Source organism: Lysinibacillus sp. FJAT-14222, from assembly GCF_001278875.1.
Taxonomy (GTDB): Bacteria; Bacillota; Bacilli; order Bacillales_A; family Planococcaceae; genus Lysinibacillus; species Lysinibacillus agricola.
Window position 1 is genome coordinate 1 of the sequence record NZ_LIYL01000021.1, and the last position, 115,343, is coordinate 115,343.

Below are 115,343 nucleotides of genomic sequence, written 5' to 3' on the forward strand. Positions count from 1 at the left end.
GTCCGGTGCAATACCGAACTCGTTTTACACAAGCTGCCTAATGAAATAACCGTGTCTAACTTTTAGGGGTCACTTCAAGATGGTCGTTTTTTGTTTTTTTTTACCAAATTATTATGAAATTAGCCAAATAAAAAATAACAAGAGGTCCGTAACAAATCCATATAAAAAGTTAGATTAAATTATTTTTCTACTGTAATATTTTTCACTTCAGGAAGCCAATGTGTTAATAGAAAAAATTATTTATTAATAGTGATTAGATAAAAAATATAAATATAGAAAAATATAGAAATTCATCAAAAAACCTTTAATAGTCAAGAACACCGAATGAATGGAAATTTAATGAGGAAAAGAAATAAGAAACAATTTAATTATTTACTATATTGTAATAACAAAAAAATGATACTTTAAGCCAATAAAGTGGAAATTGAACAAACATTCATTTAGGGAAAATGAAAATATATTAGATAAAATTGGAATAGTTGTATGGTTTATTTTGTATATAAGATTATAGGGAATGTAAAAATTCGCTTGATTAAATGTGTTATTTCTAGATAAAATGATAGTACGTTTAATTTTCAGAATATTATATCAGCTGGTGCATTGCGTTAATTTTCTTTGGAGGAAAAAAATAATATTCTATTTACAAATGTTAGAGATTTATAAATTGATGCTTTTTTGTTTTGAAATGATTTTAAAATAAGTTTACCGATATTGAAAATTTTTTCGGAATATTAAATTAATGAATCATATGATTAAAAGTAAAGATATTACTTAACTTGGACGTTTGATTCATTCCATAAGTTGTTTCAGTAAAAAAATAAAAGGTGTGATGTTAAATGAGCTTAATGTTAGAAGTGAAAAACCTAAAAACTGGTTTTGATATAGATGGAGAAATATATCATGCAGTGGATGATGTTTCATTTTCGGTTAAATCAGGCCAGATCGTTGGAGTAGTTGGTGAATCAGGATGTGGAAAAAGTGTAATGTCTCTTTCTATTATGCAACTACTTCCTAAAGGAATTGGTAAAATCACTGGTGGAGAAATAAAATTTCATGGGAAGAACATAGAAAATCATTCGAACGACGAGATGAATAAAATTAGGGGAAAAGATATTAGTATGATTTTCCAAGAACCTATGACATCCTTAAACCCTGTTTTTACTATAGGCTCGCAAATTGAAGAAATTATGCTTAATCATAATAAGATTTCTAAGGCTGAGGCTAAAAGTAAAGCGATTGAATTATTAAAACAGGTTGGGATTCCCAGAGCTGAAAAAATTATAGATGAATATCCTCATCAATTGTCAGGCGGTATGAGACAAAGAGTAATGATTGCTATCGCCATCGCTTGTCAACCTAGGCTTTTAATAGCGGATGAACCAACTACTGCACTTGATGTAACAGTACAAGCACAAATACTAGATTTACTGAAAAATATTCAAGAGAAAAATAACATGTCGATTGTACTGATAACGCACGATTTAGGCGTAGTTGCGGAAATGTGTGATGAAGTAATTATTATGTATGCAGGGAAGGTCGTAGAACGGACAAATGTTGATAACTTGTTTTACAATCCCAAACACCCATATACAAAGCTCTTGATGGCATCGATTCCAAGAATAGATACAGAAGTTAATGAGTTAACCACTATTAAAGGTATAGTACCTTCTTTAAAAAATATGCCTCAAGTAGGCTGCCGTTTTGTTGATAGATGCCCGTCGGCTATGCCTGAATGTAGCAATGTTACGCCGCAACTTGCCTTCGTAGATGACAATCATGAAGTCTCTTGTTTACTTTTTGAAGGCTGTAATTCTAGAAAGGGTGTGAGCTGACAATATGAAGCAAACAGCAATTAAACAAAATAAAGGAAATTTATTGGAGTTAATTGATTTAAAAACCTATTACCCGATTAAAGGTGGATTTTTCAAACATACAGTTGGCTATGTTAAAGCAGTTGATAATATTTCTTTTTCAATAAAAAATGGTGAAACATTAGGATTAGTTGGCGAATCTGGCTGTGGAAAGTCAACAACAGGTCGGACTATTTTAAGATTGTTAGACTCAACGGAAGGAAAAATCATTTTTAACGGCCAGGATATTACAAAATTACAAGGGAAATCATTAAGGGAAATAAGGAAAGATATCCAAATGGTGTTTCAAGATCCTTATGCATCGTTAAATCCTATGCAAATGGTAGGTAGTATCATAGCTGAACCGATCATGAATTTCCATAAAAAATCACTGAAATCTTTAAAAAATGAAGTGATGGAGCTTTTACAAAAAGTAGGTTTACCAGAAGATGCTTATTACAAGTATGGACATGAATTTTCAGGTGGTCAGCGTCAACGGATTGGTATTGCGAGAGCACTTGCACTTAGGCCAAAACTAATTATAGCAGATGAACCAGTTTCAGCCTTAGACGTATCTGTACAATCTCAGGTTCTTAATCTGCTAAAAGAGTTACAGGATGAGTTTGACTTAACATTTTTATTTATTGCTCATGATTTAAGTGTTGTAAAACATATGAGTGATCGAATCGGTGTTATGTATTTAGGAAATATTGTGGAGATTGCAGATAAGGAACATATTTATGAGGAACCACTGCATCCTTATACACAGGCATTAATCTCTGCAATTCCAGTACCTGATCCGAGGAAAAAGAGTAGCCGTATTGTATTAGAGGGGGATATTCCTAGTCCGGCTAATCCTCCTAAAGGATGCCCTTTCCATCCACGGTGTCCGAAAGCAATGGCAGAGTGTTCATTATCAAAACCAACCTTAAAGGAGGTGAAGCAGGGGCATAGAGTTGCATGCCATTTATATTAAAAGATAAAAAAAGAACGGTATGTTAATTATTTACAAAATAAAATTCACGGGGGGATAAAGAATGAAAAAATCAGCATTATGGGCTTTCATGCTTATGCTAGTTATGGCTTTGTTTTTAACAGCATGTAATAACGACAACTCGACAACTGACAAAGAAAAGGAAAAAGGCAAGGATGATTCCACAAAGACTAGTGAAACAGCGAAAAGTGGAGTTGTAACTTTCGGTACTGACCAAGCGCCTGAGGGTGTTTATGATCCAGCCTATTCAGGTAGTATTGTAGACAGTTATATTCAAGATTTTACAATGGAAGGTATCTATTCTGTAAATGATGAATTGGAATATATTCCCAATTTTGCAAAGTGGGAAATTAGTGAGGATAAATTAACTTATACGTTTACATTTGAGAAGGGTGTAAAATGGCATAATGGTGAAGAGTTAACAGTTGATGACTGGGTATTTGCATTAGAAACAGTAGCAGATCCAGATTACGATGGCCCTCGTTTCAATTATGTTGAAGGTGTTAAAGGGGCAAAGGCAAAAAAATTGGGGAAAGCTGAAACAATCGAAGGTATTGAGGTTGTTGATCCATACACAGTGAAAATTACTTTTGAGGAAGTAGAAGTTAATAACCTAGAAAAACTTTGGTCTTATCCAATGCCAAAGAAACATTATGAAGGTATTGCGGTTAAAGACTTAGGTGAATCTAAACAGGTTCGTGAAACTCCTGTTGGTTTAGGAGCATTTAAAGTGAAAAAAGTTGTAGAGGGCGAATATTCTGAATTAGAGCGTTTTGATGATTACTGGAAGGGCAAACCGCAGCTTGACGGTATAATTGTAAAAACAATTGACCCATCATTAACAGCTGGTGCGTTCCAAAACGGAGAAATTGACATCATGGATATTAAACCACAAGCTGTAAAAGAATTGTCAGCATTAGATAACGTACGCATTGAAGAAACGAATGGTGTAAGTTACTCATATATTGGTCTTCGTTTTGGTCATCGTGATAAAGCTACTCTTACAAATGTAGCTGATTTTGATAAGTTTAAATCAAAAGAATTGCGTCAAGCACTATTATACGCAATTAACCGTCCAGCAATGATCGATGCTTTCTTAGAAGGAAAAGCTGAAGTTGCAAATACTGTGATTCCTCGTACTTTTTGGACTGCAGCGGAGGAGTCAGAATTAAATCAATATGAATACAATCCAGAAAAGGCTAAAGAGCTTCTTAAGGCTGCAGGTTATGTAGATAAAGATGGCGATGGCTTTGTAGAAGATCCGAGTGGTCAGCCATTTAAAATTTCATTTGGCCACTATGCCGGTCCTGCTGCATTTGAGGGACGCTCTCAAGCAATTATTCAAGCTTGGAATGATGTCGGAGTGAAAACAGAACAAGCAACTGGTACTTTAATTGAGTTTAACTTATATAATGATATGAAAGATAATGATGATGCTGCATTAGAAGCATTCTTCGGCGCTTGGGTTACTGGCGCTGACCCTGATCCATCTGGTTTATGGGGGAATGATGCAGAATGGAACTATGGTCGCTACGTAGATGCTACGAACCAAAAATTGATAAAACAAGCCTTAAGTGAAGAAGCATTTGACAAAGATAAACGTAAGAAAACTTATGTGGAATGGCAAAAATACTTTAATGAAGAATTACCAGCCCTTCCATTGTGGGAAAATATAGATTTATATGCCATTAATAATCGACTACAGGGTGTTCATGTCAACGCTGTTGGTTTCCAAACAGATGTTCATAAATGGTCCATTAAGGAATAAAATGTGAGCTTTCAAATCCTGCTAACTAGGTCCTCTTTATTTAACTGGACCTAGTTAGTAAATTTCTAGATAAGGAGACGTCACATGCTTCAATACACACTTCGAAGATTACTTGGCATGATCCCATTGCTACTCCTTATTTCGTTAGTGGTGTTCTTTTTAGCAAAAATGATGCCAGGAGATCCGTTTGCTGGTGAAATTGATCCGTCTAATACGAATCCACAATACATCGAAGAAATGAGAGAAAAATTAGGCTATAATGATCCAATTATCATGCAATATGGTAGATGGATTGCTAATTTTGCACAAGGGGATTTCGGAAAATCTACTGTTTATAAAAAACCAGCTGCAGAGATTATTGCTCAGCGAATACCTAATACAATATTTTTAGCATTAACATCATTAGTTTTCACGTACATTTTTGCATTTATTATGGGGATGTATGCTGGAAGAAAACCTTATACTCTCGGGGATAATTTAATTGCGACTTATAATTATTTAGCTTTAGCAATTCCATCGTTTGTAGCGGGAATTGTTGCTATTTACTTTTTCTCCTTTAAACTAGGATGGTTCCCTTTCAATGGCTCCGTAGGTGTAGGCATAGAAGCGGGAAGTTTAGAATATTACTTGAGTAGGTTCCATCATGTTTTATTACCGGCACTTATATTAGGATTAATGGGGACGGCATCCTATACTCAATTTTTACGAAATGACATTATTGAAAATAGTAGGAAGGATTTCGTAAGAACTGCGAGAGCAAAAGGAACAAAGGAATCAAAAATCTATAACAAACATATTTTAAGGAATTCAATTATTCCAATTATTACGTTTCTTGGTTTTGATATCGCAACATTAATCAGCGGTGCGGTCATAACAGAAACTATCTTTACTTATCCAGGAATAGGCGCACTCTTCTTAGAATCCGTTGGAAGAAGAGATTATGCAGTCATGATGTCGATAACTATGTTACTTTCGTTTTTAACACTTTTTGGGAATTTAGTGGCGGATATATTATATGGTGTAGTAGATCCGCGTATTAGACTGGATTAAGGAGGGGAAATTATGACATTGGTAACTGATCGAAAAGTATTAACTCCAAAAACACCAAAGAAAAGCCCCTCGCCGTGGGTGATAGCGAGACGAAAGTTCGTTAAAAATAAATTAGCTATGATTAGTCTTATTTTTTTACTACTAGTTATCATCCTATCGTTTTTAGCTCCGTATATTACAACAAAAGATATTGTACGTGTCGACTTTATGAAAATAAGTCTTCCTCCATCAAGTGAGCATTGGTTAGGAACAGATACGAATGGACGTGATGTTTTTACTAGAATGCTCTACGCAGGAAGATCATCTTTAACGGTTGGGTTAGGCTGTATGCTTTTTATTGTAATAATCGGAACAGCAATTGGCGCGATTTCAGGGTATTTTGGGGGGAAAATAGAACAAATGTTAATGCGATTTACTGATTTCGTATTAATGTTTCCATTTTTAGTATTCGTTATTGTTATAAATACTATCCTTTCAGGAAAAATATCTGGTTTATGGACATTAGTAATTGTCATTTCACTTTTAAGCTGGGGAACCGTTGCAAGGATAGTGCGAAGTAGGGTGCTAGCTGAAAAGGAAAATGAGTATATATTAGCAGCACAATCAATTGGCTGTAAACCTTCAAAAATAATCATTAAGCATTTATTGCCCAACGTTGCCTCGACGATTATTGTACAAGCAACATTATTAATGGCTGTAACAATCGTTGCAGAATCCAGTTTAAGCTTTTTAGGATTTGGTGTACCGGCTGATACACCTAGCTGGGGTAATATGCTATTTGAGGCTAGAAACTCAGATGTACTAAAGGATAAGCTTTGGATGTGGGTACCACCTGCAACAGCCATAACGTTAGTTATTTTGTCAATCAACTTTATCGGAGAAGGCTTAAAGGATGCTTTAAATCCAAAATCAAGAAGGTAATAAGTTTGGTTTAGATTGAATAAATTTAAAGCATCAAACATAAAAAAATAAGGACACCCTTAAGTAGGTGTCCTTATTTTTTGTTAAGGTCTGTCTTTACAAGGCTTTATACAATTTGAACTAGCAGCAGAAACATCCACAACGCTAGGACCCACTAAAAATGCAGTAAGGCAAATAGCACTGATAATAAGTTTAATACTCTTTTTCATTACTCATTCACCTCCTTAATATATTACATATATTATAGTATATTAAGGGGATTATGGAAGATATTTCATACCAAAAATTCCTACAATATTTGACAAATTCAAGTGTGTGGAAAAATAATGCATCATATGTAAGTTGCGGCTTTGAAGTAATGAAAAAAACTCCCATCACAGCGTTTATACTGAGACGGAAGTTATTGTTTTATCGATCAGCAACCCAAGTTTTCACAAGATCTGCAGTACCATAAACGTAATGCTGATCGCCAACTTCATGGTATGTTGCGCTATCGTCAACCTCTGTATGCTTGTACGGAATACGTTGACGGCGTTTTTCTGACATTGGGTCAGGAAGTGGAATTGCCGATAATAATGATTTTGTATACGGATGAACAGGGTGATTGTAAATATCATCTGCTTTACCGATTTCCATAATTTTACCACGGTACATAACAGCGATACGGTCACTGATATACTTAACCATTGATAAGTCATGGGCAATGAAAAGATATGTTAAGCCACGTTCTTTTTGCAGTTCTTTTAATAAGTTAACAACTTGCGCTTGAATCGATACGTCAAGTGCAGAAATAGGTTCATCGGCGATGATAAACTTAGGATCTAAGCTTAGCGCACGTGCAATTCCAATACGTTGACGTTGACCGCCAGAGAATTCGTGTGCATAGCGGTTTGCGTGCTCTTTGTTTAAACCAACAGCCTCTAGCAGTTGATTAATTTTTTCACGACGCACTTTTTTATCCTTGTGAAGCCCGTGAATTTCAAAGGCTTCACCAATGATTTCCCCAGCTGTCATACGAGGGTTTAATGAAGCATAGGGATCTTGGAAAATCATTTGCATTTCACGATTAAATTTCTTTAAATCATTTTTAGATTTTTTCCCTTGGACGCTCTCACCATCGAAAATAATTTCACCATCTGTAATGTCATACAAGCGAATAATGGAACGACCTGTTGTTGATTTACCACAGCCCGATTCACCTACAAGACCAAGTGTTTCACCTTCATATACATCGAAGCTAATGCCGTCAACAGCTTTAATAGGGTTACTTGGTGAACCGAAATGCTGTTTTAAATTTTTGATTTCAAGAATTTTTTTTGCACCCGAATTAGTCATTTTCTTGTGCCTCCTTTGCTAAATACCCTTCAATACGTTTAGCAACCGCATCTGGAAGCGGAATTTTTGGCGCGTCAGGATGCAACAACCAAGTTTTTGCAAAATGTGTTTCACTTACTTGGAACATCGGAGGCTCTTGCTCATAGTCAATAGCCATTGCGAATTCATTACGAGCAGCAAACGCATCACCTTTTGGTGGATTAGTCAGATCTGGTGGTGAACCAGGAATCGTACGTAATAGCTCATCAGTATCGTTATCTAGGTCTGGCATTGAACCAAGTAGACCCCATGTATATGGGTGCTTAGGATTATAGAAAATATCATTAACAGTACCATATTCGACGATTTGTCCTGCATACATAACTGCAACTCGATCGGCAACGTTTGCAACGACACCTAAATCGTGAGTAATGAAAATGATAGATGTTTTCGAATTTTTTTGGATTTCTTTCATTAGTTCTAAAATTTGCGCTTGAATGGTAACGTCTAATGCAGTTGTTGGTTCATCGGCAATTAGAAGCTTTGGATCAGCTGCAAGTGCGATGGCAATAACAACACGTTGACGCATACCGCCTGAAAACTCATGCGGGTATTGGTTATAACGTTTTTCAGGGAAGGGGATACCTACCTGTGTTAAAAGTTCGATTGCACGTTTTTTAGCATCAGCTTTTGAAACTTTTTTATGTTGTAAAATAACTTCTGTTATTTGACGTCCGACCTTCATCGTCGGGTTTAAGCTTGTCATCGGATCTTGGAAAATCATTGCAATTTCATTTCCGCGTATTTTTGACATTTCTTTATCGCTTAAAGGCACTAAATCACGGCCATTAAATAAAATTTGTCCTGACTCATAAATACCAGGTGGCTGTGGAATTAGTTTCATTAATGCGTTACTCGTAACACTCTTACCAGAACCTGATTCACCAACGATTGCTAGTGTTTCACCTTCTTTTAAGTCAAAGTTTACACCACGAACAGCACGAACAAGCCCTGCATACGTTTTAAAGTTTATTTTTAAATCTTTTACTTCTAGAATTGTTTTACTCATTTTCGGCCACCTCCTTATTTACGTAGTTTTGGATCTAATGCATCACGTAAGCCGTCACCAACTGCGTTAAACGCAAAAATTGTTAGTGAGATAAATACTGCTGGGAAAATTAATCTCCACGGCGCATTGGCAATCGCTTTATTCCCATCAGATGCCATTGTACCCCAAGAAGCTGTTGGAGCAGGAACCCCAAGACCAAGGTAACTTAGGAATGACTCTGTGAAAATAGCAGATGGAATTGTTAATGTCATTGTTACTAAAATGGCACCTAGTGCATTAGGAATTAAGTGTTTTAATATTAAATGTCCAGTGCTAGCACCTAAAGTTCGAGCGGCAAGTACATATTCTTGGTTTTTAATCGATAAGACCTCACCACGTACAATACGAGCCATGTTAATCCAACCAGTAATTGAAAGTGCGATAATCATGGGAATTAAACCAGGCTGCATAACAACTAATAACACGATTACTACTAATAGGTAAGGTACAGCAGTTAAAACATCGGCAATACGCATCATAATATTATCAACACGTCCGCCTGCTAAACCTGAAATACTTCCCCAAAGAACACCGATAATTAAGTCAATAATCGCTGCGGCGATTCCAATAAATAGGGAGATACGTGCACCTTCCCAAATACGAACAAAAATATCTCGACCTAAATCATCAGTACCGAACCAAAACTCTTTTGAAGGTGGAGAGTTAAAAACACCAAGTTGATCACTTGCTTTGTATTGAGAGAAAATGGGCACAAAAGTAGCCATTAATATAACGATAATCAAGACTATTACTCCAAGGATGGCCATTTTATTATGAGAGAAACGGATAAATACTTCCTTCCAAAAGGAGACTGATTTATCAGCTAATTTCTCAGTAGCTTCATGATTTCCGCCAACAATTTTAAACTTATCTTTTTCAATATGTTGCTGTGTCATTATTTTTTCGCTCCTTTCAGTTTAATACGCGGATCAATCACACTATATAAAATATCAACGATTAACACCGCAAATAAAAGGATGATGGAATAGAACACAGTCGTACCCATGATTACTGTATAGTCACGGTTTGTAATACTTTGTACAAAGTGTTTTCCAAGTCCAGGAATAGCGAAAATTTGCTCAACAATGAAACTACCTGTTACAACAGCCGCTGTTAATGGACCAAGGTAAGTGACAACTGGAAGTAGAGCGTTACGTAAAGTGTGACGGAAAACGATTGTCCATTTTCCAATCCCTTTTGCACGAGCCATTTTTACATAGTCACTATTGTTTTGTTCAAGCATACTTGAACGTGTTAATTTTGCGATAAAGCCCATGTGTGTTAAAGCGATTGCAAGGGCTGGTAGTATACTATAAGAAAAGCCTTTCCATCCACTAATTGGGAACCAATCTAGCTTATAGGCTAAGAAATACTGCATTAAACCCGCTAAGATAAATGAAGGTACTGAAATAAATAGCACCGCAAAGGACGTTGCCAAATAATCCGGGAACTTATTATGATATAGCGCGGAAACTACGCCTATTAAAATACCGAATCCAATTGCTAGTAGCATAGCTTCAATCCCTAATGTTAACGAAACAGGGAAACTTTCAGAAATCATATCATTTGTAGAACGCGCTTTATATTTCATTGACTCACCGAAATTGAAAGTGGCCGTATCGATTAAATAATCTTTATATTGTATATACCAAGGGTTATTTAATCCATACGTTTCGTTTAACTTCTCCTCAATTTGAGGGGGGAAATTACGTTCACTCGCAAAAGGACTACCTGGAGCGAGACGCATTAAGAAAAACGTAACCGTTACGATGACGAAAAGCGCGAGAAGTATATACATCAGCCTTTTCAAAATATATTTAATCACATAAAACTCCTCCTTCTATTTGTCAATTTTCAGACAAATATATGCCTTCGTATTTTAAAAAGAGCTGACTCGTGCCGAAGTGGCTACGAGGCAGCTCTTCGCTGTAGAGCTTACATAAGCGATATAAAATAGATTATTTTTTAGCTTCCACTACAACGTTTTTAAGTTGGATATTACCAAGAATATCTGCTTGCATGTTTTTCACGTTGTCTTGTACTACAGAAAGGTTCGTGTAGTAGTAGATTGGTGCAACTGGTAATTCAGAAACAGCAATTTTTTCTGCTTGTTTTAAAAGTTCAAGACGTTTAGCTGGATCTGTTTCCTTATTAGATTGAACTAATAATTTTTTGTACTCAGCATTTTCCCAACCAGTGTCATTGTTACCGTTTGCAGCAGTATCATACATTTCTAAGAATGTGTAAGCATCGTTGTAGTCACCAACCCAGCCCATACGTCCAGCTTGGTAGTCTAATTGGTTAAGTTTTTCTAAATAAACTTGCCATTCAGAATTATCTAGACCTACAGTAATACCAAGGTTTTTAGTCCAGCCTTCTTGAATGTATTGAGCGATAGCAGCGTGTGCTTCACTTGTGTTGAAAGAAACGTTAATTTTAATGTCTTTTGGATCTTTAATACCAAGTTCCTTCATACCTGCTTCAAGTGCTGCTTTAGCACCTTCCATATCGTTGTCTTTGTAGTAACCGCGGTCTTCTTCAAAGCCGTGAACTGCGATAGGAACCATGCCTAATGCAGGTTTTTGTTCACCTTTAGTAATGTTGTCGATTAATCCTTGACGGTTGATTGCTAATGTTAATGCTTTACGGATGTTAGCGTTTCCAGTGAATTTATCTTTATTATTTAATTTGTACCAATAAACAGACGCTTGGTCAGCGATACGTAAAGAACCATCAGCTTTAAACTCATCAATTGAGTCAAGAGCTACAGTTTGGAATGGAGCACCAAGGTAGTCAATTTCTTTACCTTTAAACATTGTAGAAGCTGTTGCTTCAGATTCTACCATACCAATGTTAACAGTTTCTAAAGATACTTTATCAACATCCCAGTATTCTGGGTTTTTCTTTAATACGATTGAATCATTGTGTTTCCACTCAGATAAAGTGAATGGACCGTTTGTTACAAAGTTTTCACCAGCATCTGCGTACCAGTCTTCTTTGCCTTCAACTACTTTTTGATTTAACGGAGCATATGTTTTAAATGCAGTTAATTCTAAGAAATAAGGAGTTGGATTATTTAAAGTTACTACTAAAGTTTTCTCGTCTTCCGCTTTAACGCCCACTTCATCAGCAGAACCTTTACCTAAATTGTACTCTTCAGCACCTTTAATAGGGTAAAGGATTGAAGCATACTCAGAAAGGTTATCTGGGTTTAATGCCCATTTCCAAGCATATACGAAGTCACCAGCAACTACTGGATCTCCGTTTGACCATTTTGCATCATCACGTAGTTTGAAAGTATACGTTAATTGGTCATCGCTAATTTCCCATTTTTCAGCCGCAGCTTCAATTGGTTTTGCATCAGCATCTAGTGTTGTTAAACCTTCAAAAGTGTTTGTAAGAATAACACCAGAAGTTGTATCTGTTGCTAATGCTGGATGAAGTGATGGTGGCTCTGAAGTTACTACAACATTTAATTCGCTTTTCGAAGAAGCCGTTCCAGATGAACCAGAATCTTTGCCATCATCTTTTGATTTTTCAGACGAATCTCCGCCGAAGCCGCATGCAGCAAGTACTAGTGAAAATACTGCAAGGACTGTTAGTAATAAAAACTTTTTGTTCTTATTCATGTGAATCCCCCTTATACAATTTTTAAGCCTTTTATGAAGCTCCTATTTAATATACCAAAAAATCATTGTGTACAAAATAAAAAAGATTCAAATTTATATAGTATTATCTGAAATCTAAGAGAATAATAATTTTTTTCGATTCATCACATTAAAGAATGAAAGCGTTTTAATAATAAAAAAATGATATTTATCTGTTTTGAATATCAAAAATAAAACAAAAATTAAAAAATGATTTATTATATAGAAAATTCATATTCTTTTGATAATATCATCGTTATTTGAAAAATGATTCAAAAGTAATAGGTTTGATGCTTTGTGAGACTTGTATAGTTTTGTAGAAAATTCTTGTAAAACTAAGTGATTTAGATTCCTGTTTAGGTATTTTTTTGTAATTTCTAATCACGAAGCATGAATATTTTTATCTATTAATGATATATAAGAAACTTATTTTGTATTTATCTAAGATTATCCAATAGAAGAGCAAAAAAGAAGAAGTAGAGTAAATATATGCAAAAATGTACCTTTATTAAGAAATAATTGCATTGTGTTTTCGTAGAATATATTTTTTTGAAATAATGTACACATTGCTTGAATATACAATAATGTATGAAAAGCCAATGTATTATATCAATCATATGTATGCAGATTATAACATATTACAAGTGGGAAAACATACCTCGCCTAACAACTTTTGTGCTGTTGTTTTATGGAGAAGTTCAATTGTCTTACTTAGAAAGAAAGATTCTGCATATAGTTACTAAAACAATTGCATTATGGCTAAAGTGGATAGGACTTGAGAATGATAGGGAGTGCATTTACCTTTTAAAAATTTTAACATCCATTAATAAAGCAGAGCATTTCAATGAAAGAAATACTCTGCTTGAATGTTTAAAGCTTAAATTGATTAATTTGGGTTTGTAAGTCCATTGATTTTTCACTTAAATCTGTAGCAACTTGATTTACTTGTTGCATTGTCGCAGCTTGTTCCTTACTCGCTTCGGCAACGATTTGTGTATTGGCTGCACTAGAAGAAGCACCATGGGCAATTTCTGCGACAGAGGCAGCTACCTGTTCAGCGCTTGCAGAGATTTCTTCCGAAGTAGCCGAAATATCTTCTATCTGGTCTGTCATCGTATTGATCGCTTTTACGATTGCTTCGAAAGAGTTGCCAGCATCCCCGATAATTTTTACACCATCTGTGACAGATTGTAGCCCATCTTCGACAGCTTTTTCTACATTTAGTGTATCTTCTTGAATTTCTTGTGTTAAGACAACGATTTGATTGGCTGATTGCTTTGATTCTTCTGCTAGCTTGCGTACTTCGTCGGCTACGACTGCAAAGCCTTTGCCGTGTTCACCTGCACGTGCAGCCTCGATTGCAGCGTTTAGGGCTAATAAATTCGTTTGATCTGTGATTGCTGTAATTACTGTAGTGATATGGCCTATTTCTTCTGATTGCTTACTCAATTTTTGAACGAGATCGTTAATCATTTGCGTAGAGTCATAAATGACGTTCATTTGTTGTTGGGCTTCATCGACTGTACTATTACCGTCATTCGCCAATTCACTTGTTGTCACTGCGCTTTGATGAAGTTGTTGAGTTGCCTCTGCTATACGTTGTACACCTACTGCTGTTTCATCCATTGCATATGCACTCTCATTGGCAGCAATTGTAGCAGTAGATGCTGCATTCGCTGTCTCATTAATACGTACAGTCACCTCTTCAGCAGAAGCAGAAATCTCTTCGGTAGAGGCGGATAGCTCTTCAGCAGAAGCTGATAAATGTTCAGCATTGCCTTGAATATGTGTTAATAAACTTCGTAAGCTATCTTTCATTGCGTTAAAGGCTGTAGAAAGCTGACCAATTTCATCTTTAGATTGGTGAGAGATATCTTGATGATATAATTCACCATTGGCAATATTATTGGCAGCAATTACTACAGATTTTAAAGGACGCGAAATAGTTCGTTGTACATAAAACATCAGGGATATCCCAAGAATAACGCCAATGACGATAGCTATGATTGAAATTATTTGCGAATTTGATACAGCTTGTCTAGACTCTTTTGTAACAATATCAAGTTGATTTTTTTGATAACTTATAATATTTTCTGATACTGATAATAACTCCTTGTTTGCTTGTTGCACCTCGCCATTAACTTTTTGTAGTGTCTCTTCTAATTTCCCAGCTTTTTGGAGCACAAGTGCTTCATCTGCCGCTTTGTTAAAAGCATCATTATATGTATTTAAATCCTGCGAGTAAGCATCCATTTCAGATGAATCAGATTTTTCCTTCATCTCTGCTACGTGGTCATCTAACATTTTTGAATATTTTGCAAAGTTCTCTTTATTAGCAGCTGTGTCCTCGATGATTATGGCACGAATGAAAAGCCCTTGCATCGCTAATTCAATTTGAAGATTATCAGCTAACTCTACTAAGGCAACACGATCCTCTAGCGCGTTTTCTACCTTATTTTCAATATTTGAAAACTGAATAAACAAAATCGACAATGAAATAATTAGGGTGAGGATGATGGAGAGAAAACCAAAGCTTAATTTTTTGCCTACAGACATAATGATACATCCTTTCTGAAATGCTTTACATTTTTACTTAAATTTAGCCATTCATAAAGGAGGAAGTCAATATCGCTCGGAATAAACAGTTCGGAATATTCACGAGTTTTTTTAGCGTTATTATAATAAGGAACAATAGCTATAAAAATCAATCAAGTTAAAGATAAATTTAATGGTTGCATAGTACAGATTACGTGGTCATCGTCATAAAAAAAAGAATACGATACATTTCATATCGTATTCCACAGCTTTTCGACTAAAAATAAACATTAAATAATGTGTATCTTTAAATAAAGGTTGATTTTCACTCCGAGTTGGCGCTTTCTGCGCAAGCTCATCTTGCAGGAGTCGCCACTCTCCGTGAAAAATCAACAACTCCTCATCATTAGTATGAGTAGACAAACTGAATCAAAGTAGTATTATGTTTAAAATACTAAAAGATTCAGCCTATGGGATATGTTTGAATATTTTTCATCAAGGTAACCCTCATCGTTAAACAACTTTATGCAATTCAAGAGTTTGTCTACAGTCTGAGAGGCTGGGACATAAGTATATTTTTATAGCACAATTAAAAAATTTTCACATCAGAAAAGCGCAAGAAATCAACGTTTCTAAAATTGATTTCTCACGCTTTTTAAAGTTTTGACCAGTTATGTCTCAGCCTCAATCTTTAAGACTGTTTTTTTAACTGTAAAATGACAGTTTCATCTGGATCGATGTATAAAGTCTTTTGTTCAAAGTAAATAACAAAACCAGGTTTAGCGCCATTTGGCTTTTTTACCTGACGTATTTCTGTGTAATCTACTGGGACAGAGGAAGAGTCTCTTGCTTTTGAAAAATAGGCGGCAAGTGTAGCGGCTTCTCGTAATGTAGTATCATCTGGTTCACTCGTATGGATGACAACATGTGAGCCTGGAATATCCTTCGTATGCAGCCAAATATCAGTGCGCTTAGCTATTTTAAATGTAAGCATGTCATTTTGCTTGTTATTCTTCCCAACAGAGATAGCTACACCTGTAGAAGAGACATAACGTTCAGGCTCAGGCTTCACTTGTTTCTTCTTTTTTCTCGCATGACGTAATTTCAAATAACCTTGTTCTGCTAATTCTTCGCGAATTTCTTCGATATCTCCCGGAGCAGCTTGTTGTACCTGCTGAGCGAGCATTTCAAAATATGTTATTTCTTCCTTCGTTTTTTCTAGCTGTTCTTGAACCATTATAAGGGCATTTTTTGCCTTTGTGTATTTTGTGTAATAGCTTTGAGCGTTTTCGATAGGTGTTTTACGATCACTTACTGGAATGGTGATTTTTTCTTCAGTCTCACTATAGTAGTTAGTGACAGTTACTTCTCTTACACCTTTTTCAAACGCGTAAATATTCGCCATCAGTAGTTCCCCATATAATTGGAACTGATCAAGCTTAGATGCACGTTCGTAATCTTTATTCAATTTTTTAGTTTTTAATGTAAGCTTATCAATTTCATTTTGTAGCCATCGCTCTAAATCCCCTGCCTGCTGTTTAACACGATCACGCTCAGCTCGTGCAAAGAATACGCGGTCAAGTAGCTCGTGTACATTTGGATAAATCGTTACATCTCCTTGTAAATGTGTTAAAGCGATTGGTGAGAAGTAAGTTTTATTATTTGCGAATACATACATCGGCTCTGCTCCACCATTATTAAAAGAAGCTATAAAGTTCTTAAAGCTACCTACACGATCAGTTGTGTCTGTTAATCGGAATAATAATTCCTCTGCATGGACAGGTGAGAAGCCAGTAAATTGCGAAACAACTTCCTTAGCCGTTTTTAGTTCAGAGAAAAACATCGTAAGCTGTTCGTCGGTCACTGCTAGAGGGTGCCATTTATTTTGGGCGGGTGGTGCAATATAGGGCTGACCAGGTAACACTGTCCGAAAACTATTCACGGAAGGTGGCAAATGCTTTAAGCTGTCGACTATTTTTCCCTGCTCCTTATCTATTAACAGCAGGTTACTGTGACGGCCCATAATTTCAGCATGTAATTCCCTTACAATAGGGTCGCCAATTTCATTTTTACTTTGGATTTCTACTATTATAATACGATCAAAATCGTGTTGTTTAATAGAAGAAATAAAACCACCCTCTATATGCTTCCGTAACAGCATACAAAACATAGGAGGTTCTGCTGGATTATCAATAGATTGCTCAGTAAGATGAACGCGTGCGTATGAAGGGTGAATTGAAAAAAGCAATTTATGATTGCTTCCGTTCGCACGGATATGTAAAACTACCTCCTGAGCGTTTGGTTGATGTATTTTAGTAATCCGACCTGTTACTAATTGTTGTAGGTCGGCTGTCATTGAATAAGTAAATAAGCCATCAAATGCCATATGAATTCCTCTTTCCAACGATATAAGCATCCTTGGTACTTTCGTATTTATTATATTTTAATGGTGCATTCTCATAACACTCTACTCGAGCACAAATGCACTTTTCTTATGACTCATCACCATAACGTGGGTTGATTTCCGTTCCGGGGGCCATGATAAAAACTGAAATTGTTCCGATAACACGAGATAATATTCCGATAAAAGCTAATATTGTTCCGATAAATCTTCAAAGTACGCATTTGAAAATAATGAGCCGCTAATTCCATCCACTCTAATCAACTTCTAGACATAGCGTACATTTTAACAAATGTCATCTCTTTCTTTTGGTGATGAGCATTTTCTTATGTTTATCATAGCATTTTTTAGGTGAATATTAAAATATAGCTTTAATTGTGGTAGAATTAGCTTTTTCTTGATCTAATTTTTTATGGTGAGACGTCATAAATGGCAGAGCTTATGTTATAATAATTCCAGTATGCAAAGAAAGGTGTGACGAACCTTGGTGCGTAGTATGACTGGTTTTGGCAGAGGTGTCACAACAACAAGAGACTTTCAATTAACCGTAGAAATGCGCTCGGTCAACCATCGATTTTTAGAAATTCATGCAAAATTTCCGAAAGAATGGCTTGAAGCAGAAATTTTTGCAAAGAAATTAATTTCACAAGCTTTGTCACGTGGCAAAATTGATGTGATGGTATATGTTAAGGATTTAGAGAACGTCGAGCAATCTATTGAAATTAATTGGTCATTAATTGAAGCGTATCGTAAGGCAAAAGAGCAATTAGCAAGTAAAGTACCACTTGAAGAAAAATGGACGATGCAAGAGCTACTGTCTCTTGAACAAGCACTTGTACAGGAAAAGCCACAGCTTACACCTGAGGATTTACTTTGTGCTGTTGAAAAGGCTATTACGCAAGCACTTGAGCAGCTGATTCAAATGCGCGAGCGTGAAGGGCAAGAATTGCAAGACGTTGTTGTACAATATAAAGAACAGTTAATGGAACAAGTGAAACAGATTCGTTCATTCTCCTCTCTAGCTGTTGAAAAATATCGTACACGATTATTGGAACGAATTACTGAAGTGGCGAATGGATCGCTGTTAGAAGATCGCCTACTTGCAGAAGTAGCGATATTTGCAGAACGTGTAGACATTACCGAAGAATTGGACCGATTAGATAGTCATTTTAATCAACTGGAAGAAACGTTACAAGAAACGATTTCAGTTGGCCGTAAATTAGACTTTTTAATGCAGGAAATACACCGCGAGATCAATACGATTGGTTCAAAAAATCAATCAACAGAGGCGGCCATTGCGGTAGTTCAGGCGAAAACAATTTTAGAAAAGATGCGTGAGCAAGTTCAAAATATCGAATAGCTTGCATGTATCTGTTATAAATTAAGGGAGATATAGAGAATAAATGATAAAAGAACGCGGATTATTAATTGTTCTGTCTGGCCCATCTGGTGTAGGTAAAGGGACAGTGCGAAAAGAATTATTTTCTCAGCCGAATACGAATTATGAGTATTCCATCTCGATGACAACACGAAATCCTCGCGAAGGTGAAGTAGATGGTGTAGACTATTTTTTCAAGACACGTGAAGAATTTGAAGCATTAATTGAACAGGGTGGCTTATTGGAGCATGCTGAATTTGTAGGTAATTATTACGGAACACCGTTAGCCTATGTAAATGAAACACTTGATGCAGGACGTGATGTGTTTTTAGAAATCGAAGTGCAGGGTGCAGCTCAAATCCGTAAAAAGGCACCAGATGCATTATTTATTTTCTTAGCCCCACCAAGTTTAACGGAATTAAAGGACCGTTTAGTTGGTCGAGGGACAGAAACAGCAGAGGTTATTGCAAAGCGTATTGCAACTGCAAGTGAAGAGCTTGAAATGATGAGCTTATACGATTATGTAGTTGAAAATGATGAAGTGACAAATGCCTGTGATCGTATAAATGCGATTATTAAAGCTGAGCATTGTCGTAGAGAACGTGTTGAAAAAAGATATTTGTCAATGTTGAGAGGAGAATAAACCTATGTTATACCCATCAGTAGATACATTAAAAAAAGAAATCGATTCAAAATATTCATTAGTAAGTCTAGCATCTAAACGTGCTCGTCAAATGCAAGAGGAACAAGGCACAGAACGCTTACACAAGTATGTTTCCTATAAATCCGTAGGGAAAGCACTTGAAGAAGTAGCAGCAGGTGTACTTACAAAGGTATCACAGGATGAGTCAACTGTATACGAAGACGAAATCTAACATTGATGTAAAAAAGCTTTTGCTAAATTAATGTTAAAGTCTTACAGTGGATTTTTGATTATACAAATGCCGAGAGCTCCCGAGGAATGTTCCTTTGGGAGCTTATCATTTGAAAGGACGATTGTACATGAATAAAAACATTTTACTTTGTGTTTCAGGTGGTATAGCGGTTTATAAGGCTGTCGCTCTAGTTAGCAAGCTATCTCAGGCAGGGGCAAATGTAAAAGTCATCATGACAGCATCAGCAAGACAATTTGTGAATCCGTTGAGCTTTCAAGTTATGTCCAAAAATGATGTTTTTTTCGACACATTTGATGAAAAGGATTCAAGTGTTATTGCTCATATTGATTTGGCGGATTGGGCAGATTTAATTTTAGTTGCACCAGCTACTGCAAATGTTATTGGTAAACTGGCGAATGGAATTGCAGATGATATGGTAACGACGACCTTGCTTGCAACAACTGCACCTGTTTGGCTTGCACCAGCTATGAACGTGCATATGTATGATCATCCAGCGGTAAAACGAAATTTGGCACAGCTAGCATCTGATGGCTATCAATTTATAGAGCCTTCAGAAGGATTTTTGGCATGTGGCTATGTTGGTAAGGGACGTTTAGAGGAGCCAGAAAAAATAACTGCGATTGTGCAAGGATTTTTTTCAGAGAAGGTCAAGCCGCTAGCTGGTAAAACGGTAGTGGTCACAGCTGGAGCATTTTATGTGCCATTGGACGAGCACCATGTTATTAGTACAAAGGCGAACGGTAGAATTGGTCAGGCGATAGCAGAAGAGGCGAAAATACTTGGGGCAAATGTAATTTTAATAGATGAGAAAGAAGCAAGCGTGCATAAGCTTTTTGAACAACTTGAGGGTTATCAAAAACAATATCCATCTACATTTTTTATCCATGCAGCAAATACGCCTACAATTGAAGGCGCACCGATACTGTCCATAGAAGGAATGACCGCAGTAACCTTTGGACAGAAGGTTATTGGTGAACCTATGTTAACAATCGTATCTGACACGTGGATCGATTTTAGTGACACGGCAGAAATAAATGGCCAATTTTGGGATGCGACAGATGCCACACAGTTTGCTAAAGCATTTTGGACATATATATTACAGGGTGATGCGCAATGAGTTTATTGATTGCAGAGGTTATAGTGGATGTTTCAACATACCATGTAGATCGTCCATTTGACTATGAAGTGCCAACACAATGGGCAAACATTATAGAAATGGGCTGTCGTGTCAAAGTACCGTTTGGACCAAGAAATGTTCTAGGCTTTGTGATCGGATTAAAAAATGAAACAGATGTACCATCTAATAAATTAAAATCTATTGCACAAATTTTAGATATAGAGCCTGTGTTAACAGAAGAAATGCTGTTAATGGCAAAGTGGCTGAAAAACGAAACGATTTGCTATGAAATTGATGCCTTACAGGTCATGCTCCCATCAGCGCTTCGAGCGAAGTATGAAAAAATCATAACGATGCAAGAGGAGAAAGAAGCTTTACCTGAAGATGCCAAGGTTATTTTCGGTAAGCGACAACAGGCTAATTTCAAGGAATTCGAGCGTGCTGGATTACTTCCTTTATTAAAGCAACTGATAACAGATAAAATTGTAAGAATTGAAAATGTTGTGAAGCAGCAAGGAAATGTGAAAGAAATACGTATGGTCAAAATTTCAGATGATCAGCAAGATATCGACAAGGCAATGGAAGGTGCAGCGAGAGCAGCCAAACAGCGCCTGCTGATTGAATGGATGAGTAGACACCTTGGTGAAGTCCTTTTGCCACAGAAAATCTATGAGGAAACAGGTATGTCACCCGCAGTATTACAGTCAGTTATTGAAAAAGGTGCCGCTCATTTTATACAAGAAGAGGTGTATCGTGATCCCTTTACGAAGGAGGTTTCCCGTACTCAATCTTTACAATTGACGGATGAACAGCACGTTGCACTAAAGGCCATTACTGGATCAATGGAAGAACAGACTGGGAAAACTTTTTTACTACACGGCGTCACGGGGAGTGGTAAAACTGAGATATATTTGCAGGCAATACAAAAGGTGTTAGATGAAGGTAAGGAAGCCATTATGCTTGTGCCTGAAATATCATTAACACCACAAATGACAGAGCGTTTTCGTAGTCGTTTTGGCGAGATGGTTGCTGTGATGCATAGTGGATTGTCTGTTGGTGAAAAGTATGATGAATGGCGTAAAATTCAGCAAGGAAAAGTGAGCGTTGTTGTTGGAGCTCGTTCAGCAATTTTCGCACCTTTTACAAATATAGGTCTTATTATTTTAGATGAAGAGCATGAATCAACGTATAAGCAAGAAGATTCACCACGTTATCATGCTAGAGATGTAGCAATTTGGCGAAGTGAATTTTATAACTGTCCTGTCATATTAGGTAGTGCAACGCCTGCACTTGAATCATTTGCGAGAGCAAAGAAGGGCGTATATAGTTTGCTATCCTTAAAGCAACGTGCTTTGCACCAACCGTTACCAACTGTTTTTATTGCTGATATGCGAGAAGAACTTCAAAAAGGGAATCGTTCTATGTTTTCGGAGCAACTTATTGATGCTATACGTATAAGGCTTGAGAAAAAAGAACAGATGGTGATGTTTTTAAATCGTCGTGGCTATTCCTCTTTTGTGCTTTGTCGTGATTGTGGGACGGTTGTACAATGTCCAAACTGTGACATTTCGTTAACGTATCATCGAACAACAGAGAAATTAAAATGTCATTATTGCGGTTATGAGGAGCGTGTTCCTCAAATATGTCCACAATGCCAAAGTGAGCATATTCGCTATTTTGGTACCGGAACACAAAAGGTCGAGGAAGAAATATATAAGTTATTTCCTGAGGCAAGGGTCTTTCGGATGGATGTTGATACAACAAAGCACAAAGGTGCACATGAAGAAATTTTGCAGGCATTTGGGGAAGGACAGGCAGATATTTTGCTAGGGACGCAAATGATTGCGAAAGGTCTTGATTTTCCTAATATTACGCTTGTTGGTGTACTGAGTGCTGATACATCTCTGCATCTGCCCGATTATCGTGCAGCGGAGCGAACATTTCAATTATTAACGCAGGTTAGTGGTAGGGCTGGGCGTCATGAAAAGCTTGGTGAGGTTATTATTCAATCGTATACACCAGAGCATTATGCAATTGAATTGGCCAAAATACAAGATTATGAGCCATTTTACGAACGTGAAATGTTTTTACGCCGCCGCTCTAGCTATCCACCGTATTATTATGTAGCACTTGTTCAAATATCCCATGAGGATGTCATGATGGCAGCTGAGTATGCTGGACGTGCAGCGGATTGGCTAATGGAAAACCTATCAAACAAAGTAGCAATTATTGGACCAACAACGGCAAGCATTAGTCGCCTCCAAAATAGATATCGTTATCAATGTTTGATAAAATATAAAATTGAACCAAATCTGATTCCGGTATTACAACGCCTTCTTGCGATGTATCGTGCGGAATGGATTAAACAAGGTATATTAATGACGGTAGATTTAGATCCGTCGACTATATAAAATGCTCTATCACTCAAAGTTTGGGATGACATTTTGCTAAAACTTATGTCTTGCATATAAGTTGATTGGAGTGTAGGCTGGGCGACTCCTCGGGGATCAGCAATAAAGGAACGAAGGCTAAAACCATCACGTCCTGTGATAACGCCTTCGTGACCAACATCGTGTTGGCCCGAGACCCTACAGCGAAGCGAAGCGGCTCATCGGACGCCCCCAGGAAGCTCTGCTCTGTGCGAAAGCGAAGCGTCAGCAACAAAGCGCCCAGCCGAAACGGAAATCAACCACACGTTATGATGATGAACCCGCAGAAAGATTCTACAAAAGACTATCCCAGGCAATTATGCCGAGGCATTACAATTTAACAAGGTATAGGCCTTAAATATAGAAATGAGGAACATAAAATGGCAATTAAAAAAGTTGTAGAACATCCAGCAAAGGTATTATCAACACCGTGCGCGGAAGTAACAGAAATTAATGAAGAAACTATTACATTACTAGATGATTTATATGACACAATGGTTGAATATGATGGCGTTGGAATTGCAGCACCACAAATAAATGTAGGCTTACGTGTTGCAATTGTCGAGCTTGGCGAGGAACGAGATATTTTAGAAATGATTAATCCAACTGTTATCGAAACGGATGGAGCTGAAGTAGATATTGAGGGTTGCTTAAGCTTCCCAGGATTATACGGGGAGGTTGAACGCCCTGAATATGTGAAAATTGAAGCATGTGACCGTGAAGGACGTGTATATGAGCTAGAAGCGGGAGGCTTTGATGCACGAGCAATTTTACATGAAATCGATCATTTAGATGGCGTGCTATTCGATTCAAAAATCAAACGCATTGTAACCGAAGAAGAACTTGAAGCAATGTACGCCGAAGAGGAGGAATAAAATGACATCAATAATTTTTATGGGCACACCTGATTTCTCCGCGCCAATTTTGCGTATGCTACATCATGAAGGCTATGATATTAAAGCTGTAGTTACACAACCAGATCGTCCAGTTGGGCGTAAGCGTGTGTTAACACCACCACCTGTTAAAGCAGCAGCGATGGAGTTAGGTTTACCTGTTATTCAGCCGGAAAAGCTACGTGGTTCTGAGGAATTACAGCAAATTATTGATTTACAGCCTGACTTAGTCGTAACGGCAGCTTTTGGACAAATTTTGCCGAAAGAATTGCTAGATGCACCACCGCTTGGTTGTATTAACGTCCATGCGTCACTTTTACCGAAGTATCGTGGTGGGGCACCTATTCACCAAGCAGTTATTGATGGTGAAAAAGAGACTGGTGTAACAATTATGTATATGGAGCAAAAGCTAGATGCTGGTGATATCATATCTCAAAAGGCTATCCCAATTGAAGAGGAAGATCATACAGGTGGACTATTTGATAAGCTGAGTGCTGTGGGCAGCGATTTATTAAAAGAAACACTTCCTTCTATTATAAATGGAACAAATAATCGTACAGTGCAGGATGAAGCACAAGTAACCTTCGCAAGCAATATTTCACGTGAACAGGAACGTATCGATTGGACAAAGGATGCTACAACTTTATACAATCAAGTGCGTGGTCTTCATCCATGGCCAGTTGCCTATACAACATTTGAAGATGGGAACTTTAAAATTTGGTGGGCACAGGTTGGTAACACGAAGAATGATGCTATTCCTGGTACGGTTGTTGCGATTTCAAAGGATCATTTTGAAGTTGCAGCTGGAAATGGAACAACACTTGCCCTGTATGATGTACAACCCGCTGGTAAAAAACGCATGACAGCAGAGGAATATTTACGTGGTACAGGTTCTAAATTACAGATCGGGGACCAGTTTAAATGAGTAAAAAAAGCGTAGTAATTTGGGATGGAAATGTGCGCGATGCTGCACTTTCTATTCTGTTAGCAGTAGATAAAAATCAAGCCTATAGTAATTTACTTTTAAATGAAACGATAAAGCGACATAAAATTGAAGCGAAGGATCGTGCGCTTTTAACAGAAATTACGTACGGCACTCTACAATATAAAATGACACTTGACTACTATTTAGAACCATTTATTCGTGGTTCAGTGGATCATTGGGTGCGCTGGCTTTTACGTTTATCTTTATATCAAATGCATTATTTAACGCGTATACCACCTCATGCAGCGGTGAATGAAGCTGTAGAAATTGCCAAGCGTCGAGGTCACCAAGGGATTGCTTCAATGGTCAACGGTATTTTACGATCTATTTTACGTCAGGGTGTAGCTTCTACGGATGACATTAAAGATCCGATTGAGCGCCTTACCATTGAAACGAGTCATCCAGAATGGTTAGTGCAACGCTTTGTCGATAACTATGGTATTAAAGTAGCAACTGAAATGTTACATGAAAATAATGTGCCTCCAGTGCAGACTGTACGTGTAAATATGACGAAAGGAAGCGTCGAGCAAGCGATTGCCAGCATAGAAGCGGAAGGTTTATCAGCGAAAAGAAGTGATCTAATGCCTGAATGCTTACATGTAACAAATGGTCAGCCAGCTCGAACAAAGGCATTCCAAGAAGGGCTTATTACTATTCAGGATGAAAGCTCCATGATTCCAGCAAATGTTTTGAATCCATCTCCTGGCATGCGCGTCTTAGATATGTGTGCAGCTCCAGGTGGAAAAACAACACATATAGCTGAAATTATGAAAAATGAAGGATCGATTTTAGCGACTGACCTTCACCCTCATAAATTAGATTTAATCGACCATAATACGGATCGTCTAGGTATTGATATCGTAGAGACTGCTCCGATTGACGGACGTAAAGCACCTGATTTTCTACAACCAGGATCATTCGACGCTATTTTAGTCGATGCACCTTGTAGTGGTTTAGGTGTTATGCGCCGCAAGCCAGATATTAAATATACAAAACGAGAGGAAGATTTAGAAAACCTCCAAAAAATACAATTGGCGCTATTAGATGCTGCAACAAAAGTATTGAAAATAGATGGCAAGCTTGTGTACAGTACATGTACAGTCGATAAAAAAGAAAATGAAGGCACTGTAGAGGCCTTTTTATCAACGCATCCAGAAATGGAAGCTATACAACTAGAATCTTTACCAACAAAATTAGCGGAAAAGCAAGCAAATGGCATGCTTCAAGTCTTTCCACAAGACTTTGGCAGTGACGGTTTCTTCGTTGCCGCCTTTCGTAAAAAAGGAGAATCCAACTAATGGTGGATCAAGAGAAATTTAATGAGCGTATAAGCGACTTAGTTGAAGAAGCAGAAGACAAGCCTGTTCGAGCTAAAAAAGAAAAACCAAATTTAAAGGAATCGGTATACTCATTACAGCCGAAACAACTAGAAGAATGGTTAAAGGAAAATGGTGAAAAACCGTTCCGTGCAGCACAAATTTTTGATTGGCTTTATAATAAACGAGTGAAAACATTTGAAGAAATGTCAAACCTTTCAAAAGGATTACGTGAAAAGCTAGAAGCAAGTTTTTCATTAACGACATTGTCAACAATTATTAAGCAGGAATCTAAAGATGGTACGATCAAGTTTTTATTCCAATTACAAGACGGCTATTCTATTGAAACTGTATTAATGCGTCATGAATATGGGAATTCTGTTTGTGTGACAACACAAGTAGGTTGCCGAATTGGCTGTACGTTTTGTGCATCAACTTTAGGTGGATTAAAACGTCATTTACTAGCAGGGGAAATCGTGGAGCAAGTTGTCAAAGTACAGCAGACTTTAGATGAAGTGGGCGAGCGTGTGTCACATATCGTCATTATGGGTATTGGAGAACCTTTCGATAATTATGATGCAATGATGAGCTTCTTAAAAGTCATCAACCATGAAAAAGGATTAAATATTGGTGCTCGTCACATCACTGTATCAACATCAGGGATTGTTCCAAAAATTTATCAATTTGCTGATGAGCAGCTACAAATCAACTTTGCAGTATCCTTACACGCACCAAACCAAGAGGCTCGTCAAAAACTAATGCCGATTGCACGTGCTTACAAATTGGATGAATTAATGGAAGCCGTCCGTTACTATACCGAAAAAACTGGTCGACGTGTTAGTTTTGAGTATGGTTTAATGTCTGGTGAAAATGATTCAGTTGAAATTGCAGAAGAATTATCCGCATTAATAAAAGGAATTAAATGCCACGTGAACTTAATTCCTGTAAACTACGTACCAGAACGTGATTATGTTCGCACATCTCGTAGTCAAATTTTTGCCTTTGAAAAAACTTTAAAGAAGAATGGTATTAACGTAACGATCCGCCGAGAGCAAGGTTCTGATATTGCAGCTGCGTGTGGTCAATTACGTGCGCAAGAGAGATCTGAAGAGACGAGGTGACCAGTGTTGAAATACACAGTCGAAAGTGATATTGGGTTAAAACGAGCAATTAATGAAGACCGTGCGGCGTTTTTTAAACGTCCAGACGGGCTTGCACTAGCACTTGTAGCGGACGGCATGGGTGGTCATAATGCTGGCGATGTAGCGAGTGATATGGCGATGAAACAGATAGAATCCGTTTTTTTACAGGCAGAGGCACATCAATTTGCATCAACAACATCAAAAAAAGAGTGGTTATTACAAGCAGTCAAGCAATTAAATAAAAATATATATGACTATTCTTTATCACATGAAGACTGTAAAGGAATGGGCACGACGTTTATTGCAGTGTTAATTGAAAAAAATCATTGCTTTATCTCACATGTTGGTGATAGTCGTGTGTATTATTTCTTTGAAGATGGTGCACAACAAATAACAAGAGATCACTCCTATGTAAATGTTCTGGTTGAAAATGGTGAAATAAGTGAAGAGGAAGCGTTGACACATCCGAAGAAAAATTTCATCTTGAAAGCTGTTGGTACAGAAGAAACGATTGAACCAGATTTTTATGAAGTTGATTTAGCATCAGAATCGTATTTACTCATTTGCTCTGACGGTTTAAGTAATAAACTAACCGTGTATGAAATGGCATCAATTATTACGTATCCAGATTCAATAGAAGAAAAAGGACGAAAACTTGTGGAATTAGCAAATGCAAGCGGGGGGGAAGACAATATCTCCCTCGTGCTACTCACAAGGCAAGATGAGGAGGTGTAAGTATGCTTGTAGGTAAACGAATTAGTGACCGCTATAAAATTATAGGGCTCATTGGTGGCGGGGGTATGTCCAATGTTTATTTAGCACATGACATGATTTTAAACCGGGATGTAGCGATTAAAATATTACGCTATGATTTTACCAATGAGGATGAATTACATCGACGTTTCCAACGTGAGGCACTTTCTGCTACAAGCCTTACACATCCAAATATTGTTAGCGTTTATGATGTAGGGGATGATGGTGATCTACATTATATTGTAATGGAGTATGTTCAAGGAAAAACGTTAAAGCAGTACATACAGGAATTTGCACCAATTTCTCCTGCTAGAAGTGTGCATATTATGAAGCAGTTAACATCAGCCATTGCCAATGCTCATGAAAATCATATTATCCATCGTGACATTAAGCCTCAAAATATTTTAATGGATGCTGAGGGTAATGTGAAAATAACTGACTTTGGCATCGCGATGACGCTTAGTGCAACGTCATTTACACAAACAAACTCCGTGCTTGGAACTGTGCATTATTTGTCACCAGAGCAGGCTCGTGGCGGCACAGCAACAAATAAATCTGATATTTATGCACTTGGGATTGTTTTATATGAATTATTAACAGGAGAATTGCCGTTTTCTGGCGAGTCAGCTGTTTCGATAGCCCTTAAGCATTTACAAGCTGAGACACCGTCAGTTCGTGCATTCGATGCTACTATTCCACAAAGCGTGGAAAATGTTGTGCTAAAAGCTACAGCAAAAGATGCTTCCCATCGTTATTCAACTGTAGAAGAAATGCAAGAAGATTTAGAGACAGTTTTATCGCCAAATCGTATGAATGAACCAAAATTTGTCATACCGGTAGATAATGATGTGACAAAGGCTATTCCGATTATAAAAGAACCAACTCTACGTAAAGACGAAGATTTAACGAAGACAAGAGCAATCGAACCAATTACGCAATCAAAGCCGAAACCCGAAGCTAAGAAGCCCGTTGAAAAGGCAGTACCTGTAAAGAAAAAGAAAAAGTGGCCATTATATGTTGCTGGGTTAGTAATAGCAGCCATCGCCATTTCCCTATTCTTGTTATTTGCAACTAGCCCGAAAAAGATATCTGTACCTGATGTGGCTAATCTAACAATTGTGGAAGCTACTAAGAAATTAGAGGCTGAAGGCTTTACTGTTGGTGAAGAACCTCAGGAGCGTTATGATGAGGACATAGAAAAGGATAAGGTCATTGAAACAAACCCTGCTGAGGGGACGGAGCGTGTAAAAGGTACGGAAGTAGACTTAGTCGTTAGTCTTGGAGTAGAAAAGACGAAAGTGGATGATTATAGAGGGCAGCAAATCAGCCAAGTTCAATCAATGTTAAAGGGTAAATTTTTAGAGCCAGAAATTAGCGACGTATATTCTACAGAGCCAGAAGGAACAATTATTGAACAAGAGCCGCTACCACCAGAAGAAGTAATCGCTAAAGATACATCAATGAAATTTAAAGTAAGCGCCGGTGTAAAAATGGTTACCGTAGATAATGTTGTGAATTACACGAAAGCTGAAATGGATGAGTACGTAAGTAGACAAGGCTTAAAATGGCGTATTTCTCGTGAAGACTATAATAATACAGTAGCGGCTGGAAGTGTTATTTCACAATTGACAAAAGCTGGAACTTCAGTTGAAGCAGGCTCTACAATAGCTGTTGTCATCAGTAAAGGACCTGCCGAAAAACCTGTGAAAACTTATGTGACAACAGTGGTGATTCCATATGAACCAACAGAGGAAGGTATCGAACAACAAATTCGAATTGAAGTTCAAGATAAAATCCATTCAATGGCAAAACCGTATGCTGAATTTCCTATTACAAGTGATAAGGAATACAAAATACAATTTGTCGTTGAAGAAGGTCAACAAGTAGCCTATAAAATTCTACGTGATTCGCAAATTATTGCTGAAGAAAGTTTCAATTATGATGATATTAAATAAGGGGGAATTAGATGGCGCAAGGCCAAATACGTAAAGCATTAAGTGGTTATTACTATGTATATGATGGAGAACAACTTATACAATGTCGAGGACGTGGGGTATTTCGCAATCGCGGGGAATCCCCACTCGTTGGCGACATTGTAGAATATACACTGGAAACAGAAGGATCTGACGGCACTATTCAAAAAATTATGGAACGTCAAAATGAATTAGTACGTCCTCCGATAGCCAATATTGATCAAGGTATTCTAGTGTTTTCCGTAAAAGAACCAAATTTTAATACAATTTTACTGGATCGTTTCTTAGTTGTTTTAGAGTCATTTCATGTTCATCCGATTATTTGTTTAACAAAGATGGATTTGCTAGAAGATCATGAGCGTGAGGAATTGCAAAGCTATATAGGAGATTATGAAAGCATGGGTTATACCGTGCTACAAACTTATAAGGGTGAGGAAGAATTAGTGGATCGTCTACAGCCTATTTTAAAGGAAAAAACTTCTGTATTAGCAGGGCAATCTGGGGTTGGGAAATCCACATTACTAAATACATTAATTCCAGATTTAAATTTAAAAACAGGCATTATTTCACAAAGCTTAGGGCGTGGAAAACATACGACTCGCCATGTCGAATTAATCGAGGTGTGTGACGGCTTAATAGCAGATACTCCAGGATTTAGTTCATTTGATTTTGATGAAATAGAAAAAGAAGAATTAGGCGCATGCTTCCCTGAGATGGCCCGTATTGCAGATAATTGTAAATTTAGAGGCTGTCTACACTTAAAGGAACCTAAATGTGCAGTAAAGGTAGCAGTTGAGGCGGGAGAAATTCGTGACTACCGTTATAAACACTACGAACAATTTATGCAAGAAATTATGGATCGAAAGCCGAGGTATTAATGATGATACAAATAGCACCATCAATTTTAGCAGCCGATTTTGCTAAATTAGGAGAAGAAGTAAAGGCAGTAGAAAAAGCGGGGGCACAGCTTATTCATATCGATGTTATGGATGGTCATTTTGTGCCGAATATTTCATTTGGCTCTATCGTATTAGACGCCATTCGTCCTTTAACAGATTTACCGCTAGACGTTCATTTAATGATTGAAAATCCTGATCAGTATATTGAACAATTCGCCAAAGCAGGAGCAGACTATATTACGGTGCATGTAGAGGCTTGCCGCCATTTACACCGTACAATTCAATTAATTCGCTCATACGGGGTCAAACCTGGTGTTGTATTAAATCCACATACACCAATAGAATCTATTCAACACGTTTTAGAGGATATTGATATGGTGTTGTTCATGACTGTGAATCCAGGCTTTGGTGGACAAAAATTCATTCATTCTGTAGTACCAAAAATTGAAGCATTAGCAGCTATTATTAAAGAACGTAATCTTGATATTGCTATAGAAATCGACGGTGGAATTAATGCTGAGACTATTATTCCATGTGCAAAAGCAGGGGCAACAATTTTTGTAGCTGGTTCAGCAATTTATAGTAAAGAAGATCGTTCTGCGGCACTTCAGGAAATTTTAGCTGCTGGTGAGGCAGCGATTCAAGGATGACAGTAGTCGTTGTTTGTGCAGGTGGACCAAAAGAGGAACTCTGCTCATTTCATCCGTTTAAAGAGCAAAGTGATGTATTATTTATCGGAGCTGATCGAGGAGCGCTATATTTAATCGAGCAAGGAATCACACCACATGCCATAGTAGGAGATTTTGACTCACTATCAAAAGAGGAATACGAACTGGTGATGGCACATACAAATGATAGACAACGATTCCAAGAAGAAAAAGATGAAACAGATACGGACTTAGCGTTATTGAAAGCCCTGACCTATACACCGCTAGAAATTGTACTTACAGGTGTGACAGGTGGACGCTTAGATCATTATGAGGCAGCAGTCCGTTCAATTTATCGTTTACAAAAAGAGCATCCACAGATAGTATTGAAGATTATTAATCATGCAAATATGTTGCAATTTTTAATGCCAGGCACACACAACATTGAAGCAAACGAGCAATATCGTTATTTATCTTTTTTTGCACATGAAGAGCCGATTAAAGATGTTACACTAAGGCAAGTAAAGTATGAAACAACAAATGAAGAAATCTCTCTCGGTACATCCCGCTTTACAAGTAATGAAATAATAGGTAATTCAGGGTCTATATCTTTCACGCAAGGCATATGTTTAATGATAAGAAGCATAGATTAGCGTAAGGGGGAGAGAGTCCTGAAAGTATATACGTTCCAGCTACCAAAATTTGTGAGTAGTATTACGCGTACGTGTATCAACATTTTTAAAAAAGAAAAGAAAGTAAAAAAATCCGACAAACTCTAGTCGGATTTTTCTAATTGTTGAAAAACTATTATGTCAATGAAATGAAGGTGTCGTATTAAATAAAGTATGGCTCTTCGGCAAAACGAGGGGGTGATTTCCGTTGCGACAGCAACACGATGTTGATTGTTCCGATAAAAGCTAAAATTGTTCCGATAAAATGAGATTTTGTTCCGATAAATCTTCAAAATATTCGTATGAAAATGAATTCATCTGAAAGCGAAGCGGCAGCAACAACAGATGCACTATCGTATCACTGTTAGAGGTTATTCTGTTCAAATAAAGTGAGTAGCCATAACGCTCATTTTTGACATACAAAAAATTGATAAAAGTAGAAGATTCTAAATACTACAGATAATAGGCGATTTGCCGTGCCGGATTGCTATTGATAAAGAAAGCCACTAGCAATTACGTGTCCTTGTAATTGCTAGCGGCTTAATCATTTTATTGTATTTATGGTCGCCCACTAGAACGATGATTAAATACAAATGATACTTTTATCTAAATATTCACTAAGGCGGTTGGTAGTCTGCCCAGTTAATAAGAAAGAAAAAAATCGATTTGCGCCAAATGCCAAATCGATTTTTTGGAAGCGACGATTAAACGCGCTCGATTTTACCTGATTTTAATGCACGAGCAGAAACCCATACACGTTTTGGTTTACCGTCTACTAAGATACGAACTTTTTGAAGGTTAGCACCCCAAGTACGTTTGTTAGCGTTCATAGCGTGGGAACGGTTGTTACCAGTACGAGCTTTACGTCCAGTGATTACACATTGTTTTGGCATGTTGTATTCCCTCCTTACTGTTGATGCTGAAAGATTATTATTTCAGTCCGGTATTTCACATACCATAATAATTTAACATACGATGACGCTCAGTGCAATAGTTTTCACATAACCTTTCAAGAAAAAAACCTTTACAGACAAAAAATACTTGTTAAAAAAGTGGTATTAATTGGCTCATACCAAAAGTTTTGGATGACATTTTTAAAACGTCTGCCATTTATATAAGTTGATTGGAGTGGAGACTGGACGCAAAAAAACATCCTGCCGCTGCCGCTTCGCTTTCGCGCAAAAAAAACTGTTGCCCCGATGCCCCCAGGAACCCAGTCGGAACGGAAATCAACCACACGTTATGGTGATGAGTTTATTAATTCCTAGATAAAACAATTATCGGTATAAGATGATTGAAGTTTTTTAATCTCCGCGTTAACTTTCAGCATGATGGAGAAGATTCTGTAGGGAATGAAGCAAACCCTATTGATTAAAGCTTCACTTTATTTTCCACGGTAGCCAAGCTTCATAGAAACACGTTTACCAGTTTCCACTAAACGCTCCGTAAGGGTATTAATATGTTCCGTTGAGACGTTAAAGCTAACAAAACCTATACTTACGGCACCGACTACTTCATTAAAACCATTTAAAATGGAAACTGCCATTGAGGATGTTCCTGCTGTTCTTTCCCCATGACTAATGGCAAATCCCTGTAGTCTTATTTGATCAAGCTGTGCCTCTAATTCAGCGATTTCTTCATCCGGAATGAGCTGTTCAATAATTTCCTTTGCTTGAGAAACGGGCATTGCGGCTAAAATTGCTTTATTTGCAGCACCAATATGCATCGGTATACGAATTCCTAACTGATCGTAAATACGAATTGGATTAGCTGCACTGTCTATTCTTTCAATAATGATCGTATCTAAACCCGCAGGCTTACTTAAATAGACGCTTTCCTCGACCTCTCTTGCTAAACGCTCTAATTCAGGCCTAATTTTACTAATGTAGTCCATCGTATCATACACTTGTAAGCCAAGTTCCATCCATATTGTACCAAGTTGATATTGTTTAGTTTGTTCGTCTTGTTCAATCATTCCTTCTTTAATCATCGCTTTTAAAATTCTATGTAATGTACTAAGTGGCAAATTGCATTTTGCCGAAAGCTCTGAAATGGACAAGCTGCTTTCGCCTGCTTCAGAAGCTAAAACTTTAGCAATTGTCATAGCTCGTTCTAATAATTGCATTTATGTCCCACCTCTCCTTCATTTATTTTATTTTTAATCCTTGTTTACGTCTAGTTACATAATCGTGGATATGTATTTCATTTCGTTTCCTATCTGAAAAAGAATGAATATAGAAATTTTTCTAAATATATTGACAGTATACCGCAAAACACATATATTTTACATATAAACTTTCCTTTTAACGGAAACGTTTTCCACTACACGGAAAAGGGGTGAAAGGAATGCATTATTGTTCATCAATGTATGCACCTTTGAAACACGTAATCGTAAAACGTCCAAAAGATGCTTTCCGAAGCCAAGAGCATCTTAGTGATGAATGGGAAACATTTAACTACTTATCGGAACCAAACTATAATGAGGCTCTTAGAGAATATGCTGAATTTATTAGTATTCTCGAAAAGTACGTTGAAAAAATTGATTTTTTACCAGAATCAGATGAAGTAGGGTTGGATTCGCTATATGCACATGACCCTGTCAAATTCACGTCAAAAGGGGCTATTATCTTAAAATCTGGCAAAAAATTAAGACAATCAGAAGCAGCTGTTTATAAAGCGTTTTTACAAGAAAAGGGCATTCCGATAATCGGAGAATTGACGGGAGATGCTGTTGCGGATGGTGGCGATATTGTTTGGCTTGCTGACCGTACACTCGTTGTAGGTCGAGGCTATCGAACGAATGATGAAGCTATTCGTCAGCTACAGGACATGACGGAGAATATTGTCGATGAATTCATTGTTGTACAGCTACCACATGATTTGGGTGAAGCAGAATGTTTACACTTAATGTCCTTTATTAGTATGGTGGACAAGGATTTAGCGGTTGTACATTCACGATTAATGCCAGTTTTTTTCCGTCAGCTTCTAATCGAACGAGGAATTCAGCTAATTGAAGTACCGAAAGATGAATATGATGCGCTAGGCTGTAACGTCTTAGCACTTGCACCTAGAGTATGTATTATGCCAAACGGAAATCCAATAACAAAGCAACAATTACTAGATGCAGGCGCAAAAGTTTATGAATATAAAGGAAATGAAATTACGGTAAAAGGAACAGGTGGACCTACATGTCTAACTTGTCCAGTAATAAGAGGATAAAAGGAGACGAAGCAAATGTTTAAAAATGTAATAGTAAAAAATCCAGGAAATAGTTATGTAAACGGTTTAACGACTAGTGATTTAGGAAAACCAATTGTAGAAAAATTATATGAGCAACACGAAAAATATGTAGAAGCTTTAAAGCAATGTGGCGTAGAGGTTACAAAGCTTCCAGCGAATGAAGATTTCCCAGATTCAACATTCGTAGAGGATGCAGCTGTTTTAACACCTGAGTTTGCCATTATTTCAAACCCTGGGGCAGAAGCTCGTAATCGTGAGATTGAGGAAATCGAACCGGCTGTTAAAAAGTTCTATGAAAAATTGTATTATATCGAAGGCCCAGGAACACTTGATGGCGGAGATGTATTGCAGGCAGAAAAGAAATTTTATGTCGGCATCTCTGACCGTACGAATGAAGAAGGAGCTCGTCAATTCAAAGAAATCGTTGAAAAAGAAGGCTATGAGGCAACGATTATTCCGTTAAAAGAATTTTTCCATTTAAAAACAGGCATCGCATATGTTGGTGAAAATCGTATGGTGCTAGCAGGGGAGTTTATCGATCATCCTGCGTTCGAATCCTATGAAAAAATTATTATTCCAAAAGAGGATGAGTACTCGGCAAACTGTATCCAAGTAAATGATTATGTCATTATTCCAGCGGGCTATCCAGAAACAAATCGTAAATTAAATGATTTAGGCTATCAAACAATTGAGCTTGAAATGTCTGAATTTAGAAAACATGATGGTGGGTTAAGCTGCTTGTCATTACGTTTTTAGTTCAATGTAAAAATACCCAATCAATTTAAATGGGAAAAATTGATTGGGTACTTTAGTAGAGTAAAAATCAGAATATTGAATATATTTATAACAACTAGAGAGTGGTGATGGATGTTGAGTAAAGGGGAACAACGGCAAGATTATCAATTAAACCGTTCAATGAAGAGTCGTCATTTATTAATGCTATCGCTTGGTGGAGTTATTGGAACAGGCCTATTTTTAAATGTTGGCTACACAATTAATCAAGCAGGTGCTGGAGGCGCATTAATTGGTTATTTATTTGGTGGCTTAATATTGTACATGGTAATGAATTGTCTTGGAGAATTAGCGGTTTATATGCCTGTAACTGGTTCTTTCCAAACCTATGCAACGCGTTTTATCAGTCCTTCTGCAGGATTTTCTTTAGGATGGATGTATTTTGTCGGGTCAGCCGCCACAGCTGGGGTAGAATTTACAGCAGCGGGAATTTTGATGCAACATTGGTTCCCAAATGTCCCTATTTGGATTTGGTGTGCCGTATTTATGGCTCTTCTGTTTATATTAAATGCGTTAACAACGAAAGGTTTTGCAGAAGCGGAGTTCTGGTTTGCAAGCATCAAAGTAATTGCAGTGATTGCATTTATCGTCATAGGAGCTGCGGCAATTTTTGGTTTGATGCCATTAGCTGATCGCCCTACGCCACATCTAACAAATTTAGCACCGTCTGGTTTATTCCCAGCAGGTATAACGATTATATTTGTGACAATGATGAATGTTATCTTTTCTTATCAAGGATCTGAACTTGTCGGTATTGCAGCAGGGGAAACTGAAAATCCAGAAAAAAATATTCCACGGGCAATACGGACAATTCTTTTTAGAATAATTGTTTTCTATATTGCTTCTATTATTGTTTTATCTGCCATATTTCCGTCATCGGAGCTTGGACTACTGGAAAGTCCATTTGTCACATTGATGGATTTAGCTGGCGTTCCATATGCTGCTGGTATCATGAATTTTGTAATTCTAACTGCGATATTATCGGTAGGTAACTCGTGTCTATATGCTTCAACGCGTTTATTATGGTCGATGTCAAAAGAGGGAATGGCTCCTAAATTATTTGGCCGTCTCACGAAAAATAAAGTGCCATTAAATGCACTTATTTTCACGATGCTTTTCTCACTGCTTTCTTTATTAACGAGTGTGATGGAAGCAGATGCAGTATTTGTTTTACTCATGTCTGTTGCGGGAATTTCTGTAACAATTTCATGGATGGGAATTTGTGCATCTCAATTGATGTTCCGATATCGCTATGTGAAAGCTGGAGGGGATGTGGCTGATTTAAAATTTAAAACGCCATTTTATCCATTGATTCCAGTGTTCTGTATTAGTTTTTGTATGCTAATTCTTGTCTTTTTAGCATTCGACCCAACACAAAGAATTGGTTTACTATATGGTATTGGATTCTTTATTGCTTGCATGATCTTCTATAAATTGAAATTGAGTAAAACAAATACAGTTTCTTCTGAGATTGAAATAAAAAATGAGGAATCACTTGATATACACTGATATGTATTCTGTTGAAGATCGGATAAAGGAGAATTTTTATGAATAATTATCTTTGGAATACACCTGAAAAACTTCGTGCATTATTATGTGAAATTGTCAGTTTGGAAAGTAGGACATTAACAAAAGGTGAACATGAATTTGCCTATAAATTAAAAAATAAATTGCAAACGCTTTCTTATTTTCTGGAAAACCCGGAATTTATTGAATTACATGATGCGGGCCTTGAACGCAATGCTGTGACTGCCTTGTATAAGCACCCATCTGCAACAGAAACGGTTGTGTTAATTAGTCATTTTGATACGGTCCATACGGAAGAATATGGCGAGCTGGAACCATTAGCCTTCTACCCTGAAGAGCTGACAAAAAAGCTAATGGAACCTAAATACAAAAAGGATTTACCTGAAGCGGCAAGGATTGATTTAGAATCAGGCAACTATTTATTTGGTCGAGGGACGATGGATATGAAAATGGGGCTCGCTTTGCATATGCAGTTGATTGAAAAGGCAAGTATCGAAGAATGGCCCATCAATCTTATTTTAACGGCTGTGCCAGACGAAGAAGTGAACTCTGCTGGGATGCGTGCAGCAGTTGTAGAGCTTGTCAGACTCCGTGAACAGCATGGGCTCTCTTATAAACTATTTTTAAATAGTGAGCCTTCTTTTTCACAAGGCCCAGCTGATACCAATGAATATATTTATTCAGGAACTATCGGTAAAATTATGCCAGCTACCTTATTTTACGGAAAAGAGACACATGTGGGTGAGCCATTAAAAGGAATGACCGCAAATTTTATTGCTTCATACATGACGCAGCATATGGAGTGGAATCCGATTTTCAGTGAAACAGATCTTGGTGAAAGTACGCCATTACCTGTATCCTTACAATTAAAAGATTTGAAAATGGAGTATTCTACACAAACACCATATCGTGCAGCAGCTCTTTACAATGTGTTTTTATTAAAGCGTACAGCATCGCAAGTAATGGATATTTTTGAACAAGTTGCAATGGAAGCAATGTCAGCTTGTAATGAGCAATATAAGCGAATTTGTGAGCGAGAAAAGGTACAAGGTGTAGGTGAAGTAAAGGTACTTCGTTATGAGGCGCTTTTAGAGTATGCGATTAATAAATTAGGGGCCGAGGAAGTGGATTTAATAAAAAGTCATGTTCTTGAAAAAAGCGCATGGGATGATCGAGAGAAATCAATTCGTATCGTGGATCAGCTAATGCTTCGTTGCCAGGAACTTTCACCAGCGACAGTGTTGTTATATGCACCACCTTACTATCCGGCAATCAATTCATCCAATCATCCTCTTGTCATCCAATCGATTGAATTAATGAAGAAAACAGCCAAAACATTTAATATTGAAGTGGAGCAAATTCACTATTTTAATGGTATTTGTGATTTGAGCTATGTCAATTATTCGGACGACTCAAACGAATGGACAGCATTCGAGCGCAATACACCGGTATGGGGAGACACGTATAGTATTCCGTTTGAAGCAATGTCTGCATTACAGGGCCCTGTTTTAAACGTTGGACCTTTTGGCAAGGATGCCCATCAAAAGACGGAAAGATTACATGTGGATAGCGCATTTAAGGAAATGCCGGTGATGATTGATACGCTTATAAAAAGCCTATTTTAAATTAAATTTATAAAGAAAAATGTAAAAGCTGATACTAAAAAAAGTATCAGCTTTTATGCTGTTGAAAAACTATTGTTTCAATGAGATTATGGTGTCATTAATTAAAGTATGGTCTTAGGCAAAACGAAGGGTTGATTTCCGTTCCGACTGGACGACTCCTTGGGGATTAGCGATAGAGGATCGAAGGCTAAAACCATCATCCTGTCATTTCAAAAGTTAGTGTTATGATATAAGTATCAACTTTTTTATTTTTTCAGAGATTATTTTATGCAACGAAATGCATTTTATAGAAGTTTAGAAGTTTTGTTTTTGACTAGTGAAGTAAATGGTGTTTTTTGAGTTTTAGTAAAAAGGTGGAGCTAATTTCGTTCGTTTATCAACAATTTTTGCAAAGACTACTTGTATTTTTCGTTATCTAGACGATAAAAATAGGACAAATTATCTTCATTCAGCAATTTTGTAACGACAGCGGCATTGTTTATCTGGCGAAAGCTACAATTACGCCAAGGCGAAATGAATTTGCAAGACTGTTTTATTAGGAGCGGACGTTATGGAAAATCAAGAAAAGCTAGTTCTCTCTATACAGAAAGAAATGATTCAATTTAATTTGAAACGTATGCGAACAGTAGCGTGGACATTAATGTATGTATCAGTCATCATTATAATAATTCATTATGGTGAGGTCTTTTTTTCGAAAACAGAACGAGCGATGGTGCCAGCTTATATAGCTATACACACTATATTGTTTTATATAGATTTAGCGGTGTTATTATTTGTAAAAGAAAAGAGAATTCAGGTTACATCTCTTAATTTCCGAAAATACGAATCTATTTTACTCAGTTATATTTATACTATATTGGTATTAATTACTGTTATCACCGTGATGGATGTTTATTTCTTTAAACATGCGGCTCTTTATGAGGTGCTATTTTTATTGATTTGCGTTATTTTTTCTATCCCTTTCCTGAAAATTTTTTGGATTGCATTAATAACAGTGCCACCAATTTTAATAAGTGCTTATCTGAGTGTTGGGGTATCAAGTGAAAGTATTAAAATACTTTTACCGATGTCCCTTATTATTCCCATAGGGCTAGTTATTCAACGACATAATTATAAAGTTCAAAGACAATTTACGAAACAACATATTTTATTACAAGAAGAAATGATAAGATCCAAGAATTTGTCAAAATTGTTAGCTGAGAAAAATAATGAGCTATCAGAGCAAGCGCTTCGGGATACGTTGACAAATTTGCCTAATCGACGAGCTTTTAATAATAAATTAACGCAAATAGGGCAACAACTTAGTAAACCAAAATCTATATCAGTCATGATGATTGATATAGATTTTTTTAAAAATTTCAATGATTATTATGGTCATTTACAGGGTGATGAAGCATTAATAAAAGTGGCAGCTCTGTTAGATGAAATTGCTGAAAAGTATAATGCATTTGCTGCACGCTGGGGAGGCGAAGAATTCGTCATCGTTAGCCAACATGCCGCAAAATTTTCAGAGCATGTTTGTGAGGAAATTTTAGAGGAAGTCCGCAATTTAAACATTCGTCACGAGCGTTCAAAAGTAGCTGATATTGTCACAGTCAGTATCGGGATGTGCCATGTCAAAATCTCAAATATCGAGCATTTGAAAACATGCTGTAAATTAGCCGATCAAGCATTATACACAGCAAAACAAAACGGTCGTAACAACTTTTACAGCAAAAATGAAAATTTCGATGAAGGTTAATTTTATCTATATAATGACAGTAAAACGTTGATACAGAGCGTTTTCATGCCCTCCTAGGTTGATTAATGTATAACGAAAGTGTTACAATATACTTTAGTCAAAAAGAGCCAAGGGGGCATTTCTATGTCAATTGAGTTAAACAATGAATTCGGCCAAATTGATATTTCAACAGATGTACTTGCGCAAATTGCTGGTGGCGCTGCTGTAGAATGCTACGGTATTGTAGGCATGGCATCTAAACATCAAATTCGTGATGGTCTAACTGATATTTTACGTAAAGAAAACTTTGCAAAAGGTGTTGTTATTCGAAAACAGGACGACGATTTACATATTGATATGTACATTATTGTTAGTTACGGGACAAAGATTTCGGAAGTTGCTTATCAAGTACAATCGAAAGTGAAATATACAGTGGATAAAACATTAGGTATGAGCGTAAAATCTGTCAATATCTTTGTGCAGGGCGTTCGTGTAGCGAATGATTAAGAGGAGGAACTAAATCGAATGCAGTCTTTAGACGGAATAAAGTTTGCAGAAATGGTGCAAATGGGTGCCCATCACCTATTCCAAAATGCAAATTATGTTGATTCATTAAATGTATTTCCAGTACCAGATGGTGATACTGGAACGAATATGAACTTATCGATGACATCTGGCGCAAAGGAGACAGAGCTCTCTGCTTCAGAACATATCGGTAAAACAGCACAGGCTTTATCAAAAGGTTTACTTATGGGAGCGCGCGGAAATTCTGGCGTTATTTTATCGCAATTATTCCGTGGCTTTGGTAAATTTATTGAAAAAGATGCGACAATTGATGCCAAGGGCTTTGCAGGTGCTTTCCAAGCAGGCGTTGATACAGCCTATAAAGCGGTAATGAAGCCAGTTGAAGGAACGATTTTAACGGTAGCACGTGAAGCGGCAAAAAAAGGCGTGGAAGTGGCAGAAACTGAAACCGATATCATTGCAGTGATGGAAGCATTTACTGCTGAAGCACAAGCTTCGTTGGAACGTACACCTGAGCTTCTACCTGTTCTTAAAGAAGTAGGTGTTGTAGATAGCGGTGGTCAGGGTCTTCAATTTGTTTATGAAGGGTTCTTAGCATCTTTAAAAGGTGAACCATTACCGCAGAAAAATGAAGCAACTTTAGATGATTTGATCAATGCAGAGCATCATCGAGCACAAGATTTCATGAATACTGCGGATATTGAGTTTGGTTATTGTACTGAAATAATGGTACGTTTGGAAGAAGGGAAAGAGCCCTTTAGTGAAGAACAATTCCGCAATGAATTAAACCCTCTAGGTGATTCTTTACTCGTTATTTCGGATGAAGAGATTGCTAAAGTTCATATTCATTCTGAGCAACCAGGTGCTGTTTTGGCTATGGGTCAAAAATATGGTAATCTCATTAAAATTAAGGTCGACAATATGCGTGAACAGCATTCAGCTATCGTTGGGGAGGATCATAAAGTGTCTTCAGCTAAAAAAGTAGAAAAGCATCCATATGCAATTGTAACGATTGCAATGGGCGAGGGAGTTGCTGAATTACTTCGTTCAATTGGTGCTTCTTATGTTATTGAAGGCGGTCAAACAATGAACCCTTCAACTGAAGATATTGTTAAGGCAGTACAAGAAATTGGTGCTGAAAAAGTGTTAATTTTACCGAATAACAAAAATATCGTCATGGCAGCAGAACAAGCAGTAGAGCTTTTAGATATTGAAGCAGCAGTAGTTCCAACGAAAACAATCCCTCAAGGTATGGCAGCGATTCTATCGTTTAATCCAGAGGCGGCAGTTGAAATAAACCAAGCAACAATGACAGAGGCTTTTGCAAATGTTAAAACAGGCCAAGTAACCTATGCAGTTCGAGATACATCTATTGATGGCGTAGAAATCCATAAGGACGATTTCATGGCTCTTGCAGAAGGAAAAATTGTATTATCTACCCCAGCATTAAAAGATGCTGCTGAGAAGGTGATTACTGATTTAGTAGATGAAGATGCTGAAATTGTAACAGTTATTTATGGTGAGGATACTACAGAAGAAAATGCCTCGGAGCTAGTAAAATTTATTGAAGAGAACTATCCTGAGGTGGAAGTTGAGTTATTTAATGGAAAGCAAGGATTATATCCATATATTATTTCAGTAGAATAATTCAATGCTACTTTGCAAGGAAGTAGACAAAGCAGTGCACAGACCGTGTACTGCTTTTGTTTATGGTACAAGAAGAATAGGGGATAATAAATTATATAAATTAGCTAAAAATAAGTGATTTGATGTATGTACCCGTAGGACAATGTACTTGAAAATGCTGGAATATCAGCCTTTTGAAATTATTGTGTATATGGAGTGGACAAAAGTTAAACAATATTTCCACTTGTATATTATAGTAGTGTAAATTTTCTGAAAGTTGATAAAGAAGTGCTTTACTTTTATAGTGACTATCAAGCATGATACATGATATAAGTAAAAATAAATATTATTATATGGATAGAATAGAGGGGTGTTTTTATGAAGTTTACTTCAGTATTTGATATTATTGGACCAGTGATGATTGGGCCTTCTTCCTCTCATACGGCAGGTGCCGCACGAATTGGACGCGTTGCCAGAGATTTATTTGGGAGACAACCAAAGTGGGCGAAAATTCACTTATATGGTTCGTTTGCTGAAACGTATAAAGGACATGGAACAGATGTAGCATTGATAGGGGGCCTATTAAATTACGATACATTTGATGAACGAATTAAAACAGCTTTTGCCGATGCAGAAAAGGCAGGATTAGATTATGAATTTATCCCAGAAACAGCTAATATGGAACATCCGAATACTGCTCGCCTTGTGATTGGCGATGATGAAGGACAGATGTCTGTTGTTGGGATTTCTATCGGTGGCGGTAAAATTGAAGTGAGTGAGGTTAATGGCTTCAAGTTACGGTTAACAGGTGGCATGCCAGCTATTCTTGTTGTACATGATGATCGTGCTGGCTGTATTGCCAATGTAGCAAATTGCTTAGCGATGCATGCAGTCAACATTGGGCATATGGAGGTTTCGCGTATTGAACGTGGTTTAACGGCACTTATGGTGATAGAAGTCGATCAAAACATCGAGGAAAAAGTACTACAACAAATTTCTTTAATACCACATATTTCAAAGGTTTCTAAAATTAATAACTAAGGAGGTGTCCCAGTATGGACGTATTGTTTCATAATGTTCGTGAACTAGTTGAACGGGCAGATCAAGAAGGAAAACTAATTTCTGAAATTATGATTGAACAGGAAATGTTAATAACTGGACGTACAAGAGAAGAAATTATGCAGCAAATGGACCGTAATTTAACGGTGATGGAGGAAGCTGTTGAAAGAGGCTTGAAGGGTGTGCAATCTGTAACGGGTTTAACTGGTGGAGACGCAGTATTGCTTCAAAATTACATTGCGCAAGGAAAATCATTGTCTGGGGATTTATTATTAGACGCGGTGAGTAAAGCGGTTGCAACAAATGAGGTTAATGCGGCAATGGGTACAATATGTGCAACACCAACTGCAGGATCAGCTGGTGTTGTACCAGGGACACTGTTTGCAGTGAAAAACAAGCTAAATCCAACACGTGAGCAAATGATTCGTTATTTATTCACATCAGGTGCTTTCGGCTTCGTTGTTGCCAATAATGCTTCGATTTCAGGTGCTGCTGGTGGCTGTCAAGCAGAGGTTGGCTCAGCTGCTGGTATGGCAGCGGCGGCGATTGTAGAGATGGCTGGTGGTACCCCGCAGCAATGTTCAGAAGCATTTGCCATTACACTCAAAAATATGCTTGGGCTTGTTTGTGACCCAGTAGCTGGATTAGTGGAGGTTCCTTGTGTAAAACGAAATGCTATGGGTGCGTCAAATTCGCTTGTAGCTGCGGATATGGCACTCGCGGGTGTCACAAGTCGCATCCCGTGTGATGAAGTGATTGGTGCGATGTATCGAATTGGACAATCTATGAGTCCGAATTTAAAAGAAACTGCACGTGGAGGCCTAGCTGCAACACCAACAGGTAAAGCGATTAGTAAAGCTATATTTGATAACGGCAATTTAGAGAGTATCAAATCACTGCAAAAATAAAAATATGAAACACGCTATTCCTAAGGGAGGCGTGTTTTTTTGAGGTTCCACATGGTATAGGTGTTTTATAGGTGAAAATGAAAAACATAATGGTGAAATAGTACGGGAGGGTAGTTTAGACAAAGAGGATACATTCTCTTGGTGATACTCCCTATTCTAGGCTCATCACCATTACGTGTGGTTGATTTCCGTTCCGGCTGGGCGCTTTGTTGCTGCCGCTACGCTTTCGCACAGATAAAACATTTGCCGCTGACGCTTCGCTTTCGCGCAGATAAAACATTTGTAGCTGCCGCTTTGCTTTCGCACAGATAAAACATTTGTTGCTGTCGCTTCGCTTTCGCACAGATAAAACATTTGTAGCTGCCGCTTTGCTTTCGCTACAGAAAACATTTGTTGTTGCTGTCGCTTCGCTTTCGCACAGATAAAACATTTGTAGCTGCCGCTTCGCTTTCGCACAGAGCAAAGCTTCCTGGGGGCGTCCGATGAGCCGCTTGGGCCAACAGATGTTTTTTGCGCGAAAGCGTAGTGCTAACGTAGCGGCAGCAGAGGGTTTTGTATGTGCGAAAGCGTAGCGACAGCAACAGCACGACGTTGGTCACGAAGGCGTTATCACAGGACGTGATGCTCTTAGCCTTCGTTCCCCTACTTGCTCGCTCCAGGGTCTCATCTGTGACGCTGATCCCCAAGGAGTCGCCCAGCCCCCACTCCAATCAACTTATATACATGGCGTACGTTTTAGCTTCTTTCAGCGAATGTTTTCGTAGCGAAAATGAAACGTCAGCTACAGATGTTTTTTGTAGCGAAAGCGTAGCGACAGGTACAAAAGTCCCCTACCTTTATAAGTGGTGAGGATGAATGCGAGTTTAAGTTACTTTTTATTGAGTGTCCAAAAATTAAAGTTACAATCACTTAAAAAAATGACCCAATATGAAGAGGGTCATTGATTGTTGTAAATCGTGAACTAGAACAATTGAAAATTATAGGGAATTAGGATGAAAAAGTGATAATTCATTCGATATAATTAACTATCAATCAATTATTAATGAATTGAATTGAATTGCTATCTTACTGAAAATGAAAAGTTATATAATAATATTGAGAATAATAATACGTGTGTTCAGATGTGTTAAACGCTAAGAGTAATCGTAAGAAAGGGGAAAACTCATATGCTGAAAAAACGTATGGTTAAACGAATGACTATGGGTAAAGTACTTGTGGTGGAAATATTTGGAGGAGTTGTCGTGCAAGGTGACTGATTTAACGAGTCCCGTTACCGATTTAAAGGGAATCGGGAAAGAAACAGCAGGGCATTTAGAGGCATTAGGCATCGAGACGATAGCGAATTTATTATGGACGTTTCCGCATCGACATGAGGATTTTCGTTTAAAGGATTTAGCACAAACACCACATAATGAACGTGTCACTGTTGAGTGTAAAGTTGAACGTGAACCGACAATGTTGTTTTTAGGTCGCAATAAATCTCGATTGCAAGTGACGGTGCTGGCAGGTCGACATTTGGTGAAGGTTGTTTTTTTTAATCAAGGCTATTTGAAGCAGAAGCTTGTACCAGGAGCTATTATTACCGTCACAGGTAAATGGGACAGAGGCAGACAAGTTATCAATGGAACGTCTGTTACGTTTGGTCCGAAAACAGATCAGGTCGACTTCGAACCTGTTTATAGTCTAAAAGGGTTGATTCAACAAAAGCGTTTTCGTAAATATATGAGACAAGCGCTAGATGAGTTTGGTGCAGAGATACCGGATGCAATTCCACAGCGTTTACAAGCGGATTATAAGCTTGTTTCAATGCGTGAGGGACTTGAAGGCATTCATTTCCCTCTTGATGCGGGGCATGCAAAGCAGGCAAGAAGGCGATTTGCCTATGAAGAGTTACTAAACTTTCAGCTACGTATTCAAGCGTTACGTAAAATTCGAAAGGACAGTGAGCACGGTACAGTTATACAGTTTGATTTGCAAAAACTACGTGCCTTTATTGCATCGTTACCGTATGAATTAACAGGTGCACAAAAACGCGTCGTCAATGAAATTTGCAAGGATTTGAAAGAACCGCATCGTATGAACCGCTTACTTCAAGGTGATGTAGGGTCAGGGAAAACCGTTGTTGCGGCGATATGTTTATATGCAGCTGTAACTGCTGGTTTTCAGGGAGCATTAATGGCGCCAACAGAAATTTTAGCTGAGCAGCATGCTGAAAACTTGAAGGAATGGTTTGAGCCATTTAGCGTACGTGTGGCTTTACTATCAGGATCGACGAAAGCAAAGGAGCGTCGGTTACTTTTAGAAGAACTAGTAAATGGGGATATAGATATTTTAATTGGTACGCATGCGCTTATTCAGCCTGATGTCGTTTTTTGCAAGCTTGGTTTTGTCATAACGGATGAACAGCATCGTTTTGGGGTTGAGCAGCGTAGAATATTGCGTGATAAAGGGGAGAATCCAGATGTGCTCTTTATGACGGCGACACCTATTCCGCGTACACTTGCGATTACAGCATTTGGAGAGATGGATGTTTCAATGATTGATGAAATGCCAGCGGGGCGTAAACAAATTGAAACACATTGGATGAAAAAAGAGCAATTTGGCTCTGTTATGTCAAAGCTAGAATTAGAGCTTGCTGCTGGAAGGCAGGCATATGCTATTTGTCCTCTTATCGAGGAATCAGACAAGCTTGATGTACAAAATGCAGTAGAAATCTACGAGCAGCTTGCAACGTATTTTAACGGGCGATACAATGTTGGGTTAATGCATGGTCGCCTAACTGCGGATGAAAAAGACGCTGTTATGCGAGCCTTTAGTGAAGGGACTATTCATGTGCTCGTGTCTACAACAGTTGTTGAGGTTGGGGTTAACGTACCAAATGCAACTTTTATGATTGTTTATGACGCTGAACGCTTCGGCTTAGCTCAATTGCATCAGCTGCGTGGACGTGTTGGACGAGGCGAACATCAGTCATACTGTGTGTTGCTTGCCGATCCAAAATCTGATGAAGGCAAAGAGCGAATGCAGTCGATGACGGAAACGAATGATGGTTTCCGCCTAGCTGAAAAGGATTTGGAACTACGTGGTCCAGGTGATTTCTTTGGACGTAAACAAAGTGGCTTGCCTGATTTTAAAGTAGCGGATTTAGTGCATGATTATCGAATACTTGAGACTGCAAGAAAAGATGCAACGGACATACTTGAGACTGATGCTTTTTGGCGTGATGATGAATACAAAAAATTACGTGAAATGCTTGAAAATTCAGGCGTTTTACAAGGGGATCGCTTCGATTAACTGAATATTTGATACTCTATTAGGAATGTGGGAACTTGTTTCTAAACAAGTCTTGCATTCTTTTTTAATACTCTATATACTGATATTAGTACCAAGTGCTAATAACAACTAAAAAGGTGGCGAATGATGTTGAGACGAACGAAAAAAGAGCGACAGCGACTATTATCCGAAACGATAGCTGAAAATCCATTCGTCACAGATGAACAGCTAGCAACACAGTTTCAGGTTAGTGTCCAAACGATTCGTTTAGATCGTATGGAATTAGCGATTCCAGAATTACGAGAACGAATTAAAGATGTTGCTTCGAAAACTTATGAAAATGAAGTAAAATCACTACCGATTGATGAAGTAATCGGAGAAATAATTGATATTGAATTGGATAATCGTGCACTATCTATTTTTGACGTAAAAGAAGAACATGTTTTTCAGCGCAATGGCATCGCGCGTGGACATCATTTGTTTGCACAGGCAAATTCATTGGCGGTAGCAGTTATTGACGACGAACTAGCATTAACAGTACATTCTAATATTACTTTTGTGAAACCTGTTAGAGCTGGAGATCGTGTTATTACAAAAGCTATTGTTATTGGACGTGATGAAAAAAATCATCGTACAAAAGTAGAGTTGACGTCCACTGTTAACGGCGAAACAGTTTTTGTTGGTGAATTTGATATGTATCGCACGAAAGGTGAAGGTGAACAACAATGAAATTAGCGCTTGATGGAATGGGTGGCGACAACGCACCAAAATCAGTTGTTGAAGGTGCTTTATTAGCATTAGAGCAAATTCCAAATTTAGAAATACAACTATATGGTCAGCAGGAAAAGCTTGAACCATTTATTAAAATACATGATCGATTAACTGTAGTACATTGTGAGGAAGTTGTGGAAGGAACAGACGATCCAGCACGCGCTGTTCGCCGTAAAAAGGATTCATCGATGGCAAGAATGATGGATGCAGTTGAAGAAGGAAAGGCAGATGCTTGTCTTTCAGCAGGTAATACGGGTGCTTTAATGGCAGGTGGCTTATTTAAAGTAGGACGTATTGAAGGGATTGCTAGACCTGCTTTAGCCACTACACTACCAACATTGGATGGTAAGGGCTTTTTAATGCTTGATTTAGGGGCAAATGCAGATGCGCGACCTGAGCATTTATTGCAATATGCGATTATGGGCGATATTTATGCGAAAAAGGTAGGCAGCTTACAAAAGCCACGTATTGGTTTGCTAAATATCGGTACTGAGGATAAAAAAGGAAATGAATTAACGAAGGCTGCTTTCGAATTATTAAAAGAAGCAGATTTGAACTTTATCGGCAATGTAGAAGCTCGAGATTTACTTGAAGGGGTAGCTGACGTTGTAGTAACAGATGGTTTTACAGGTAATATGGTGCTGAAATCGATAGAAGGAACAGCAGGCGCATTATTTTCAATGCTGAAAGAGGCGTTTATGTCTTCAACAAAAACAAAAATTTCGGCAGCACTTATGAAAAATAATTTACGTGATTTGAAAAATAAAATGGACTACACAGAGTATGGTGGTGCAGGTTTGTTTGGTTTACAAGCACCTGTAATAAAGGCACATGGATCTTCCAACGCCAAAGCAATATACAGTGCGATTCGCCAAGCAAATACGATGGTAGAGCATACAGTCATCTCGACGATTACAGATACAGTACGTCACTTAGAAATTGATTAACTTCTTTCAGCGGGTGTCCAAACACCCACTGATATAGAGGAACTCAGTCTAAGAACGCCACGTCCTGTGGCAACGACTGAGTGACCAACATCATGTTGCTGTCGCTACGTTAGCACTACGCTTTCGCACAGAAAACATTTGTTGGCCTAAAGCCTCCGGCGGATGTCACGGAATCGGAAAGGAGTTCTTTGTGCAAGCACAAAGCCGATTCCGGACGCAATTATGCCGAGGCATTATTGATTAAAAAGGGGATGAATGAAAAATGACGAAAATAGCATTTGTTTTTCCAGGACAAGGTTCTCAAGTAGTTGGAATGGGGCAAGAATTTATTGAGAATGCGGCAGAAAGTAAAGCGTTTTATGACAGTGCAGATCAATCACTTGGCTTTGAGCTATCTAAACTTATGTTAGAGGGGCCAGCTGAGGAGCTAACATTGACTTACCATGCACAGCCGGCGCTTTTAACTACTGGTGTGATGGTAGCAGAAAAATTACGTGCAGCAGGTATTACGCCAAACTATGCAGCAGGGCATTCACTTGGAGAGTACAGTGCATTAGTAATCGCTGGTGTGCTATCGTTCGAGGATGCAGTTTCTGTCGTACATAAGCGTGGGCTTTATATGAATGAAGCTGTACCTGCAGGGCAAGGCGCTATGGCAGCCATTCTAGGGATGGAGCTTGAGGCACTGCATGAGGTAACTGAAAAAGTATCTGCAGCAGGTGACCCGGTTCAGGTAGCGAATGTAAACTGTCCAGGGCAAATCGTTATTTCTGGTACAAAGGAAGGCGTTGACAAGGCTTCTTTAGCAGCGAAGGAAGCAGGCGCCAAACGAGCAATACCTTTAGTTGTTAGTGGCCCATTCCATTCAGAGCTAATGCGCCCATCATCTGGAAAATTAAAAGAAGCATTGGCTGCTATATCATTGTCAGCCCCAAAAATCCCTGTAATCGGCAACGTCATGGCGAAAGAATTAGAGGATGTTGCTACTATTCAACATGAGTTAGTAGAACAAGTATTTAGCGCTGTGCAATGGGAAGCATCTGTGCGTGAAATGATTGCACAAGGTGTCGATGTCTTTATTGAGTGTGGACCAGGTAAAGTATTAAGCGGATTAGTGAAAAAAATCGATCGAACTGTTGCGACATATTGTGTTTATGATGAAGCATCATTAGAGACTGTGCTAGAAGCGGCGAAGGAGTGGACAATTAATGCGTAAATTAGATGGTAAAGTAGCTGTTGTAACTGGTGCTTCGCGTGGAATAGGGCGATCTATTGCATTAAAGCTTGCTGATGAGGGCGCTAAAGTTGTCGTTAACTACAGCGGCTCACAGGCAAAGGCAGAAGAAGTTGTCGCGATGATTCAAGAGAATGGTGGCGAGGCTATTGCCGTACAAGCGAGTGTTTCCAAAACAGAGGAAGTTACAGCATTAATGAATGCAGCTGTGAAAACATTCGGCTCGCTTGATATTTTAGTAAATAATGCAGGTATTACACGTGATAACTTGTTAATGCGTATGAAAGAAGATGAATGGGACGATGTTTTAGACACGAACCTTAAAGGTGTTTTCCTTTGTACAAAAGCAGTAACTCGTCAAATGATGAAGCAACGTGCGGGCCGTATCATCAATATTTCATCGATTGTCGGTGTAGCTGGTAATGCGGGGCAGGCTAACTATGTAGCTGCAAAAGCAGGTGTTATTGGACTAACTAAAACGACTGCAAAGGAGTTAGCTTCACGAAATATTCTAGTGAATGCAATTGCACCGGGCTTTATCGAAACTGAAATGACTGAACAACTACCAGAAGATCTAAAACAAGGCATGCTTACGCAAATTCCTCTTGCTAAACTTGGGCAGCCTGAGGATATCGCAAAGGCAGTAGCTTTCCTAGCTTCAGATGATGCTAACTATATGACGGGTCAGACGTTACATATAGATGGCGGCATGGTGATGTAATTTCAATTAGTCATAGATAATGATTTTTTGTATAATCATTTGAGGGGAGGTGAATGATTTGTCTACAGTATTAGAACGCGTAACAAAAGTAATCGTGGACCGTTTAGGTGTTGAAGAAAGTGAAGTAACTCTAGAAGCTTCTTTCCGTGATGATTTAGGTGCTGACTCATTAGACGTAGTTGAGCTTGTAATGGAGCTTGAAGACGAATTCGATATGGAAATTTCTGATGAAGATGCTGAAAAAATCTCAACGGTTGGTTCTGCAATTTCATACATTGAAAGTAAATTAAACTAATTTCGTTTAACGTTATTCAGCAGAAATTACTACTGTTTTTGCTTGAATGTGAAGAGCGGATATAATAGGCTAAGATGTATTTAAAAGGGTACGAAATGGTTCGTTTTTCGAATTATGAACGTCCCTTTTTTTGTTTTAGAAAATAAATTACGAAAAAATTTCCAAAACATTGTATTTAAGCCGAAATACTTTTGCATAAATGTCTTGAAAAAGGTACACTAAAACGGTAGAAACTATTAGGAAGGCAGATTGTTCAATGGCTATGAAAAGAAAAGGAACTATGCAGAAATCTGGCGTACTTCCTGAAAAAGTACGCAATCAATTCGAGCTGTTACAGCATGAATTAACTATCACATTTATTAATAAAAATTTATTGTATCAAGCATTCACGCATTCATCTTATGTGAATGAGCATCGCCGTAAATTGTTTACGGATAATGAGCGTCTTGAATTTTTAGGAGACGCAGTACTTGAACTGTCTGTTTCTAAATACCTTTTTGAGAAATACCCTCATATGAGTGAGGGTGAGCTGACGAAGCTACGAGCATCCATAGTATGTGAGCCATCACTTGTGGTCTTTGCAAATGAATTAGGCTTTGGTCGCTTTGTATTACTCGGAAAAGGTGAGGAATTAACAGGTGGACGGGAACGCCCAGCGCTGCTTGCAGATGTATTTGAATCATTTGTAGGTGCCCTTTATTTAGATCAGGACTTACAAACGGTCGTGTCCTTTTTAGAACGAATCGTATTCCCGAAAGTAGAAGTCGGTGCTTTTTCGCATGTGATGGATTTTAAAAGCCAATTGCAAGAAATGGTACAGCAAACGAATAATGGCCTTCTTCATTATGAAATTATTGATGAAAAGGGTCCTGCACATAACCGTACCTTTGTATCGAGCGTACTATTAAATGGACAGGAGCTTGGTATTGGTCGTGGGAAATCAAAAAAAGAAGCCGAGCAGCAAGCTGCGCAATGTGCGATGCGTGCAATGCGTGAGCAATCTGCAAAAGAGGAGGCTTAATAGATGTTCCTAAAACGACTCGAAGTGATTGGCTTTAAATCTTTTGCGGAGCGCATTGGAATTGATTTTGTGCCCGGCGTTACAGCGGTTGTTGGGCCAAATGGCAGTGGAAAAAGTAATGTCACTGATGCTATTCGTTGGGTACTTGGGGAGCAATCGGCAAAGTCGTTACGTGGGGCAAAGATGGAGGATGTTATTTTTGCTGGGAGTGACTCACGTAAGCCACTAAACTTTGCAGAGGTAACATTAATTTTAGATAACACAGATGAACAGCTTGCTTTTTCCTATACAGAAGTCAGCGTAACAAGACGCGTATACCGTTCAGGAGATAGTGAATATTTATTAAATAACCAGCAGTGTCGCCTGAAGGATATTACGGACTTGTTTATGGACTCAGGACTTGGGAAAGAAGCCTTCTCCATTATTTCACAAGGCCGTGTCGATGAAATTTTAAATAGCCGACCTGATGACCGTCGTTCGATTTTTGAAGAGGCAGCTGGCGTGTTAAAGTATAAATTAAGAAAGAAAAAAGCAGAGCATAAGCTTGTTGAAACAGATGAAAATTTGTATCGTGTTTTAGATATTTTACATGAACTAGACAGTCGTCTGGAGCCGCTAGAAATTCAAGCATCAAGTGCAAGAGATTATGTGCAAATGTCAACAGAGTTAAAGGATTTTGATATCGCCATCCTTGTGCACGATTTAAAAAATTGTGCACAATCTTTGCATGCACTGAAAGCTGAGTACACAGAGCTATATGAAACAGAGCAAAAACAAGCGCATAATATCTCTTCAATAGAAAAGCAAACTGCAAGCATTCGTAAGCTTTTAAAAGAGCTAGATGACTATTTGGATACTACTCAGGCTGAGTTTGTTAATGCGACGATGGAGGTAGAGCGTTGGGATGGTCGTAAAGCATTAATGGCTGAAAAGCGACAAAATGCTTCTAATCAACTACTTCAATTGAATACAGCATTACAAGAAGCAAAAGATGAGGTCGAGGCTCTCATAGTTCAAGAGCAAGAGAAAAAAGAAGTGTTCGCTGAAAAACAGCAAGAGGTATCAGAGCTAAAACAAAGCATCAAGCAATTAGAACAATCTTTAAATCGCTCTGTTTCTGAAATTGAACAAGAAATTGAAGAACAAAAAAACCACTATATCGACTCCTTAAACGAAGAAGCAACAGTTAAAAATGAATTGAAAAATATTGAACAACAATTAGCACAACAAAAAGCGATGGCGACACGAATGTCAGACCAAACTGATGAATTTGGTCAGGAGCTTGCACAAATTCTTGTGGAAAAAGAAAAGCTAGTTGTTGCTCACACTACAACAACTAACGAATTGCAGGGAAAACTTGAGCAATACGAAACATTGCAAATACAGCTTAAGAACGTCAATGCATCGTTTAATGAAAAGCAAGACATGCTTTATAAGGCTTATCAGCATCAGCAGCAACTGAAGGCTAGAAAAGATACGCTAGCTGAGCTTGAAGCAGATTTCTCTGGGTTCTTCCATGGAGTAAAAGAAGTATTATTAGCGCGTGATAAAGGTGAATTAGCTGGAATTGAAGGAGCTGTTGCTGAGTTAATCCAAGTAGATGGAAAATATTCCCAGGCTATTGAAACAGCATTAGGGGCAGCCTCTCAACATATTGTGACAACCGATGAACGATATGCTCAACAGGCAATTCATTGGTTAAAACAAAAGAGAGCTGGACGCGCGACGTTTTTACCCAAATCAGTCATGAAGTCACGTAAAATCAATCTATCTATGATTCAACTAGCTACTGAGCATCCAGCATTTGTCCAAATGGCTGATGCACTTGTTACGTTCGATGAAAACAACCGCACAATTGTCGAAAACCTTCTTGGCAATGTAATCGTTGCATCAAGTTTAGAAGGTGCAAGCCAAATTGCTCGATTATGTGGTTTTCGATATCGTGTCGTAACACTTGAAGGTGATATCGTCAATGCAGGCGGTTCGTTAACAGGTGGTTCTGTGAAGCAACAATCTTCACTCTTTACTAGAAAAGCGGAATTAGATGGTTTAATAGTAAAGCTAGAATCGTTAGAAGCATCCATTTATAGTGCTGAACAGGCTGTCACAACTGAAAAAGAGAAGCTTGCAATATTGCGAGACAAAGTAGAGCAATTGAAGCTTGATGGAGAGCAACTACGAAAAGATGAAATGCAGCAGGCGAGTCGTATTCGCGAGCTAGAGGTTGTCGAGAAAAGCTTATCTGCACGAGTATCTTTTGCTTCTAATGAAACACAAGATGTAAAAACACGCGAAGAAGCATTGTTAGCTCAAAGGGAAGCGGCTACAGAGCGTTTAACGGCACTAGCAACAGAACTGTTAGAAATTAATGAAACAGTGGAACAACTAAGTAAGGTGAAGTTACAAAGCGAAACAGAGAAGGATGTACTTCGTGAGCAATCCGCAGAAAAACGCTCGCAGTTAGCAGTTATGCAGGAGCAAATGTCACAAGTGCAAATTGCTACTGCAGAGTTAGCCCTACAATTGAACAAAGCTCGTCAAAAAGTTGACAATATTTCTCAGGAAATAATCTGGCTTCAATCTGATGAATCGACAAAACTTTTAAGTGATGAAGAAGTTGATGAGCAGGTTGCTACGTGGAAAGCGAGAAGAGATTCACTGCAGGATACTATTTCACAGAAAAAAGATGAAAAAGTAGCACAACAACAAGAGCTTACTACTTTAGAAGAACAGCTGAAGGAATTGCAACGTACACATAAAGGCTATCTTGAAGCAATACGTGCAAATGAATTGAAGCGAAGTCGCGTAGAATTTGAGATAAATAATTTCAATGAACAGCTAGAAGAAAACTATCAGCTAGCATTTGATGAGGCTGAGGAGTTAGCCCTTGCAATTGAAGATGAAGAGCATATGCGACGTCGAGTGAAACTGCTGAAGAAATCGATAGAGGAGCTAGGTCCTGTTAATTTGAGTTCCATTGAGGAATACGATCGTGTACTTGAACGCCATTCATTCTTAACTGAGCAGCGGGAGGATTTACTTGCTGCACAGGAAACATTGCATGAGGCTATTAAAGAGATGGATGAGGAAATGACGCTTCGATTTAGCGAAACCTTCTATGCTATTCGAGAGCAATTTAAACGTGTATTCCGTGAATTGTTTGGTGGAGGACAGGCAGATTTAGTGTTATTGGACCCTCAAAATCTGCTAGAAACGGGTATAGAAATCGTAGCACAACCACCAGGGAAAAAATTACAAAACCTAAGTTTACTTTCAGGTGGTGAACGTGCACTTACTGCAATCGCTTTATTATTCTCCATCTTAAATATACGACCTGTACCATTTTGTATTCTCGATGAGGTAGAGGCGGCTTTAGATGAGGCAAATGTCGTTCGATATAGCCAATATTTGAAGAAATTTAGCCGTAATACGCAATTTATTGTGATCACACATCGTAAAGGGACGATGGAGGGAGCGGATGTCTTGTATGGTATTACAATGCAGGAATCAGGCGTGTCTAAACTTGTATCAGTAAAATTAGAAGATGAACCCGTACTTGCGGAGCAAAGGAGCGAACAAGCATGAGTTTTTTTAAACGTTTAAAAGATAAGTTGGTAGGCAACCCGGTCGAGGAAGAAAAAGTAGTAGAGAGTACGGAAGAAGAAGCTGCTGAACAGAAGCAAGACGAAGCAACAGAGCCTGCTCAAATTGAAGAAATTGAAGAAATTGTAGATGAAGTTGAAAAAGTAGAGGAAGTTTCTGTAACGGAAAGTTCAATTGAAACCGAAATTCCTGAAGAAAAAGAAGATCAAGAACAACTAGAGCAACAAGAAGTGCAAGAGGTTGCGATAGCAGAAGAACCAGTAGAGGAGAAAAAACCTTCTGCATGGTCTATTACACAAAAGTTCAAGGCTGGACTGGAAAAAACGCGTAATTCATTTACTTCAAAAGTGAATGATCTAGTTGCTCGCTATCGAAAAGTGGACGAAGATTTCTTTGAAGAATTAGAAGACTTATTATTACAGGCAGACGTTGGCTTTGAAACAGTAATGGAGCTAATGGACAAATTACGCTTCGAGGTTCAGCGTAAAAATATAAAAGATACAAACGGAATTCAAACGCTTATTTCTGAAAAACTTGTGGAAATTTATGAGCAAGGAGAAGAAGATTTAATCGAACTGAATATGCAACCTGAAGGTGAGCTTACTGTCATTTTATTCGTTGGGGTAAACGGTGTTGGGAAAACGACTACCATCGGTAAACTTGCTCATCGTCTAAAATCACAAGGTAAAACAGTTGTTTTAGCGGCAGGTGATACTTTCCGTGCTGGTGCCATCGACCAATTACAAGTTTGGGGAGACCGTGTTGGTTGTGAAGTGATTAAACAATCAGAAGGCTCTGATCCAGCAGCGGTTATGTATGATGCAATTCGCGCGGCGAAAAACCGTAAAGCGGATGTGTTAATTTGTGATACAGCAGGACGTCTACAAAACAAAGTGAACTTAATGAATGAACTTGAAAAAGTTCATCGTGTAATTTCTCGAGAGATACCAAATGCTCCGCATGAAGTACTATTAGCATTAGATGCAACAACAGGTCAAAATGCACTTGTTCAAGCACAAACATTTAAAGAGGTTACAAATGTAACAGGAATTGTCTTAACAAAACTTGACGGTACTGCAAAAGGTGGTATTGTCCTTGCCATTCGCAACAAACTACACATTCCAGTGAAGTTTATTGGTCTTGGTGAAAAAATGGACGATTTACAGCCATTTGATGCAGAGCGTTATGTGTATGGATTATTTGCGGATGGTTTAGATAAAGAATTACAAAATAATGAGGATTAGGTTCATCATCAAGAGTTGTAGATGACTTTTGTTAAAACGTATACTATGTAAATAAGTCGGAACGGAAATCAACAACACGTTTTGGTGGTGGTCCGAGGATTAACATTTGAGGAAGTAAATTTGTAATTGCGCTCGTTTGTGCAGGGAAACGCATTGTTTAAAAGGGAAATACTAGCTATAGGTGAAAAACGCCTGAAAAGCAGTTAATTAAAGCTTTTAGACAAGGAGATTACCTTGACACGGACGGGCGCTTTTCGTTATGATACAAATGACTAATAACGGGAGGAGAAATATTCGATGCTACTTGAAAAAACAACACGCATGAACTTTCTCTTCGACTTTTATCAAGCATTATTAACAGATAAGCAACGAAGTTATATGGAGCTATATTATTTAGATGATCACTCGCTTGGAGAGATTGCTGAATCATATGGAGTTTCACGCCAAGCTGTTTATGATAATATCCGTCGAACAGAAGCGATGCTTGAAGAATATGAAGAAAAACTATGTTTATTGGAAAAATTTCAACAACGTACACAAATGCTTGCGCAGCTAACAACAGGGATCACGGAACAAAGTATGACAGTTGAAGTGCAATTGGCGCTTATAGAACAGTTGAAAGAATGGGATTAGGAGGCGAAAGCAATGGCTTTTGAAGGATTAGCGGAGCGACTCCAAGGAACGATCCAAAAGATTAAAGGTAAAGGAAAAGTATCGGAACAAGACGTTAAAGAAATGATGCGAGAGGTCCGATTTGCTTTAATCGAGGCGGATGTTAACTTAAAAGTAGTCAAAGAATTCGTTAAAAAGGTCAGTGAACGTGCTGTCGGTGTAGAAGTTATGCAAAGCTTAACACCCGGTCAGCAGGTTATTAAAATCGTACAAGACGAATTAACAGAATTAATGGGTGGCGAGCAAAGCCCAATCAAATTTAATACAAAGCCACCAACTGTTATTATGATGGTCGGCTTACAAGGTGCAGGGAAAACGACAACTACAGGTAAATTGGCAAATGTGCTACGTAAAAAATATAATCGTAAGCCATTACTAGTTGCTGCAGACGTTTATCGTCCAGCGGCTGTTCAGCAGTTACAAACGTTAGGAAAGCAGTTATCCTTACCTGTTTTTGCGTTAGGAACGGATGTATCTCCAGTAGAAATTGCACGTCAGGCAATTGAATTGGCGAAAGAAGAGCATCATGATGTCGTTATTATCGATACAGCTGGTCGCTTGCATATCGATGAAGATTTAATGCAAGAATTAAAAGATATTCGTGCACTAAAAGAGCCGGATGAAGTGTTCCTAGTTGTAGATGCTATGACAGGTCAGGATGCTGTCAACGTGGCAGAAAGCTTTAATGAAGCAATCGGCATTACAGGGGTTGTTTTAACAAAGCTTGATGGTGATACACGTGGTGGTGCTGCATTATCAATTCGTTCAGTAACACAGAAGCCGATTAAGTTTGTCGGGATGGGCGAAAAATTGGATGCACTCGAACCATTCCATCCAGAGCGTATGGCGTCTCGTATATTAGGGATGGGCGACGTTCTATCGCTTATTGAAAAGGCTCAGGCAAACGTTGATGAAGCAAAGGCTAAAGAACTAGAGGAAAAATTTAAAACTCAGAGCTTTACATTTGATGATTTTGTTGAGCAATTGCAGCAAGTAAAGAAAATGGGTCCGCTTGAGGATATTTTAAAAATGTTACCAGGTGCTGGCAAAATCAAAGGCTTAGACAATGTTAAAGTGGATGATAAGCAAATGGGTCGCGTAGAAGCGATTATTTACTCGATGACACCTGCTGAAAAGACGAATCCAGAAATTATTAACGGTAGCCGTAAAAAGCGCATAGCGAATGGTTCTGGGACTTCGATTCAAGAGGTGAATCGTCTATTAAAACAATTTGATGAAATGAAGAAAATGATGAAGCAAATGACAGGCATGGCGAGTGGTAAAGGAAAGAAAAAGATGAAAATGCCAGGCTTTGATTCATTGTTTAAATAATAATTTATAGGTGTTAAGAAAAAACACTTTACAAACAACATAAACATTGATAATATACTATCTTGTGTGAAACTTATTCGGAGGTGCTATTAAAATGGCAGTTAAAATTCGCTTAAAACGTATGGGAGCTAAAAAATCTCCTTTCTATCGTATCGTAGTTGCAGACGCTCGTTCACCACGTGACGGTCGTCAAATCGAAACAGTTGGTACTTACAACCCACTAACTCAACCAGCTACTGTAAACATCGATGAAGAGAAAGCTCTTAAATGGTTAGCTGACGGTGCAAAACCATCAGATACAGTGCGTAACTTGTTCTCAGAACAAGGTATCATGGAAAAATTCCATAACCAAAAATTCAGTAAATAATCGGGGGCGACGTCTTTGAAGCAGCTGATTGAAGCAATCGTTTTACCGTTAGTCGATTATCCAGAAGAAGTTCGTATAGAGACGGATGAAAATGCAAATCGAATTGTTTATAAACTTTTTGTTCATCCAGAGGATCGAGGGAAAGTCATAGGCAAACAAGGGCGAGTAGCGAAAGCGATTCGTACAATTGTTTATTCAGCGGCGGGTAGTCACCATCAAAAAAAGACCTACGTCGATATATTGGATTGATAGAAAAGATTTTCACGCTCTTTTACATGCAACAAGCACTGGAGAGTCCTGATCGGTATGTTTAAATGCGCTTAGGAATTCAAAGTGGCTCTGAGGTAAAGCGTAAAATCTGGACTAAAAGGAAGGAGCTTGCCGGTTCCTTCCTTTTTTCATTATCATAATTATTTTGAGAGGTAATTGAACATAATGACATTGAGGAAGACTGGTCAACGTCTTAGCTATAACACCGTCCACCAAAAGTTAAACTGCTTTTGTAGGTGAAAGGTGAGAGAAAGGTTACTTTTTGATCTGGCTAGCTAGTAGCTTGACGGGGATGAGCTTGTTTAGCATTTTTATACGAGGTGAGATTTGAATGGAATGGTTTAATGTAGGTCGTATTGTCAATACGCATGGTATTCGTGGTGAGGTGCGTATATTATCAACAACAGATTTTGAAGAAGAGCGCTTCGCAGTAGGAAATAAGCTTGCGGCGTTTAAAAAAGACGATAAAAAGCCAACGTGGGTAACAATTGAATCAGTGCGTCGTCATAAAAACTTTATTTTATTAACTTTTGAAGGAATGCATAACATCAACTTGGTTGAGCCTTTCAAAGAAGGCATGCTCAAAGTTACGAAAGATCAAATGTCAGATAATTTATTAGAGGAAAATGAATTTTTCTTCCATGAAATAATTGGCTGTACAATTGTTTCTGAAGAAGGCGAAACAATCGGAGCAGTGACCGACATTCTTCAAACAGGAGCAAATGATGTTTGGGTAGTCAAGGGCGCTAAAAAAGAACATTATATCCCGTATATCGAAGACATCGTCAAGGAAATTGATGTTGATGAGAAGAAAATTGTGATACACGTAATGGAAGGCCTGCTATGATGAATATTCATGTGTTAAGTTTATTTCCTGATATGTTTGCAGGCGTCTTTGGTGCATCCATATTAAAGAAAGCACAGGAAAAAGGTGCTGTAAAGCTAGAAGTAACTGATATTCGTGGATTTTCGGGTAACAAGCATAATCAAGTAGACGATTATCCGTATGGTGGTGGCGCGGGAATGGTATTAAAACCAGAGCCGATGTTTAGCGCTGTCGAGTCCATTACTGAAGGAAGAAATCCTCGTATCATTTTGATGTGTCCACAAGGTGAGCGTTTTACTCAAAAAAAGGCAGAAGAGCTAGCGCAAGAAAAAGAACTAGTATTTTTATGTGGTCATTATGAAGGTTATGATGAACGCATTCGTCAGCATCTTGTTACAGACGAGATTTCAATTGGAGATTTCGTATTAACTGGTGGAGAGCTAGGGGCTATGACGGTTATAGATAGCGTTGTACGACTTCTGCCGGGGGTTTTAGGACAAGAGGATTCCCATATACAAGATTCGTTCTCAACAGGTCTTTTAGAGCACCCACATTATACACGACCTGCTGAATTTCGTGGAATGAAAGTACCTGATATTTTACTATCGGGTAATCATGCAAAGATTGAGCAATGGCGTGAGGAAGAATCTTTGAAAAGAACATTCGAACGTCGTCCAGATCTACTCGAGAATTATCCGTTAACCGATAAGCAAAAATTGTATGTAGAAAAACTTGAAAAACAACAATAAAGATGCTTGATTGCTATCTACATTTGTGATAACATCTATTCTGTACTTCTATGTGAAGTACTGAATTACGATGTTCCGCTGTGGCATAGATTGCGTGCAAGAGCATCTGTCTAAGGAGAGAAAACAATGTCAAACATTATTGCAGAAATTACAAAAGCTCAGCTTCGCACTGATCTACCAACTTTCCGTCCTGGTGATACTGTTAAGGTACACGTGAAAGTAGTAGAGGGTACTCGTGAACGTATCCAAGTATACGAAGGTGTAGTAATTAAACGTCGTGGTGGCGGAATTAGCGAAACTTTCACAGTTCGTAAAATTTCTTATGGTGTAGGTGTTGAACGTACATTCCCTGTACACACACCAAAAATCGCTAACTTAGAAGTTGTACGTCGTGGTAAAGTACGTCGTGCTAAACTTTACTACCTACGTAACTTACGTGGTAAAGCTGCTCGTATTAAAGAAATTCGATAATTATGATTTAAAAGTGAGGGGCTTGTGCAACAAGCTCCTTTTCTTTTTGCTTGTCATCTTAAATAACTATCATCTAAAATGAGGATAGACAAGGGGGCAAATCTCGATGGAAAAACAAGTGAAGGAAAAGAATGAACTATGGGAATGGACTAAGGCACTTCTAATTGCATTTGCGATTGCAGCAATTATTCGTTATTTTTTATTTACACCCATTGCAGTAGATGGCGAGTCCATGATGCCAACCCTTGAAGATGGTGACCGTATGATCGTGAATAAAATTGGTTATAAAATAGGTGAACCAAAACGCTTTGATATTGTTGTGTTTCACGCTCCAGAGCAGAAAAACTATATTAAACGTGTTATTGGACTACCAGGAGATACATTGGAATATAAAAATGATCAATTATACATTAACGGTGAACCGCTAGATGAGCCTTATTTAGATGCCTACAAATCACAAATTACAGAAGGTACATTAACAGAGGATTTTACATTAAAAGACATTGATGTAAAACTCGATGTAATTCCAGAGGGCTATGTTTTCGTTATGGGAGACAATCGTCGATACAGTAGGGACAGTCGTGATATTGGTATCGTCGATCAAAAAGAGATTATTGGTAATACAAGTCTGATTTTCTGGCCGTTTAGTGATATTAAAATTGTAAAGTAATACTTGAAAGGGAGGGCTAACACTCCCTTTTTCTTTTAGTTTAGGAGGTATAGATATGACTATACAATGGTTTCCAGGGCATATGGCGAAGGCCCGAAGAGAAGTAACAGAAAAATTAAAGCTCGTTGATATTATTTTTGAATTAATAGATGCACGTTTACCTCTATCTTCGCGTAATCCGATGATAGACGAAGTGATCAATCAAAAACCGCGTCTCCTTATCTTAAATAAGGCAGATATGGCAGATGAGCAGGAAACACGTAAGTGGGTAGAGTACTTTGCACAACGTGGTCATAAGGCAGTAGCAATTAATTCTCTTGAAGGTAAAGGATTACAGCAGGTTACAAAGGCTGCCCAAGAAATATTAAAAGAAAAATTTGAGCGTATGAAGGCGCGTGGGATGAAGCCAAGAGCCATTCGCGCAATGATTGTTGGAATTCCAAACGTAGGGAAATCAACGCTGATTAACCGACTAGCGAAGAAAAATATCGCAAAAACAGGGAATACTCCAGGGGTAACTAAGGCTCAGCAATGGATAAAGGTTGGTAAGGAGCTTGAATTACTCGATACACCAGGTATTTTATGGCCGAAGTTTGAAGATCAGGAAGTAGGTTACAAATTAGCCTTAACAGGAGCTATAAAGGATACTATAACAAATATGGAGGATTTAGCTGTATATGGTCTACGCTTTTTATCCATTCATTATCCGGCACGAATGGAAGAACGCTATGGCTTCCAGTTTGTACATGAAGATTTAGTTGAGACTTTCGACCATATCGGTAAACTTCGTCGTGTGTTCGGTCCTGGTGGAGAAATCGATTATGATCAAGTAGCTCAACTAATCGTTCGAGATATTCGTGGTTTACAATTAGGTAAACTAACATTTGATTTTGTTGACGAACAACTTGAAAAAGAAACAGAGCAGCAATAATGAAAACTGTCATACTCACGTCATAAATCGTGAGCGTGACAGTTTTTCTTTTAGGAATACGTCTTCTTGCCGATATAGGATATAGAGCATGAAAAAGAAGTTATAATTATTTTGGGATTAGCGTCCTTCTGAAATGAATGTGCATTCAAGTACATATTGTGGAAAGCGCAAAAGCGTTAAGGTGAATCCTTAGCTTGAAAGAAACGAAAAACGTACTAGAACTTAAAATTAACGATTTGGGAGTAAATAGATGAAAACGATTAAAGAAATCACTACAGCTTTGAAGGAAGCGGAGGAATGGCAGGACTGGATGGTAGGAGTAGAGAGTGATGAACGTGCGGGTGTGCAAAAGGCTTGGCTAAGCTGGAAAAAGCGCCAAGATAAAAAACAACAGCTACTGCAGGAACATCAAACGAAAGTTGATTTCGATCAAAGCTACGGAGGAAAAGAAGTCTTCATTGCAGGGGTAGATGAAGCAGGACGTGGACCTTTAGCAGGACCAGTAGTAACTGCTGCTGTTATTTTACCCTCAAACTGCGAGGTTCTTGTCGGATTAAATGATTCAAAGCAATTATCAAAGGATAAACGCAATGCCTATGCTGCTTTAATAAAAGAACATGCATTAAGTTATTTTATCCATTTCCAATCAGCGCAACAAATTGATGAATTAAATATCTACGAAGCGACAAAACAATCGATGAAGACAAGTGTAGAATCGTTATCTATTAAGCCTAATTATGTGCTAGTTGATGCTATGACACTGCCAATCTCTATTCCACAGGATTCAATTATTAAAGGGGATGCGAAAAGCTTAGCTATTGCAGCTGCATCGATATTAGCGAAAACGGCTCGAGATGATTATATGGATCAATTGGACAACGAATTCCCTATGTATGGTTTTGCTCAGCATGCAGGATATGGTACAAAGCAACATTTAAAAGCACTTGAAGAATTCGGCCCAACGAGCCATCATCGCAAGTCGTTTGAGCCGATAAAGTCAATGCTTTAACTTCTTTCACAAATGTTTTATGTAGCGACAGCAAATAGCATACTAAAAATAAAAGGCTCTCCGCCAAAGTTAGGAATGGCATTAGTTAAAACGTATATCATGTGGTTAAGTTGATCTTCGTTCCGACTGGGCGACTCCTTGGGGATCAGCGTCACAGATGAGACCCTGGAGCGAGCCATCAGAGGAACGAAGGCTAAAAGCATCACGTCCTGTGATAACGCCTTCGTGACCAACATCGTGCTGTTGCTGTCGCTACGCTTTCGCACATACCCTCTGCTGCCGCTACGTTAGCACTACGCTTTCGCGCAAAAAACATCTGTTGGCCCAAGCGGCTCATCGGACGCCCCTAGGAAGCTCTGCTCTGCGCGAAAGCGAAACGTCAGCGGCAAAGGCCCAGGCGGAACGGAAATCACCCCACGTGATGGTGGTGAGCCAAATAAAAAATAGACGCCAATTACGCCAAGGAGTAATTGATGAAAGGAGTACGTATATGACAGCCACATCTTTTAATCCGATTCAAATGCAACAAGCTGCGGTAACCTCAACTAATCAGCCACTTGCTTTAAAACAAGGACAAGTATTTCATGGAACGATTAAACAATTATATCCAGATCAAACGGCAGAGATACAAGTTGGTCATCAGAAGTTTATTGCTAAACTCGAAGTGCCACTAAAAGCAGGTGACGCCCATTTCTTTCAAGTAACTGGTATAAACCCACAAACAGAACTAAAAGTTGTTACGGGTCCTATGGCGCAAACGGCATCCCAGAGTCAACAAATTAATCAGTTACTTGAATCGATGAATTTACCAAAGACGGCTGAAATGCAACAGCTTCTTGCCCATTTTATGAAAGCACAGCTACCGATTTCAAAGGAGCAACTGACGCAGGCAGAAATGTGGATGAAGGCATTACCAGATGGCATTACTAAACTAGATGCTCTACAAGCCATTCAAAAAATGGTGGAGCTTAAAATGCCTATGACAAATGACGTTTTTCAAGCGCTTATTAGTGGACAAAAAACTAGCGGCATGATTTCCGTGATGGAAAACTTCGCACAGCTTTTAGCTAAAGATACAGCTTTACCAGAGAACCTCAAGCAAAACCTAATGCAACAAATACAGGCAATTGCAAAGCCTTTTGAAGCAGAAACAGGTGGTTTAGTGCTTGCCAAGTCCGTACAAATATTAACTAATAATATGGCTTCTATGAGTGATAAGATTCAGGCCATGAATATGTTAAAGGATGCAGGGGTATTACCTCAGCAGGCAACCCTACAAAACTGGTCAAGTCTCAATGGTGTAAAGCCTGTCCAGCCAAATCAACTTCAACAGGCAGGAGAGGTTATACAAACAATTCTATCGACAAAATCTGACAATACAAATCAGCTTGTTGACCAGCTTAAAACATGGACAGCAAATCAAAGCCTGTTAACCAATGAACAAAAACAGCCATTAAATCAACTAATCGATAGATTTAATCAGCTACCAGCAACTAAACAAACGCTAGAGGTTTTTGCTAAACAGATGCAAGAACAACTTATAAAAGCGTTTGCAGAAAATTCTTCGGAGCGTTTGTTTACACAAGACGCCAATGCTCTTTCAGTGAAGGACCATTTATTATCGCTTTTAAAGCATGAAGCAACTTCTCCAATACAAAACGAAGCATTCATGCGAAGTCTTATGAAAAATAGTGTTGAATCCCCGCTATCAATGATTCAGCAGATTGTTACGCAAGCAGATGCTCATGTACAAAATTCTATGGACAGTAAAGCAATGGAACATGCACTTAAAACGGTATTAAAAAATCTAGGAGTTAGCTATGAAGCGACACTTAGTAATAAGTCAGCAGATTTACAGCAGATTGCACATCAAATAAAACCTCAGCTACATACATTATTGCAGGAAACACATGTTACTCCGCAGCTGAAGGAAGCTGCCGAAATGTTAATGGCGCGTATGAACGGCATGCAGCTAGCATCAGGGGAGAATGGCCATCAGCATCAGCTTATTATGCAAGTACCATTGGAATTCTTCGGCAAGAAAATGGATGCAACATTACAGTGGAATGGACGCATGAAGGAAGACGGTAAAATTGATGCCAATTACGCGCGTATATTATTTTATTTACAAATGGAATCTATGAAAGAAACGGTTATTGATATGCAGGTTCAAAATCGTGTAGTTTCTGTGACAGTATTTAACGAAAATAATGATATTATTCCGCTTGCAGAACCACTAAAAGCGGCATTAAAAATAGGCCTAGCTGAAAAAGAGTATCAACTTTCAGGCGTTTTTATTAAACAATTTGAAAAATCCCAACCTGAAAAACCCCCTGTAGTAGAACAGCAGGAGGAACATAGTGGGGTGGATTTTCGCATATGAGTGAAGAAAAATTTACTCGAAAAGAGGCTATCGCTCTCACGTATAAGTTAGGACGTTTTGATAGTCCAACAGTCGTAGCAAAAGGAAAAGGGAAAATAGCAGAAAATATATTAGCACGCGCGAATGAGCACGATGTCCCGATTTATGAGGATCCTAACCTTGTTCAATTACTTGGACAATTAGATTTAAATGAGTCAATTCCAGAAGAATTGTACGAAGCTGTCGCTGAGGTTTTTGCATTTATATATCGATTAGATCAACAACATGCGCAAAAATATAGAAAAAACAAAGAATTCTGATTTTCGTAAAACTCTGTTTTAGTACACGAAGTAGAAGAAAGTGTCATATAAAAAGATAAAAAATGAACAAAAGACAAAGTGTAGACTTTATCAGAATCTTTAGTTAGAATAGATTATGTTAGTAAAACAATTTATGCAAATGTTTGATGGGAGGATGTATTATGAATATCCATGAATATCAAGGGAAAGAGATTCTTAAAAAGTATGGTGTAGCTGTACCAAATGGAAAAGTTGCTTTTTCCCCTGATGAAGCAGTGAAAGTAGCGAAGGAACTTGGCTCTAATGTAACAGTAGTCAAGGCGCAAATTCATGCAGGTGGACGCGGTAAAGCAGGTGGTGTAAAAATCGCTAAAAACCTTGACGAGGTGCGTACATATGCAAAAGAATTATTAGGTAAAATTTTAGTGACTCATCAAACAGGTCCTGAGGGAAAAGAAGTAAAACGCTTATATATTGAAGAGGGTTCTGATATTCAAAAAGAATACTATTTAAGCTTAGTATTAGACCGCGCAACATCCCGTGTAACAATGATGGGATCTGAAGAGGGCGGCATGGATATTGAAGAAGTAGCAGAAGCACATCCAGAAAAAATCTTCAAAGAAGTTGTGGATCCTGTTGTTGGGTTAACAGGCTTCCAGGCACGTCGCATGGCGTTTAATATGAATATTCCAGCAAACCTAGTAGGGAAAGCTGTTAAATTAATGTTAGGCTTATATCAAGCGTTTATCGACAAAGATGCTTCGATTGTAGAAATTAATCCACTTGTTGTAACTGGACAAGGCGAAGTTTTAGCATTAGATGCTAAATTTAATTTCGATGCAAATGGGTTGTATCGTCATAAAGATATTGTCGAATTACGTGATTTTGATGAAGAAGATCCAAAGGAAATCGAAGCATCAAAATATGACCTTAGCTATATTTCACTAGATGGCAACATTGGCTGTATGGTTAATGGAGCTGGTCTTGCTATGGCTACAATGGACACAATTAGCTATTATGGCGGAAGCCCCGCTAACTTCCTAGATGTAGGTGGCGGTGCAACAGCTGAAAAAGTAACAGAAGCTTTCAAAATTATCCTTTCTGATCCACATGTAAAAGGCATTTTTGTTAACATTTTTGGCGGAATTATGAAATGTAACATTATCGCTGAGGGTGTTGTAACAGCTGCCAAAGAAATCGGCTTAGCTGTGCCGTTAGTTGTACGTTTAGAAGGTACAAATGTAGAACTTGGAAAAGAAATTTTAAATGCATCTGGTTTAAACATCGTTGCAGCAGATTCAATGGCTGACGGTGCACAAAAAATTGTGGGACTAGTAGGCTAAGGAAGGCAGGGAGAACAATGGCTGTATTTATTAACAAAGATACGAAGGTAATTGTACAAGGGATTACGGGCGAAACAGCGCTTTTCCATACGAAGCAAATGCTTGAGTATGGTACTAAAATTGTAGCAGGTGTTACACCGGGTAAAGGTGGTCTTGAAATCGAAGGAGTACCTGTGTTCAATACTGTAGCAGAAGCTGTAGCTGCGACAGGCGCGACAACTTCAGTTATTTATGTACCTGCTCCATTTGCTGCAGACGCTATTTTAGAGGCTGTTGATGCTGAATTAGAATTAACAATCTGTATTACTGAGCATATTCCTGTCCTTGATATGGTTAAGGTTAAACGTTATATGGAAGGTAAAAAGACGCGCCTAGTAGGTCCAAACTGTCCAGGTGTCATTACGGCAGATGAATGTAAGATTGGTATTATGCCTGGTTATATTCATACAAAAGGACATGTAGGAGTTGTTTCTCGCTCTGGTACATTAACATATGAAGCTGTGCACCAATTAACACAAGCTGGTATTGGTCAAACTACAGCTGTTGGTATCGGTGGAGACCCTGTCAATGGTACAAACTTTATCGATGTTTTGGAAGCGTTTAACAACGATCCAGAAACATATGCAGTTGTTATGATTGGGGAAATTGGAGGTACAGCTGAAGAAGAAGCGGCTGAGTGGATTAAAGCGAATATGACGAAACCTGTCGTTGGCTTTATCGGTGGGCAAACAGCGCCTCCAGGTAAACGTATGGGTCACGCTGGTGCTATTATTTCTGGTGGTAAAGGGACAGCAACAGAGAAAATTAAGGCAATGAATGCTGCTGGTATTGAAGTAGCAGAGACGCCATCTGTTATTGGTGAAACGCTTATTAAAGTAATCAAAGAAAAAGGGCTGTACGAAAAGTGTAAAACCCATTAAAATGGAAGATGTAGCACATTGTGGCTACATCTTTTTCTTTTCCCTTATTTAGACACTGCTTAACTTGCTTCTAATAGAAGTATGTTCAAGCAAATGTGATTTCTTACTTCCTACTTCTTCAGTTTAACTTATTTCAGCAGAAGTCTCCCACCTCTATAGGTGGTGAGATGAATGCGGATTTAAGTTACTTTTCAAACATCCGTTTAAATAGAGGAACTCAGTCTAAGAGCGCCACGTCCTGTGGCAACGACTGAGTGACCAACATCACGTTGGCCCAAAGCCTCCTGCGGATGTCACGGAATCGGAAAGGAGTTCTTTGTGCAGGCACAAAGCCGATTCCGGACGCAATTTTGCCGAGGCATAATTGATAAGGAATGCGGTCATTTAATTTCTTCTATATAAAAGGAGGCTTTTAAATGATTTTTTCAGTCGATACACAGAGATTACTAGCTTTACATTATGTATACCCATTACCACTTCAGAAACTTCAGCAACTGTTGTCCCCTGTGGATGTATTCAGTTATTTTGAAGAAGCGCCCCCTTATGAAATTGCAAAAGCACTGCAAATATCATCGCAGAGAGCCTTGCGAATTTCTAGGAGTTTTCGACAAATTATGACATTGTCGTTTGAAGAGGCCTATGAACGGGCCCTTATTTTCCCCATACCTTTTCATCATCCTTTTTATCCGGCGCAATTATTTGAAATATCCAGTCCACCTACTGTATTGTATGTGAAAGGTCAGCGTTCTATATTAACGAAAGAAAAACAAGTAGCCATTATAGGCTCTAGAAAGGCTACGGCTTATACAAAGACTGCGATGGATCTAATCGTTCCACCTCTTGTAGAACATGGATATACAGTTGTGAGCGGGCTTGCAAGAGGGGCAGATACGATAGCTCATGAGACAACTTTAAAAGTTGGTGGTTCCACAATTGCAGTACTTGGTCACGGTTTTAATTATATATACCCTAAGGAAAACCAGTCTCTCGCTGAGCATATGGCGGAGCATCAGTTACTTGTCACAGAGTATCCTCCATATATGAAGCCTGAGAAATGGCATTTTCCAATGCGTAACCGAATAATTAGTGGACTGTCCAAGGCTTTAGTTGTAACAGAAGCTGCGTTAAGAAGTGGAACGCTTATCACAACAGAATACGCATTAGAGCAAGGTAAAGATGTATTTGTTGTACCAGGACCAATTGATGCGGAGCAATCAAAAGGCACAAATAAATTACTATTAGAAGGCGCTATTCCAGTGTGTAATGGTCACGATATCGTTGAAACACTTGCGCTCTTTTCTAACAAAAATTGAAAAAAAGTTGCATTATCTTAAAATCTGTTATACATTTTGCAACAGGTAACTTAAAAAAATTAGCAATAGACCTCGCTAAGGGGGAGACATAGATGGCGGATTATTTAGTGATTGTAGAATCACCAGCAAAAGCAAAAACAATTGAACGATATTTAGGGAAAAAATATAAGGTGAAAGCGTCAATCGGGCATGTTCGTGATTTACCACGTAGCCAAATGGGCGTTAGTTCTGAAAATAATTACGAACCTAAATATATTACTATTCGTGGTAAAGGGCCTGTTTTACAGGATCTAAAGTCTGCGGCTAAAAAAGTGAAGAAAGTCTTTCTAGCGGCCGATCCAGACCGCGAGGGAGAGGCAATTGCTTGGCACCTTGCGACTGCGTTAAATATTGATATTAATTCAGATTGTCGTGTCGTTTTTAACGAAATTACAAAAGATGCGATTGTAGAATCCTTTAAAAATCCACGTCCTATTAACATGGATTTAGTAGATGCGCAGCAAACAAGACGTATATTGGACAGACTTGTTGGTTATAACATTAGCCCGATTTTATGGAAAAAAGTTAAAAAGGGATTATCAGCAGGACGGGTTCAATCTGTAGCACTACGCATGATTATTGATCGTGAAAATGAAATTAAAAACTTCCAGCCAGAAGAATATTGGACAATAGAAGGATCTTTTGAAAAAGGTAAAAAAACGTTCGATGCACTATACTATGGTGATGGTAAAGAAAAAATTAAATTAACAAATGAAGAACAAGTAAAATCTATTTTAAAAAATGTTAAAGGTACAAACTTTGACGTTGTGAATGTATCAAAAAAAGAACGTAAACGAAATGCAGCACCTGCTTTTACTACATCTTCTTTACAGCAAGAGGCTGCACGTAAGTTAAATTTCCGTGCTAAGAAAACGATGATGCTTGCACAACAATTATATGAAGGTATTGATATTGGTAAAAAAGAGGGTACAGTCGGTTTAATCACTTATATGCGTACCGATTCAACACGTATTTCGGATACAGCGAAAACAGAGGCAATGGCATACATTGAATCGAAATACGGTAAAGAATACATTTCCACAGAGACGAAGCAGACTAAAAAAGCATCGAATGCACAAGACGCCCATGAGGCCATTCGTCCAACTAGTACAATGCGAGCTCCAGAAGAATTAAAAGCGGTGCTTAGTCGTGACCAATTGCGCTTATACCGCTTAATATGGGAGCGCTTTATCGCAAGTCAGATGGCACCAGCTGTACTTGATACAGTTGCTGTAGACCTTCAAAATGGTGATGTTTTATTCCGTGCAAACGGCTCGCAAGTTAAATTTGCAGGCTTTATGAAGCTATATATTGAGGGTACCGATGATCAAACAGAAGAAACAACAAAGCTTCTACCGGATATGGCAGTTGGCGATCAAGTAAAATCCCTTGAAATCGAACCTAAGCAACATTTTACACAGCCACCACCACGTTATTCAGAGGCGCGTCTTGTAAAAACAATGGAAGAGTTAGGTATAGGGCGCCCGTCCACATATGCACCGACCCTCGATACAATTCAGCGCCGTGGCTATGTCGTATTAGATGCAAAACGATTTATGCCGACAGAGCTAGGAGAAATCGTACACCAACTCGTACTAGAGTTTTTCCCTGATATCATAAATATCGAATTCACAGCACAAATGGAGCAAGATTTGGATGATATTGAAGAAGGTGGTCGTCAGTGGAAAGAAGTTGTGCATGAGTTTTATAAGGACTTTGAGGTTCATGTGAAATATGCAGATGAGGCTATGGAAAAGGTTGTTATAAAAGATGAACCGGCTGGCGAGGATTGTGAGCTTTGTGGATCTCCGATGGTCTTTAAGCTTGGACGATATGGGAAATTTATGGCTTGTTCAAACTTCCCAGATTGCCGCAATACAAAAGCTATTATGAAACCTATTGGCGTAAAATGTCCTTCTTGTGAAACAGGCGAAATTGTAGAACGAAAGAGTAAAACAAAGCGTTTATTCTATGGCTGCAATCAGTACCCTGAGTGTGAATTTGTCTCATGGGACAAGCCAATCAGCAGACCGTGTCCGAAATGTAGTGCATTATTAGTAGAGAAAAAAATAAAAAAAGGTGTGCAAATTCAGTGTACGAAATGTGACTATGAAGAAGCACCTATTCAATGATAGAAAGATGGTAAGAACATGACTGAACAAGTAGTAAATGTAATAGGCGCAGGTCTTGCAGGCAGTGAAGCAGCTTGGCAAATTGCTAAGCGTGGAGTAAAGGTTAGACTGTATGAAATGAGACCAGTTAAACAAACTCCTGCACACCATACTGATAAATTTGCAGAGCTTGTTTGTTCAAACTCACTACGAGCTAATGGGTTAACAAATGCAGTGGGTGTCATTAAAGAAGAAATGCGGATGTTAGATTCGGTAATTATAAAAGCAGCAGATGCTTGCTCAGTGCCAGCAGGTGGAGCTTTAGCTGTAGATCGTCATGAATTTGCAGGTTATGTAACAGATGCTGTGAAAAATCATCCTCTTGTGGAAGTTATTCATGAAGAGGTTACAGAAATTCCAGCAGGTATTACAGTTATTGCTACAGGACCATTAACATCAAAAGCTTTAGCTGAAAAAATTCAGAGCTTAACAGGTTTAGATTATCTATATTTCTATGATGCAGCAGCACCAATTATCGAAAAAGATAGCATTGATATGGATAAAGTTTATTTAAAATCTCGTTATGATAAAGGGGAAGCGGCTTATTTAAACTGTCCTATGACAAAGGAAGAATTTGATCGTTTCCGTCAAGCGTTAATTGAAGCAGAGGTTGTGCCATTAAAAGAATTTGAAAAGGAAATTTACTTTGAGGGCTGTATGCCTATAGAAGTAATGGCTGCTCGTGGGGAGAAAACAATGTTATTTGGACCGATGAAGCCAGTAGGTCTAGAAGATCCGAAAACAGGGAAACGCCCTTATGCTGTTGTTCAATTACGTCAAGACGATGCAGCGGGTACTCTTTACAATATTGTTGGCTTCCAAACACATCTAAAGTGGGGGCCACAGAAAGAAGTATTGCAACTAATCCCGGGATTAGAGAATGTTGAAATCGTTCGTTATGGAGTAATGCATAGAAATACGTTCATTAATTCTCCAAAAGTTCTAGAGAAAACTTATCAGCTTCGTGAGCAAAAAAATATTTTCTTTGCTGGTCAAATGACAGGTGTCGAAGGATATGTTGAGTCCGCTGGTAGTGGATTAATTGCTGGCATTAATGCAGCTCGATTAGTCTTAGGACAAGAACCGATTATCTTCCCATTTGAAACGGCGTTGGGAAGTATGGCGCGTTATATAACAGAAGCGCAATCGAAAAACTTCCAGCCAATGAACGTTAACTTCGGAATTTTCCCAGATTTACCACCAGGTCGTCGTTCGAAACCAGAGCGTGCAGAGATGCATGCTACACGTGCAATGGATACAATTCGTAATTTTGTGAATTCACAAACAATTTGATTGCAAAAAGCCTCTAAAAGTTGATATACTCTTAGAGGCTTTTTCTTTTTTGTAGACAAAATGCTTATTCACACGTATTTTATTATTTTATATGGAGATTTTCTCAAAATATAAACATTTTCACTTGCCATATGATGAAGATAGGTATAGTGTCAATATGTATGTTTATGTTCATTAACGATACCAAAGCGACAAACTAAAGAGGATAAACGAAATAGTACATCCTTTAATAGCAAGTGTAAGTAATTTGGGCTCATCGCCAAACGTTGGGGATGACATTAAAAACGTATGCTATGTATATAAGTTGGTTGGAGTGGAGACTGGGCGACTCCTTGGGGAATCAGTGTCACAGATGAGACCCTGGAGCGAGCCGGTAGGGGAACGAAGGCTAAAAGCATCACATCCTGTGATAATGGCTTCGTGACCAACATCCTTTTTGGCCCAAGCGGCTCATCGGACACCCTCAAGTAAGCGCCCAGTCGGAGCGGAAATCAACCCCACATTATGGTGATGAGCCGTAATTTGAGAAGGTTATCAATAATTCGTTGGTGGTGAATCTTTTAATGTTAGTTTCGTCCCAAGATGCACTTGAACAGTTCATGCTTTACATCCAGGTTGAAAAGAACTTCTCTGTTCATACAGTGCGAGAATATGAATCAGATCTACTAGATTTTTTAGCGTTTTTACAGGCGGAGGGCATAAATGATTTAGCTAGTGTTGAGTATATACATGCACGTCTCTATGTAACAAAGTTGTACGATGAAAAAAGAGCGAGATCATCTGTATCAAGAAAAATTTCCTCTATACGCTCCTTTTTTCGTTTTCTAAATAGACAGTACGGATTAGATGATGGAGCGTTTCGATCGTTATATCATCCAAAAAAAGAATCACGCTTACCTAGCTTTTTCTACGAAGAAGAATTGAAGCAGCTATTTGATGCGAATGTTGGAGATGATTTGAAATCATTAAGAAATACGGCTTTATTAGAGCTGTTATATGCGACAGGTATTCGTGTAAGTGAGCTTACCTCGATTCAAGTAGAAGATGTAGATTTCCACTATTCAATTATTAGGGTAATGGGAAAAGGGCGAAAAGAACGTATTATTCCATTCGGTCAATTTGCGAGTCTAGCCATGCAGGACTACATAGAGCAAGCTCGTCCGAGATTGATGAAAAAAACAAGTCATCAGCAATTGTTTGTCAACATGCGCGGTGGGGAACTTACTCCTCGAGGTGTACGTCATATTTTAACTGAAATGATTGACAAGGCCTCACTCCATACGAAAATATATCCACATATGCTTCGCCATACTTTTGCCACACATTTATTGAATAATGGCGCAGATTTACGTACGGTGCAGGAGTTATTAGGCCACGCACATTTATCTTCTACACAAGTTTACACACATGTAACAAAAGAGCATCTTCGTCAAACATATATGAATGCTCATCCAAGGGCATAATAAAGCTAAGGAGGAAGGCGAATGGGACAAATTCATGCAACAACAATATTTGCAGTTCATCATAATGGAGGTTGCGCCATGGCTGGTGACGGCCAAGTGACCCTAGGGAATGCAGTTGTGATGAAGGGTACAGCAAGGAAGGTCAGACGTCTGTTTAATGGGCAGGTGCTTGCTGGATTTGCAGGATCAGTTGCCGATGCTTTTACACTTTTTGAGATGTTTGAAGGAAAGTTAAATGAATACAATGGTAACTTACAACGTGCGGCAGTAGAAGTGGCAAAACAGTGGCGCGGTGATAAAATGCTACGCCAATTAGAGGCTATGCTACTTGTAATGGATAAAAATACGCTCCTTCTCGTTTCGGGTACAGGAGAAGTGATTGAACCAGATGATGGTATTTTGGCAATTGGTTCTGGAGGTAACTATGCATTATCTGCAGGCCGTGCTCTAAAAAAATATGCAGGTGATACAATGTCTGCGCGTGAAATTGCAGAAGCGGCATTAGGAACTGCTGCTGAGATCTGTGTATTTACGAATCATAATATTATCGTGGAGGCGCTTAACTAATGACACAAAATAATTTAACGCCAAGACAAATTACTGAGCATTTGGATCGTTATATCGTTGGACAAAATGAAGCAAAGCGAGCAGTAGCTATTGCACTACGTAATCGTTATCGTCGCTCACTATTAAGTGATGAGATGAAGGCTGAAGTAATTCCGAAGAATATTCTGATGATCGGACCTACAGGTGTCGGAAAAACAGAAATTGCTCGAAGAATTGCGAAGCTAACGAATGCGCCATTTGTGAAAGTGGAAGCAACGAAGTTTACAGAAGTAGGGTATGTTGGTCGCGACGTAGAGTCAATGGTACGTGATGTAGTAGAAGCTTCACATCGTCTTGTAAAGGAAGAAATGATGGAGTCTGTGAAGGAGCAAGCGGAACAGTTAGCAAACGAAGCAATCGTTAAGCTATTAGTTCCTTCCTTACGAAAAAAACAATCCATGCAAAATCCGTTTGAAATGTTATTTGGTGGTAAAGAACAGCAATCCAATGACGATACTTCTACTGAAGAAACTGAGGTACGTTCCAAACGTGCGCAAATCGCTATCGATTTACGTAACGGTAAATTAGAAAATGAATGGATTACAGTTGAAGTGACGGAACAAAATCCTTCTATTTTTGATGCATTACAAGGAACGGGCATGGATATGTCTGCAAACAGTGGTATGCAGGATATGCTATCTAGTTTGATGCCTAAAAAGCAAAAAAAACGCCGTGTACAAGTGAAAGATGCACGACGCATTTTAACTATCGAGGAAGCGAATAAGCTGATAGATGCAGACGAAGTTGCGCAAGAAGCCATTTCAAGAGCTGAACAGTCAGGCATTATTTTTATTGATGAAATTGATAAAATCGCTAGTAAGGAAGGTAACACTTCTGCGAATGTATCACGTGAGGGTGTACAACGTGATATTCTGCCAATCGTTGAAGGTTCTACTGTAACAACGAAGTACGGTGCTGTAAAAACAGACTTTATGCTTTTCATTGCAGCTGGAGCATTTCATATGTCGAAGCCGTCAGACTTAATTCCTGAATTGCAAGGTCGATTCCCGATTCGAGTAGAACTTGAAAAATTAACGAAGCAAGATTTTGTACGTATTTTGCAAGAGCCAGACCAATCGCTTATTCTACAATACAAGGCGTTGTTAGAAACAGAGGGTGTGGAAATAAACTTTACAGAAGATGCGATTGAACGAATTGCAGAAATTGCAACAGAGGTCAATCAGGAAACTGATAATATCGGAGCTCGACGTTTGCACACGATTTTAGAACGTTTGCTGGAAGAATTATCGTTTGAAGCAGCTGAAATTGCACCTGCAAATATTCCAATCACTGCAGCGTATGTAAATCAAAAACTTGCAGGTATAGTAAAGAACAAAGATTTGTCACAGTTTATATTGTAAGATAAGGCTGAATAGTACCATTCAGTTGTAAAAACCTTTAGAATATTAAGCAAATACTCTTCGGATTATTTATAGGAGGAACATATAATGAATTTATTAGAAAAAACACGTAAAATTAACTCGATGCTCCAAGCATCTGCTGGTAAACCGGTAAACTTTAAAGAAATGGCAGATACATTAGGAGATATTATAGACAGTAATGTTTATATTGTAAGCCGTAAAGGGAAGCTTTTAGGCATTTCAATTCACCAACAAATTGAAAACGAACGCATGAAAAAGATGTTCGAAGAGCGTCAATTCCCAGAAGAATACACACATAGCTTGTTTACAATTTCTGAGACATCTTCAAATCTAGATATTCATGACGAACATACTGCTTTCCCAATTGAAAACAAAGAGTTATTCCAAAACGCATTAACAACTATCGTACCGATTGTTGGTGGTGGTGAGCGTCTTGGTACATTAATTCTTGCTCGTTTATCTGCACAATTCGAGGATGATGATTTAATCTTAGCTGAGTATGGTGCAACAGTAGTTGGTATGGAAATTTTACGTGAAAAATCTGAGGAAATTGAAGAGGAAGCTCGTAGTAAAGCTGTTGTACAAATGGCGATTAATTCTCTTTCATACAGTGAATTAGAGGCTATTGAACATATCTTTGAAGAACTTGACGGACATGAAGGCTTACTTGTTGCTTCAAAAATTGCAGACCGAGTGGGTATTACACGTTCAGTAATCGTAAACGCATTACGTAAACTAGAATCTGCAGGTGTAATCGAATCTCGCTCTCTAGGTATGAAGGGTACTTATATTAAAGTACTAAACGATAAATTCTTAAATGCATTAGCTGAAATTAAAATGAAATAATAATAAAGCGTCCTTTGGGAACGTTACAAGGCATCTGGAATGATTTTTTCCGGATGCCTTTTTGAATTTTTTCGTAATTCGACAAAAATTTGAGGAAATTTATAGATGATTTACAATGCTTCAATTAAGTCAGACTATGATATAGTACTAAATGGGGGGGAGGAATCATCTATGTTTTAATCCTTTTTCGTATTTCCTATAGGTATGTTTTTATTCCTCTTAGACGCTGATGTCGTTGCTTTTTCCCTAAATCAGATTCCAATGATACACACAACTTTTAGCATAAAAATAAAAAAACAATGCTCCTATTGTTACTAGTAAGATGGTTATGGAATCTTCTTTAAACATTTTTTGAATATTCCGAGTTTAGGTTAGAATAGTAAAAAAGAACCCAAATTTAGACAGTGTGTTTACTACTAAAAGTAAAAAAAAGGGAAATATTTAATCCCAAAACCGTAAACACTGTCGAAATAGTGTAAAATAACTAGAAACAAGTTGAACCACAACGAAAGCAGGTGGCGCAAGGGGTGCAGAAGTTTTGTCCTGGTTATACATGTTAAAAAATAGGGCGTATATACTATTAAAAAGTGACAAAAGACAATAGACACTAGGTAGCATCTTAATTACAATTGTATTATTGGATAAAATAAGAAATAGAAATACATAAAATGAGGTGAATGGTTTTGAATTTATTCGGAGGAACTATTAGTAGCCTGGAAAACGGACTTTCCTATGCAACTTTAAATCATAAAACAATCGCCAATAACATTGCGAATGTCGATACGCCAAATTATAAAGCGAAAAATGTAAGTTTTAAGGATATGTTGGAGAAAGAACAGCAACTATCAATTTCGGCATATCGTACAGATAATAGACATTATGATTTTGCGATTCGACAATCTACGCCTGGTGTGAATAATATTGATGGCTTACGTTATCGAAATAATGGTAATGCTGTAGATATGGACGCTGAACAGGCGAAATTGGCAGAAAATCAAATCTACTACAATGCATTAACTGACCGTATGAACGGTAAGTTAAATACATTAAATACTGTTATTAAAGGAGGTAAGTAATAGATGTCTATTTTTCATGGAATGAATACCACTGCCTCAGCTTTAACATCACAGCGTTTACGAATGGATGTCATTTCTTCTAATATGGCAAATGTGGATACAACGCGTGCTAGACAAGTGAATGGGGAGTGGGAACCATACCGCCGGAAGTCTGTGACATTTACAGCTCAAGAGGGACAGTTTTCAAAGTTCTTTAATGTTGCACTTGGTAAAAACGCAAAAAGTGGCGTTGGCAACGGCGTAAAAGTTACACAAATAAAAGAAGATAGAGAAACACCTTTCAAACTTGTGTATGATCCAACTCATCCAGATGCAAACGCAGATGGCTATGTAAATATGCCAAATGTAGATCCATTAAAAGAAATGGTAGATTTAATGTCAGCCACTCGTTCCTACGAGGCAAACGTAACTGTATTGAATGCAAATAAATCCATGCTGACAAAGGCGTTAGAGATTGGTAAATAAATAAGAAGAAAGGAAGATACATAATGACAATTTCGTCCGTTTCACTAATGACACCTACGCAGGTTGTAAATGAAACAAATAAACTTAATACAACACCTTATGAAGCACAGCAAAACTTTGCGAACTCATTAAAAGAAGCAATAGCGAAAGTTAATGATCAACAAATTACTTCTGATAATCTTACTCAAAAGCTAATTACTGGTGGAGATGTAGAGTTGCACGAAGTGATGATTGCATCACAAAAAGCGAGCATTACATTAAATGCAACAATGGAAGTTCGCAATAAGGTGATTGAAGCTTACCAAGAAATAATGCGAATGAGTGTCTAACTTTATTGAACAAGTGATACATTCACTATTGAAGTAAAGGATATATCCCATAATTTAAACTTTTTTGAATGAATGATGGAAGGTTGGACGCCCCCAGGAAAGCGCCCAGCCGGAACGGAAATCAACCCATTATGTAATAATGATTGAATGTTATGGGATATCACTGTTTTCGCGAATTATTAGATGGATAGGTTATTCACTATAACCGGAGGATTCATAATGAATGAACGATTGACGAAAATAAAAAACGACACCAGCCAATTTTGGACAAGTCGTAGTAAAAAACAAAAAATTGTAATGATTGGCTCAGTATTAGGAGTTCTATTGCTTGCTACCGTAATAACAATTTTTGCTACAAAAACTACATATGTACCACTTTATAAGGATTTATCGACAAGAGAAATCGGTCAAGTGAAGGAAGCGTTGGATTCCCAAGGTGTAAAATATGAAATTGCACCAGGAGGGACATCAATTTTAGTACCTGAAGAACAAGTAGATGCATTGTTAGTGCAATTGGCATCGGAAGGATATCCGCAAACAGGCACGATTGATTACTCTTTTGCAAACAGCTCTGGATTTGGTATGACAGATAATGAGTTTAACCTATTAAAAAAAGCAGCAACTGAAACAGAAATAGCAAAACTCATTAAAAATCTAGAAGGTGTAAAAGATGCAAAGGTAATGATTAACGTTCCTGAAGAGGGAGTTTTCTTAAAAGATGTAAAAGAAGAAGCGACAGCATCTATTGTTTTGAACACAGACCCTGGCTATAAATTTACAGAGCAACAAATTGCCACTATGTACAACTTAGTAGCAAAAAGTATTCCGAATTTAAACACAGATAACATTGTTATTTCTAACCAATTCTCCGAGTACTTTGATCTGCACGCTGCAACTGCTGATGGTACTTCAACAACGACAGCTGAAGGTCAGTTACAAGCGAAGAAATTGGTTGAGCGTGATCTACAACGTCAAGTGCAAAGTATGCTAGGTACGTTAATGGGACAAGACAAAGTAATAGTTTCTGTGACAACAGACATTGATTTCAAAAAAGAAAATCGTGAAGAAAACCTAGTTACGCCGGTTGACGAAGAGAATATGGAAGGTATTGCTATTAGTGCTCAACGTATTACAGAGCAATATTCTGGTACAGGAGCAGCAGCCACTGGTACACCTGAAGCTGAAACGACGACAGATAACTTCACAACTTATAACGAAGGTGCAACGGGTAATGGAGATTACGAACGTACTGAAGAAACAATTAATAATGACGTAAACCGTATTCGCAAAGATATTCAAGAGGCACCATATAAAGTTCAAGATATTGGTATCCAGGTAATTGTTGAACCACCGACAGCAGCTGATGCGGCATCATTACCAGATGGGGTTCGTGAGGATATTGAGAAAATATTAAGTACTATTGTTCGTACGACGATTTCTAAAGACGTAGCAGCTGAGCTTACTCAAGACCAAATTGATGAAAAAGTAGCTGTTTCAGTACAACCTTTAAATGGTAAGGCAACAGATGTAGCGAACGAAAAATCTGTTATTCCATGGTGGGTTTGGGTAATCGGCGGAATATTACTAGCTGTAATATTATTGCTTGCATTCTTTATTATCCGTTCACGTAAACGTGAGCAGGAAGAAGAAGAGCTTAGCATCCTAGAAGAACAAGAAGAACTAATGATTGAAGATATTAATGAAGAAATTGAAACGGAAGCTACAATGCGTCGTAAGCAGCTAGAAAAAATGGCAAAAGAGAAGCCAGACGATTTTGCGAAGTTACTGCGTAGTTGGATTGCGGAAGACTAACTAGGAGGTTCGGATGTGTCCAAGAAAGATAAGGAATTAACCGGAAAACAAAAGGCCGCTCTCTTGTTAATTTCATTAGGGCCTGAGGTTTCAGCTTCTGTCTATAAACATTTAACAGAGGAAGAAATTGAACGTTTAACATTAGAAATTTCAAGTGTTAAAAAAGTAGAAGCAAATGTTAAAGAGGAAATTATTGAAGAATTCCACAATATTGCACTTGCGCAAGATTATATTACACAGGGTGGTATTGGTTACGCGAAGACAGTATTGGAGAAGGCGCTTGGTGTAGAGCAGGCACAAACGATTATTAATCGCCTAACATCTTCTTTACAAGTGCGTCCCTTTGACTTTGCACGTAGAGCTGATCCAGCACAAATTTTTAACTTTATTCAAAATGAACATCCACAAACAATTGCCCTTATTCTATCTTATTTAGAAGCAGGGCAAGCGGGTGTTATTTTATCTTCATTGCCGCAGGAAGTACAGGCTGATATTGCGAAACGTATAGCCGTAATGGAATCAACATCACCAGAGGTTATTAGTGAAATTGAATCTGTATTAGAGCGTAAATTATCATCGACTGTTACACAGGATTACACAGAAACAGGTGGCATTGATGCAGTTGTTGAAGTGTTAAATGGTGTAGACCGACAAACGGAAAAAACGATTCTCGATGCACTCGAAATTCAAGATCCAGAGCTTGCAGAAGAAATCAAAAAACGTATGTTTGTATTCGAGGATATTGTTACGCTTGACAACCGTTCGATTCAACGTGTTATTCGTGATTGTGAAAATGAAGACTTACTGCTTTCAATGAAAGTTTCAAGTGAAGAAGTAAAAGACATTATTTTCCGCAATATGTCACAACGTATGGCTGAGACATTTAAAGAAGAAATGGAAATTATGGGACCTGTACGTTTACGTGACGTAGAGGAGGCGCAATCTCGAATTGTTGCGGTTATTCGTCGCTTAGAGGATGCTGGTGAGATTATTATTGCACGTGGTGGAGGAGATGACGTCATTGTCTAGAATCATCCGTTCTATACACACACAGTCCAATGGCGATAATGTAAAAAATATTCAAATTCGTGACATGTTTGAAATGCATGAGGGAGAAAATGAAGAAATTTCACCTCAAAAACAAATTTCTATGGAAGAAGTGCTGGGAGAACGTGATCGTTTATTTGCAGAGGCTAGAGCTACTTTACAGGCTGAACGTGAAGCTTTTGAACAAGAGAAGCAAATGTTCTTTCAGGAAATTGAACATTTAAAGCAAGGTTGGGAAGAAGAGCGACCTAATCGAGTGCAAGCGGCTTATGATGAAGGATTTGGTCAGGGCTATGAGGATGGGACAAACAAAGCGAATGAAGCGATGGCACAATCTCTCCAAACGGCCAATGAGGTAATCATTCAGTCGAGGGAAAACGCTCAGAAATATATTGAAGATCAGGAAGCGATTATTTTAGAGCTAGGCTTAACTGCAGCAGAGCGAATTATTGATGCATCTTTAGAGCGAGCCAATGAATTATTTATTTCAATCGTTCGCAGAGGACTTAAGGAAGCGAGAGAAATGAAGGAAATAAAAATTTATGTTTCACCTACATACTATGCATTAATTACTTCTAATCGGGATGAACTAGCTGAAATGTTCCCAACTGACGTACCATTTATGATTTTCGTAAATGAGGATTTAGAAAATGAAACAGATTGCTATATCGAAACAAATCATGGCCGTATTGTTGTAAGTATTGATGAGCAATTAAATGAACTAAGATTGAAGCTACATGAAATATTAGAAAGTAAGGAATGATCTAGATGAAAACGGCTCAATTAATCGAACAAATTCCTCAAATACCAACCTTTAAAAAATTTGGTAGAGTAACTAGAGTTGTCGGCTTGATGATTGAGTCGCAAGGTCCAGATAGTTCCATCGGTGATGTCTGCAAAATTCATGTGGAAACTTCAAAAAACGGCCATCAAATCATCTTAGCAGAGGTTGTAGGCTTCAAAGATGAAATTGTCATCTTAATGCCATTTACCTCTCTTCGGGAAATATCGATTGGCTGCCTAGTTGAAGGTACAGGGGCACCGCTAGAAGTGAAAGTGGGCCCCGAGCTAATCGGTAAGGTACTTGATTCTATGGGAAATCCAATAGATGGAACTATTTTACCAAAAGGATTAATGTCAGTTCCGACAGAGCAGGATCCACCAAACCCACTAACACGCCCACCTATTGATGAAAGACTTGAAGTAGGTGTTAAAGCAATTGATGGCATGCTAACAGTTGGTAATGGACAACGTGTAGGTATTTTCGCTGGTTCTGGGGTCGGGAAAAGTACATTGCTCGGTATGATTGCGCGAAATACCCAAGCTGATTTAAACGTCATCGCACTAATTGGAGAGCGTGGTCGTGAGGTCCGTGAGTTTATAGAGCGTGATTTAGGGCCAGAGGGTTTAAGCCGATCAATAGTAGTAGCTGCCACTTCTGATCAGCCTGCACTAATGCGGATTAAAGGGGCCTTTACCGCAACAGCAATTGCCGAATATTTTAGAAATCGCGGTTTAAATGTCATGTTGATGATGGACTCTGTGACTCGTGTTGCAATGGCACAGCGTGAGATTGGCCTTGCGACAGGTGAACCACCAGCTCAAAAAGGATATACACCCTCTGTATTTGCGATTTTACCAAAGCTTTTAGAGCGCACAGGTACTAATGAGAAGGGTTCTATTACTGCCTTTTATACAGTTTTAGTAGATGGTGATGATATGAACGAGCCAATTGCAGATACTGTGCGAGGGATTTTAGATGGTCATATTGTTCTTGATCGAAACCTTGCTAATAAAGGTCAATATCCAGCTATTAATGTCTTGAAAAGCGTCAGCCGTTTGATGAATCATGTGGCTGAGCCAGAGCACAAAAAGGCGGCAGAACGATTAAGGGAGCTCTATTATACATATGACAAGTCGGAGGATCTAATTAACATCGGTGCCTATAAGCGAGGAACATCAAAAGAAATTGATGAAGCGATTTACTATGAACCTCTCATTACCGCTTATTTAAAGCAAGGTTATTTAGATAAAGTGACTCTTGAGGAAAGTATGAATGAGTTAATTACATTATCGAACGGTGGTGGAAATTAGATGGTAAGTTATACTTATCGTTTTGAAAAAGTGTTAACCATTCGAGAGCAGGAAAAAAATGAAACTGAAATGGCTTATAAAGAATCTGTACGTTCTTTTGAAGAAATAGCAACAAAGCTATACGACTTGCTGAAAAAGAAAGAAGATTTATTAGAGTTTCAACAGGAACGTTTAGCTGTAGGTTCATCAATAGAGGAGATTCATCACTACGCCCGATTTATTGATAGCCTCGAAAAAACAATTGCTGATGTACAGCAGAAAGTTGTACAAGCCCGTGCAAAAATGAATTGGCACGAAGAAAAATTATTAGAAAAAAACTTGGAAGTACGTAAATTTGAAAAAATGCGAGAAAAAGATTTTAAGATATTCCAGCAGGAACAGGATCGTATCGAAGGCATTTTTTTAGATGAGATTTCATCGCTTACGTATAACAAGAGAGAAATCAGGTGATTTCATGGCAAAAAAAGATAATCGACTTAAAGCGGAGTTAGCGGAACAACCACAACCACCCAAACGTAAATCAGGTGGCTTTCGAAAGTTTTTTATGTGGTTTGTAATACCTATTATGTTTGTAGTAGCAGTTCTACTTGTTGTGGCAACCTTAATGAATACGAATGTCTTTGATTTAGGTAAGAAGGCATATGAAAGCTTACCGTTCGTTCCTTCAGAAGAACAACAAGCAAAAGAGGCTGTGGTTAATAATGATTCGAAGGTTGTAAAATTACAGGCTGATGTACAAGAAAAAGAAGCGGAAATCGCACAGCTGCAAAAGAAATTGGATACGGCAACAACTGAGAAAGAAAAGCTAACGACAGAAAATGAGCAGTTACAATTTGAAGTTGAAAAATTAAATAGGGAGCAAGATGACGTAAAGCGTGACTACAATGACATTTTAAAAACATTTGATAAGATGTCCCCTAAAGCAGCAGCGCCAGTCCTTATTAAAATGAGTGATACGGAAGCACTTCGTATTTTAACAAACTTAAAGCCGGATAAATTAGCAGCGATTCTAGAAAAAATGGATCCACAAGATGCAGCGAAATATACGGAAATGATGGCTAAACAATAAGGAATTCTGAAAGGAGGTGAAATGATGGATGTGGCAATGATGCAAATGATATCCAAATCTGTACCAACTAAAACTGCAGCTACAAAACCTACAACAGTTGGAAATTCCGATGTTAAAGCAAGTGGAACGTCGAACAAAGAAAAATCATCGACGTTTGGTTCTGTTTTTGGACAAATTATTTCTTCAAATCAAACACCGCAGTCTACACAGTCAACAGAAACAAAAGATATAGCAGGATTAGCAGAAGTTTTAAATGCTGAATCTATTGAAGACGTACTAGACTTACTAGATATTCCACACGACGATGGCTTATTAATGCTTCAAATTGGTGAAGAGGGCAAAGCTGTTGCGATAGATGAAATGCTGAATCTTGAAAATTTAATGGATGCATTAGGAATTGATTCCGAGCAACTTCAAAAATTAGTTCGACAGTTGCTAGGGGAGGATAAGGAAGCGAAAGATGTATGGGAGCTTTTAGTGCTAGTAGACGCACAGGCACCAATGCTTCAAGCACAAGTTGTAGCAGCTTTACAAGGTGAAGGACAAGTAACACCGAACGAAGCAACACAATTACTCCAAGTATTAAAGTTAGCCCAATTAGTTGGACAGAAAACGGACTTAACAGCTCAACAAGAAAGCTTACTAACTAACATTAAGAGTCTTTTAACAACGATGCAAACACAAGTAGAGACGGGTGCACAGCAGGTAACAACCAAAACAACAGTAACACTTCCGTTACAAGGCTTTCAGAAAGTAGTTCAGCAAGTACAGGTTACCAAACAGGCAGATACAAGTGCTAATGAAATGGTGACATCTAATACGGTCCAAACAAAAGCAGATACATTCCAAGTAACTCTGCCAGCAGCAAAACCAGCACAATCTGAGGCATTATTGAAAGAGATGCAAGCAATCATCAATAGAGCCCAAATCTCTAATGCGCAAGGTATTACCCGCTTAACATTGAAATTGTATCCAGAAAATCTAGGGACAATTCGTATCGAGCTAGTACAAAATGACGGTGTCCTCACTGCTCGACTACTTGCTTCAACAGCTCATGGACGTGAATTACTTGATAGTCAGGCACATCAATTAAAGCAAGCCTTTGTACAGCAAAATATTCAAGTTGATCGTCTCGATATTGCTCAGTCATTGCAAGATGCAGATCGCCAACAACGCGACCAAAGTTTCTTCAATAATTTCTTTAAGCAACAACAGGAAGATGAGCAGGAGCAAAAAAGTGACGATGATGATGAAGGTAAATCATTTAGTGAATATTTAATAAGTGAGGAGGTGTAGGAGTGGCGGATACAAAGACTGATAAAATGACTGGAAAAATAACGGATGACTTTTACTATTCGAACTATAAGAAACCAGTTAGGCAAACTGGTAATAGCGAACTCGGTAAGGATGCTTTCCTGCAATTATTAATTACGCAATTGCAACATCAGGATCCAACAAATCCTATGGACGACCGAGAATTCATTTCTCAAATGGCACAATTCTCTTCTTTAGAGCAAATGCAAAATATGACAAAAACGATGGAATCATTACTAGCCTCACAGCAACAAACACAGCTTATGAGTTATACAACATTTGTTGGTAAAGAAGTAAAATGGCATGAGATAACAGATGAGTTGGATGAAGACAAGAAGCCTATTATCAATGAAGGAACAGGCATTATTGAATCGTTGAAATTTGTAGACGGAGATGTAGTATTCGTATTAGCTGATGGTAAGGAAATAACGCCTGGCAATATCTCAGCTATTTTAGGTGGTTCAGGAGATAACAATACTGAAACAGAATCTCCTCTTGTACAAGCAAGCAAGCTAATTGGTAAAAAAGTTACCTATAAAGACGGCGAGCAAGAACTACAAGGACGTATCGTTTCTGTAACGAGTAAAGATGGCGTTATTTATTACTTATTAGATAACGACAAAAAATTAACAGATAAAGAATTTACCGAAATCAGCGAATAAAGGTGGAGAAGAATGATGGATAAGTTTTCAATTCATCGTGTACCATTGCATCCATCTATTCGCCAAACGCAACCTAAGCCCTTACAAACACAGCAATCATTTAAAGCTCATTTACAGGAAGCTACCAATCAACAAGAATTAAAAGTGAGCAAGCATGCGCATGAACGTATTATCGAGCGCAATATAGAGATTACTGAACAAGAATGGCAGGTTGTATCGGACAAGGTATTTGAAGCGCACTCAAAAGGTGTCAAACAACCATTAGTCTTGATGGATCAAGCAGCTTTAATTGTCAGTGCTAAAAACGCTACTGTCATTACAGCAATGGACCGCACGGAAGCAAAACAGCAAATATTTACTAATATTGATGGCACAATCGTGCTGTAAAGGCTGGACCTGTGATAGGAGGCCTAAGTGTGCTGATTGATAGAAGCATACAATTAATAGACGAAGGGAGAACGACATTATGTTACGTTCTATGTATTCTGGTATTTCAGGTTTAAAAAACTTCCAAACTAAGCTGGATGTAATTGGGAATAATATCTCAAACGTTAATACTTACGGCTTTAAAAAAGGACGTGTAGTATTTAAAGATTTAATGTCTCAAACGTCAGCAGGTGCCTCTTCACCTACTCAAACTCGTGGTGGTGTTAACGCTAAACAAATCGGTTTAGGTTCACAACTTGCTGCAATCGATACAATTCACGGTACAGGTTCAATGCAAACAACTTTTCGCGAGTTAGACTTAGCTATATCTGGTGATGGATTCTTCATGGTAGGTGATGCAAATGGCGCACCTGATGAAGATGGGGTACTAGATGCAGAGGGTTACAGCAATATTCTCTATACACGTGCTGGTAACTTCTATATGGATAGAAATGGATATTTAGTGAACGCCGATGGTAAATATTTAGTCGGTCACGCAAGTGATGAGTTATCGATTTCTGCTGATGGTGATTCAATCGATGGTTCTGCAGCTGACGAACAAAGAGCAGCGAATGGACTAGCTGATATAGAAGGTAATATCGCAGAGGATATGGATTTCGCAACTGAAATTTCACCGATTCGTATTCCTACAACAGCACAATCAATGTCTATTGGTAAAGATGGTACAGTTCAGTATGTAGACTATAAAGGTGACAAACAATATGCAGGTCAACTCATACTTGCAAAGTTCCCAAATGCTGGTGGCCTTGAAAAAGTGGGGGGGAACTACTACCAAACTTCAGCAAACTCTGGACAACCATACGCTCAAGTTGGATCAGTAGGAGGGATTGGTTCCGTTGAAGCTGGCTACCTAGAAATGTCCAATGTAGACCTTTCAGAGGAGTTTACTGAAATGATTGTAGCGCAACGTGGTTTCCAATCAAATACACGTATTATCACAACTTCTGATGAGATTCTTCAAGAGCTTGTGAATTTAAAACGCTAAGTAATTTGTAAGTTAAGAAATACCAGTTAAGATTTCAAAGTGCTCAAAACTAAAAACATAATTTCATATGAGGGAGGGTCGGGCCGGCTCTCATGCTAGACCCGGCCCTATTTCAATGATTGAACTAACACGTCTAAATGGGAAAGCATTTACATTGAATGCTTTATACATAGAAACGGTCGAATCTTTCCCAGATACGACCATAACATTAACGACTGGAACCAAAATCATTGTTTTACAGAGTGAAGATGAGGTGCGACAAAAGGTAACAGCCTTTTATAAAAATATACAAATACTATCAAACCCGCATCTACGAGGTGAAGAAGATGAAGAATAACAAAATGTTAACGATGATTATCATCGTACTAGTAGCAATCATACTTATCGGAGTTATTGCCTTTGTATTGATTAACCAATTTAATAAGCCAACAGGATCTCTTGAACCAACAATTGATGAAATCGTAGAAGCTTCTGTAGAAGTTCCGGAAATTACGACAAATCTAGCTGATAACAAAATTGTACGCATGTCGTTAAAAATTCAAACAACAAATAAAGATGCTGCTGAAGAGTTAACGAAGCGTGTTTTCCAAGTGAATAACATTGTTATCCAAGAGCTTTCCGAAATGGAGCAAAAAGATTTAGAAGGTAAACAAGGTAAACAAATTTTCCAAAAATCATTAAAAACACGATTAAATGAATTGATGCAAGAGGGAGAAGTTCAGGAAGTTTATTTTACCTCCTTCATCACTCAATAATAAAGAAACTGCTTGAAATGGAGGTGGGCAAATGGCAGGAGATGTGTTATCTCAATCAGAGATAGATGCGCTGCTTTCCGCAATATCAACCGGGGAAATGTCAGCTGATGACATAAAAAAAGAGGACGAGGTGCGCAAGGTTAAAGTGTATGACTTTAAACGAGCACTACGTTTCTCAAAAGATCAAATCCGAAGTTTGACCCGAATACATGAAAATTTTGCACGATTACTGACAACGTTCTTTTCTGCACAGCTGAGAAGCTATGTGCAGATTACAGTTGCATCAGTGGACCAAATACCATTTGAAGAGTTTGTTCGTTCGATTCCGAATATGACACTCATTAATGTGTTTGAAGTGCCGCCATTAGATGGTAATATATTGATGGAAATAAACCCGAACATTGCCTACTCAATGCTAGATCGTTTAATGGGCGGTAGCGGGGCGAGTCATAGTAATGTGGATAACTTAACAGAAATTGAAACTAAAATTATGACAAACCTTTTCGAACGTTCATTCGATAATTTACGTGAGGCGTGGGAAAATGTTGCGGAAATTGATCCGATTTTAGTAGAGCTTGAGGTCAACCCTCAATTTTTACAAATGATTTCACCAAATGAAACGGTTGTCGTTATTTCATTAAATACGATCATCGGTGAGACAAGCGGTATGATTAATATTTGTATTCCGCATGTTGTATTGGAGCCAATTGTTCCAAATCTTTCTGTTCGCTATTGGATGCAGGCAAATACAAAAGAGATGTCTCCAGAGCAAACAAAAATGCTAGAAACACGTGTGAAACAAGCACAATTACCTCTTTCCGTTGAACTAGGTATTACAGACATCACCGTTGAGGATTTCCTCACGATGCAGATTGGGGATGTCATTCAATTAGAACAAAAAATTGAAGACCCACTACTATTAAAGGTAGGAACATTACCGAAATTCACAGTTCAACCCGGAAAGCAAGGCAAAAAATTAGCAATCCAGATTATCGACCCTTTGAAAGGAGGAGACGAAGATGAGTGATGAAATGCTCTCCCAAGAAGAAATTGAAGCGTTATTAAGGGGCGAAACGTTGGAAGATAAAAACAGCGACACTGAAGCTTCTACAAATGAGGACTTAAATGATTTACGAGTAGAGGACTACCTCGATTCGTTTGCCCAAGATGCGTTAGGTGAGGTAGGAAATATATCTTTTGGCAGCTCTGCCACAGCACTTTCAGCGTTATTAGGTCAAAAAGTAGATATTACTACCCCAAGTATTTCAATGATCAACCGTAATAAATTAGAAGAGGAATTTCCTCATCCTTATGTAGCCGTACAGGTTGAATATACGATCGGATTGACAGGTATGAATTTACTTGTTATTAAGCAATCCGATGCAGCGATTATTGCTGATTTAATGTTAGGTGGGGATGGTTTAAATCCGAAGCCAGACTTAGGTGAAATTCAGCTGAGCGCTGTTCAAGAAGCTATGAACCAAATGATGGGTTCTGCAGCTACGTCAATGTCGACGGTATTCAACAAAAAGGTGGATATTTCTCCACCATCAATTGATTTAATGAATATTTCTCAAAATGAAGGGCGAGAAAATATTCCAGAAGATGATTTACTCGTAAAAGTATCCTTCAGATTGAAAATCGGTAACTTAATTGATTCAAATTTAATGCAATTATTACCGCTTAAATTTAGTCAAAACATTGTAAAATCTCTATTAGGAGAAACAGAATCAATCGAGGAACCTGTGGCTGCAACAATAGCGCCTGAAGCGCCAGTAGCACCAGCGCCTGTACAAACACAAGCACCAGTACAACCACAAGCGCCCGTGCAACCACAAGCACCTGTAACACAACCGCCAGCACAGCCAGTATATCAACAGCAGGCAGCGCCAGTGCAGCAACCAATATATCAAGAGCAACAACAGATTCCACAAGCAACAAGACCTGTTCAACCGGTCAATGTTCAACAAGCACAGTTTGCTAGTTTTGATTCAAATGTCATCTCGCAATCTGAAGCTAGAAATTTAAATATGCTACTTGATATTCCATTACAAGTTACTGTAGAGTTAGGACGTACAAAGCGTTCTGTTAAAGAGATTTTAGAACTATCTAGTGGTTCGATTATTGAACTAGATAAATTAGCTGGTGAACCAGTTGATATTTTAGTAAATAGCCGTTTAATCGCTAAAGGTGAAGTCGTTGTTATTGATGAAAACTTCGGTGTCCGTATTACAGATGTTTTAAGTCAAGCAGAGCGTTTAAATAATTTAAGATAGTTTCAATTGGAGGAGTTAACCATGTCTAAAAGAATTTTAATTGTAGACGACGCTGCATTCATGCGCATGATGATCAAGGATATTTTATCGAAAAATGGATTTGAAGTAGTTGGGGAGGCAGCTGATGGTTTACAGGCTGTTGAAAAGTACAATGAATTAAAGCCAGATTTAGTAACGATGGATATAACAATGCCTGAAATGGACGGTATTGCTGCTCTTAAAGCGATTAAGGGCTCAGATCCAGGCGCAACTGTAATCATGTGTTCAGCAATGGGACAACAAGCAATGGTAATCGATGCAATTCAAGCTGGTGCGAAAGACTTTATCGTTAAGCCTTTCCAAGCTGATCGTGTAATTGAAGCGATTCAAAAAGCTCTAGGATGATTGCATGAAAATGTTAAAATCATTTCGTCTAACGATGATTTTCGCATTTCTTGTATCCTTCCTGTTTTTGTACCCTACAACGACTCCAGTGTATGCAGACTCTAACACAAATAGTGTAAATGACTGCATTAAAAAAGGAGATTGTATAGAAGATAATGATCCAGCTGCTAAGCAAGATGATTCAGATTTACAAGCAGCTGGAGACATATCTGCATGGGAATACATAAAAATGGTTTTGGCGCTTATTTTTGTTGTAGCTTTATTTTATGGATTAATGAAGTTTTTAAATAAAAGAAATTTAAACTTTCAACGTAATCAATTGGTACAAAATTTAGGCGGTTTATCGTTAGGTGCTCAAAAGTCGGTACAACTATTACAAGTAGGTAAAACACTGTATTTAGTTGGGGTCGGTGAGGATGTCCAGTTGTTACGTGAAATTACTGATCCTGATGAAGTTGCATCACTTTTAGCACTGTATAATGAACGACAAGAATTTGCAGCAACATCACCGTATATTGCAGAAGTATTTTCTAAGTTTAAGAGAAAAAATAATGAGAGTTCATCGACGCAGCAAAATCAAGACTCTTTTGGTGAACTATTTGAAAAAAAGATTTCCGAAATTAAACAGGAGCGTAGTGAAGAACTGGAGAGATGGAAGCAAAAGGAGAATGATGATAAATGAATGATGCAATCAGTATTTTTTCCAACAGCGATCCGACAAATGTCTCAAGTGCTGTTCAGCTCCTCTTGTTGTTGACTGTTCTATCACTAGCACCGAGTATATTAATTTTGATGACATCGTTTACACGAATTGTTATTGTGCTATCGTTTGTTCGTACTGCGTTGGCGACACAGCAAATGCCGCCAAACCAGGTCATTGTAGGTCTTGCCTTGTTTCTAACATTCTTTATCATGGCTCCAACATTTCAAGAGGTCAATAAAGAGGCATTACAGCCATTATTTTCTGAGGAAATTGGAATTGAAGAAGCATATGATCGTGCCAGTGAGCCGTTTAAAGAGTTTATGAGTAAGCATACAAGGCAAAAGGACCTTGATTTGTTTTTAACGTATAATCAAGCAGAAAAACCGGCATCTGTAGAAGAAATCCCTCTTACAATGCTAGTACCTGCTTTCGCATTGAGTGAGATTAAAACAGCGTTCCAAATTGGTTTTATGATTTTTATTCCATTCCTAGTAATCGATATGATTGTCGCAAGTACTCTAATGTCGATGGGGATGATGATGTTACCGCCGGTTATGATTTCATTGCCGTTTAAAATTTTATTATTTGTACTCGTTGATGGTTGGTATCTTGTGATGAAATCATTACTACAAAGTTTTTAGGGGATGATACTGTATGACAAGTGAATTGGTTATTTCAATTGCAGAGCGTGCCATTATGATTATCCTTCTAACAAGCGGTCCGCTACTATTAGTTGCTTTAATCACTGGTTTAGCGGTAAGTGTTTTTCAGGCAACAACTTCGATTCAAGAACAAACGTTAGCATTCGTTCCAAAAATCATCGCTGTATTCGTGGCCATCATATTTTTCGGTCCATGGATGTTATCACAGGTGACAAGCTATGCGAGAGACATTTTTGAGAATTTAACGCGTTATATAGGGTGAGTAGATGAATGAATTAATCCCGCATTTTACGGTTTTCTTATTAGTACTTGTGCGTGTATCGGCATTTTTTGTTACTGTACCTTTTTTCTCGTACAGAACGATTCCGCCACAAGTTAAAATAACTCTCGCATTAGTTTTAGCTTGGATGATGTATTACACAATTGACGTCGAACCATTTGTATTTAATGGTGATTACATACTTTTAGTGATGAAGGAAGCGCTAATTGGGCTGTTACTAGGTCTAGTAGGCTACATCATCATGTCGGCAATTCAAATTGCCGGAAGCTTTATAGATTTTCAAATGGGGTTTGCCATTGCCAATATTATTGATCCGCAAACAGGTGCACAAAGTCCATTGATTGGACAATTTTTTAATACGCTAGCACTACTCATTCTAATAGCTGTAGATGGCCATCATATGATTCTCGATGGAATTCATTATAGTTATCAATTCTTACCGATGGATCAAGGATTTCCTGATTTTGGAAACGACAATTATATCGAGTTTATTATCACAACATTTACGGCTGTTTTTGCGATTGCCTTTCAAATGGCTGCACCTGTCGTAGCAACGTTATTTTTAGTCGATTTGGCGCTAGGAATCACAGCGAAAACTGTACCACAATTAAATATTTTTGTTGTCGGTTTTCCTATTAAAATCGGAGTTAGTTTTCTAGTGTTATTCACAATGATGGCTGTAATGGTTCAAGTTATTAAAAGGCTTATTACAATTATGATTTATGCTATGCGTGATTTAATGGCTATTTTAGGTGGTGGGTAAAATGTTGCTGCTACTGGACTTAGATTTACAGTATTTTGCGGGAGAAAAAACGGAAAAGGCGACGCCAAAAAAACGACAAGATGCTCGAAAAAAAGGTCAGGTTGTCAAAAGTCAGGATATTTCCAGTGCGATTGTCATGCTCATGGTATTTATCTTTTTATTCTTCTTTGCAGGTTCACTGCGAGACGATCTCCTAGCTTTTTTTAGGCAAACTTTTATTCATAATATACACGTAGAATCACTAACCATTGATAGTGTGATGCACCTATTTACAGAAACAATAGTGCAAATGGCTTTTATTATTGTTCCAATTATGGCCATTGCATTTGTTGGAGCATTGGCAGGTAACTTTCTACAGTTTGGCTTTCTATTTACATTAGAGCCAATGAAATTTGATTTGAAGAAAATGGACCCCATAAAAGGGTTGAAAAAAATATTTTCTGTTAAAGCCATTGTAGAGCTTTTAAAGTCAGTATTAAAGATTGGCTTCATCGGTGGCGTTACGACAATTATTATATGGACAAACTTGCCAGAGGTTTTGGCGTTATCTTTTAAAAGTCCATGGATGACTCTAATTACAGTAGGTAAGCTTGTTGGCATTATGGGAATTTCGGCTTCCCTCGTTTTACTTTGTGTATCCATTTTAGACTGGATGTATCAAAAACATGATTACGAAAAAAATCTTAAAATGTCTAAGCAAGATATTAAAGATGAATATAAAAATAGTGAGGGTGACCCGCTGATTAAATCGAAAATCAAACAACGCCAACGCGAAATGGCGATGCGTCGAATGATGTCTGAGATTCCAAGCGCCGATGTGGTCATAACAAACCCAACTCACTATGCGATTGCCATCAAATATGATGAGGAAAGTATGGAAGCTCCGCGCGTCGTTGCTAAGGGTACAGACTTTATCGCTCAAAAAATTAAACTGATTGCGAAAGAACATGAAGTGATTATGGTTGAAAATAGACCCTTAGCACGAGCAATGTACGATCAAGTAGAAATCGGCGATCAGGTACCAGAAGAGTTTTTCAAAGCAGTAGCAGAAGTGCTTGCTTATGTTTATCGAATTAAGCGGAAAATTTAAAGCTTTTAGTAGGAGGGACACAAATGAAAGTTCGCGATATAGGGGTATTAGGTGCGGTTATTTTAATCGTTGCGATGCTCATCATCCCTCTTCCTCCGTGGATGTTAAGTTTCTTAATCGTCATTAATATTACATTAGGATTAATAGTACTTTTAACAGCAATGAGTATGAAGGAAGCGTTAGACTTTTCTATTTTCCCCTCAGTTATTTTACTGTTAACCTTGTTCCGACTCGGACTGAGCGTTTCCACAACACGTGCCATTTTAGCAACTGGAGATGCTGGTGCTGTTGTTGAAACCTTTGGTGATTTCGTAGTCGGTGGGAATGTTCTTGTTGGTTTAGTTGTATTCTTAATTCTTGTGCTAATTCAGTTTATCGTTATTACAAAAGGAGCGGAGCGTGTAGCAGAAGTAGCAGCACGTTTCACACTTGATGCGATGCCAGGTAAACAAATGAGTATTGATGCTGACTTAAATGCAGGAGTTATTTCTGAGCGGGAAGCACGTGAACGACGCGACAAAGTAGCCGGTGAAGCGGACTTCTACGGAGCGATGGATGGTGCCACAAAATTCGTAAAAGGGGATGCCATTGCCTCAATGGTCATGGTTATTATCAACTTATTATTTGGTATCATCATCGGTGTTGTGCAGATGGGTCTTCCATTTGCAGAGGCAGCAAATCATTTTTCTAAGTTAACAGTGGGCGATGGTATTGTCTCACAAATTCCTGCGCTACTGATCTCTACAGCGACAGGGATTGTTGTAACACGTGCATCTTCTAAGGGAAGTCTTGGTGAAGATATTACAGGGCAACTCTTTGCCCAAGCAAAACTGCTCTATGTAGCAGGTGGTACAATTGTTTTACTTGGATTATTTACGCCAATCCCTAACTGGGTAACACTTCCAATTGGTATTTCACTAATTGCTGGCGCTTATATGATGGAACATAAGAAACCAGAGGATGAAGAAGAATTACTTGAAATTGAGGAAGAAGTGGCAACAGACGGCATGAAGAGCCCTGAAAACGTTGTGAATTTATTAAATGTGGACCCAATCGAGTTTGAATTTGGCTATGGTTTAATCCCGTTAGTAGATGCTGCTCAAGGCGGCGATTTATTAGATCGAGTTATCATGATACGTCGACAGTTAGCATTAGAATTAGGGATTGTCATTCCAGTTGTACGTATTCGTGACAATATTCAATTACAACCAAATGAATATCGAATTAAAATAAAGGGTAACGAAATGGCGCGTGGTGAACTGCTGCTTGATCATTATTTAGCAATGAGTCCAGGAGATGATGATTCTATCGAGGGTATTGATACTGTTGAGCCGTCATTTGGTCTACCTGCTAAGTGGATTACTGAGCAAGTGAAAGAGGATGCCGAAATGTTCGGCTATACGGTTGTTGATCCACCGAGCGTTGTGTCGACCCACTTAACGGAAATGATTCGTGCCAATGCTCATGAATTGCTCGGTCGTCAAGAGACGAAGCAGCTAATCGATCATTTACGCGAAACACATCCAATTTTAGTCGAAGAACTGACACCTACACCATTATCAACAGGTGAAATTCAAAAAGTACTGGGTAAACTTCTACGAGAAAATGTTTCAGTCCGAAATTTACCAATTATTTTTGAAGCGCTAGCTGACTATGCAAAATTAACGAGCGATGCCGATATTTTGACTGAGTATGTACGTCAAGCATTAGCACGTCAGATTACGTCTCAATACGTAGGGGACAGTTCGTCATTGAAGGTCATAACTGTTTCAGGTAAAGTAGAGAAAATGATTGCTGATAGTATTCAGCAAACTGATCACGGAAATTACTTAGCGATGGATCCACAAGATTCTCAAACTGTCTTGGAGACCATTGCTGCAGAAGTAGAGCGCGTTTCCTTTATGGAGCAATCTGCAATTATCTTATGCTCTCCAGCAGTTCGTATGTATTTACGTCAACTAACGGAGCGTTATTTCCCGCAAATTCCAGTTCTATCATACAATGAACTTGATGCTACGGTTGAAATTCAAAGTGTTGGGGTGGTGAATGTTGAATGAAAATGAAAAAATATTATGCATCCTCCATACCAGAAGCGATGAAGCTTGTGCGTGCTGAATTAGGTGAGGACGCAGTCATTCTGAATTCAAAAGTAGTAATTACAAAGAAGTTTTTTGGAATCATTAAAAAGAAAAGTTTTGAGGTTGTTGCAGGGATCGATTCAATGGAGCCAAGTAATACGGCTCCAGCACCTGTAGCTTTACCTATAACAACACCTAAAAAAGAAAATGCAAGGCTACAAGAAATTTCGAATGCTGTTCAAGCTAAAATACACCAAGTACAGCCACAGCATGATGCGACCTTACATGAGGAAACTGGCATTTCTGAAGATTTGAGGAGGGAAATTGCAGATTTAAAATCTTTAATGCATTCCATGCATAAGAAGACTATCCAAGATCAATATCCCGATGAACTCTTACCCTTCATTGAATACTTGAGACAGCAGGAGCTAAGTGAGGAGCTCATCACAACGATTGGTGATGAGCTTTTTATGCATTTCAGAGAAGCGTCAGAAATTAATTTTTCTCAATGTAAGATGATTACGAAAAATTTATTGCGCAAAGAGCTAGAAAATCTCCCAGTCGGAGGCTTATCCTACGAAAAGAAATATATTAATGTTTTAGGACCAACAGGTGTCGGAAAAACCACGACAATTGCTAAAATGGCAGCTAGAGCAGTTTTAGAGAAAAAGAAAAAAATAGGATTTATTACGACAGATACTTATAGGATTGCCGCAATTGAGCAATTAAAAACGTATGCTGGACTGTTGCAAGCACCTGTTGAAATTGCCTATAATGCCACAGATTTTGAACAAGCAATCCAACGATTGGCCCATCTAGATTTAGTGTTTATAGATACAGCAGGCCGCAATTATAAAGAGGTAAAATATGTAGATGATTTACAGCGTCTCATAAAATTTGATGATCAAGCAGAGTCCTTCTTAGTACTTGCCATGACAACGAAAGAAAAGGACATGGCAAACATTGTGGAGCAATTTAAGCAATTACCAATTGAAAAATTCATTTTTACAAAGATTGATGAAACAAATTCTATTGGCACAATGATTAATTTAATGATTAAATATAATAAAGGACTTGCTTACTACACGAATGGTCAAGAAGTACCAGAAGATATTGACGAAGCTGATCTAGAAGCAGTACTAAATATGTTTTTCCAAGGTGAAGAAAAATGAGAGACCAAGCTGAAACATTACGCTTGAAAATGTTGGGGCAGCAAGGCGGATTAGGTAGGTCAATCGCGGTTGTAAGTGGCAAAGGTGGGGTTGGTAAAAGCAACTTCACAATGAATTTTGCAACTACATTGGCCAATAAAGGGAAAAAGGTTGCAATCGTTGATATGGATATTGGTATGGGTAATATCAATATTTTAATTGGAAAAAATGTTTCTTATAGTTTAAAAGATTACTTGGAAGGTAATAAGTTACTAGATGAGGTAATATTTGAGGGTCCTTACGGTTTAAAGTGTATTTCAGGTGGGTCAGGTATGTCGGGTGTCCTAGAATGGTCAGAGGTGATGTTTGAGCGGCTCATTCATGCATTTGAGCAGCTTCAAAAAAGCTTTGATTACATCTTATTTGATATGGGGGCAGGGGCTACTAGCTGGTCATTAGATTTACTAGTCTCCATAGATGAAATCATTGTTTTATCAACAGCAGAGCCAACCTCTATTACAGATGCATATTCGATGATGAAATATATTTATATGCGAGATGCGGACAAGCAATTTTATATACTTTGTAACCGTGCTTATAGTAAAGAAGAAGGAATAGAAACCAATGAACGACTAAAGCGTACGATGGAACGTTTTTTGGACAAAGAGGTTACTATATTAGGCTCATTACCAGAAGATCCTGTAGTGCGTAAGGCTGTGCGTGAGCAAGTACCTTTTTCACTTGCTTATCCAGACGCACTTATTTCAAAGACACTTCAACTCATTGTGGCACGTTTTATGGAACATCGTGCAGAGGAAGTTCATGCACATGATCAGTCAGCGGGTAAATTCTTATCTAAATTAAGAAGTATTTTTTCGAAAGGGCGTGATTAATTGGACTTTTTACATAAAAGCAAGCTTTTAGTTGTTGATGATTCTGCTTTTATGAGAAAGCTAATTAGTGACTTTTTTGTTGGCAACTCGAAGGTTGAAGTAGTTGGAACAGCACGAAATGGGAAAGATGCGATTAAAAAAATTCAAACATTGCAGCCAACAGTTGTGACAATGGATATTGAGATGCCTGAAATGAATGGGCTTGATGCTTTAAAAGAAATTATGACTATATGTCCAGTACCTGTTGTTATGCTCTCTAGTACAACTCAACGAGGAGCTGAAAATGCATTAACAGCAATTGAATTTGGGGCAGTAGATTTTGTCGCGAAACCGAGCGGAACAATTTCTCTTGATTTACATAAAATCCAAACGGAACTTGTCCACAAGGTTGAACAAGCATCATTGGTACCTATTTCAAAATTGAAGAAACCTTCTGGTAGTAAAAGACAACAAGAACCTGCATTAAATGCGAGTACCATTAAAAGAGAATCATTTAGTGAAGGAAGGATGACTCCTTCTGTCAATGTTTCTCCTACAAGGGTAGATCTATCAAAACCACGTGTGGAATGGAGTAAAGTGGGTAAAAAAATTGTGCTAATTGGTACTTCCACTGGTGGACCAAGAGCGTTACAAGAAGTCATTACAAAAATCCCTAAATCAATTCAAGCACCAATTTTAATTGTCCAGCACATGCCAGCAGGATTTACAAAATCTCTTGCTACTCGTCTTGATCAATTGAGCGAGATTACAGTAAAGGAAGCTGAGCAAGGAGATATTCTCCAAAATGGAGTGGCGTATATTGCACCTGGTGGGTATCATTTAAAACTTAGAAAAGTAGGTACCACCTTTGGCATAGTCATTGATAATAATGAACCACCTAGATCTGGACATCGACCTTCTGTAGATGTGATGTTCGAAGATGTGAGCCAATTTAAAGATTTTGATAAAGTGGCAGTTATTATGACAGGTATGGGCCATGACGGCTCTGATGGACTAAAATCACTGAAAAGCACCGGAAATGTGATTGCAATCGCTGAGTCAGCTGAAACTTGCATAGTGTATGGTATGCCGAAAGCAGCAGTGGAAACGCAGCTTGTCGATGAAGTTGCAGATGTAGATGATATTGCACAAACAATAATGAAATATTTGCCTTAAAAGGGGTGTCCTCTTATGGAAGTCAATCAATATTTAGAGATGTTTATCGAAGAAAGTAAAGAGCATTTACAAGCATGTAATGAACATTTATTAGAACTAGAAAAAAATCCAGATGATTTGGCGATTGTTGGAGAAATTTTCCGCTCTGCACATACATTAAAAGGTATGTCTGCGACAATGGGCTTTGAAGATTTAGCAGATTTAACTCATAAAATGGAAAATGTATTGGATGCAATCCGAAACGAGAAAATCCATGTATCTCCTGAGATTTTAGATGTTGTCTTTGAGTCTGTAGACCATCTAGAAGAAATGGTGATGGACATTGCGAATGGTGGAGATGGAAAGCGTGATGTATCTTCAACTGTAGCTCAATTAAAGCGTATTGAATTAGGTGAGGAAGCGATTCCTGAAGTAGTAGCAACTACTGAAACGCAAACCTCTGCTGTAACAAGTGTTTTAGAGTATGACGGCTTTGAACAAACAGTTATTTCACAATCTGCTGAACAAGGTTTCAATGCATTTGAAATTTCAGTGAGATTACGTGAGGATTGTCTTTTAAAAGCAGCACGTGTATTCATGGTGTTTGAGATTTTAGAAAAAGATGGGGATGTTATTAAATCAAATCCATCTGTAGAAAAGCTTGAAGATGAACAGTTCGATCAACAATTTTATGTAGCTTTCGTGACAAAAGAATCTGCTGAAGATATGCAGAAAAAGATTATGAAAGTTTCAGAAGTTGAAGAAGTGATTGTCGCAACTATCGAACAAAAACAATATAGTGAAAATGAACAAGCAATTCAAGAAGTAGCAGCACCAGCTACAGCAACAGTAGAAGCGGAGGCTAAACCTGCTACTACACCTGAAAACAATACACCAGCACCTAAACCTGCAAAAGCAGCGGCTCCTGCTAAGAATGATAAGAGTCATGCGCCTGTTGGTAATAAAACAATTCGTGTTAATATCGAGCGTCTTGATATATTAATGAACTTATTTGAAGAGCTTGTTATAGATCGAGGACGACTACAATCTATTGCAACTGAGGTTAATCATGGAGAGTTAAATGAAACAGTAGAGCGCATGAGCCGCGTCATGGGTGACTTACAAACAATTATTTTAACAATGCGTATGGTTCCGGTTGAAACAGTATTCAATCGCTTCCCGAAAATGATTCGTCAGCTGTCTCGTGATTTAAACAAGAAAATTAACCTTGAAATTATCGGTGCTGAAACAGAGCTAGACCGTACTGTAATCGATGAAATTGGAGATCCACTTGTTCATTTAATCCGTAATTCTGTCGACCACGGTATAGAAAATCCTACAGCTCGCCGTGCAAAAGGCAAGCCAGAAGAAGGAACGGTTGTACTGCGTGCTTACCATAGTGGTAACTATGTCTTTATTGAAATTGAAGATGATGGAGCAGGTATTAACCGTGAAAAAGTACTAGCGAAAGCAATTTCTAAAGGTATCGTTACACAAGAACAATCATACTCAATGTCAGATAAGCAAATCAATGAGCTTATTTTAGCCTCTGGGTTCTCAACGGCAGATGTCATTTCTGACGTATCAGGCCGAGGCGTTGGTTTAGACGTTGTTAAAACAACAATTGAATCATTAGGTGGAAATATTTCAATTGAATCTACACAAGATGTAGGCTCAATATTCTCTATTCAACTACCACTGACATTATCGATTATTTCAGTAATGCTAGTGGAAATCGAAAAAGAGATTTATGCAATTCCACTATCATCAATTATTGAGACTTCAATTATCCGTTCATCAGAAATTATGAATGCGCATAATCAAAAAGTAATCGACTTCCGTGGCAAAGTGGTACCACTAGTATTCTTAGAAGAAATCTTCGAGGTACCTCGCAAAGAACCACAGGATGACGAATTCCATTCAGTAGTCATCGTTCGAAAAGGTGAGAAGCTTGCTGGTTTAGTTGTAGATTCATTCATTGGCCAACAAGAAATTGTGCTGAAATCATTAGGAAATTACTTAACGAATATCTTTGCAATTTCAGGTGCAACAATTTTAGGTAACGGGAAAGTAGCCTTAATTGTGGATTGTAACGCACTTATTAAATAAGGTGAATGAATAAGAGAGGTGTAAACAATGACAAACGCAGTGGAACAAGAAAGTATTAAAGTGATTGTTTTTCAATTAGCAGATAAAGAATATGCGATTCCAGTGTCACATGTACAAGGTATTGAAAAACTAATGCATATTACGCGTGTACCAAAAACGGCGAAATATGTAAAAGGTGTTATAAACCTACGAGGTGTCGTAACACCAATTGTAGATTTACGGGAACGATTTGAATTACCTATCTCTGAGCATGAAGAAACAACTCGCATTATCATTATTTCATTAGAGGATATGGAAGTAGGCTTCGTAGTAGACTCTGCAAATGATGTTTTAGACATCCCTGCAAACGCAATTGAACCACAACCAGAAGTAGTGGGCTCACTTGAAGAGGAGTTTATTTCAGGAGTGGCTAAAATAGATAAGCGATTATTAATTTTACTGCATTTAGAGAAAGTACTAAATCCACTAAAGTAGGGATCGATAATGACATACAATCAAAAGATTACATCACTACATTTAGACGTATTTAAAGAAATTGGAAATATTGGTGCTGCGCATGCTGCGACAGCACTCTCCAATTTACTTGGTAAAAAAATTGATATGCGAGTACCAAAGGTTGAAATGGTATCATTTAATGACATGATGGAGCTTGCTGGCGGTTCTGAAAATGTCGTTGTTGGAATCTATCTGCGCATCGAAGGTGATGCTGAAGGTAGTATGTTCTTTATCCTGCCAATTGAGCAAGCAAATCGTTTTATCCGTCGTCTCATATTTGATGAATCATTCGACTTTAAAAAGCGGCCTGTTTCAGAGCTAGGTTTATCAGCAATGCAGGAAATGGGTAACATTTTATCTGGCTCTTATTTATCGGCGTTATCTGACTTTACAAATTTAAAAATTTATCCGACTGTGCCAGGACTAAGTGTTGACATGTTTGGTGCCATTATTAGTATTGGCTTGATTGAATTATCACACGTTAGCGATAATGTTATCGTCATAAATACATCCATTTTTGAAGACGGTGTAGAGGATCAAGAAACCGTAAGAGGACATTTCTTCTTATTACCAGACCCAGACTCATTTGATGCTATTTTTAAAGCATTAGGAGTTTCATAGATGATGCTAAACAGTAGTAATGGGCAAGTTATAAAAGTTGGAATTGCACAAATGGATGTAGTAAAGTTGCCAAACACAATAAGAACATCAGGTCTTGGGTCTTGTGTAGGTGTTATTTTATATGATGAGTCAAAAAAAATTGCTGGTTTAATACATGTGATGTTGCCAGATTCGAGTCTAGGTAGACAAGAGTCAATAAATGTGGCTAAATTTGCTGACACAGGCATTGCAGCAATGATTGACTTATTAAAGTTAGAGGGCGTTCAAAAATTCAAGCTAAAGGCAAAAATTGCGGGCGGTGCGCAGATGTTTCAATTTACTTCAGATAAAGACTCCATGCGTATCGGCCCGCGTAATGTAGAAGCTGTAAAGCATGAGCTAAAGCGTCATGGAATTCTTTTAGTTGCCGAAGACACGGGTGGTAATAGTGGTAGAACAATTGAATTTAATCCTGCGACGTCGACATTACATATTCGAACGGTTAACCAAGGAGTGAGCGAAATATAATGTTTGGTTCTATTTTTTATAACCTATGGGGAGCGTTAATTGCCTTTTCTATATATTTTTTTAGTACATTTCAAAAACCTATTACACCGCTACGTATTATCATAGGATCATTTGTAGCGGGGATACTTGTGTTTTTCGTCATGTATATTGTAAGGTTTTTAATTGCCTATGTTTTATTCACACCAGAGAGCAATGAAGATGTCGTTGAAGGTGAGCTTGAAGATAACGAATCTGACAATCGCAATGAAGAAGATCAAGAAACACCGACGGCTAACTCAACCGTTGAGTTTCAAGATGAAAGCTCAGATGAAATTGCACAGGTTGTACGAACGATGATGGATCATGAGGATGATCTGCAAGTAAATAATGCTTAAAAATGGGAGTCGCGAGTAGCGGCTCTTTTTAATGTTAAGGAAACTATAAATTTTTTGCCTGTGGAGGATGTAAACGAGTGCTTTAGCGCATTGTTCTGTTTTATCGGAAAGATTTCGAGGTTTATCGGAACGATTTTATATTTTATCGGAAAGATTCTAAGATTTATCGGAATGATTTCTGTTTTTATCGGAATAATTTTTAGTAGTTATCTAGTTTCTTAAGGAATATTGACTATGTCCAAACTAAAAAATGCCCGACACATAAATTTAAAGAATCTGTGATAGAGTAGGAGAAACAAATGAAATTATAGTCGATTCTTGTTATAATATAGGAAAGAATTACATTGGTTTATGTTGAAAAAATATCAAGGTAAATATAAGACAGTGGCAAACAGGCGCGTAAATGCGTTTTTCTTAGAGAGGTGGATTACATGACACAACCAATTCTGAACGATGAACAAAAGCTGTGGAACCGCTGGATATATGAACGTGATCCAGATGCTGGTGATTTACTAATAAAAAAATATATTTCTCTAGTATCTTATCATGTACAACGCATTGGTGCGAGTTTACCAAAAAGTGTATCACGAGATGATTTAACGAGCTTAGGTATGGTAGGACTTTTTGATGCGTTGAATAAATTTGATATTAATCGAGACTTGAAATTTGATACATATGCTTCTTTTAGAGTAAGAGGAGCCATTATTGATGGTTTACGTAAGGAAGATTGGTTGCCACGTTCTGCACGTGAGAAGGCGAAAAAATTAGATGCACAGATTGAACAGTTAGAACAAAAATATATGCGTCATGTAACACCTGAGGAGCTTGCTGAGCATATGGCTTTACCCGTTGAAGAAGTTTACCAAACTGTACAGGAACATTTCTTTTCAAATGTTCTTTCCATTAATGAACAGCAAGATCAAGATGAAACTGAAGGAAAGTCATTTGTTATCCGTGATGATACGACTAAGACACCTGAGCAAGCTGTTGTTAAGGCGGAACTACTGGAGGATTTAGCTGAAAATATCCAAAAGCTCAATGATAAAGAACAGCTAGTGCTTAGTTTGTTTTATACTGAGGAATTGACATTAACAGAAATTGGCGAAATGCTTGAACTATCGACATCACGTATTTCACAAATCCACTCTAAGGCGCTATTAAAGCTACGAAAGTTATTATCCAATGAAATGATTAATGCCTAATAATCGTCTATACATACCGTAGAAGGAGGGAGTCTCATGAGTTTAAAGGGTGTCGAACTACAAATAGCTATTCCAAAAACATTTGAAGCGGGGAAAATGGCAGATCAGGCACAACAACAAACTTTGGCTCAGCAAGCACATGCAAATGAAGCGTTAAAAAAAGAAATAGAACGCAAGCAAAAAGTTGTGAATACCTCAGAGGGTATGGATGAGATTAGTGAGGATGAAGAAGCAGGTGGTGAGTACATCAAAGGTACTCGAAAAAAGAAAAATAAGGATGACGAGAAGCGAGAGAAGCAGGCGCAGCATCCGTTTAAGGGGAATTTCGTGGATTTTAGTGGATAGGAGTTTATTATGACAATCATACTAATTGCGGTTCTATTTATTTTACAGCTACTTTCATTTTATTTCCTCATCATCTTAAATACAAAACTAGCAAAATTTAAGGATTTAGAAATAAAGCAAGAACGTTTAATGCGTGAAATGGATGATACTATAAGTGTCTATTTAGCTGAAGTGAAAGATGAAAATAATCGCTTGATTGAAGAATTACAAAGCGTTTCAACGACTCAAGTTAAAACTGTTCTACAGGATGAGCAAATTATGTCAACAAAAGAACAAATAGAGGTAGAAAAAACAAAAGAAGCATCTTCCAATCTAGATAGTGAAACTCGTATATATGTACCTAAAAACATAGTAGCAAATGCTTATTCTCGCCATCAACAGTCAGGAAATAAGTCGGTACAATCTACATCACAAACAGACAAAGCAATACCAATGGAAGAGCCAAAGCCTCTTACTATAGAACAACAAGCTGTCCAGTTGGCGAAACAAGGAAAAACATCAGAGGAAATTGCGAAGCAGCTTCAAAAAGGAAAAACAGAAATCGAGCTTTTATTGAAATTTCATAGCTAAAACAGTTGCGAATGGTGTGAAGCTATGATATAGTTGCAAATGGTGTTATTAATACACACGCATTTTGATGTAGTAAGTGGTGCTCTAAGTCTAGAGTAGCTTGTTGCAAGTGATAAATGCGGAGGATAAAAACCAAACATACTAGGAGGAAATACACATGTCAGTAATTTCTATGAAACAATTACTTGAAGCTGGTGTACATTTCGGTCACCAAACTCGTCGTTGGAACCCAAAAATGAAGAAATATATCTTCGTTGAGCGTAACGGGATCTACATCATCGACTTACAAAAAACTGTTAAAAAATTAGAGGAAGCTTATGACTTCATGCGTCAAGTTGGTCAAGACGGTGGTAAAGTTCTTTTCGTTGGTACGAAAAAACAAGCACAAGAAGCGATCAAAGATGAAGCTGAACGTTCAGGCAACTACTACATCAACCAACGTTGGTTAGGTGGTACTCTTACAAACTTCGGTACAATTCAAAAACGTGTTGCACGTATGAAAGCAATCGAAAAAATGGAAGAAGACGGAACTTTTGAAGTTCTACCTAAAAAAGAAGTAATCCAACTTAAAAAAGAACACGAACGTCTAATCAAATTCTTAGGCGGTATCCGTGATATGCACGCTCTTCCAGACGTAATGTTCGTGGTTGACCCACGTAAAGAACGCATTGCTGTTGCAGAAGCTATTAAATTAAACATCCCTCTAGTAGGTATTGTTGATACAAACTGTGATCCAGATGAAATCGACTACGTAATTCCTGCTAATGATGATGCTATTCGCGCTGTTAAACTTTTAACTGCTAAAATGGCTGACGCTTTAATCGAGTCAAAACAAGGTGAAGAAGAAGCTCCAGCTGTAGAAGCTGCTGCTGAGTAATTCACGTTTACAAAAAGGTGATAAGTGGCTCAGGACCCTTATCACCTTTTTTAGAACCTATCACTAAAATTTGTACAACCAATTTGAGGAGGAAACACTAAATGGCAAACATTACTGCACAATTAGTAAAAGAATTACGTGAAAAAACTGGCGCTGGAATGATGGATTGTAAAAAAGCGTTAGTACAAACTGATGGCGATATTGATGCTGCAATCGATTTCCTACGTGAAAAAGGTCTTTCTTCAGCTGCTAAAAAAGCTGACCGTATCGCTGCAGAAGGTACAACTTTCATTTTAGAACAAGGTAACGAAGCAATCATCCTTGAAGTAAATGCTGAAACAGATTTCGTTTCTAAAAACGATAAATTCCAAGTATTAGTTGCTTCTTTAGCTGAGCAATTACTTGCTGCTAAACCTGCAACAGTAGAAGCTGCTTTAGAGCTTGCAAATGCTGAAGGTGTGAAAATTGCTGACCAAATTTCAACTGCAGTTGCAACAATCGGTGAAAAAATCACTCTTCGTCGTTTCGAAGTGAAAACAAAAACTGATGCAGATGCATTCGGTTCTTATTTACACATGGGCGGTCGTATCGGTGTGTTAGTTTCTTTAGAAGGTTCTACAGATGCTGCTGCTGCAAAAGACGTTGCTATGCATATCGCAGCTATTAACCCTACTTACGTTTCTCGCGATGAAGTTTCTGCAGATGAAGTTGAACGTGAGCGTAAAGTATTAACTGAACAAGCTCTTAACGAAGGTAAACCAGAAAACATCGTAGCAAAAATGGTTGAAGGTCGTCTTGGTAAATACTTCGAAGAGGTTTGCTTACTTGACCAAACATTCGTTAAAAACTCAGATCAAAAAGTACGTGATTTCGTTGCATCAACTGGCGGTTCTGTAAATGGTTTCGTACGTTATGCTGTAGGTGAAGGTATCGAAAAACGTGAAGATAACTTTGCTGAAGAAGTAATGAGCCAAGTTAAAGGTAACTAATTTAGCTTGCATTTGATCTTAATCAAATAATATCTAGATTTTCTAGAAAAAAATGGGGAACACAACATAGCGTGTTCCCTATTTTTCCGAAATGAGCGAAAAAAAGATATAATTGGCTCATTAGCAAAAGTTGTGGCTGATATTTGTTAAAAATGTATGCTATTTATATAAGTTGATTGGGGTGAAGGCTGGGCGACTCCTTGGGGATCAGCGTCACAGATGAGACCTTGGAATGAAGCGGATAGGGGAATGAAGGCTAAAAGTATCACGTCCTGTGATAACGCCTTCATGACCAACCTCGTGTTGGCCCGACGCCCCCAGGAAGCTCTGCGCGAAAGCGAAGCGTCAGCGGCAATGTTTTATCTGTGCGAAAGCGAAGCGACAGCAACAATGTTTTATCTGCGCGAAAGCGAAGCGTCAGCGGCAATGTTTTATCTGTGCGAAAGCGAAGCGACAGCAACAATGTTTTATCTGTGCGAAAGCGAAGCGACAGCAACAATGTTTTAACTGTGCGAAAGCGAAGCGACAGCAACAACAAAGCGCCCAGCGGGAACGGAAATCAACCAACTTTATGGTGTAATGAGCCATATAATTTTCTATTTTGCCTTATTCATAACTAGCAATTATTGTTATTTATACTATAATGGAAAAGGGAATAGAGTTGTTTTAAATAAAGTCTGACGGAGGTTTACAATGAGTGTGCCACAATATAAACGAGTAGTTATAAAATTAAGTGGTGAAGCGTTAGCTGGAGAAGCGGGCTTCGGTTTATCACCAAAAATAATCAAGTCTGTTGCAGAAGAAGTAAAAGAAGTAGTAGATCTTGATGTAGAAGTTGCTGTTGTTGTAGGTGGCGGTAATATATGGCGCGGAAAAATCGGTAGTGAAATGGGGATGGATCGTGCAGCAGCCGACTATATGGGAATGCTAGCAACGGTTATGAACTCCTTAGCTTTACAAGATGCCCTTGAAAAATTAGGAATTGAAACACGTGTACAATCTTCAATTGTGATGACACAAGTAGCAGAGCCATATATTCGCCGTAAAGCAGTTCGTCATCTAGAGAAAAAACGTGTAGTAATTTTTGCAGCAGGTACAGGTAACCCATTCTTCTCTACTGATACTACAGCTGCGTTACGAGCGGCTGAAATCGACGCAGATGCGATTTTAATGGCGAAAAATAATGTAGATGGTGTTTATTCTGCAGATCCGAAAGTAGATGCAACTGCCGTTAAATATGATACACTCACTTACTTAGACGTTATTCAACAGGGCTTACAAGTAATGGATTCAACAGCTTCTACTTTATGTATGGATAACGATATTCCGTTAATTGTCTTCTCAATTACGGAACCAGGTAATATTAAACGTGCCGTACAAGGCGAGAAAATTGGAACAGTTGTTAGGAGGAATGTATAATGGCTAAACAAGTTTTAGAACAAGCTAAAGAAAAAATGAACAAAACAATTGCCGCTTTTTCACGTGAACTAGCTTCAATCCGTGCAGGTCGTGCAAATGCTTCTCTATTAGATCGTATTACGGTTGATTATTATGGTGCACCAACACCGATTAATCAGCTTGGAGGTGTTTCGGTACCAGAAGCGCGTTTATTAGTTATTACACCTTACGATAAAACAATCTTAGGTGAAATCGAAAAAGCGATTATGAAATCAGATATTGGTATTACACCAACAAATGATGGATCTGTTATTCGTTTAATGATCCCGGCTTTAACAGAAGAGCGTCGTAAAGATCTTGTGAAGCAAGTGAAAAAAGAAGCAGAGGATGCAAAAATCGCTGTACGTAATGTTCGTCGCGATGCTAATGATGATCTGAAAAAACTTGAAAAAGCTGGCGAAATCACAGAAGATGGTCTACGTGGCTACGGTGAAGATATTCAAAAATTAACGGATGAATTCATTGTTAAAGTAGATCAAGTAACGAAAGAAAAAGAAAAAGAAATTCTAGATGTGTAAGCAACTCGCTTTGTATGTCTATGATGGAACTTTTTGATGAGATGGAGGCGTCCTATATATCAGGACGTCTTTTCTCTTTACTGTTAAGTTATTATGTGAAAAATCTAGTGAAGCTTCATACATTCAAACCTGTAATTGTTTAACTTATTTCATCACCAAAAGTTGGGGATGAAATAAGTTAAAACATATGTCTCGTGGATAAGTTGATTGCAGTGGAGGCTGGGCGACTCCTTGGGGATTAGCAATAGAGGAACGAAGGCTAAGACCATCACGTCCTGTGATAACGCCTTCGTGACCAACATCGGTGCTGTCGCTGCGCTTTCGCACAAACAAAACCCTCTGCTGCCGCTGCGCTTTCGCGCAAAAAACATCTGTTGGCCCGAGACCCTGGAGCGCAAGTGAAGCGGCTCATCGGACGCCCCAGGAAAGCGCCAGTCGGAACGAAAATCAACCCCACGTTATGGTGAAAAGTCTAAAATGTGTGTAGTTCTAAAATGAGCTAGTCCATACATAGTCAATTTAGAGGGAAAAAAAAGACAAAAAGCGCTTTTTTTTGTTATGATAGGTTAGTATACGTCCGATTAGTTGTAGTGGGGGAGTTAGCATGTTTAAAAAGCTATTAGGTAAACAAATAAAAATGGATACACTATCATTGGAGGAACGTGTTGCCCTTGCTAAAAACGAGCCGATTCCTGCCCATGTAGCGATTATTATGGACGGAAATGGACGTTGGGCGAAGAAACGTGCCATGCCACGTGTTGCTGGTCACCATGAAGGTATGAAGACGGTACGAAAGGTAACTAGATTTGCATCAGATCTAGGTATTAAAGTTTTAACGGTGTATGCGTTCTCTACAGAAAATTGGAAGCGACCAAAACCAGAGGTCGATTTTCTAATGCGTCTACCTGTTGAATTTTTAGGTTCCTTTTTACCTGAAATGATGGAACGTAATGTACGTGTTGAAATGATTGGAGATCCATCTTTATTGCCTGCACATACACAAAAAGCATTGTATGAGGCGATGGAAGAGACGAAGCATAATACAGGGTTAATTTTGAACTTTGCCCTGAATTATGGAAGTCGTTCAGAAATGGTTGGTGCCATGAAAGCAATGCTTCAAAAGGTGCAGGACGGTCAATTAACGATGCAAGATTTAACAGAAGAATGCTTGACATCTCATTTAATGACGGCCCATCTGCCAGAGCCAGATCTATTAATTCGTACAAGTGGTGAAGTACGATTAAGTAACTTTATGTTATGGCAGCTCGCCTATACAGAATTTTGGTTTACAGATACATTGTGGCCAGATTTTAGTGAGGAAAACTTACTGGAAGCGGTGGAAAACTACCAGAAACGTAATCGCCGCTACGGTGGGTTGAAGGGAGAAGAAACAACTTGAAACAACGAATTATCACAGCAATAGTTGCAGCAGCGCTATTTATTCCATTCGTTATTTATGGAAAAGTGCCATTTACACTACTTGTGCTTGCAATGGCTGTTGTCGGCTTTTATGAAATACTAAAAATGAAAGGTATTTCACTTTTTTCAGTGCCTGGTTTTTTAGGGCTACTAACATTAATACTGCTTGTTATACCAAAGGACTGGTCAAGTAAGGTAGTAGATGCAATTGGCTATTCCTCCGATTTAATGGTTGTGT

General features: G+C 38.3%; 113 protein-coding genes (1 of these 113 running past the window's edge). 101 read left to right on the forward strand and 12 right to left on the reverse strand.

All coding sequences use genetic code 11. From position 1 onward, the window contains the following. Positions 1 to 836 precede the first annotated feature (836 nt). From AN161_RS09615 to opp4C, 5 genes are all read left to right on the forward strand, one after another. Positions 837 to 1,832: an ABC transporter ATP-binding protein gene (locus AN161_RS09615; protein WP_053594141.1), complete on the forward strand. Its 996-nt coding sequence runs from the start codon at positions 837 to 839 to the stop codon at positions 1,830 to 1,832. A gap of 4 nt (positions 1,833 to 1,836) precedes the next feature. Continuing rightward, positions 1,837 to 2,826 carry a dipeptide ABC transporter ATP-binding protein gene (locus AN161_RS09620; RefSeq protein WP_053594142.1) on the forward strand — a complete coding sequence of 330 codons (990 nt, stop codon included), beginning with the start codon at positions 1,837 to 1,839 and terminating at the stop codon, positions 2,824 to 2,826. Positions 2,827 to 2,887: 61 nt separating this feature from the next. Continuing rightward, positions 2,888 to 4,612 (forward strand): oligopeptide ABC transporter substrate-binding protein, encoded by a 1,725-nt coding sequence (gene opp4A, locus AN161_RS09625; RefSeq protein ID WP_053594143.1) that lies wholly within the window; start codon positions 2,888 to 2,890, stop codon positions 4,610 to 4,612. Between the two features lie 84 nt (positions 4,613 to 4,696). After that, positions 4,697 to 5,662, forward strand: a complete 966-nt coding sequence (gene opp4B, locus AN161_RS09630) for an oligopeptide ABC transporter permease (protein WP_053594144.1) — start codon at positions 4,697 to 4,699, stop codon at positions 5,660 to 5,662. A 12-nt stretch (positions 5,663 to 5,674) separates the two neighbouring features. Continuing rightward, a complete protein-coding gene (gene opp4C, locus AN161_RS09635; RefSeq protein ID WP_053594145.1) occupies positions 5,675 to 6,583 on the forward strand; it encodes an oligopeptide ABC transporter permease in 909 nt (302 codons plus the stop codon). Positions 6,584 to 6,666: 83 nt separating this feature from the next. Here the strand turns inward: opp4C and AN161_RS30995 are convergent, their stop codons facing one another. From AN161_RS30995 to AN161_RS09675, 8 genes are all read right to left on the reverse strand, one after another. Continuing rightward, entirely contained in the window at positions 6,667 to 6,792 is a 126-nt protein-coding gene (locus AN161_RS30995; RefSeq protein ID WP_277815933.1) for a hypothetical protein, read from the reverse strand. A gap of 199 nt (positions 6,793 to 6,991) precedes the next feature. Then, a complete protein-coding gene (locus tag AN161_RS09640) occupies positions 6,992 to 7,918 on the reverse strand; it encodes an ATP-binding cassette domain-containing protein (protein WP_053594146.1) in 927 nt (308 codons plus the stop codon). Continuing rightward, positions 7,911 to 8,966, reverse strand: coding sequence for an ABC transporter ATP-binding protein (locus AN161_RS09645; RefSeq protein WP_053594147.1), 1,056 nt, complete (start codon positions 8,964 to 8,966; stop codon positions 7,911 to 7,913). Before AN161_RS09645 ends, AN161_RS09640 begins: the two co-directional genes overlap by 8 nt. Positions 8,967 to 8,980: 14 nt before the next feature. Further along, complete coding sequence (locus AN161_RS09650; protein ID WP_053594148.1) at positions 8,981 to 9,901, reverse strand: ABC transporter permease; 921 nt, start codon at positions 9,899 to 9,901, stop codon at positions 8,981 to 8,983. Continuing rightward, positions 9,901 to 10,830 carry an ABC transporter permease gene (locus AN161_RS09655; RefSeq protein ID WP_053594149.1) on the reverse strand — a complete coding sequence of 310 codons (930 nt, stop codon included), beginning with the start codon at positions 10,828 to 10,830 and terminating at the stop codon, positions 9,901 to 9,903. The genes AN161_RS09650 and AN161_RS09655 overlap by 1 nt, the downstream gene beginning before the upstream one ends. Before the next feature lie 133 nt (positions 10,831 to 10,963). Continuing rightward, positions 10,964 to 12,634, reverse strand: a complete 1,671-nt coding sequence (locus tag AN161_RS09660) for a peptide ABC transporter substrate-binding protein (RefSeq protein WP_053594150.1) — start codon at positions 12,632 to 12,634, stop codon at positions 10,964 to 10,966. Between the two features lie 888 nt (positions 12,635 to 13,522). Further along, positions 13,523 to 15,208, reverse strand: coding sequence for a HAMP domain-containing methyl-accepting chemotaxis protein (locus AN161_RS09670; protein ID WP_053594152.1), 1,686 nt, complete (start codon positions 15,206 to 15,208; stop codon positions 13,523 to 13,525). A gap of 670 nt (positions 15,209 to 15,878) precedes the next feature. Then, positions 15,879 to 17,573: an NFACT RNA binding domain-containing protein gene (locus tag AN161_RS09675; protein ID WP_053594153.1), complete on the reverse strand. Its 1,695-nt coding sequence runs from the start codon at positions 17,571 to 17,573 to the stop codon at positions 15,879 to 15,881. A gap of 499 nt (positions 17,574 to 18,072) precedes the next feature. Between AN161_RS09675 and AN161_RS09680 the strand changes: the two genes are divergently transcribed. The 15 genes from AN161_RS09680 to spoVM all read left to right on the forward strand — a co-directional run bounded on the left by AN161_RS09680 (position 18,073) and on the right by spoVM (position 32,795). Beyond that, positions 18,073 to 18,948 carry a YicC/YloC family endoribonuclease gene (locus tag AN161_RS09680; protein WP_053594154.1) on the forward strand — a complete coding sequence of 292 codons (876 nt, stop codon included), beginning with the start codon at positions 18,073 to 18,075 and terminating at the stop codon, positions 18,946 to 18,948. A 43-nt stretch (positions 18,949 to 18,991) separates the two neighbouring features. Then, positions 18,992 to 19,609, forward strand: a complete 618-nt coding sequence (gene gmk / locus AN161_RS09685; protein ID WP_053594155.1) for a guanylate kinase — start codon at positions 18,992 to 18,994, stop codon at positions 19,607 to 19,609. Between the two features lie 4 nt (positions 19,610 to 19,613). Further along, positions 19,614 to 19,841 carry a DNA-directed RNA polymerase subunit omega gene (gene rpoZ / locus AN161_RS09690; RefSeq protein ID WP_053594156.1) on the forward strand — a complete coding sequence of 76 codons (228 nt, stop codon included), beginning with the start codon at positions 19,614 to 19,616 and terminating at the stop codon, positions 19,839 to 19,841. A gap of 127 nt (positions 19,842 to 19,968) precedes the next feature. Continuing rightward, a complete protein-coding gene (gene coaBC / locus AN161_RS09695; RefSeq protein WP_053594157.1) occupies positions 19,969 to 20,979 on the forward strand; it encodes a bifunctional phosphopantothenoylcysteine decarboxylase/phosphopantothenate--cysteine ligase CoaBC in 1,011 nt (336 codons plus the stop codon). Continuing rightward, the gene (priA, locus tag AN161_RS09700; protein WP_082340022.1) at positions 20,976 to 23,390 is read left to right on the forward strand and encodes a primosomal protein N'; all 2,415 of its coding nucleotides are present in this window, start codon (positions 20,976 to 20,978) and stop codon (positions 23,388 to 23,390) included. The genes coaBC and priA overlap by 4 nt, the downstream gene beginning before the upstream one ends. 398 nt (positions 23,391 to 23,788) lie before the next feature. Then, the gene (gene def, locus AN161_RS09705) at positions 23,789 to 24,283 is read left to right on the forward strand and encodes a peptide deformylase (RefSeq protein ID WP_053594158.1); all 495 of its coding nucleotides are present in this window, start codon (positions 23,789 to 23,791) and stop codon (positions 24,281 to 24,283) included. Between the two features lies 1 nt (position 24,284). Next, a complete protein-coding gene (fmt, locus tag AN161_RS09710; RefSeq protein ID WP_053594159.1) occupies positions 24,285 to 25,226 on the forward strand; it encodes a methionyl-tRNA formyltransferase in 942 nt (313 codons plus the stop codon). After that, complete coding sequence (rsmB, locus tag AN161_RS09715; protein ID WP_053594160.1) at positions 25,223 to 26,584, forward strand: 16S rRNA (cytosine(967)-C(5))-methyltransferase RsmB; 1,362 nt, start codon at positions 25,223 to 25,225, stop codon at positions 26,582 to 26,584. Before fmt ends, rsmB begins: the two co-directional genes overlap by 4 nt. Continuing rightward, positions 26,584 to 27,723: a 23S rRNA (adenine(2503)-C(2))-methyltransferase RlmN gene (gene rlmN / locus AN161_RS09720; RefSeq protein WP_053594161.1), complete on the forward strand. Its 1,140-nt coding sequence runs from the start codon at positions 26,584 to 26,586 to the stop codon at positions 27,721 to 27,723. The genes rsmB and rlmN overlap by 1 nt, the downstream gene beginning before the upstream one ends. Positions 27,724 to 27,729: 6 nt before the next feature. Then, positions 27,730 to 28,479 (forward strand): Stp1/IreP family PP2C-type Ser/Thr phosphatase, encoded by a 750-nt coding sequence (locus tag AN161_RS09725; protein WP_053594162.1) that lies wholly within the window; start codon positions 27,730 to 27,732, stop codon positions 28,477 to 28,479. A 2-nt stretch (positions 28,480 to 28,481) separates the two neighbouring features. Further along, entirely contained in the window at positions 28,482 to 30,452 is a 1,971-nt protein-coding gene (gene pknB / locus AN161_RS09730) for a Stk1 family PASTA domain-containing Ser/Thr kinase (RefSeq protein ID WP_053594163.1), read from the forward strand. Positions 30,453 to 30,463: 11 nt separating this feature from the next. Continuing rightward, the gene (gene rsgA / locus AN161_RS09735; RefSeq protein WP_053594164.1) at positions 30,464 to 31,348 is read left to right on the forward strand and encodes a ribosome small subunit-dependent GTPase A; all 885 of its coding nucleotides are present in this window, start codon (positions 30,464 to 30,466) and stop codon (positions 31,346 to 31,348) included. Positions 31,349 to 31,350: 2 nt separating this feature from the next. Continuing rightward, the gene (rpe, locus tag AN161_RS09740; protein WP_053594165.1) at positions 31,351 to 32,019 is read left to right on the forward strand and encodes a ribulose-phosphate 3-epimerase; all 669 of its coding nucleotides are present in this window, start codon (positions 31,351 to 31,353) and stop codon (positions 32,017 to 32,019) included. Further along, positions 32,016 to 32,669, forward strand: coding sequence for a thiamine diphosphokinase (locus AN161_RS09745; RefSeq protein ID WP_053594166.1), 654 nt, complete (start codon positions 32,016 to 32,018; stop codon positions 32,667 to 32,669). Before rpe ends, AN161_RS09745 begins: the two co-directional genes overlap by 4 nt. Before the next feature lie 18 nt (positions 32,670 to 32,687). Then, on the forward strand, positions 32,688 to 32,795 hold the full coding sequence (gene spoVM, locus AN161_RS28735; protein WP_143114739.1) for a stage V sporulation protein SpoVM: 108 nt from the start codon (positions 32,688 to 32,690) through the stop codon (positions 32,793 to 32,795). A 596-nt stretch (positions 32,796 to 33,391) separates the two neighbouring features. On the opposite strand, the gene rpmB is transcribed toward spoVM, so the two are convergent. Next, positions 33,392 to 33,580, reverse strand: coding sequence for a 50S ribosomal protein L28 (gene rpmB, locus AN161_RS09750; protein ID WP_004227417.1), 189 nt, complete (start codon positions 33,578 to 33,580; stop codon positions 33,392 to 33,394). Positions 33,581 to 34,071: 491 nt separating this feature from the next. Then, positions 34,072 to 34,812 (reverse strand): IclR family transcriptional regulator, encoded by a 741-nt coding sequence (locus AN161_RS09755; protein ID WP_053594167.1) that lies wholly within the window; start codon positions 34,810 to 34,812, stop codon positions 34,072 to 34,074. A gap of 221 nt (positions 34,813 to 35,033) precedes the next feature. On the opposite strand from AN161_RS09755, the gene AN161_RS09760 reads away from it, so the two are divergent. The 9 genes from AN161_RS09760 (at position 35,034) to sdaAA (ending at position 45,709) form a co-directional block, all read left to right on the forward strand. After that, complete coding sequence (locus tag AN161_RS09760; protein ID WP_053594168.1) at positions 35,034 to 35,906, forward strand: arginine deiminase family protein; 873 nt, start codon at positions 35,034 to 35,036, stop codon at positions 35,904 to 35,906. 15 nt (positions 35,907 to 35,921) lie between these two features. Further along, positions 35,922 to 36,683 carry an arginine deiminase family protein gene (locus tag AN161_RS09765; RefSeq protein ID WP_053594169.1) on the forward strand — a complete coding sequence of 254 codons (762 nt, stop codon included), beginning with the start codon at positions 35,922 to 35,924 and terminating at the stop codon, positions 36,681 to 36,683. Positions 36,684 to 36,794: 111 nt separating this feature from the next. Continuing rightward, positions 36,795 to 38,228: an amino acid permease gene (locus AN161_RS09770; RefSeq protein ID WP_053594170.1), complete on the forward strand. Its 1,434-nt coding sequence runs from the start codon at positions 36,795 to 36,797 to the stop codon at positions 38,226 to 38,228. Between the two features lie 38 nt (positions 38,229 to 38,266). Next, positions 38,267 to 39,871 carry a M20/M25/M40 family metallo-hydrolase gene (locus tag AN161_RS09775; protein ID WP_053594171.1) on the forward strand — a complete coding sequence of 535 codons (1,605 nt, stop codon included), beginning with the start codon at positions 38,267 to 38,269 and terminating at the stop codon, positions 39,869 to 39,871. Between the two features lie 550 nt (positions 39,872 to 40,421). Beyond that, positions 40,422 to 41,612: a diguanylate cyclase gene (locus AN161_RS09780; protein WP_053594172.1), complete on the forward strand. Its 1,191-nt coding sequence runs from the start codon at positions 40,422 to 40,424 to the stop codon at positions 41,610 to 41,612. 123 nt (positions 41,613 to 41,735) lie between these two features. Then, on the forward strand, positions 41,736 to 42,098 hold the full coding sequence (locus AN161_RS09785) for an Asp23/Gls24 family envelope stress response protein (RefSeq protein WP_053594173.1): 363 nt from the start codon (positions 41,736 to 41,738) through the stop codon (positions 42,096 to 42,098). A gap of 18 nt (positions 42,099 to 42,116) precedes the next feature. Further along, positions 42,117 to 43,763: a DAK2 domain-containing protein gene (locus AN161_RS09790; RefSeq protein ID WP_053594174.1), complete on the forward strand. Its 1,647-nt coding sequence runs from the start codon at positions 42,117 to 42,119 to the stop codon at positions 43,761 to 43,763. Between the two features lie 357 nt (positions 43,764 to 44,120). Beyond that, positions 44,121 to 44,783, forward strand: coding sequence for an L-serine ammonia-lyase, iron-sulfur-dependent subunit beta (gene sdaAB / locus AN161_RS09795; RefSeq protein ID WP_053594175.1), 663 nt, complete (start codon positions 44,121 to 44,123; stop codon positions 44,781 to 44,783). A 14-nt stretch (positions 44,784 to 44,797) separates the two neighbouring features. Continuing rightward, positions 44,798 to 45,709, forward strand: coding sequence for an L-serine ammonia-lyase, iron-sulfur-dependent, subunit alpha (gene sdaAA, locus AN161_RS09800; protein ID WP_053594176.1), 912 nt, complete (start codon positions 44,798 to 44,800; stop codon positions 45,707 to 45,709). A 171-nt stretch (positions 45,710 to 45,880) separates the two neighbouring features. Here the strand turns inward: sdaAA and AN161_RS09805 are convergent, their stop codons facing one another. Further along, positions 45,881 to 46,165 (reverse strand): hypothetical protein, encoded by a 285-nt coding sequence (locus AN161_RS09805; RefSeq protein WP_053594177.1) that lies wholly within the window; start codon positions 46,163 to 46,165, stop codon positions 45,881 to 45,883. 792 nt (positions 46,166 to 46,957) lie between these two features. Between AN161_RS09805 and recG the strand changes: the two genes are divergently transcribed. The 19 genes from recG (at position 46,958) to AN161_RS09900 (ending at position 66,115) form a co-directional block, all read left to right on the forward strand. Continuing rightward, entirely contained in the window at positions 46,958 to 49,003 is a 2,046-nt protein-coding gene (gene recG, locus AN161_RS09810) for an ATP-dependent DNA helicase RecG (protein WP_053594178.1), read from the forward strand. A 129-nt stretch (positions 49,004 to 49,132) separates the two neighbouring features. Then, the gene (gene fapR / locus AN161_RS09815; protein ID WP_053594554.1) at positions 49,133 to 49,711 is read left to right on the forward strand and encodes a transcription factor FapR; all 579 of its coding nucleotides are present in this window, start codon (positions 49,133 to 49,135) and stop codon (positions 49,709 to 49,711) included. After that, on the forward strand, positions 49,708 to 50,700 hold the full coding sequence (plsX, locus tag AN161_RS09820) for a phosphate acyltransferase PlsX (RefSeq protein WP_053594179.1): 993 nt from the start codon (positions 49,708 to 49,710) through the stop codon (positions 50,698 to 50,700). The genes fapR and plsX overlap by 4 nt, the downstream gene beginning before the upstream one ends. Before the next feature lie 262 nt (positions 50,701 to 50,962). Continuing rightward, positions 50,963 to 51,916 (forward strand): ACP S-malonyltransferase, encoded by a 954-nt coding sequence (gene fabD, locus AN161_RS09825; protein WP_053594180.1) that lies wholly within the window; start codon positions 50,963 to 50,965, stop codon positions 51,914 to 51,916. After that, positions 51,909 to 52,655, forward strand: coding sequence for a 3-oxoacyl-[acyl-carrier-protein] reductase (gene fabG, locus AN161_RS09830; RefSeq protein WP_053594181.1), 747 nt, complete (start codon positions 51,909 to 51,911; stop codon positions 52,653 to 52,655). The genes fabD and fabG overlap by 8 nt, the downstream gene beginning before the upstream one ends. Positions 52,656 to 52,713: 58 nt before the next feature. Further along, positions 52,714 to 52,950 (forward strand): acyl carrier protein, encoded by a 237-nt coding sequence (gene acpP, locus AN161_RS09835; protein WP_036124798.1) that lies wholly within the window; start codon positions 52,714 to 52,716, stop codon positions 52,948 to 52,950. Positions 52,951 to 53,212: 262 nt separating this feature from the next. Then, positions 53,213 to 53,971 (forward strand): ribonuclease III, encoded by a 759-nt coding sequence (gene rnc, locus AN161_RS09840; RefSeq protein WP_198926870.1) that lies wholly within the window; start codon positions 53,213 to 53,215, stop codon positions 53,969 to 53,971. Positions 53,972 to 53,974: 3 nt separating this feature from the next. After that, entirely contained in the window at positions 53,975 to 57,556 is a 3,582-nt protein-coding gene (gene smc / locus AN161_RS09845) for a chromosome segregation protein SMC (protein WP_053594183.1), read from the forward strand. Continuing rightward, positions 57,553 to 58,818: a signal recognition particle-docking protein FtsY gene (gene ftsY / locus AN161_RS09850; protein WP_053594184.1), complete on the forward strand. Its 1,266-nt coding sequence runs from the start codon at positions 57,553 to 57,555 to the stop codon at positions 58,816 to 58,818. Before smc ends, ftsY begins: the two co-directional genes overlap by 4 nt. Positions 58,819 to 59,115: 297 nt before the next feature. Then, a complete protein-coding gene (locus AN161_RS09855) occupies positions 59,116 to 59,451 on the forward strand; it encodes a putative DNA-binding protein (RefSeq protein WP_053594185.1) in 336 nt (111 codons plus the stop codon). A 12-nt stretch (positions 59,452 to 59,463) separates the two neighbouring features. Then, entirely contained in the window at positions 59,464 to 60,822 is a 1,359-nt protein-coding gene (gene ffh, locus AN161_RS09860) for a signal recognition particle protein (protein WP_053594186.1), read from the forward strand. 94 nt (positions 60,823 to 60,916) lie between these two features. Further along, positions 60,917 to 61,189 carry a 30S ribosomal protein S16 gene (gene rpsP / locus AN161_RS09865; RefSeq protein WP_004269411.1) on the forward strand — a complete coding sequence of 91 codons (273 nt, stop codon included), beginning with the start codon at positions 60,917 to 60,919 and terminating at the stop codon, positions 61,187 to 61,189. 15 nt (positions 61,190 to 61,204) lie between these two features. Further along, complete coding sequence (locus AN161_RS09870) at positions 61,205 to 61,438, forward strand: KH domain-containing protein (RefSeq protein WP_004269410.1); 234 nt, start codon at positions 61,205 to 61,207, stop codon at positions 61,436 to 61,438. 352 nt (positions 61,439 to 61,790) lie between these two features. Then, complete coding sequence (rimM, locus tag AN161_RS09875) at positions 61,791 to 62,306, forward strand: ribosome maturation factor RimM (protein WP_053594187.1); 516 nt, start codon at positions 61,791 to 61,793, stop codon at positions 62,304 to 62,306. Next, complete coding sequence (gene trmD, locus AN161_RS09880; protein WP_053594555.1) at positions 62,306 to 63,034, forward strand: tRNA (guanosine(37)-N1)-methyltransferase TrmD; 729 nt, start codon at positions 62,306 to 62,308, stop codon at positions 63,032 to 63,034. The genes rimM and trmD overlap by 1 nt, the downstream gene beginning before the upstream one ends. Before the next feature lie 126 nt (positions 63,035 to 63,160). After that, a complete protein-coding gene (gene rplS / locus AN161_RS09885; RefSeq protein WP_053594188.1) occupies positions 63,161 to 63,505 on the forward strand; it encodes a 50S ribosomal protein L19 in 345 nt (114 codons plus the stop codon). 106 nt (positions 63,506 to 63,611) lie between these two features. Further along, positions 63,612 to 64,175, forward strand: a complete 564-nt coding sequence (lepB, locus tag AN161_RS09890) for a signal peptidase I (RefSeq protein WP_053594189.1) — start codon at positions 63,612 to 63,614, stop codon at positions 64,173 to 64,175. Between the two features lie 55 nt (positions 64,176 to 64,230). After that, complete coding sequence (gene ylqF, locus AN161_RS09895; RefSeq protein ID WP_053594190.1) at positions 64,231 to 65,106, forward strand: ribosome biogenesis GTPase YlqF; 876 nt, start codon at positions 64,231 to 64,233, stop codon at positions 65,104 to 65,106. A gap of 250 nt (positions 65,107 to 65,356) precedes the next feature. Further along, positions 65,357 to 66,115 (forward strand): ribonuclease HII, encoded by a 759-nt coding sequence (locus tag AN161_RS09900; protein ID WP_053594191.1) that lies wholly within the window; start codon positions 65,357 to 65,359, stop codon positions 66,113 to 66,115. A gap of 202 nt (positions 66,116 to 66,317) precedes the next feature. Here the strand turns inward: AN161_RS09900 and AN161_RS31000 are convergent, their stop codons facing one another. After that, a complete protein-coding gene (locus AN161_RS31000; protein ID WP_277815934.1) occupies positions 66,318 to 66,452 on the reverse strand; it encodes a hypothetical protein in 135 nt (44 codons plus the stop codon). A gap of 153 nt (positions 66,453 to 66,605) precedes the next feature. Between AN161_RS31000 and AN161_RS09905 the strand changes: the two genes are divergently transcribed. From AN161_RS09905 to AN161_RS10165, 53 genes are all read left to right on the forward strand, one after another. Beyond that, positions 66,606 to 68,498: a hypothetical protein gene (locus tag AN161_RS09905; protein WP_053594192.1), complete on the forward strand. Its 1,893-nt coding sequence runs from the start codon at positions 66,606 to 66,608 to the stop codon at positions 68,496 to 68,498. Further along, positions 68,495 to 68,797, forward strand: a complete 303-nt coding sequence (locus AN161_RS09910) for an EscU/YscU/HrcU family type III secretion system export apparatus switch protein (protein WP_053594193.1) — start codon at positions 68,495 to 68,497, stop codon at positions 68,795 to 68,797. Before AN161_RS09905 ends, AN161_RS09910 begins: the two co-directional genes overlap by 4 nt. A 161-nt stretch (positions 68,798 to 68,958) precedes the next feature. Next, the gene (gene sucC, locus AN161_RS09915) at positions 68,959 to 70,119 is read left to right on the forward strand and encodes an ADP-forming succinate--CoA ligase subunit beta (RefSeq protein WP_053594194.1); all 1,161 of its coding nucleotides are present in this window, start codon (positions 68,959 to 68,961) and stop codon (positions 70,117 to 70,119) included. 17 nt (positions 70,120 to 70,136) lie between these two features. Further along, entirely contained in the window at positions 70,137 to 71,039 is a 903-nt protein-coding gene (gene sucD / locus AN161_RS09920; RefSeq protein WP_053594195.1) for a succinate--CoA ligase subunit alpha, read from the forward strand. A 416-nt stretch (positions 71,040 to 71,455) separates the two neighbouring features. Next, entirely contained in the window at positions 71,456 to 72,352 is an 897-nt protein-coding gene (gene dprA, locus AN161_RS09925; RefSeq protein ID WP_053594196.1) for a DNA-processing protein DprA, read from the forward strand. A gap of 92 nt (positions 72,353 to 72,444) precedes the next feature. Beyond that, the gene (topA, locus tag AN161_RS09930; protein ID WP_053594197.1) at positions 72,445 to 74,523 is read left to right on the forward strand and encodes a type I DNA topoisomerase; all 2,079 of its coding nucleotides are present in this window, start codon (positions 72,445 to 72,447) and stop codon (positions 74,521 to 74,523) included. A gap of 18 nt (positions 74,524 to 74,541) precedes the next feature. After that, complete coding sequence (trmFO, locus tag AN161_RS09935; protein ID WP_053594198.1) at positions 74,542 to 75,855, forward strand: FADH(2)-oxidizing methylenetetrahydrofolate--tRNA-(uracil(54)-C(5))-methyltransferase TrmFO; 1,314 nt, start codon at positions 74,542 to 74,544, stop codon at positions 75,853 to 75,855. Between the two features lie 563 nt (positions 75,856 to 76,418). Continuing rightward, a complete protein-coding gene (gene xerC, locus AN161_RS09940) occupies positions 76,419 to 77,318 on the forward strand; it encodes a tyrosine recombinase XerC (RefSeq protein ID WP_053594199.1) in 900 nt (299 codons plus the stop codon). Between the two features lie 21 nt (positions 77,319 to 77,339). Continuing rightward, on the forward strand, positions 77,340 to 77,885 hold the full coding sequence (hslV, locus tag AN161_RS09945) for an ATP-dependent protease subunit HslV (protein WP_053594200.1): 546 nt from the start codon (positions 77,340 to 77,342) through the stop codon (positions 77,883 to 77,885). Then, positions 77,885 to 79,285: an ATP-dependent protease ATPase subunit HslU gene (gene hslU / locus AN161_RS09950; RefSeq protein WP_053594201.1), complete on the forward strand. Its 1,401-nt coding sequence runs from the start codon at positions 77,885 to 77,887 to the stop codon at positions 79,283 to 79,285. The genes hslV and hslU overlap by 1 nt, the downstream gene beginning before the upstream one ends. Positions 79,286 to 79,372: 87 nt before the next feature. After that, positions 79,373 to 80,152: a GTP-sensing pleiotropic transcriptional regulator CodY gene (gene codY / locus AN161_RS09955; RefSeq protein WP_053594202.1), complete on the forward strand. Its 780-nt coding sequence runs from the start codon at positions 79,373 to 79,375 to the stop codon at positions 80,150 to 80,152. A gap of 683 nt (positions 80,153 to 80,835) precedes the next feature. Continuing rightward, positions 80,836 to 81,228 carry a flagellar basal body rod protein FlgB gene (flgB, locus tag AN161_RS09960; RefSeq protein ID WP_053594203.1) on the forward strand — a complete coding sequence of 131 codons (393 nt, stop codon included), beginning with the start codon at positions 80,836 to 80,838 and terminating at the stop codon, positions 81,226 to 81,228. A 3-nt stretch (positions 81,229 to 81,231) separates the two neighbouring features. Further along, on the forward strand, positions 81,232 to 81,693 hold the full coding sequence (gene flgC / locus AN161_RS09965) for a flagellar basal body rod protein FlgC (protein ID WP_053594204.1): 462 nt from the start codon (positions 81,232 to 81,234) through the stop codon (positions 81,691 to 81,693). A 23-nt stretch (positions 81,694 to 81,716) separates the two neighbouring features. After that, positions 81,717 to 82,022, forward strand: a complete 306-nt coding sequence (gene fliE, locus AN161_RS09970) for a flagellar hook-basal body complex protein FliE (protein ID WP_053594205.1) — start codon at positions 81,717 to 81,719, stop codon at positions 82,020 to 82,022. Between the two features lie 219 nt (positions 82,023 to 82,241). Further along, positions 82,242 to 83,834 (forward strand): flagellar basal-body MS-ring/collar protein FliF, encoded by a 1,593-nt coding sequence (gene fliF / locus AN161_RS09975; RefSeq protein ID WP_053594206.1) that lies wholly within the window; start codon positions 82,242 to 82,244, stop codon positions 83,832 to 83,834. 15 nt (positions 83,835 to 83,849) lie between these two features. Beyond that, a complete protein-coding gene (gene fliG, locus AN161_RS09980; RefSeq protein ID WP_053594207.1) occupies positions 83,850 to 84,863 on the forward strand; it encodes a flagellar motor switch protein FliG in 1,014 nt (337 codons plus the stop codon). Beyond that, positions 84,856 to 85,644, forward strand: coding sequence for a flagellar assembly protein FliH (gene fliH / locus AN161_RS09985; protein ID WP_053594208.1), 789 nt, complete (start codon positions 84,856 to 84,858; stop codon positions 85,642 to 85,644). The genes fliG and fliH overlap by 8 nt, the downstream gene beginning before the upstream one ends. Positions 85,645 to 85,649: 5 nt before the next feature. Next, entirely contained in the window at positions 85,650 to 86,975 is a 1,326-nt protein-coding gene (gene fliI, locus AN161_RS09990) for a flagellar protein export ATPase FliI (protein WP_053594209.1), read from the forward strand. Further along, on the forward strand, positions 86,976 to 87,425 hold the full coding sequence (gene fliJ / locus AN161_RS09995; RefSeq protein ID WP_053594210.1) for a flagellar export protein FliJ: 450 nt from the start codon (positions 86,976 to 86,978) through the stop codon (positions 87,423 to 87,425). It begins immediately after the preceding gene. A gap of 4 nt (positions 87,426 to 87,429) precedes the next feature. Beyond that, positions 87,430 to 88,044 (forward strand): hypothetical protein, encoded by a 615-nt coding sequence (locus tag AN161_RS10000; protein ID WP_053594211.1) that lies wholly within the window; start codon positions 87,430 to 87,432, stop codon positions 88,042 to 88,044. A gap of 21 nt (positions 88,045 to 88,065) precedes the next feature. Beyond that, positions 88,066 to 89,340, forward strand: a complete 1,275-nt coding sequence (locus tag AN161_RS10005; RefSeq protein ID WP_241774538.1) for a flagellar hook-length control protein FliK — start codon at positions 88,066 to 88,068, stop codon at positions 89,338 to 89,340. Positions 89,341 to 89,366: 26 nt separating this feature from the next. Next, positions 89,367 to 90,020: a flagellar hook assembly protein FlgD gene (gene flgD / locus AN161_RS10010; RefSeq protein WP_053594556.1), complete on the forward strand. Its 654-nt coding sequence runs from the start codon at positions 89,367 to 89,369 to the stop codon at positions 90,018 to 90,020. A gap of 15 nt (positions 90,021 to 90,035) precedes the next feature. Then, positions 90,036 to 90,407, forward strand: a complete 372-nt coding sequence (locus AN161_RS10015; protein ID WP_053594557.1) for a TIGR02530 family flagellar biosynthesis protein — start codon at positions 90,036 to 90,038, stop codon at positions 90,405 to 90,407. Positions 90,408 to 90,486: 79 nt separating this feature from the next. Next, a complete protein-coding gene (locus AN161_RS10020; protein ID WP_053594213.1) occupies positions 90,487 to 91,452 on the forward strand; it encodes a flagellar hook-basal body complex protein in 966 nt (321 codons plus the stop codon). A 115-nt stretch (positions 91,453 to 91,567) separates the two neighbouring features. Next, positions 91,568 to 91,789, forward strand: coding sequence for a flagellar FlbD family protein (locus AN161_RS10025; protein WP_049668748.1), 222 nt, complete (start codon positions 91,568 to 91,570; stop codon positions 91,787 to 91,789). Then, a complete protein-coding gene (gene fliL / locus AN161_RS10030; protein ID WP_053594214.1) occupies positions 91,779 to 92,207 on the forward strand; it encodes a flagellar basal body-associated protein FliL in 429 nt (142 codons plus the stop codon). The genes AN161_RS10025 and fliL overlap by 11 nt, the downstream gene beginning before the upstream one ends. A gap of 31 nt (positions 92,208 to 92,238) precedes the next feature. Next, complete coding sequence (gene fliM, locus AN161_RS10035) at positions 92,239 to 93,234, forward strand: flagellar motor switch protein FliM (protein WP_053594215.1); 996 nt, start codon at positions 92,239 to 92,241, stop codon at positions 93,232 to 93,234. Continuing rightward, positions 93,227 to 94,483, forward strand: coding sequence for a flagellar motor switch phosphatase FliY (gene fliY, locus AN161_RS10040; RefSeq protein WP_053594216.1), 1,257 nt, complete (start codon positions 93,227 to 93,229; stop codon positions 94,481 to 94,483). The genes fliM and fliY overlap by 8 nt, the downstream gene beginning before the upstream one ends. A gap of 21 nt (positions 94,484 to 94,504) precedes the next feature. Next, complete coding sequence (locus tag AN161_RS10045) at positions 94,505 to 94,867, forward strand: response regulator (RefSeq protein WP_053594217.1); 363 nt, start codon at positions 94,505 to 94,507, stop codon at positions 94,865 to 94,867. Between the two features lie 4 nt (positions 94,868 to 94,871). Beyond that, entirely contained in the window at positions 94,872 to 95,549 is a 678-nt protein-coding gene (locus AN161_RS10050; protein ID WP_053594218.1) for a flagellar biosynthetic protein FliO, read from the forward strand. Then, positions 95,546 to 96,211, forward strand: a complete 666-nt coding sequence (gene fliP, locus AN161_RS10055; RefSeq protein ID WP_053594219.1) for a flagellar type III secretion system pore protein FliP — start codon at positions 95,546 to 95,548, stop codon at positions 96,209 to 96,211. Before AN161_RS10050 ends, fliP begins: the two co-directional genes overlap by 4 nt. A gap of 13 nt (positions 96,212 to 96,224) precedes the next feature. After that, positions 96,225 to 96,494: a flagellar biosynthesis protein FliQ gene (gene fliQ, locus AN161_RS10060; RefSeq protein ID WP_053594220.1), complete on the forward strand. Its 270-nt coding sequence runs from the start codon at positions 96,225 to 96,227 to the stop codon at positions 96,492 to 96,494. Positions 96,495 to 96,498: 4 nt separating this feature from the next. Further along, positions 96,499 to 97,275 (forward strand): flagellar biosynthetic protein FliR, encoded by a 777-nt coding sequence (gene fliR, locus AN161_RS10065; RefSeq protein ID WP_053594221.1) that lies wholly within the window; start codon positions 96,499 to 96,501, stop codon positions 97,273 to 97,275. Between the two features lies 1 nt (position 97,276). Further along, positions 97,277 to 98,365, forward strand: coding sequence for a flagellar biosynthesis protein FlhB (flhB, locus tag AN161_RS10070; protein WP_053594222.1), 1,089 nt, complete (start codon positions 97,277 to 97,279; stop codon positions 98,363 to 98,365). A 23-nt stretch (positions 98,366 to 98,388) separates the two neighbouring features. Next, entirely contained in the window at positions 98,389 to 100,422 is a 2,034-nt protein-coding gene (gene flhA / locus AN161_RS10075; RefSeq protein WP_053594223.1) for a flagellar biosynthesis protein FlhA, read from the forward strand. Then, entirely contained in the window at positions 100,419 to 101,615 is a 1,197-nt protein-coding gene (gene flhF / locus AN161_RS10080) for a flagellar biosynthesis protein FlhF (RefSeq protein WP_053594224.1), read from the forward strand. Before flhA ends, flhF begins: the two co-directional genes overlap by 4 nt. Further along, positions 101,612 to 102,487 (forward strand): MinD/ParA family protein, encoded by an 876-nt coding sequence (locus AN161_RS10085; protein WP_053594225.1) that lies wholly within the window; start codon positions 101,612 to 101,614, stop codon positions 102,485 to 102,487. Before flhF ends, AN161_RS10085 begins: the two co-directional genes overlap by 4 nt. Further along, entirely contained in the window at positions 102,488 to 103,642 is a 1,155-nt protein-coding gene (locus tag AN161_RS10090) for a chemotaxis response regulator protein-glutamate methylesterase (protein WP_075807215.1), read from the forward strand. It begins immediately after the preceding gene. A gap of 15 nt (positions 103,643 to 103,657) precedes the next feature. Then, on the forward strand, positions 103,658 to 105,730 hold the full coding sequence (locus AN161_RS10095) for a chemotaxis protein CheA (protein WP_053594226.1): 2,073 nt from the start codon (positions 103,658 to 103,660) through the stop codon (positions 105,728 to 105,730). A gap of 27 nt (positions 105,731 to 105,757) precedes the next feature. Continuing rightward, positions 105,758 to 106,204: a chemotaxis protein CheW gene (locus AN161_RS10100; RefSeq protein WP_053594227.1), complete on the forward strand. Its 447-nt coding sequence runs from the start codon at positions 105,758 to 105,760 to the stop codon at positions 106,202 to 106,204. Positions 106,205 to 106,213: 9 nt separating this feature from the next. Beyond that, positions 106,214 to 106,846, forward strand: coding sequence for a chemotaxis protein CheC (locus AN161_RS10105; RefSeq protein WP_053594228.1), 633 nt, complete (start codon positions 106,214 to 106,216; stop codon positions 106,844 to 106,846). Between the two features lie 3 nt (positions 106,847 to 106,849). After that, on the forward strand, positions 106,850 to 107,353 hold the full coding sequence (locus AN161_RS10110; protein ID WP_053594559.1) for a chemotaxis protein CheD: 504 nt from the start codon (positions 106,850 to 106,852) through the stop codon (positions 107,351 to 107,353). Next, the gene (locus AN161_RS10115) at positions 107,353 to 107,727 is read left to right on the forward strand and encodes a hypothetical protein (RefSeq protein ID WP_053594229.1); all 375 of its coding nucleotides are present in this window, start codon (positions 107,353 to 107,355) and stop codon (positions 107,725 to 107,727) included. The genes AN161_RS10110 and AN161_RS10115 overlap by 1 nt, the downstream gene beginning before the upstream one ends. 431 nt (positions 107,728 to 108,158) lie before the next feature. Next, positions 108,159 to 108,929, forward strand: coding sequence for a FliA/WhiG family RNA polymerase sigma factor (locus AN161_RS10120; protein WP_053594230.1), 771 nt, complete (start codon positions 108,159 to 108,161; stop codon positions 108,927 to 108,929). Positions 108,930 to 108,965: 36 nt separating this feature from the next. After that, on the forward strand, positions 108,966 to 109,274 hold the full coding sequence (locus AN161_RS10125; protein ID WP_053594231.1) for a hypothetical protein: 309 nt from the start codon (positions 108,966 to 108,968) through the stop codon (positions 109,272 to 109,274). A gap of 9 nt (positions 109,275 to 109,283) precedes the next feature. After that, the gene (locus tag AN161_RS10130; protein WP_053594232.1) at positions 109,284 to 109,844 is read left to right on the forward strand and encodes a hypothetical protein; all 561 of its coding nucleotides are present in this window, start codon (positions 109,284 to 109,286) and stop codon (positions 109,842 to 109,844) included. Positions 109,845 to 110,001: 157 nt separating this feature from the next. After that, positions 110,002 to 110,721 carry a 30S ribosomal protein S2 gene (gene rpsB / locus AN161_RS10135; RefSeq protein ID WP_049668466.1) on the forward strand — a complete coding sequence of 240 codons (720 nt, stop codon included), beginning with the start codon at positions 110,002 to 110,004 and terminating at the stop codon, positions 110,719 to 110,721. 101 nt (positions 110,722 to 110,822) lie between these two features. Then, on the forward strand, positions 110,823 to 111,710 hold the full coding sequence (gene tsf, locus AN161_RS10140) for a translation elongation factor Ts (protein ID WP_053594233.1): 888 nt from the start codon (positions 110,823 to 110,825) through the stop codon (positions 111,708 to 111,710). A 219-nt stretch (positions 111,711 to 111,929) separates the two neighbouring features. Beyond that, a complete protein-coding gene (locus tag AN161_RS10145) occupies positions 111,930 to 112,217 on the forward strand; it encodes a hypothetical protein (RefSeq protein WP_053594234.1) in 288 nt (95 codons plus the stop codon). Positions 112,218 to 112,403: 186 nt separating this feature from the next. Further along, positions 112,404 to 113,129 carry a UMP kinase gene (pyrH, locus tag AN161_RS10150; protein WP_053594235.1) on the forward strand — a complete coding sequence of 242 codons (726 nt, stop codon included), beginning with the start codon at positions 112,404 to 112,406 and terminating at the stop codon, positions 113,127 to 113,129. Next, entirely contained in the window at positions 113,129 to 113,686 is a 558-nt protein-coding gene (gene frr / locus AN161_RS10155) for a ribosome recycling factor (protein ID WP_053594236.1), read from the forward strand. Before pyrH ends, frr begins: the two co-directional genes overlap by 1 nt. A 604-nt stretch (positions 113,687 to 114,290) precedes the next feature. Beyond that, positions 114,291 to 115,085 carry an isoprenyl transferase gene (locus AN161_RS10160; RefSeq protein WP_053594237.1) on the forward strand — a complete coding sequence of 265 codons (795 nt, stop codon included), beginning with the start codon at positions 114,291 to 114,293 and terminating at the stop codon, positions 115,083 to 115,085. Further along, positions 115,082 to 115,343, forward strand: the 5' portion of a protein-coding gene (locus AN161_RS10165; protein WP_053594238.1) for a phosphatidate cytidylyltransferase. It continues 536 nt past the right edge of the window; only the first 262 of its 798 coding nucleotides appear in the window; the start codon lies at positions 115,082 to 115,084; the stop codon falls past the right edge of the window. The genes AN161_RS10160 and AN161_RS10165 overlap by 4 nt, the downstream gene beginning before the upstream one ends.

Bases quoted from the DNA above. Each gene is read 5' to 3' on its own strand.
- AN161_RS09615 (WP_053594141.1), top strand. From the start codon at position 837: ATGAGCTTAATGTTAGAAGTGAAAAACCTAAAAACTGGTTTTGATATA.
- AN161_RS09620 (WP_053594142.1), top strand. From the start codon at position 1,837: ATGAAGCAAACAGCAATTAAACAAAATAAAGGAAATTTATTGGAGTTA.
- opp4A (WP_053594143.1), top strand. From the start codon at position 2,888: ATGAAAAAATCAGCATTATGGGCTTTCATGCTTATGCTAGTTATGGCT.
- opp4B (WP_053594144.1), top strand. From the start codon at position 4,697: ATGCTTCAATACACACTTCGAAGATTACTTGGCATGATCCCATTGCTA.
- opp4C (WP_053594145.1), top strand. From the start codon at position 5,675: ATGACATTGGTAACTGATCGAAAAGTATTAACTCCAAAAACACCAAAG.
- AN161_RS30995 (WP_277815933.1), bottom strand. From the start codon at position 6,792: ATGAAAAAGAGTATTAAACTTATTATCAGTGCTATTTGCCTTACTGCA.
- AN161_RS09640 (WP_053594146.1), bottom strand. From the start codon at position 7,918: ATGACTAATTCGGGTGCAAAAAAAATTCTTGAAATCAAAAATTTAAAA.
- AN161_RS09645 (WP_053594147.1), bottom strand. From the start codon at position 8,966: ATGAGTAAAACAATTCTAGAAGTAAAAGATTTAAAAATAAACTTTAAA.
- AN161_RS09650 (WP_053594148.1), bottom strand. From the start codon at position 9,901: ATGACACAGCAACATATTGAAAAAGATAAGTTTAAAATTGTTGGCGGA.
- AN161_RS09660 (WP_053594150.1), bottom strand. From the start codon at position 12,634: ATGAATAAGAACAAAAAGTTTTTATTACTAACAGTCCTTGCAGTATTT.
- AN161_RS09670 (WP_053594152.1), bottom strand. From the start codon at position 15,208: ATGTCTGTAGGCAAAAAATTAAGCTTTGGTTTTCTCTCCATCATCCTC.
- AN161_RS09675 (WP_053594153.1), bottom strand. From the start codon at position 17,573: ATGGCATTTGATGGCTTATTTACTTATTCAATGACAGCCGACCTACAA.
- gmk (WP_053594155.1), top strand. From the start codon at position 18,992: ATGATAAAAGAACGCGGATTATTAATTGTTCTGTCTGGCCCATCTGGT.
- rpoZ (WP_053594156.1), top strand. From the start codon at position 19,614: ATGTTATACCCATCAGTAGATACATTAAAAAAAGAAATCGATTCAAAA.
- coaBC (WP_053594157.1), top strand. From the start codon at position 19,969: ATGAATAAAAACATTTTACTTTGTGTTTCAGGTGGTATAGCGGTTTAT.
- priA (WP_082340022.1), top strand. From the start codon at position 20,976: ATGAGTTTATTGATTGCAGAGGTTATAGTGGATGTTTCAACATACCAT.
- def (WP_053594158.1), top strand. From the start codon at position 23,789: ATGGCAATTAAAAAAGTTGTAGAACATCCAGCAAAGGTATTATCAACA.
- fmt (WP_053594159.1), top strand. From the start codon at position 24,285: ATGACATCAATAATTTTTATGGGCACACCTGATTTCTCCGCGCCAATT.
- rsmB (WP_053594160.1), top strand. From the start codon at position 25,223: ATGAGTAAAAAAAGCGTAGTAATTTGGGATGGAAATGTGCGCGATGCT.
- rlmN (WP_053594161.1), top strand. From the start codon at position 26,584: ATGGTGGATCAAGAGAAATTTAATGAGCGTATAAGCGACTTAGTTGAA.
- pknB (WP_053594163.1), top strand. From the start codon at position 28,482: ATGCTTGTAGGTAAACGAATTAGTGACCGCTATAAAATTATAGGGCTC.
- rsgA (WP_053594164.1), top strand. From the start codon at position 30,464: ATGGCGCAAGGCCAAATACGTAAAGCATTAAGTGGTTATTACTATGTA.
- rpe (WP_053594165.1), top strand. From the start codon at position 31,351: ATGATACAAATAGCACCATCAATTTTAGCAGCCGATTTTGCTAAATTA.
- AN161_RS09745 (WP_053594166.1), top strand. From the start codon at position 32,016: ATGACAGTAGTCGTTGTTTGTGCAGGTGGACCAAAAGAGGAACTCTGC.
- rpmB (WP_004227417.1), bottom strand. From the start codon at position 33,580: ATGCCAAAACAATGTGTAATCACTGGACGTAAAGCTCGTACTGGTAAC.
- AN161_RS09755 (WP_053594167.1), bottom strand. From the start codon at position 34,812: ATGCAATTATTAGAACGAGCTATGACAATTGCTAAAGTTTTAGCTTCT.
- AN161_RS09760 (WP_053594168.1), top strand. From the start codon at position 35,034: ATGCATTATTGTTCATCAATGTATGCACCTTTGAAACACGTAATCGTA.
- AN161_RS09765 (WP_053594169.1), top strand. From the start codon at position 35,922: ATGTTTAAAAATGTAATAGTAAAAAATCCAGGAAATAGTTATGTAAAC.
- AN161_RS09770 (WP_053594170.1), top strand. From the start codon at position 36,795: ATGTTGAGTAAAGGGGAACAACGGCAAGATTATCAATTAAACCGTTCA.
- AN161_RS09775 (WP_053594171.1), top strand. From the start codon at position 38,267: ATGAATAATTATCTTTGGAATACACCTGAAAAACTTCGTGCATTATTA.
- AN161_RS09780 (WP_053594172.1), top strand. From the start codon at position 40,422: ATGGAAAATCAAGAAAAGCTAGTTCTCTCTATACAGAAAGAAATGATT.
- AN161_RS09785 (WP_053594173.1), top strand. From the start codon at position 41,736: ATGTCAATTGAGTTAAACAATGAATTCGGCCAAATTGATATTTCAACA.
- AN161_RS09790 (WP_053594174.1), top strand. From the start codon at position 42,117: ATGCAGTCTTTAGACGGAATAAAGTTTGCAGAAATGGTGCAAATGGGT.
- sdaAB (WP_053594175.1), top strand. From the start codon at position 44,121: ATGAAGTTTACTTCAGTATTTGATATTATTGGACCAGTGATGATTGGG.
- sdaAA (WP_053594176.1), top strand. From the start codon at position 44,798: ATGGACGTATTGTTTCATAATGTTCGTGAACTAGTTGAACGGGCAGAT.
- plsX (WP_053594179.1), top strand. From the start codon at position 49,708: ATGAAATTAGCGCTTGATGGAATGGGTGGCGACAACGCACCAAAATCA.
- fabD (WP_053594180.1), top strand. From the start codon at position 50,963: ATGACGAAAATAGCATTTGTTTTTCCAGGACAAGGTTCTCAAGTAGTT.
- fabG (WP_053594181.1), top strand. From the start codon at position 51,909: ATGCGTAAATTAGATGGTAAAGTAGCTGTTGTAACTGGTGCTTCGCGT.
- rnc (WP_198926870.1), top strand. From the start codon at position 53,213: ATGAAAAGAAAAGGAACTATGCAGAAATCTGGCGTACTTCCTGAAAAA.
- smc (WP_053594183.1), top strand. From the start codon at position 53,975: ATGTTCCTAAAACGACTCGAAGTGATTGGCTTTAAATCTTTTGCGGAG.
- ftsY (WP_053594184.1), top strand. From the start codon at position 57,553: ATGAGTTTTTTTAAACGTTTAAAAGATAAGTTGGTAGGCAACCCGGTC.
- AN161_RS09855 (WP_053594185.1), top strand. From the start codon at position 59,116: ATGCTACTTGAAAAAACAACACGCATGAACTTTCTCTTCGACTTTTAT.
- ffh (WP_053594186.1), top strand. From the start codon at position 59,464: ATGGCTTTTGAAGGATTAGCGGAGCGACTCCAAGGAACGATCCAAAAG.
- rpsP (WP_004269411.1), top strand. From the start codon at position 60,917: ATGGCAGTTAAAATTCGCTTAAAACGTATGGGAGCTAAAAAATCTCCT.
- rimM (WP_053594187.1), top strand. From the start codon at position 61,791: ATGGAATGGTTTAATGTAGGTCGTATTGTCAATACGCATGGTATTCGT.
- trmD (WP_053594555.1), top strand. From the start codon at position 62,306: ATGAATATTCATGTGTTAAGTTTATTTCCTGATATGTTTGCAGGCGTC.
- rplS (WP_053594188.1), top strand. From the start codon at position 63,161: ATGTCAAACATTATTGCAGAAATTACAAAAGCTCAGCTTCGCACTGAT.
- lepB (WP_053594189.1), top strand. From the start codon at position 63,612: ATGGAAAAACAAGTGAAGGAAAAGAATGAACTATGGGAATGGACTAAG.
- ylqF (WP_053594190.1), top strand. From the start codon at position 64,231: ATGACTATACAATGGTTTCCAGGGCATATGGCGAAGGCCCGAAGAGAA.
- AN161_RS09900 (WP_053594191.1), top strand. From the start codon at position 65,357: ATGAAAACGATTAAAGAAATCACTACAGCTTTGAAGGAAGCGGAGGAA.
- AN161_RS31000 (WP_277815934.1), bottom strand. From the start codon at position 66,452: ATGAGCCGCTTGGGCCAACAGATGTTTTTTGCGCGAAAGCGTAGTGCT.
- AN161_RS09905 (WP_053594192.1), top strand. From the start codon at position 66,606: ATGACAGCCACATCTTTTAATCCGATTCAAATGCAACAAGCTGCGGTA.
- AN161_RS09910 (WP_053594193.1), top strand. From the start codon at position 68,495: ATGAGTGAAGAAAAATTTACTCGAAAAGAGGCTATCGCTCTCACGTAT.
- sucC (WP_053594194.1), top strand. From the start codon at position 68,959: ATGAATATCCATGAATATCAAGGGAAAGAGATTCTTAAAAAGTATGGT.
- sucD (WP_053594195.1), top strand. From the start codon at position 70,137: ATGGCTGTATTTATTAACAAAGATACGAAGGTAATTGTACAAGGGATT.
- dprA (WP_053594196.1), top strand. From the start codon at position 71,456: ATGATTTTTTCAGTCGATACACAGAGATTACTAGCTTTACATTATGTA.
- topA (WP_053594197.1), top strand. From the start codon at position 72,445: ATGGCGGATTATTTAGTGATTGTAGAATCACCAGCAAAAGCAAAAACA.
- trmFO (WP_053594198.1), top strand. From the start codon at position 74,542: ATGACTGAACAAGTAGTAAATGTAATAGGCGCAGGTCTTGCAGGCAGT.
- xerC (WP_053594199.1), top strand. From the start codon at position 76,419: ATGTTAGTTTCGTCCCAAGATGCACTTGAACAGTTCATGCTTTACATC.
- hslV (WP_053594200.1), top strand. From the start codon at position 77,340: ATGGGACAAATTCATGCAACAACAATATTTGCAGTTCATCATAATGGA.
- hslU (WP_053594201.1), top strand. From the start codon at position 77,885: ATGACACAAAATAATTTAACGCCAAGACAAATTACTGAGCATTTGGAT.
- codY (WP_053594202.1), top strand. From the start codon at position 79,373: ATGAATTTATTAGAAAAAACACGTAAAATTAACTCGATGCTCCAAGCA.
- flgC (WP_053594204.1), top strand. From the start codon at position 81,232: ATGTCTATTTTTCATGGAATGAATACCACTGCCTCAGCTTTAACATCA.
- fliE (WP_053594205.1), top strand. From the start codon at position 81,717: ATGACAATTTCGTCCGTTTCACTAATGACACCTACGCAGGTTGTAAAT.
- fliF (WP_053594206.1), top strand. From the start codon at position 82,242: ATGAATGAACGATTGACGAAAATAAAAAACGACACCAGCCAATTTTGG.
- fliI (WP_053594209.1), top strand. From the start codon at position 85,650: ATGAAAACGGCTCAATTAATCGAACAAATTCCTCAAATACCAACCTTT.
- fliJ (WP_053594210.1), top strand. From the start codon at position 86,976: ATGGTAAGTTATACTTATCGTTTTGAAAAAGTGTTAACCATTCGAGAG.
- AN161_RS10000 (WP_053594211.1), top strand. From the start codon at position 87,430: ATGGCAAAAAAAGATAATCGACTTAAAGCGGAGTTAGCGGAACAACCA.
- AN161_RS10005 (WP_241774538.1), top strand. From the start codon at position 88,066: ATGATGGATGTGGCAATGATGCAAATGATATCCAAATCTGTACCAACT.
- flgD (WP_053594556.1), top strand. From the start codon at position 89,367: ATGACTGGAAAAATAACGGATGACTTTTACTATTCGAACTATAAGAAA.
- AN161_RS10015 (WP_053594557.1), top strand. From the start codon at position 90,036: ATGGATAAGTTTTCAATTCATCGTGTACCATTGCATCCATCTATTCGC.
- AN161_RS10020 (WP_053594213.1), top strand. From the start codon at position 90,487: ATGTTACGTTCTATGTATTCTGGTATTTCAGGTTTAAAAAACTTCCAA.
- AN161_RS10025 (WP_049668748.1), top strand. From the start codon at position 91,568: ATGATTGAACTAACACGTCTAAATGGGAAAGCATTTACATTGAATGCT.
- fliL (WP_053594214.1), top strand. From the start codon at position 91,779: ATGAAGAATAACAAAATGTTAACGATGATTATCATCGTACTAGTAGCA.
- fliM (WP_053594215.1), top strand. From the start codon at position 92,239: ATGGCAGGAGATGTGTTATCTCAATCAGAGATAGATGCGCTGCTTTCC.
- fliY (WP_053594216.1), top strand. From the start codon at position 93,227: ATGAGTGATGAAATGCTCTCCCAAGAAGAAATTGAAGCGTTATTAAGG.
- AN161_RS10045 (WP_053594217.1), top strand. From the start codon at position 94,505: ATGTCTAAAAGAATTTTAATTGTAGACGACGCTGCATTCATGCGCATG.
- AN161_RS10050 (WP_053594218.1), top strand. From the start codon at position 94,872: ATGAAAATGTTAAAATCATTTCGTCTAACGATGATTTTCGCATTTCTT.
- fliP (WP_053594219.1), top strand. From the start codon at position 95,546: ATGAATGATGCAATCAGTATTTTTTCCAACAGCGATCCGACAAATGTC.
- fliQ (WP_053594220.1), top strand. From the start codon at position 96,225: ATGACAAGTGAATTGGTTATTTCAATTGCAGAGCGTGCCATTATGATT.
- fliR (WP_053594221.1), top strand. From the start codon at position 96,499: ATGAATGAATTAATCCCGCATTTTACGGTTTTCTTATTAGTACTTGTG.
- flhB (WP_053594222.1), top strand. From the start codon at position 97,277: ATGTTGCTGCTACTGGACTTAGATTTACAGTATTTTGCGGGAGAAAAA.
- flhA (WP_053594223.1), top strand. From the start codon at position 98,389: ATGAAAGTTCGCGATATAGGGGTATTAGGTGCGGTTATTTTAATCGTT.
- flhF (WP_053594224.1), top strand. From the start codon at position 100,419: ATGAAAATGAAAAAATATTATGCATCCTCCATACCAGAAGCGATGAAG.
- AN161_RS10085 (WP_053594225.1), top strand. From the start codon at position 101,612: ATGAGAGACCAAGCTGAAACATTACGCTTGAAAATGTTGGGGCAGCAA.
- AN161_RS10095 (WP_053594226.1), top strand. From the start codon at position 103,658: ATGGAAGTCAATCAATATTTAGAGATGTTTATCGAAGAAAGTAAAGAG.
- AN161_RS10100 (WP_053594227.1), top strand. From the start codon at position 105,758: ATGACAAACGCAGTGGAACAAGAAAGTATTAAAGTGATTGTTTTTCAA.
- AN161_RS10105 (WP_053594228.1), top strand. From the start codon at position 106,214: ATGACATACAATCAAAAGATTACATCACTACATTTAGACGTATTTAAA.
- AN161_RS10110 (WP_053594559.1), top strand. From the start codon at position 106,850: ATGCTAAACAGTAGTAATGGGCAAGTTATAAAAGTTGGAATTGCACAA.
- AN161_RS10115 (WP_053594229.1), top strand. From the start codon at position 107,353: ATGTTTGGTTCTATTTTTTATAACCTATGGGGAGCGTTAATTGCCTTT.
- AN161_RS10120 (WP_053594230.1), top strand. From the start codon at position 108,159: ATGACACAACCAATTCTGAACGATGAACAAAAGCTGTGGAACCGCTGG.
- AN161_RS10125 (WP_053594231.1), top strand. From the start codon at position 108,966: ATGAGTTTAAAGGGTGTCGAACTACAAATAGCTATTCCAAAAACATTT.
- AN161_RS10130 (WP_053594232.1), top strand. From the start codon at position 109,284: ATGACAATCATACTAATTGCGGTTCTATTTATTTTACAGCTACTTTCA.
- rpsB (WP_049668466.1), top strand. From the start codon at position 110,002: ATGTCAGTAATTTCTATGAAACAATTACTTGAAGCTGGTGTACATTTC.
- tsf (WP_053594233.1), top strand. From the start codon at position 110,823: ATGGCAAACATTACTGCACAATTAGTAAAAGAATTACGTGAAAAAACT.
- AN161_RS10145 (WP_053594234.1), top strand. From the start codon at position 111,930: ATGAGACCTTGGAATGAAGCGGATAGGGGAATGAAGGCTAAAAGTATC.
- pyrH (WP_053594235.1), top strand. From the start codon at position 112,404: ATGAGTGTGCCACAATATAAACGAGTAGTTATAAAATTAAGTGGTGAA.
- frr (WP_053594236.1), top strand. From the start codon at position 113,129: ATGGCTAAACAAGTTTTAGAACAAGCTAAAGAAAAAATGAACAAAACA.
- AN161_RS10160 (WP_053594237.1), top strand. From the start codon at position 114,291: ATGTTTAAAAAGCTATTAGGTAAACAAATAAAAATGGATACACTATCA.